The organism is Velazquezella soli, assembly GCF_977018685.1.
In genome coordinates this window covers 2,501-116,235 of sequence record NZ_CDRNXF010000005.1, presented here as the reverse complement: position 1 = coordinate 116,235, position 113,735 = coordinate 2,501, and the positions used below count along the sequence as shown (strand labels likewise).

Sequence of the window (113,735 nt, the reverse complement as noted above, 5' to 3'; positions counted from 1 at the left end):
GATCTTGAGCAGGTCCGCGAGGTGTTCACCTCGACCACCGTTGCCGCGGTCGCGGACCTGCCGTTCTTCTTCCTGTTTCTGGTCATCTTCTGGTTCGTGGGCGGGATGCTGGTCGTCATCCCGGCGGTCGCACTCTTGCTGCTTGTCCTGCCTGGAATTCTGTCACAACGAAGACTGCACCAGAGCGCCAGCGCTGCAATGCGCGAGGCATCGCTCCGCAACGCGATCCTGGTGGAGAGCATTCAGGGCATCGAAGACATCAAGATGCTGCAGGCGGAGGAGCGCTTCCAGCAGAAATGGAATAACTACAACGCGGTCAATGCCGATGCCCAACTGAAGATGCGCGTTCTGACGTCGTCTCTGACCGGCTGGAGCCACAGCGTTCAGACGAGCGTTTACGCGTTCATCGTATTCTTCGGCGCACCGATCGTCATGGCTGGGGACATGACAACGGGTGCGCTTGTTGCCTGCTCCATTCTCGGTTCCAGGATGATGGCGCCGATGGCGCAGCTCACCCAGGTTCTCAGCCGTGTCCAGCAGGCAAAAATCGGGCTGAAGAGCCTTGACGCGATCATGCAGATGCCCGTCGACCATCCGGTCGCCGAGACACGCATATCCATCTCCGCCATTGCCGGAACCTACGAATTTCGATCGACCGCGTTCCACCACGCGGAGCCTGCCAGTAAACCCGCTCTGGTGCTGAGAAGCCTCAAGATCGCCGCCGGCGACAAGATTGCCGTACTGGGCAAGAACGGTGCAGGGAAATCAACTTTTCTGCAGGCGCTATCCGGGATGATCGAACCGAGTTCCGGCGAAGTCATGCTCGACAATATTGCGCTGAGACATATCGATCCGTCGGATCTGCGCCGTGACGTGGGGCTGCTGACCCAGAATTCCCGCCTGTTCCACGGGACCCTGAGGGAGAACGTTACGCTCGGTGCCTCCAACGCCTCCCAGTCCGCAATCCTCGACGCGCTATCGATTGTCGGTGCCGACGAATTTATCCGCGCTCTGCCAAAGGGACTCGACTACCCGTTGCAGGAGGGCGGCAACGGGCTGTCCGGCGGGCAGCTGCAGGCTCTCCTCCTCGCCCGCCTGCTGGTGCGCGATCCCAATGTCGTCCTCCTCGATGAGCCGACAGCCGCGATGGACGAGGCGACGGAGCGGTTGTTCATATCGCGCTTCCAGACCTGGTCGCGCGACAAGACGGTTGTCATCGCAACCCATCGCATGCGGGTTCTGGAACTGGTCGACAGGGTGATGGTGTTCGACAAGGGTCAGCTGGTGCTCAACGAGGCAAAGGCAGATGCGATGACGACGCTGAAGGGCATCAAGCCGCTCGCCCCAGAAAAAACAGTGCCACCCAAACTGGTTCCTGTTCACAACACGTCTGGCGGGATTTGAAGACATGGCAGAGATCTCGAGCGACAAGGCTTCGGACTACGGGTGGGCTTTCGGTGACGAGGACGATGTCCAGCTGTCAAAGGCAAAGACCGTCATTCTTCTGGCCATGATCCTCCTGACAATCGCGACGGTTTGGGCTTATTTTGCCATGCTTGAAGAGGTCTCCACCGGCGCGGGTCGTGTCGTTCCGATCAGGCGCGAACAGGTCATTCAGTCGCTTGAGGGGGGCATCGTTTCGGAGCTCTTTGTTCGCGAAAACCAGATTGTAGAAACCGGCCAGCTTCTGGCGCAGCTGGATCCGACGATCACCGAATCGGATGTCGGTGAATCATCGGCCAAATACCGTGCCTCGCTTGCGGCCGCCGCACGCCTGACGGCCGAGATCAACCGGACAGCTTTGACCTTTCCGACCGAGCTGAATGCCTATCCGGACCTCATCCGTTCGGAAACCCAGCAATTCGAGGCGCGGACGACAAGCCTTGAACAGTCTCTGGAATGGATGGAACAAGCGATCGTACTGGCCAAACGCGAGCTGGAAATGAGCGAGTCGCTTGCCAAGATCGGCGCCGCCAGCAATGTCGAGATCATCCGGCTGAAGCGGGAATTGGTCGATCTTGAAATGAAGAAGGTCGATATCGCCGCCAAGCAGAACCTCAGCGCCCGCGAGGAACTCGCCAAGGCAAATTCCGACATCACATCGCTCTCCTCGACCATCAAGGGACGGTCCGACAGCCTGCAGCGCCTGACGCATCGCTCACCGGTTCGGGGCATCGTCAAGAATATCGAGGTGTCGACGATCGGTGGCGTCGTGCCGCCAAACGGCAAGCTGATGGATATCATCCCGCTGAACGACGAGTTGCTGATAGAAGCGCGTATATCGCCACGCGATATCGCCTTCATTCACCCCGATCAGCGCGCCAGCGTCAAGATCAGCGCCTATGACTACGCCGTCTATGGCGGGCTGGAGGGACGGGTAACTGCGATTTCCCCCGATACCATGCGCGACGAGGTCGATCCCAACACGTTCTATTACCGTGTGTTCGTGCAGACCACCACAGATGCGCTGGTGACCGCGCAAGGGACGCGCCTGCCGATCGTTCCGGGCATGGTGGCAACCGTCGATGTCAACACGGGCAGCAAGAGTGTGTTGGACTACTTGATCAAACCCTTCAACAAGGCGCGCGAGGCGCTGCGCGAGCGATAGGTGACCATGCCCGCAGAAACTTTCGGCCTTGCGCGGCTGGATCGCCTTCGAGACCCTGTTCGGCAGGTCATCCAACCACTCGACGCACCGCATCCGGCTTATGTGCTGTTTGTCTCGATCAGCGACGGAGACAGACGAGCGTCCGTTGCAACGGTCGGCGCCGACAGTTTTGACGCAGCCTGGCAAAAGGCTTTAAGCGCCGCCGGCGACCTCCTGGACAGCCAGAGGCTCGACGGCCGTCTGTTGCGGATCGACTGGCCGGTGCGGATCGAGAAGATCACGGTCAAGACCCTCCACAAACAGCTTGGTCGCACCAAGAGAAACTACTTCCGGCTCGGACTGTCGCTCAACGACCAATTCGAAACCGCGTTCCTGGACAACGAACTGAACGCCAACGCCATGCTTTATGGTGGCAACAAGGTCGAGCACTGCGTTCTAAACGAACGAAACTTCGCGCTCTATGCGAAGACACGATTTGGAAAAGCGTTCGAAACGGATTTCGCCGAGGCGAGAGCGCTCTGGGCGTTTACAACGAGCGGTTTTTTTCTCGATGAGGAAGGCCGACACTACCGTCTTTGCGGCGAAGGTGCGGGAAGCGGTCAGCGTGAAGGTCAGCCGCTTGATCGTGCCATGCTCGATCGGCTGATCGACTCCTCATCCAGCTATCTTGCGTCTCAGGTCAAGCCGGACGGCGCGTTCGTCTACGGCTATCACCCGTGCTTCGACCGCGAGATCCGCACCTACAATGTCCTGCGCCATGCAAGCACGACCTATGCAATGATCGAAGCTTACGAGGTAACGAGGGATAGCAAGACGAGAGCTGCGATAGAGCGCTCGCTCGGGCAGCTGACCGGTCATCTTACCCGGATCGCGAGACTGCCTGATGGGGCCGAGGCCGCCTTTCTGATCGACGTCGGTTCGGAGATAAAGCTCGGCGGCAATGCCGTCTTCCTCCTGGCGCTCGCGAAATATACAAGTGTCATGAGCGATGATCGATATCTGCCGCTGATGGATAAACTCGCCACCGGTATCGTTCATATGCAGGACGCAAAGACCGGTGAATTCCGCCACGTCCTGCTTTACCCGGACCTTTCCACCAAGGCCGAGTTCCGCACTGTCTATTACGACGGCGAGGCCGCCTTCGCGCTGATGCGCCTTTATGCGCTCACCCACGACATCCGCTGGCTCGGCGCGGTTGAAAAAGCTTTCGAGCATTTCCTGCGCCGGAACTACACGCAATATCACGACCACTGGCTGGGTTATTGCGCCAACGAACTGACGCTGTTTCGGCCGGAGGAACGCTATTTCCGCTTCTGCGTCGAAAATGTCAGCACCTATCTCGATTTTGTCGCCAATCGCATAACCACCTTTCCGACACTGCTGGAACTGATGATGGCAACCCGGCAGGCGCTGTCGCGGATTGCTGACCACCCGGATCTGGTTCCGCTCCTCGGCGAGATCGACCTTGCAGCGTTCGAGGTAGCGCTCGAAAAACGCGCTCATTACCTGCTGAACGGTCATTTCTACCCGGAGGTGGCGATGTTCATGCGCAACCCAAGGCGGATCATGGGTTCGTTCTACATCCGCCACCACGCGTTTCGCGTAAGGATCGACGATGTGGAACACTATCTGTCCGGGCTGATCGCCTATCGCGCGTATCTGAACGAGAAAGAGGCGTTCAAATCGCTGGTCTCTCGGCAAGAAGGAGCCGGTTCATAGTAGGGCTCAGCAAGGGCGAGTGGCGTAATGATCGGTTCGTCGCGCGGTGACATTTCCCCTATCAAGAATGACCATTGGGGAAGCTCGAACAGATCGAGATAAAGGATCCTCAGAAACTAGCGACCCTGGGCGTGGAAATATGATATATTTTCCATGTTCTATGCCATGGGATCGAATTGTCTTGAGACGTGTCTACATCCATGCACTCCTTGCCTATGCGGCCTTCTCCATCACTGACGCTAGTGTAAAGGCCGCCGGCGGCGGCCATTTGTCGGTCTTCCAGATGGCATTCATCGTCAACGTCTTCGCAGCTCTGGCCGTTCTCTTCACCCGCCATCCCGGCGAACGATGGCGCGACTTCTGGCGCACCGCCCATCCTCTTGCCGTGCACGGCCGCGCGATCTGCGGCGTTGTCGCCAGTCTTACAGGTGTCTACGCTTTCACCGCGATCCCGCTGGCGCAGGCCTACGCGCTGGTGTTCATGGCGCCCCTGTTCGTGACCATCATGTCGGCACTGGTGCTGAAGGAGCATGTGGGGATGTGGCGCTGGTCAGCCGTTATTATCGGCTTCATCGGCGTTCTCCTTGTCGTGAAGCCGGGCCACGAGGCATTCGAGGGCGGCCATCTTGCCGCGATATTCACCGGCCTCGGCACTGGCACGGCGGTCATCATTCTTCGGCGCGTTAACGGCAAGGTTAAGACGACGAGTGTTCTGGGAACACTCATCGCCTACCTTCTCCTAGTCAACGCGGGGGTTATGCTCATCCACGGCGCCATCGTGCCGACATTGAAGGAATGCGCCCTGCTGGCGCTTGCCGGCATGTCTTACGGCCTTGGTCAATGGGCCTTCGTGTCGGCCACGCGCCACGGGAACGCTACCCAGATCGCGCCAATGCACTACTCGCAGCTGGCGTGGGCTGTGGTCTTCGGCGCATTGATCTTCGACGAATTTCCCGATGCCGTTGCGCTTGTCGGTATCTCGATCATAATTTTCGCTGGCCTCTTGACGGTCTTGCGCGAGAAAATGCGTGGCACCAGCGGTCCGATCGGTAAGGCTGCAACCGTTGACAACGCCGACCTCGGGCACGATGCCGCGGAAAATTATCCGCCACCCATTCCCAAATAAAATATTTGATATATCATGTATCGTCTATCTGAAGCGCAATAGGGATGGTCGTGCAGACATGATGGGCAAGCCGGTGTTCGGGGTCGTGGCCGACGATCTCACAGGTGGAATGGAAACTGCCGCAATGCTTGTCGCGCACGGCGTCGACTGCGCATTTGTGACCGATCCTGAGGCTGTGGATACAATCGGCGATGTCGACGCTATCGTCGTTGCGCAGAAAACCCGCGTCATTCCGGCGGCACAAGCCGTTGCAAGAACCGAAAGAGCGGCCCGAGCATTGCTTGCGCGCGCCACACGCCAAATCTTCTTCAAGTATTGCGCAACGTTCGACTCGACCGATGACGGAAATATCGGCCCCGTGGCTGACATCCTGATGGCGACCACCGGCGCGCCCTATGCCGCCTTCTGTCCTGCCTCGCCGGCACTGAAGCGTACAGTCTACAACGGGCACCTGTTTCTCGGCAGCCAACTGATTTCGGAATCCCCCAAGCGGCACGATCCACTGACACCAATGACCGATCCGGACCTCGTCCGCGTGCTGCAGCGGCAGACGAAGACCCGAGTCGGGCTACTTGCCCACCCCGCCGTCAGCGAGGGCGGCACGACGCTCCGGCTGGCCGTCGCCGACCAAGCAGCAGAGGGCATCCGCTATTTCATTACCGATACGATCTACGATCGTGATCTCGACGCCATCGCCGAACTGACCTGCGACTGGCCTCTAATGACCGGCAATGCCACAATCGTCCAGCACTATCCGGCGCTGTGGCGACAGAGAGGTCTCCTGACCGGCGAACCGCATACGCGCAGCCTTCAGCCTGTGTCAGGCAAGGGTGTCGTGCTGTCTGGCAGTTGCGCCGAACGGACACTCGAACAGCTCGCCGACTTCGAGCGGTCGCATCCCGTCCTGCGGATCGATCTAACTGACATCGACAGCGCCGAGTCCGCGGTCGATGCAGCCCTCCGTTGGGCGCTGCCAAAACTCGAGACCGGCCCAGTCGGACTGTCGACATCCGCCGCGCCAGAGGCCGTTGCCGCTGCGCAGGCGCGGTACGGCAGGGATGGCGCTGCGGCGCTTGGCGAAAAGATCGTCGGCGACCTTGCCGTCGCCTTCCATGGCGCCGGCGTGCGGCGGTTCGTCGTCGCCGGTGGAGAAACGTCCGGGTCCGTCGTCGAGCGCCTCGGCATCCGCGGCCTGAATGTCGGTCCCTATGGCGGCCCGGGCGTCGGCACGGCAACCACGAACGGTGACGATCCCGTCGCTTTCTGCCTGAAGTCCGGCAAACTCGGCCCTGTCGACCTTTTCACCCGGGCGCTGGCGTCCATGAAGAACCCGGAGTAAATCGTATGAACGAGATGGACCTGCGAAAGACGATGCTCGACCTCGTCGCGAAGCTGGAAGTCAAGGGCTTTAATCACGGTTCGAGCGGCAATGTTAGCTGCCGCATCGGCGACGACATGCTGGTCACACCGACCGGTGGCAACAGCAGCAACATGACCGTGGAGCAACTGGTGCGGCTGGACCGGAATGGCGACAACGTCGGCAATGGCATCCCGTCCAGCGAATGGCATATGCATCAGGCAATTCTCCAAGCCTATCCGCATGTCCAGGCGATAATTCATACCCATGCGGACTGCTGCGTGGCGCTCTCCTGCCTCGCCAGGCCAATCCCTGCATTTCACTACATGATCGCCAGCTTCGGCGGCACGGACGTGCCATGCGCACCCTACGCCACGTTCGGCACGAAAGCGCTGGCGGATGGCGCCGTCGCGGCGCTGAAGGACCGGAAGGCGTGCCTTCTCGCCAATCATGGCATGATCGTTGCCGCCCCTTCCTTGCAGCAGGCCTTCGACCTGACGGTGAAGCTCGAGACGCTTGCCCGCCAGTACATTCTCGCCCGTCAGGCCGGCGAGCCTGCAATCATTCCCGACGACGAGATCGTACGGGTTCTGGAACGCTACAAGGGCTACGGCCGCAGCCGGTTGCCCGGCTGATCGTAAGGGGAGGATGCACCATGGAGATCACCGGCACCTCTAAGATCATGTTCGTACTTGCCGATCCCGTGGACCACGTCCGCGCCAGCGCCGTGCTGAATGCCTATTTCGCCGAGAGCGGCGAGGACCTCGCGACATCGCCGCTTGCCGTTCGCCCGCGGGACCTCGGCACCGTCGTCGACGCGATCCGCTGCATGGGCAACGTCGTCGGCTTCGGCGTCACTATCCCGCACAAGGTGGCGATCATGCCGCTGCTAAATGAGGTCACCAACCGGGCCCGGATGATTGGCGCCGTGAACTTCGTCCGGCGAAGCCGTGACGGCTGGCTGGTTGGCGACAATCTCGATGCACCAGGCTTTCTTGCCGGCGTCGACGCCCACGGATGCTCGGTCGAAGGCAAACGGGTTCTGCAACTCGGCGCGGGCGGTGCCGGCCGCGCCACGGCAATGGCAATTGCAGAAGCCGGCGCTGCGGAACTGCGGATCTCCAATCGTGACGAAGCGCGCGGCCACGCTCTCGCCGACGCGGTACAGGCCCTGTTCCCGGCAACAAGGGTATCGGCCGGACCCGCTCCGCCGGAAGACTTTGATCTGATCGTCAATACAACGCCACTCGGAATGAAGCCTGGGGATGCGGTCCCGGCAGAGATCGGCGGCATCGCCAGTTCTACTGTGGTTTACGACATCATCGTCAATCCGCCAGTGACCAGGCTGATGGATGCGGCCTGCGCGCGCGGTGCCGTCACCATCGGCGGAAAAGCCATGCTCGACGCGCAAATGGCCCTTGTCGCAACATTCATTAAGCAGTAGCATTCCGATATATCAAATATCGAACGGAGTTCGCCACGTATAGGTACAATACTAATCGCATTCTGAAGGGTCTCGCGCCCTGAGCCAAGCCAAACAAAAAAAGTGGGAACAGGCTTCATTGACTATGGCAACAAACAGAGCACCGGCGGCTGGCGCGTCTATCCGCATAAGTCGTCTTGAGAAGCGCTTCGGGAGCGTCTTCGCCGTCAACGGCGTCGACATCGAAATCGCTGCAGGAGAATTTTTGGCGCTGCTCGGACCAAGCGGCTCCGGCAAGACGACGATCCTGATGAGTGTGGCGGGTTTCGAGTTTCCCACGAGCGGAAACATTGTCGTCGATGAGGAAGACCTCACCTATCTCCCCGCGAACAAGCGCAACCTGGGAATGGTATTCCAGAACTACACGCTGTTTCCGCACATGTCCATTTTGGACAACGTTGCCTTTCCCCTAAAGATGCGTGGCATGGCGAAAGCCGAGCGACACGCCAAGGCTGAAGAAGCGCTCGCCACCGTACGCCTCGCCGGTTACGGGGAGCGCTTTCCAAACCAGTTGTCCGGTGGCCAGCAGCAGCGGATCGCGCTGGCTCGGGCAATCGTCTATCGCCCCCGTGTCCTGCTGATGGACGAGCCTTTAAGCGCTCTCGACAAGAACCTTCGCGAGGATATGCAGCTTGAAATCAAGCGCCTGCATGCCGAGCTCGGCATTACCGTGATCTTTGTCACCCACGACCAGAGCGAAGCGCTCACCATGGCGGACCGGGTCGCGGTGCTGAAGGACGGCAAGATCCAGCAGATCGGACCGTCGCGCGAGCTTTATGAGCGTCCAGCCAATCTCTTCACTGCCGGATTTATCGGCGAGATGAACTTCATCAACGTCACGGTGGAAAGCATCGTCGACACGATGACGGTCCTGCTGCCGTCGGGCGAACGCTGGACCGTTCCGGCCGCTGCGGCCGTCGACACAATGCAGACTGGCCAGAAAGCCGTTCTCGGCTTCAGGCCCGAGCGCTTGGCTCTCGGCACCGGTGTTTCCGATTACTCGCTGCAAGTCACCCTGTCTGACGTCGTCTATGCGGGGGCCGCCCTGCTGCTGATTGGCACATTGCCCGACGGAACGGAAATCCGCGCTCGCCTTCCCGGCGCTTCCGATCTCGCCGCACTGACACGCGGCGCGACAGCGACCTTCAGCGTTCCGAAAGAAGCGATCCTGCTCTATGCCGAGGGGACAAAGTGACCAGTCGCACCCGATCCCAGTTCTGGCATTCTGACGGTCGACGCCTCAGCGGACTGGCAACGCTGCTGCTGCTGGCGCCGTTCTTCGCCATCATCGCATTCGTCTTCCTCTACCCAATCGCCCAGCTTCTTTACATCAGCGTCATGGAACCGGCCCCAACACTCGATAACTACGCACGGGTCGTCACAAATCCGGTCTATGCGCGGGTACTGATGCGGACCGTGTGGACTGCTGTGCTGGTAACCGGCCTTGCCATCTTGCTCGGCTTCCCGGTCGCCTACTTTATGAGCCGCGCCCGCGGCACCACGGCTGCCCTGGTCGGCGCCTGCGTCATTCTACCCCTGTGGTCGAGCGTGCTGGTGCGTACTGCTGCGTGGTCGTTCCTCTTCCAGCGTGAAGGCTTAGTGAATTCCGGCCTGATCGCTGTCGGCATCACATCAGAGCCGCTGAAGCTTCTCTACACGCAAGGAGCGGTCGTTGTGGCGATGACTCACGTGCTCCTGCCGTTCATGATCCTGCCGATCTTCGGATCCCTGCGCGCCATTCCCAACGACTATCTACGCGCCGCAGCAGTTCTGGGCGCGTCGCGGTTCGCCACCTTCCGAGAAGTGATCCTGCCACTCAGCCTGCCGGGCATCGCCAGCGGCTCGCTGCTGGTATTCCTGACCGCACTTGGCTTCTTCATCACACCGGCACTGCTCGGATCGCCGCAGGAACTGATGATCGCCACACTTGTCTCGCAGCAAATTCGCGAGGTCCTGGACTGGCCGTTCGCCTCGGCACTCGTCGGCGTCCTGACGCTGTTCGTTACCCTGCTCGCAATCATCTTCAGCAAGACGCTCCGGTTCGATCGTTTGATGGGGGCGCAATCATGAAACCACCCGTCGACAAAGGCTCGCTGGCTCTCGGCGCATATGTCTACGCCGTTCTCGCCTTCATCATCATTCCGCTGGTCATTGTCATCCCGATGTCCTTTGGCACAAGCGACTACCTGGAGTTCCCTCCACGCGGCTTTACGCTGAAATGGTACGAGGAATTTTTCGCCAGCCGCCAATGGCGCAACGCCATGTGGCTCAGCGTGCAGGTTGCCTTCCTCACCGCGATCTCGGCGTCGGTCATCGGCACCGCGGCGACGTACGCCATGGTCCGCGGAAGGAGCAGTCTCGCGACGCTCTTCCAGATCCTGCTGATCGGCCCGATCATTGTCCCGCACATCGCGCTGGCGGTCGGTCTCTACCTGTTCTTCCAGTCGATCGGGCTGTCCGGGACGGTTCCAGGCTTTGTGCTTGCCCACACCATCCTGGCGCTTCCCTTCGTCGTGTTCACAACCGCCTCTGCACTTGGGAAGGTGGATGCGAACCTGGAAGCGGCGGCGATGAGCTGCGGTGCGAGCCGTTTCAACGCTTTCCGTTTGATTACGCTTCCCCTCATTCTGCCGAACGTGGTGAGCGGCGCGCTGTTTGCCTTCATCATCTCCTTCGATGAACCGGTCGTTTCCTTCTTCCTGTCCGGTGTCCGCTACAAAACCCTTCCGCGACGGATGTTCGAAGACATCGAGCAAAACCTGACCCCCATCATTCCGGCGATCGCCACGCTGCTGATCGTCCTCTCCATAATAATACTCGCCGTCGCCTTCCTCATGAGATCGCGAGCCAAAACCTGACTGGGAACCACGCGTAAAACTGAAAAACAAGAGGAGAACCATCATGCCGATACAGAACTGGAAATGGACCACCGCAGCGATCACAATCGCCGCAGGAATAGCCGCCACGACGCCCGCCGTCGCGCAGGAACTGGAGGAGCAGCTGGTCATCGCCACGACAGGCGGCCTGATGGGCAATTCGCTTGCCAAGTATTTCTACGAACCGTTCGCCGAGGCCAAGGACGTTGAAGTGGTGCCCGTCGCCATCGAGGTTCCCGACCAGTGGGCGCGTGCGGAAGCGATGACGCGCACAGGAAACGTCGAATTCGATATCGTCACTGCCACCGGCCCCGATCTCGTCGCGCGCACTAACATGCTCGAGAAGATTGACTGTAGCCAGCTTCCCAGCGTGCAGAAATTCGGCGTTGCGGATGCTTGCACGCCCTACGGCGTCGCCCGGACCACCGGTGGCATGCTGATCAACTACAATACCGACGTGTTCAAGGACAAGGCGCCGAAGACCTGGGCGGACTTCTGGAACGTCAAGGACTTCCCCGGCCCGCGCGGCCTGCCTGACACGGGCGATCGCGACTGGTGGGTTCCGGTCGCCGCACTTCTGGCAGACGGAGTGAAACAGACCGAACTCTTCCCGCTCGATCTTGAACGCGCGTATAAAAAGCTCGATGAAATCAGGCCGCATGTCGCGGTCTGGTGGAAGACCGGCGACCAGGTGCAGCAGATCATGCGCAACAAGGAAGTCGTGATGACCATGAGCTACTCCGGCCGCGCGCTGGCAGTGGTCAAGGAAGGCGCGCCGGTTGCCATGTCCTGGGACGGAGCCATCCGCGACACCGGCTATATGGCGATCCTCAAGGGTGCGCCCGACAAGAATGCTGCGCTTGCCTATCTCGACTTCTTCTACGCCAATTCCGAAGCGCATGTGCCTTTCATGCGTGACGTGAACTACGCGACCGGCAGCAAGACCGTCTACGACCAGCTGAAGCCGGAGGAAGCAAAGCTGTTTGCGACTTCGCCGGAGAACTACGAGAAGCTGGTGAAACCGGACTTCACATGGATCGGCGCCCATCGCGACGAACTGCGTCAGCGCTGGACAGCCTGGCTGACCCGCTAATCGCTTTAAAACGGTCAGTCACAACTGCTCCTCATCGCCTTCTCCCCGTCTGTGGGGGGAAGGCCCAACATGCCGATAAGCAAATCCATACGACTGCAACGACAGGACGATTTCCATGGATCACACCAGTGACCCGAACGCGCTGCGCTATGTCATCGACCCGCAACGGCTCGATCTGGTGGAGGAGTTCCGCGACAGCCCGCTTGGCGTGCATGGGGCCGAACTTCGCAAGATGCTGGCCAAGATGCGCTGGGGCAAAGCCCAGGGTCGTCTCGTGCTGGTCGTGCTGGAGGCCGGCAAGGCCTGGCGCCTGTCGCGCATTCCCGAGCGGCGCGGCGATCCGATGCCTTTCGTCGACGAGCGCATCTTCACCTCGCTGGCCGAGGCGGAATGGCATGTCTTCAAGATCCGCTGGCAGGCCATGACGGGTGCAACATTACCCCCGGAGTATCAAGGTGATCTATAAGACCAACGAGTATCTCGGCTACCCCGACCGCATCAGCGTTCCGGCCGGAGAAACCGTCAAATTCCAGCTGTCGAGCAAACGCGACGCCGTCAAGGTTGAAGTCATGCGCCTCCGCTGCGGTGACGTCGACGTCAACGGACCGGGCTTCAAGTACGACCTGATGGATAGCACCATCGATGGCGTCCACACCTGCCTCGACCAGGAAATCCGCCCCGGCTCCTGCGCGGTGATCCCTCATGGTGGCGCACTCGTACCGAGCGGTACCGCATGGTCTTTCGGCTGCTACATTTATCCGACCCGCATCGCCGACAACGCCCGAGGTATCATGGGCAGCTGGTGCGAAAGCACAGCCGAAGGATATGCGCTCGAACTCGATGTCGAGGGCCATCCCGTTCTGCGCACCGGAAGCCTTAGCCTGACCCTCGACGTCAAGGCGCGCGAGCGTGTCTGGTCCTTCATCTCCGCAACTCTCGACTTCGCAAAGAAGACTGCAACGCTGTCGTTGATCGTGCCTGCCGACGGCACGCGTCCGGCTGTTGCCCATGCCGAGACTTTCGACCTTTCCGACATGTCGGCACTCGACAGCGGCCTGGATTTTCTAATCGCAGCGCATCATCTGGACGGCGCGAAACGTTACACTGCCCACTTCGACGGCAAGATCGAGGCGCCGCGGGTCGTGTCGCTGGCGCTGAGTGCCGAAGCGCTGAGGGTTTACGACTGCCAGCCTCGCACCGGCTCTGCCGCACCCGGTCTTGTCGCCTCCTGGGATTTCGGCGAAGGTATCACCTCGCTCGACGTGAAGGATCTTTCCGCTAACTGCCTGCACGGGCGTCTGCACCAGTTGCCCCGCCGCGGCGTCACGGGCTTTTTCTGGTCCGGTGCGGTTCATGACTTCCGGCTTGCGCCGCGCGAATACGCCGCCATCCATTTTCACAACGATGACATCTACGACTGCCAGTGGCAGGCGACCTTCTCTCTCGATGTGCCCGAGGAGTGGCGAACCGGCGTCTATGCGCTGCGGCTGACGCCGGCCGGCGACGAACCGGAGCCGGACTGCGAGAGCTATGTGACGTTCTTCGTCACACCCGGCAAGAAGACGAAGCGGGCCGACCTCGTGGTCGTGCTTTCGGTTGCCACCTATCTGGCCTATGCCAACAGCGCGCTGCGTCTCTATCAGGTGCATTTCGAGACGCTGATGGAGCACGTGCTGTGGCTGCCGCTGGACGATGTCTACATGCAGGAGCATCCGCAGATCGGCCAGTCTACCTATGACAGCCATGTCGATGGATCCGGCCGTGCCTTCTCGTCCTGGCTCCGCCCGGTTCTCAGCATGCGGCCACGCGGCTACTGGTTCAACCTGATCAACGACACCCATATTCTCGACTGGCTCGAGGAGAAGGGCATCGCCTACGACATCATCACCGATGTCGAGCTGGACCGCGAGGGTGCCCGGGCGCTCAAACCGTACCGGGCGATGATGACGCCGACGCATGCCGAATACTACTCGTTCAATATGATGAACGGCATCATGGAGTACCAGAATGCAGGCGGCCGCCACGTCTCGATGGGCGGCAATGCGTTCTACTGGCGCTGCGGCTTTCATCCCGAGGCTCCGGCGGCGCTCGAAGTGCGCCGCGGCATGGCGGGCACGCGCACCTGGGAGTCGGAGCCGGGCGAAGTGCATCTGGCCGGTACCGGCGAACCGGCTGCACTCTGGCGGCACAGCGGCTTTGCGCCACAAAAACTGGTCGGCACGGGCTTCTCGGCCATGATCAACGACACCTGCACCTACTATGTGCGCATGCCCGACAGTGAGGATCCGCGAGCGGCCTTCATATTCGAAGGCACCGGCAGACACGAAAAATTCGGCGATTTCGGCTTCCGCTATGGCGGCGCCGTCGGCAGCGAGATCGACCGTCTCGACTACGAGCTCGGAACGCCGCGCCACGCGCTGCTGCTTGCAACCTCCGAAGGTCTCGGCGCCGGCGCACTTCCGACACCGGAGGAGTTCCGAACCATGGTCGACGGGCTCGACGGCACCCAGAACGCACTTGTCCGCGCCGACATGGTGTTCTTCGAGACAGCCAATGGCGGGGCGGTCTTCGCTTCGGGCTCGATCACGTTCGGCATGTCGCTGGGCTACAACAACTACGACAACAATATCAGCGCCATCACGCTCAACGTCGTGAAGCGGTTCCTCGACCCGGAACCGTTCGTCCTGCCGAGTTTGGCATAGGCGGAAATGCCGGGCCGCACATGCCAGTGCGGCCTTTCGAACCTGGCGGCATCGGCCGCAAATATCGCAAGAGACCATCACCATGGCAGACAGACCGGAATTCCAATCGCCTGAACTCGGCACCATGAATGTTGCGCCCCGCAAGGTGCGGCCGATGTACGCCGACGATCACTGGAACAGCCAGCCATGGTACGAGGCGCCGCGCGAAGATCCCGATATTCCCGAGGTCTATACCTACACCGACGCAATCTCCTACGATCCGGGCGATGAGGTCACCTTCCATTCGACCTCGACTGCCAAGACATGGCGCATGCAGATCTATCGTGACGGTTTGCACCCGGAGACGGTGCATGAGGTCGAGGCAATCAACGGCGTATTTTCGTCAACACCCAAGGATGCCTACCGTAACGGCTGCAACTGGCCGGTCAGCCATCAGTGGACGCTTCCGGTCGACCTCAAGTCTGGCTTCTACAGGGTCGTCTCGACCTGCGAGAGGCCGAACGGCATCAAGTTCGTCCAGCATCACTTCTTTGTCGTGCGCCCGACCGACAAGACCCGCCGCGCAAAGATCCTGATGGTCCTGCCTACCGGCACCTGGACGTCCTACAACGACTTCGGCGGTGCTAACCACTATTTCGGCGTCGAGGGCGAAAATCAGGACCAGCCCTCGCCCGTCCTCTCGCTGGAACGGCCCTGGACGCGCGGGATCGTCTGGCTACCAGCGGGTGCCCCGCGCATCTGCGCCGATCCCGCACCGGAAATGGGTGATGCACCGCGATACGCGATGAAGGAATGGGCCTACGCCAACGGCTTCGGCCAGTATTATGCGGCCGCCGGATGGGCGCAATTCGACCGTCACTTCGTGCTTTGGGCCGAAAACGAGGGGTTCGAGCTGGACATGATTACCCAGACCGACCTGCACTACCGACCGGAACTGCTCGACGCCTATCCTTGCGTCACAATTATCGGTCATGACGAATACTGGACCCGGGAGATGCGCGAGACGATTGAGCGCTATGTCGAAGGCGGTGGACACCTCGCTCGCTTCGGCGCCAACTTCCTCTGGCAGATCCGGCTCGAGGAGGATGGCAAACGCCAGATCTGCCACAAATTCAAAGCAAGCCAGAAGGACCCGGTCGCCGGCACGGACAAGGCGCACCTGCTCACCAGCGCCTGGGAAGACCACACCGTGAAGTGGCCAGGCGCCTCCACCGTCGGCGTCAACGGTGCGCACGGGATGTACGCATCCTGGGGTGGTTTCGCCCCGAACGGCCAAAAAGGCATGACCGTTTACCGACCGACCCACTGGGCATTTGCGGGGACCGGACTGCACTATGCCGACATCTTCGGCGACAAGCAGCATATCTTCGCCTACGAGGTGGACGGGCTGGACTACACGTTCCGCCACGGCCTCCCCTACCCCGTCGAGGTCGAGGGCCAACCCGACACGATCGAGATCCTTGCCATGTCGCCGGCGGTTCTCGCCGAAGACGAGCCCGAAGGCGAAGGCTTCCGCTACTATGTGCGCGGCAGCGACCACGAGGGCCTTGTCGAATGCGTGACCGGCGAAGTGACGCCGGAGGGGCTCGCCAAATACAAGTACGGTTCCGGCATGATGGTGCACATGACCCGCGGCAAGGGCGAGGTTCTGACGGCCGCCACCTGCGAATGGGTCATGGGCCTGAAACGCGGCGATCCCTTTACCCAGCGCATCACGCGCAACATCCTCGACCGGTTCACGGCCCGCTGAACCGCACTGAGGGGAGCCGGAACAATGTCAGAAATGAACGATGGCTTAGGAGCGCCTTATCGATGAACAGTGCCATCAGCCACGAACGACAGCCCGCCGCCCGCATCCGTGATGCAGCTGAACTCGCGCGCATCGCCCGGTCACTCAGGCGTGACGTGATCAATCTCGTGGCGCCCACGGGCCAGGGCTATGTCCAGCAGGGACTTGGTGCCGCCGATCTCTTTACCGTCCTGTATTTCGCCGAAATGCGGATCGATCCGACCGACCCGCGGTGGCCGGATCGCGACCGCTTTCTTCTCTCGACGGCGCATAACACTGCGATCTTTTACGCGACGCTTGCTGCGCGCGGGCTCGTCGACCGAAATCTGGTGCGCGACTACTGCAAGGACGGCTCCGTATTCGAGGTCAACGCGTCGGAGCGGGTCGGCACGGCGATCGAAGCAACGCTTGGCTCGCTCGGACAAGGCCTTTCGGTTGGCATCGGCATGGCGCTGGCAGCACGGCGCAGGACGTCGGACAGCCGCATCTATGTGGTGCTTGGCGACGGCGAATTGCAGGAGGGCCAGCTCTGGGAGGCTGCCCTCTACGCTGGCAGCGCCGGTCTCGCCAATCTCTGTCTGATCATCGATTACAATAGCATGCAGGTCGAAGGTCACATCGACAAGGTAGTATCGGTTGAGCCCGTTGCCGAGAAGTTCAAGGCATTCGGATGGGCATCCGAGAACATCGACGGACACGATATTCCGGCATTGCTAACGGCGCTCGATCAAGCCCGTGGTCGGGACAGGCCGACCTGCCTTGTGGCCACAACGATTGCCGGCAAGGGCGTGCCTTCGCTCGAAGGGATCCTCGCACACAATCTGAAGCTGCCAGCCGACGTCGCCGAGGAAGCGCTGGTCGCACTTGCTGACGCAAAGGAGCGCACATGAGCCAGAGCAAAGATCGCGGATCGCTGGAAGTCCTGGACTTCAACGCGCGTGGTGCGTCCGCGGCAACTGCACGGAAACACTACGGCGAAGCGCTATTGCAGGCCGCGCGCGACGACGAACGGATTGTATGCCTGACGGCGGATCTGACACTTCCAACGGAGACGGACCTGTTTCGGGATCAGTTGCCGGAGCGCTTTCACCAGGTCGGCATCGCCGAAGCCAATATGATCGGCATCGCCGGGGGCTTGGCCCGGTCCGGCGAAATCCCATTCGTTCACAGCTTTTGCGTCTTTGTCACCCGTCGCTGCTACGACCAGGTGGCAATGCAAGTCGCCTATCCACGCGCCAACGTGAAGATCGTCGGCGTCATTCCCGGGTTGACGACACTGCTTGGTGTATCCCATCAGGCGATCGACGATATTGCCCTGATGCGCGCTTTGCCGAACATGACGGTAATCGAACCGAGCAGCCCGGACCAAGTACGTGCATCGGTCGCCGCGATCGCCAAGTATGACGGTCCCGTCTACCTTCGGCTAAAGCGCACCGACGGGACGGAAAGAGCCGGTGAAACCGCGTCTGAATTCACCATCGGGAAGATGCGGGTGCTGCGCGAGGGCAGACAGGGTCTGATTGTCGCCTGCGGCATGATGGTCGACATCGCACTGTCGGCCGCTGACGAACTGAGCCGCGAGGGCGTCGAAATGACGATCGTTGACATATCGACGATCAAGCCGCTCGATCCCGACTTGATCGACCTCGCCCGACGAATGCCGCTCGTGGTTACGGCGGAGAATCACTCGATCATCGGCGGGCTTGGCAGCGCGGTGGCGGAGATGCTGATGGAGAGCGACGTGTCGTCGAAATTCCGCCGCATCGGCGTCCGCGACACGTTTGCGAAAGGCGGCACCACGCCATTTCTCTTCGAGAAATATGGACTATCCGCAAATGCCCTAGCCGCGACGGTGCGGCAGACGCTGGCGCAGCAGGAGCGATGACAGGCGCTACAAACTTTGCAGAGTCATGGAGTGGGTGGCGGCAGGTAGCGGGTACCGCCGGATTTCTCCAGCAGGCGCACTAGGTTTTGGCCACCCTCCATCATGTCTGCCTGAATGGCCTCGCGTACCTTGTCCGCACGACGCTGCCGCAAGTACTTGAGGACGGAGAGGTGCTGATGCTCGTTCGGGTAGGTCGGGGGAGCGCTCGGGTAGTGAAAGTTCAAGAGCGGACCGTTGCGCATCCAGATATCGTCTAGTATGGCCAGGACCTCCGGCAGTTCGGACCCCTCGTACAGGCCGCGATGGAACTGCCAGTTGGCGCGCACGGCATCCGACCACCGCTGCTGCTGCTCCGCGGCAATCAGTTCGGCGTGGATGGCCTCCATACGATCGATGTCTGCTTCCGATACACGCGTCGTCGCGTGTTCCGCCGCAAGGCCCTCCAAGAACAGCCTGACCGTCCGCAGCTCGATATACTGCTTGGCGGTCATGTGGGACACGGCGATTGAACGACCCGCCTGCATTTCTAAAGCTCTGGCGCGAACGAGCTGCATTAGGGCTTCGCGAATCGGTGTTTCGGACACATTCATCGTTGCAGCCAGATCGCGGATCTTAAAGCGATGGCCCGGCCAGAAACGCCCTTCCATCAAAGCCTGCCGAAGGTTGTTGTAAACCAGTCCGGTGAGGCTATCACGTGCGACTGGTCCAACACCAATCGCGTCTGTCGCCCGATCCGATTCACTCATCTCATTCCCCATCACAGCCGAACCATGCCAACCAAGCCACGGACTATATATAATATACGTGGAGGGCGCAGGTTGTTTCAAGCTTCGGCGGCCGGAGCGTTGATTTGGGTGCAGATGATGCCCTGCCTCCCACGATTCTCTCACCATTTGTTATGATACGTCGGCTGCACGAGGCAGGGGTACTCGTTCGAATTTCTCTATTAAATATTGTTTGCTACCGACATATATGATATATCAAATTATCAGATGGAGTTTTCGATGTTAGAGCTGGTCAGGATGCAAGACGCCGCGTTGCGCGCACGTGCACAAAAAGTCGTTCCTGGTGGAATGTGGGGACACCTGAATGCCGCAAAGCTGCCGGACAGATATCCGCAGTTTTTCAGCCACGGCGAAGGTGGCCTGCTTTGGGATGTCGATGGCAACCGCTATGTTGACTTCATGTGCAGTTGGGGTCCCAATCTCCTGGGTCACAAGCATCCCGAAGTCGAGGAGGCGGCCGAACGCCAGAGGCGCATGGGTGATTGCCTCAACGGACCAGCTGAAGTCATGGTCGAACTGGCCGAACTCGTAGTGGATACTATTTCCCACGCCGACTGGACAATGTTCCAGAAGAACGGCACCGACGCGACTACAACCTGCGTCACTGTTGCTCGCGCGGCGACCGGTAAGCGGAAAATCCTTGTCGCCAAGGGCGCCTATCACGGCGCAGTTCCGTGGTGCTCTCCGTCGCTCATCGGCGTAACGGCAGAAGATCGTGCTCACCTCGCCTACTACACGTTCAATGATATTGAATCGCTCGAAGATGCGGTCAATGAAGCTGGTGACGACATTGCCGCGATCGTCGTCTCGGCCTATCGCCACGACATGAGTTTTGATCAGGAACTGCCCACTCAGGATTTTGCCAGAGCCGTAAGACGGCTCGCCGACGCCAAAGGTGCGGCCGTTATCCTCGACGAGGTTCGCACCGGTTTCCGTCTTCATACGGCCGGCAGCTGGGAGCCGCTTGGCGTCAGTCCCGATCTTTCCGCCTGGAGCAAGGCAATCGCCAACGGTTACGCCCTTTCGGCGGTGACCGGCAGTGACTGGCTGCGCAAGGCGGCCTCGCAGGTGTTCGTCACGGGCTCATTCTGGGCTGGTGCCGTGTCGATGGCTGCCGCTCTTGCAACGCTGAAGGTGGTCCGCCGCGACAACGTCCCGGACAAGATTGCACGGCTTGGTCAAATGCTGCGCGATGGTCTGGAAACACGTTCACGCCAGTTCGGTCTATCGATCCGTCAGTCAGGCCCCGCGCAGATGCCGACCGTTCTGTTTGACGACGACGCCGACTTCGCAAAAGGATATGCGTTCTGTAACGCAACCCTTGCCAAGGGGGTGTACTTCCATCCCCGGCACAACATGTTCCTTTGCGCGGCCCATACGGAAGCTGACATCGCCGACGCTCTCGAAGCCGCCGAGCACGGATTTGCAACTGTTGCCAAGACCGCTCCGAATTAGCTCGGCGTGCCTCATGCGGCGTTGCAACGGTTACAGCTCGCTCGAGGCGCACTGAACGATCAACCAGAATGGGCTCGCTTCGAGAAATAGCGACAAGGCGGCCGCTTCACTCCCGATATTTCCGCATGAAGCGGCTGTCGATGCGATGCTTCCACTTGGCCACCCAGCGGCCGGCCACGGCTATGTTCCACTTGTCGGCAATGGCCCGCCCGTCGGCGAGAGAGATCAGCGCCAGCCATTGCCGTTGCGGTTGATAAGAAAGCGGGGCTTCTCCGCAGAGGCTGCGGCGGATGTTCTCGGCCAGGACCGGTCCTTGGCGCACGGCAAACACGCCGGCCTTTGGACGGGGGCTCGGCAGAGATGCGACGTCGCCGGCAGCGAAGACATCCGGATGCGAAAGGGATCGCAGCGTATCATCCACGCGAATGAAACCGTTTTGGTCGAGGAGAAGGCCGGTCTCGCGCAAGAAGCCTGGTGCGCCGCTCGACGTCGTCCAGATGACCTGATCTGCTGCGAGCCGCCGCCCATCACGGGCGATGAGTTCAGCGTCGTGGAAAGCGACGACATCGAACGCGGGGTGATGGGCGATGGCCGCCCTTCGCAATTCCCGCTCCAACAAATGCCGCGCCCGCCGACTGCGCTCCGGAACCGGCTCCGCTGCCCGTCCGACGAGTATTATGCGGATGTCTCGTCCGGAAAACCGGCGTCTGAGCGCAAAGGCGACCTCCACGCCTGCCACCCCCTGCCCTACGACCGCGATCGTTGAGAGCCGTCCTTCTGGGGCCAGCGCATCGAGCCGGGCAAGGCGATCGGCAAAGCTTGCGATCGGCTTTACGGAGATGCCGGCCGATATGCCGTCGGGCAGTATAGGGGTGGAGCCGATATCGATCGAGAGCAGCCCGTAGCCGAGGTTTTGGCCGCTCGCGACTGAGACCACCCGGCGTTCCGAGTCGATAGCGGTCGCCGTGGTTTCGGCAAAGGCGCCGCCAGCGCGCGCGCACAAGGTCGCCAGATCGATGTGGAAATCGTCGAAACCATATTCCCCCGAAATATGGCCCGGAAGCATGCCGGAATAGGGCGCATAGCGAGCCGGCGAAACCAGCGTGATCTGCGCACCGAGACCCATCTGCCCAAGAAGGCGCACCACCTCGACATGGGCGTGGCCACCACCGAGAAGCACGACCGGGATTTTCCCGCTCGCGTCAGTCATGAGCCGCTCCCTTTACTCCGATACGATGAACGGCACCGCGAGCGGCCTCGGCATCTGCCTCGTCATGGGTGACGAGAATGACCGGCAGGCCGGCGGTCCTTGCGCGCTCGAACACGAGGGTTCGCATATGGGCGCGCAGCTCCATGTCGAGCTTGGAGAAGGGTTCGTCGAGAAGCAGCAATCTGGGCCGGGAGACGAGAACGCGGGCAAGCGCCACCCGGCCTTTTTGTCCGCCGGAGAGCGTGGCCGGGTCCCGGTCCGCAAAATCTGCAAGGTTCATGTCGGCGAGAATGTCTGCCGCGATCTGCCGGCGTCGGCGGCGATCTCGCACATCTGCCGGAATGGCGAAGGCGACATTGGCACCAACAGACATATGCGGGAAGAGCAGCGGGTCCTGGAACAGGATCCCGGCGCGACGGGCTTGCGGCTCCAGCTGCAGGAGATCGACACCATCGACAAAGACGGTCCCTTTGGCGTCGAATACAGGATCGAGAAACCCGCCGATGAAGGACAGCAAGGTGGATTTGCCCGATCCCGAAGGGCCCATGACGGTGAAGACTGAACCGGGAGGAACCTCCGCGGTCAGCGCAATCAGGCTGACATCACCCAGACGGATCAACACACTCGAGAGGGAGAGGCCGTTGGTCGGCTGTCGCTGGAGCATCATCAGACCCTCATATCCCGGCGGTTACGGTGGAGCGCTGCGGGGATTAGCGCAAAGAGCGCAAAGGCGAGAAAAGGCAGGACAGTCTGCAGCAGGGCATAGGCTCCGATGACACGGCGGTTGTTGCCGGAGGCTAGAGCGACGGCCTCCGTGGTGATGGTCGAGAGCCGCCCCTCCCCGATCAGGAGGGTTGGCAGATACTGCCCAACCGAGACGGCAAAGCCAAGGGCAAGCGCTGTCAGGATCGGACGGACCAGCATGGGCAGGCGGATCGACACGAGCACCGACAGCCGTGACCGGCCGAGTGCTGTCGCAATAATCTCGTAGCGACGATCGAGCGCGCGCCAGGGATCGGCGAGCGAGAGGAAGACATAAGGCAGCACAAAAACCAGGTGGACGAGCACGAGGGCTGTCAGCCTATATTTGCCGCCACCACTACCGATGAAAAGCAGCTGCAGGCCGAAAACGAAGGTGATCTGCGGCACGATCAGCGGCAGGTACAGCATCAACAGCGCCTTCTGGCTCACGCTGCGTCCCGTCTGAGTCTCCCGCTCCAGGCAGCCGATGGTCAGCAGGATGGCCAGCAGCGTCGAGGCGAGACCTGTCACCAGTGTCGTTACGAGCGGATCGCCAATGCGCGGCAAGGCACTCATCCAGCTCCTCAGCGTAAAACTCTGCGGCAGGAGATCGGGAAACTGCCAGAGACCAGCGAGAGACCAGATGGCCAGGCTGGCGAGGCCTGCGAAGACGGCTCCGCCGATCAGGCCGACGACCAGGATCGACGCGCGGCGCAGCAACTGGTCGCGAACGAACCGCCATCCCCTGTCCCGCGATGCGCGGAGCAGGACCGCAGCGACCCGCTCCAGCATCAACCACAAGAGCAATCCTGCCAGGGTGACGCCCAGTTGCAGGACGGCACCGGCCGAGGCGAGGAAACGCACGGACAGATCCGGATCGTTCATCCACTGGACGAGCCGAGTCGCGAGCGTGCCAGGCAGGTTGGGACCAAGGATCAGCGCCACATCCACGACCGAGGACGAGTAGGCGATGACGGCATAGACGGCAAAACGGATCTGCCGGTAAAGCGACGGCCAGAGCAGGTAGACGAAGCCCGCAATACGCCCATAACCGAAGGAGGCTGCAAGCCTTCGCGCAGCGGCTAGCTCGACCTGCGGCAGGGCAGCCAACGTGACCAGAAACAGGAACGGTGTTTCCTTGATCACAAGGCCCGCGATCATCGTCAGCCCCATCGGATCATGGGGGATAAGAATGTCCGGCGGCCGATCAATGCCAAAGAGAGGCGCGACGAGGCGAATAAGGAAACCCGATGGCGCGATCAGGAAGGCGAGCCCGAAAGCGGCCGCCGCATGGGGCACGGCCAAGAGAGGCGACAGCAGATGCTGCAGGCGTGACAGCGTCGGTGTGCCAGCGTAACTCGCAACGAAGATCAGCGTGATGCCGAGAGAAATCAGCGTGGCGGCAAGGCCGGTTGCTACACTCAAGACCGCCGCTGTTGGCAGACCCGGTGTCGCCGCAAGATCTCGAAAGGGTTGCAGGCTGAGGTCATGTCCGCCGAGAGCGGGCAGATAGCCGAAGGCCGGCAGCAACGTGCCGAGGACCCCGAAGGTGATCGGCAAGACCAGAAGGCCAAGCGTGAGGGCAACCGCACTCCTCGGAAGAAGTGCGGTCATTCCGTTCAAAAAAGAGCGATCGGTCGCCGGGGCTGTCACGGCTCAGTTGCCGCTGGCGTAGCGCCGGCGCCATTCGACCTCGATGCGCTCCATCCAGCTCGCATGCGGCTCGGCAATCACGGGGCCGAGCTTGCCCGGCGCAAGGGTGGCTGCGCCGAGGTCGAGCGCTTTGAAGGCGGCACGATCCGGCTCCGGCAGTTTTGACATGGCGAGAACGGTCGGATCACCCCAATAAGTCGGGTCCTGCTTGCGAAGCTGCGCTTCAGGCGAGATGAGGAAGTTCGCCGTCACCAGCGCCCCCTCCTTCGCATTGGCATTGTAGGGGATGGCGACGAAATGGGTGTTGCCGAGCGTGCCTTTGGAGAAGGTGAAGGAGCGCACGGTCTGGGGCAGTTCGCCGGCCTTGATCCCGGCAGAGGCTTCCGACGGATTGAAGGCGAAGATGATGTCCAGTTCGCCGTCGGCCAGCTTCTGTTTCATATCCGAATAGTTCTGCGGGAATGTCTTGCCCGAACGCCAGGCTGCCGGATGCAACTGGTCGAGATAGGCAAAGAGCGGCTCGACATCAGCGTTAAAAGTCTCTTCGCTGACCGGCTTCGCCAGTTTGGAGGGGTCGGCGATCACCTCGCTCAAAACCTGTTTCAGAAAGGACGAGCCGCTGAAGTCCGGTGGGGCCGGATAGGAAAACCGGCCTGGGTTCTTCTTCGCCCAATCGAGAAGCGCAGTCGCGTTGTCCGGCATGGCGAAGGCTTCGGTGCGCGCGCTGTCATGGAAGAAAACCATCTTCGCGCCACCCCAGGGGCTTTCAAGGCCCTCTGTCGGCTCGGTGAAATCTGTGAGGATGGTCGGCTGGTTTTCGACATCGACATAGGGCCAGTTGGGCAGCGAGCTTGCCCAGCCGGGGGTGAGGAGCAGCCCTTGCTGCTTCATCGAGACGAAGTTTTCGCCGTTGATCCAGATGAGATCGACCGAGCCGCCGTCATTCTTGCCGGCGGCTTTCTCGGCGATTACCTTGGCGACCGCGCTTGCGGTATCCTCGAGCTTCACCTGCACCACGCTCACCCCGTAGCGTGACTGCATCTCGGCGCCCACCCATTCGAGATAGGCGTTGATGTTTTCCGAGCCGCCCCAGGCGTTGAAATAGACCGTCTGGCCGGTTGCTGCCTTCTCGACGGCTGCCCAGTCGGAAAGCTCGGGGCCGGCGGCTTTCGCCGGAAAGCTACTTGTGGCTGCCATCAAAGCGGCGGCGAAAATCCCTGTCATCAATCGCATGATGTGCCCTACTCCCTGAAAGTCGACCGCCTGACGCTGACGCGCTGCGGCACCTGTTTGAATTACGTCTTCGAGATGCGCCGGGTTTCATGCTTTCTTGCCGGGCCCCATTTTCCGTCGCGCGAGCGCGGCCGCAATCTCCTCGCTTGGTGCCGGATCATGCAGGGCGCCCGCCATTGCAGTCAGATCATGGGTGATGCGCATCTGTTCGACGAAGGCCCGGCATCCCCGGCAAATCGCCAGATGGAGCCTGATGTTGAGCCGCGGCCAGAAGCCGAGATCGCCGTCGATCAGAAGGCTGGCGCGCTCGACCACTTCACTGCATCGAAACATGGCTCAGCCCTCCTCGGATGTGGTGAAGTGAACGCTCATTGCGAACTCCTGCGCTTGGCGATCTGTCGCACGAGCGTCGGGATCAGCGCCACCAGCGCCAGCGCGAAGAAGGCGAGCGTGATATCGCGCGTCACGAGATCCGAAATCTGCGCTTGCCTTCCGCTCGCCTGCGCGGCGACCAGCACACTGTCAACTCCCTGGCCGAGATAGGCATAGGCGAAAGTGCCGGGCAGGATGCCGAAGAACGTGGCGGCTATGAACCGCCCGAGGCTGATGTCGAACAGGGCAGCCGCGATATTGACGACGAAGAAGGGAAAGACCGGAGCGAGGCGGATGACGAAGAGATAACCGAACGCGTTCTCCCGAAAACCGTCCGCCATTTTCCTGATGACGCCATCAACCCGGTGGCGCAGAAAATCGCCGAAGGCCGAGCGCGTGGCGAGGAACAGGATCGCCGCACCGACCGTGGCACCAACGGCCACCAGCGCCCCCCCGATCATCCAGCCGAAGAGGAAACCACCGAAGATGGTCAGCACGGACGCTGCCGGAAACGAGAAGGCGACGGCCGCGATATAGACGAGCAGGAAGATCACGGCCGACCAGAGGACATTGGTGTCGACGTAACTCCTCAAAGCCTGCCGTTGTTCGGCAAGAAATCCGAGGCTGAGATAGTCCTGCAGGCCGAAGGCATAGCCAAGTGCGAGGCCGGCGATGACGAGGACCAAGGGCGTATAACGCCACATGCTACCTTTGCCGACAGCGCCCTTCGAGGTGGTGGGCTCGTCATCCGGCGGCGCGCCATGTTGTGGGGAACGGCTGTCAATCATGGCGGTTTCCGTGAAGCTGCGGCATGCCTTGTGGGATCGGATGTACCGGCGCGACAGATCCCTCGTGGTCACTATGGCTTGATAGGATCGAATGCGGCTGGACTTTGAAGGCGATTGTTTTGCTAATGACGCCTGAGCTGAGGCTGGGGGCAGCATGGCGCAGGTTGATGGTGATGATCGGGCTCTGGCGCTGCGTCTCGTCGAGGGGGATGCGGTAGCGTTCGAGTTGCTCTATCGCCGGCACAATGCCGCGATGATCCGTCTTTGCAACGGCATCGTCCGCTCGCGTGTCATCGCGGAAGACGTCGCGCAGGACACCTGGGTAACAGTGCTCGACCGCATCGATCTCTTCGAAGGGCGCGGATCGCTTGCAAGCTGGATCTACACTATCCTGATCAACAAGGCGCGCAGCCGCGCCAGACGCGAAGGCCGCACGGTGTCCTTCGACGATTTTGGTGTCGACGGCACCCTCAACGACGCGTTCGACGGGCGCGGCCACTGGCGCACCATGCCCGCACTTTGGGAAAATCTGACGCCGGAACGCCATGTCGAGGGTCGAAGCGTTCTGCAGCATGTGGAAGCCGTCATCGAAACGCTGCCGCAGGCGCAGCGCGCGGTGCTGATCCTGCGCGGCCAGCAGGAGCTCGATCCGGCGGAGGTCTGCACCCTTCTCGACATTTCCGAGGGCAATATGCGGGTACTTCTGCACCGAGCGCGGCTGACGGTGCGCAACGCGCTTGACCGGCTGAATGCGGATCTCTGAGAGGGACACGGCGTGGCTCATCGATCATCTCCGGAAAAGGCGACCCAGCCCTGGCGCCAGCGGATGACGGTCGTCACCCCGCAAAGCGCGGCAAATCCATAGGCAATCAGCGGGAAATGCCAAGGGAAGAGACACATGGCGATGAAGACAGCGATCGTCTCGAAGCCTTCGGCGAGACCGCCGGCGTAGTAGATGCCCTTGGTGGGAAATTCCGGCGCCTCGTGGCCAAGTTTTGCGGCAACCGCCGAAAAGGCGAGAAAGGACGATCCGGTGCCGACAAAAGAGACGATCAGCACCGCTGCGGGCAGCGCGTTGATCTCGGGCACCGCGAGCGCGAAGCCGAGCGGGATCAGCGCGTAGAAGACCATGTCGAGCGCAATATCGAGAAAGGCGCCACGATCCGTCGGACCATGCAGGCGGGCAACCGCACCATCGAGCCCGTCCAGCGCCCGGTTCACAAGGATCAGCAGAAGCGCCACCCAAAAGTAGCCGAGGCAAAGCGCGGCAAAGGCGCCGAGCCCGCCCATGAAACCAACGAGGCTGATCTGATCTGCACGAACCCCGCGATGGGCCAGAAACGCAGCGATGGGCTGCAGAGCTGCCTTCTGCAGCGGCAGGATCTTGGCGTCGATCATCCGCGCCTCCAGGTCTGGAAGCGTTCAAGCAGCGAGAGCAGAAACCCGTTGATGTGATTGCGGCGCCACTGACCGGCCACCAGCTTGTTGGCCTCTGCGAGCGTCGGGTAAATGTGGATCGTGCCGAGGATCTTGCCGAGCCCATGGCCATGTTTCATGGCGAAGACGAATTCCGCCAGCAGGTCGCCGGCATGCTCGCCGACAATCGTTGCACCCAGGATCTTGTCCTTGCCTGGCACCGTCAGCACCTTGACGAAGCCACGGGCGGCCCCATCGGCGATCGCGCGATCGAGATCGTCCAAGCCAAAACGCGTTACCTCATGCGGTATCTTCTTCTCCTTTGCCTCGGTCTCGGACAAGCCCACCCGCGCCACTTCTGGATCGGTGAAGGTCGCCCACGGAATGACTGAGTAATCAGCCTTGAAGCGCTTGAGATCACCGAACAGCGCATTGACAGCGGCAAACCAGGCCTGATGTCCGGCGACATGGGTAAACTGGTAGGGCCCTGCCACATCGCCGGCGGCGAGAATGTTCGGATGAAGGGTCTGGAGGTATTCGTTGGTCTCCACCACACGATCGACCTTAATGCCGAGATCCTCGAGCCCGAACCCCTTCAGCCGCGGGGCGCGTCCGACCGAGACAATGATCTCGTCGAAGCCGATGCGGAACTTAGCCCCGTCCTTTTCGACCTCGATCCATTTTTCACCGGCATCCGACCCACAGGCGACCGCCTTGTGGCTGGTCAGCACATTGACGCCGTCCGCCTTCATCGAGGCTTCGACGACCCTGGCCGCATCATCGTCCTCGCGCATCATCAGCCGTGGTGCCATCTGGATCTGCGTGACCTCGGAGCCAAGTCGAGCAAAACTCTGCGCCAGCTCGCAGCCGATCGGCCCTCCGCCCAAAACGACGAGCCTCTGCGGCACAGAAGGGCGATCGCGGAGCCGCTCCCACATGGTATCGGATGTGAGATAGCCAATTTCGGCGAGGCCCGGTATCGGGGGCACAAAGGCCTGGGCGCCGGTCGCAATGATGATCGCGCGCGTCGTCAGACGCTGCGTGCCGCCTTCGTTCAGGGAAATTTCCACCGTCCAGGGATCGATCAGCTTTGCGTAGCCTTGCAGGACGTCGACGCCGAGCCCCGTATAGCGTTCGACGCTGTCATGCGGCTCGATTTCGGCGATCACCTTGTGGATCCGCTCCATCACCGCAGAAAAAGGCACCTTCGGCTCGACCGGCTCCAGGCCATAATGGTCCGCATGGCGCATCTGGTGCGCCACCTTTGCGCTCTTGATCAGGGCCTTCGAAGGGACGCAGCCATAGTTCAGGCAATCTCCGCCCATCTTGTTCGCCTCGACCAGCGTCACCTTCGCCTTGGCGGCGGCAGCGATATAGGCCGACACCAGCCCAGCGGATCCGGCGCCAATGACCACCAGGTTGCGATCGAAACGCTTCGGCCGCGTCCAGGTGGATCGGGAAAAGCCCTCGTTCTGGTCCATAGATTTCGTCTTTCCACCCGCAATATACGTTGCTTCAGGAAGACGCGCAGGAATCCACATTGTTACAAGGCTTCATCAAGATTTCCTGTGATGAATGGATTTTCCCTTCAGAACAGCGCTATTACGCGATGCTGGCTTCGCTCGTCACGCTTGAACAACCGCAGCTACAATCCCCCAACCGCCTCTGCCGCGGCTTTTACGCGCTCGAAATCCGCCGGCAAAGTCAGTCCATGTTTGGCCCGCTCAAGGGCCTCCCTCGAGTGGCGTAAGGCATTTTCGCGATAGCGATCATGTTCAAACGTCGCGAGAATTCGCAGCACTTTCTGCAATCTCAGCCCGACTTCGACAACGCCGGCGCCGTCCCGCGCGATCGGTGTGAAGAGATCATCAAACAGTTCGTCAAGGCTGATCGCCGGCACGTAGACATTTGGATACGGCACTTCATGCTCATCCTCCCCTGTCGTTTCGTTCCAGACAGCCAGAACGCGCACTGTCCGCGTGAGAACATCGATCGCCGTACCGGGATCGTTGGTGGCTGCCGAAAGGGCGCGAGACGCAATCTCCGACAGAACTGCAGCGCCAAATCGCGGGTCCTGATCATAGGACCTGGTATCGCCCACCGTGAAACAGCGGGAGATTGCCGTTGTCTCCTCGGCGTCATCGGCGCCGTCGATCCACGCAACCGGCGTTGACGGATCAACAAACTGACCCGGAATCATGTGAATGTATATCTGCGCTTTCGCGTCGGTTGCGATGCCGGAAAGGGCGCCGGTATCAAGGTGCTGCACGTACCCTATCCGATCGACAAAGACCGGTCTCGCCGTGGCCGGAATGGTCTCGAAAGCGCTTAACCGGCTTCCGCCGAGATACGGTTGCTTACGCCGGGACCGCATCGCCTCTACGGTGACCTTTTCCACTCTCTCGGTCGTTTCTGTGACACGCCCGAGCCTGGAAAGGTGGTCGATCCAATGCAAGAGCGTGACGACAATCAGCACAATCACGGCAACTGTCACAACAAAGAGAACGACGCGACCGCGGTCGCCGTAGGCGCCGGTGCTCAAAGCGATGATCCCGACAAGACTGAAGAGGAAGGAGCCGATGAAGGTCGCGAGCACGTTTTGCGTCGTGCTGTCCTCCATGACCAGCGTGGTCGCGCGGGGCGTGACGTTGCTGGTTGCAGCCGAATAGGCCGACACCATCGTGCTGAGAGAGAATGTCGTGACTGTCAGCATACTTGAGGCAATGATGCCTAGTATATTATCGACAGCGTCAGCGCCAATCTTCGTGGGAAGATCACCCGGAATGAACGGACTGGCGACGATGGCGACAAGTGCGGTGATAATGGCAAGGATGGAAAACAGACTTGCCCGAAACCAGATTTTCCGGACCAGTTTCGACAAAAGCCAAACCCAGCGTGACGTCATCGGTATTCTCACTCTTCTGGCTCATCGCGGGCCGTCTCTTGTCGACGTCTCAGGTGTACGCCTTTGCCTGCCAAGTTGGGATTAATCAGGTCGCCCGTCAGTCTGCCGCGACAGTTGGTGTCCGCTTTGGAGCTCAACCCACGTAGCGGGACCTAGGATCAAGCGTCTGCGAACAGACCGCCTTCCGCTACGATGAGCGTCGGACCTGTTATGGTAACAGGCGCGCCTTGCAACGAGGCCGCCCCCCATAACAGCTATATTCCGGATGGATGTTCTGGAGCACTGTGGACCAGCTGAAACTCCGGCGAATGCACCAGGTGAAGATAGCGTTCGAACTGCGCCAGGACGTCGCTGATGAGTTGATCGCGCGACATCCCCATCACGTCATACCCGCGATTGCCGCTCGAGAAATAGGTCCGCGCCTCAAAGCGAAACTCAGGCTCTCCGGCCCGCACAGGCGTAAAACTCGCGACGCGCTGCTTTGTGGGTGTGACACCGTAGACAAAGTCACGAACATCTTGTGCGGGTGAGCGCAGGACGATCGCTCCGTCCGTGTCATCGACCACCTCAGCATGCCGTCCCCTGGAGGTCAGTTCCTGCGCGACCTGATCAAGGGCTGGACGCACATGCGTGTCGATGAAGCGACGGACATCGGCTTCGGTCGCGGTGGCCAGCATCAGGGCCAGTCTCCGCTGCCAGGTCTGCCCGGATGCCGGCTGGGCAACCGGAAGTGTGGCGCCGTTGTGCGCATCGCGCTGTGCAAGGTCCTCTCGCATGCCCAGATACAGCGAAAGGACGAGACCGAGCATGATCACGGCAAACGGCAGCGCGCTGGCGACAGTGGCAGATTGCAGCGCCGTCAGGCCACCGGCGAGCAGCAGGCACCCCGCCACGAAACCTTCCATAACGCACCAGAAAACCCGCTGTCCTGTTGTCGTGTTCGTCTCGCCGCCGGCTGCAATGGAGTCCACGACCAGCGCACCCGAATCTGCCGAGGTGATGAAGAAGATCGACACCAGCAGAACCGCGAGCGTCGAGGTAATTGCCGGCAGCGGCAGATACTCGAAGAACCGGAACAGCCCGACTGAGACGTCATTGGCGATAGCCGCGCCGAGAGCGCCGTTGGCGATGCCGGTATCGATAAACATCGCCGTATTGCCAAACACCGTCATCCAGAAGAAGGTGAACCCGGCGGGAATAAAGAGGACGGCGACGACGAATTCACGCACCGTTCTGCCGCGGGAAATGCGGGCGATGAACATGCCGACGAAGGGCGACCAGGAAATCCACCAGGCCCAGTAGAACAAGGTCCAGGCATCAACCCAGGGCGTCGGCTCATAGGCGTAGATGTTGAATGTGCGCAGGACCAGCGTGTCGAAATAGAGACCGAGGTTCTGCACGAAATCCCGAAACAACAGGCTGGTCGGACCAACCACGAGAACGAATATCATCAACAGGATGGCAACGATAAGGTTGGTTTCCGACAGGATGCGGACGCCCTTGTCGAGGCCGGTCACGACCGACACTGTCGCCATCGCGGTCACGACTGCGATCAACGGCAACTGCACAGCGATGCCGATCGGAACGCCGAGAAGATGGTTGAGACCCGCATTGATCTGCGAGACGCCGACACCGAGCGACGTGGCGATCCCAAACATCGTGCCGACAATCGCAAAGATATCCACCGCGTGACCGATAGGACCATCGATACGGTTTTTGAGAAGCGGATAGAGGCCGGAACGGATCGTCAGCGGCAGGTTGTAGCGATAGCCGAAATAGGCAAGCGACAGGCCGACAACGGCGTAGATTGCCCAGGCGTGGATCCCCCAATGGAAGAAGGTCACGGTCATTGCTTCGCGCATGGCTGCGACCGAACGCGGCTCGGCCGTCGGCGGCGCCATGAAATGCGTCATCGGTTCACCGACGGCGTAGAACATCAGGCCGATCCCCATGCCGGCGGCAAACAGCATGGCGATCCACGACAGGAAGCGGAAATCGGGAACGGAATCATCCGGACCAAGCTTGAGCTGTCCGAAGCGGCCAAAACAGAGCAGCAGGACGGATGCGAGAAATATGCCGACGGAAAGCAGATAGAACCAGCCGAACGCGCCGAGGATCGATGCCTGTACGGCGCCAAAAAAAGCGCCCGCTTGCCCGGGTATGGCGATGCCGACCACCAGAAACAGACCGATGACGATGACTGAGCCGTAGAAAACCGGGGGGTTGATGACAAAACTTTTCATACCGCGGATTTGTCCTCCTGCGCTCCGACTTGCGGATCATTGGGACGGACGATCCCGCCCCAATCCGGCCGCTTTTCATGGAAACTAGGCGGCGCTCCTGAAAAGTCCACAATGACGACGCAAGCCGATGCCTATCGCAAATGTCCATTCTTCGACCATGACGACGAAGCATGATACGAGACCGAAGTTTGCAATCGTGCTCCAGCTTGGCCGTCGTTACTTGCGAACGGCGTATGTCGGCCTTCGGTGAGCCGTTGAAACGCGCGGCAACCATCGATCATCGTGGTAGGGCAAAATAGCTCCGCAAGCGCCTTCTCCAGAGGTCTTGGCCGACCATCACCCTGGACCCCGACCTCCATCCCCTCACCGACCATTCGCCTTTCTCCATTCGGCAAAGATCGACAAATTGTTCTCGTCCGTGGCGGGATACAGGCCGATGATCGTGTGGCCGGCCTTGACCCGTTCGGCGACAAAATCCTCGTAGGCCGTCATCTCGACCGCCTCGTCTGCGATGTCGTCGGCGATTTCCAGCGGGATGATGATGACACTGTCGTCGTCGCCGACCACGATATCGCCCGGGAATACGGCGACGTCGCCGCAGCCGATCGGCACGTTGATGTCGATCGCTTCGTGCAGGGTGAGGTTTGTCGGGCTGGAGGGTCGGTGATGATAGGCGGGGATGTCCAGTTCGCCGATCACCATCGCGTCACGAAAGCCGCCATCGGTCACGACCCCTGCCCCGCCGCGCACCATCAGGCGGGTAATGAGAATATCGCCGGCGGACGCCGCACGTGCATCCTTTCGGCTGTCCATCACGAGCACATGGCCCTGAGGGCAGGTCTCGATCGCGTGGCGCTGCGGATGTTGCGGGTTGCGAAACACCGTCATCGGATTGCGGTCCTCGCGCGCCGGCATGTAGCGCAGCGTGAAGGCGGGCCCGACCATATTGCGGCCCTTCGGCTTGACCGGCCGCACGTCCTGGATCGTCTGGTTCCTGAGGCCACGCTTGTAGAGCGCCGAGCAGAGCGTCGCGACGGAGACGCCCATCAGTTTGTCACAGGTTGCGGGGTTCATAGTTTCTCCTTGATGCTTGCTCAGTTGATCGCCGGCTCGGACACCTTGGCGCCGAAGTCCGTCTTCAGGAAATCGAAGTCACAGCCCTTGTCGGCCTGCTCGATATGTTTGGTGAACATGAAGCCGTAGCCCCGTTCATAGCGCGGTTCCGGCGCCACCCAGGCGGCGCGACGCGCGTCGAGCTCTTCGTCCGAGACCAGCATGTTGAGGCTGCGCGCCGGAATATCGAGTTCCACCATGTCGCCGGTCTTCAGCAGCGCCAGCGGACCGCCGACAAAGGCTTCAGGCGAGGCATGCAACACGCAGGCGCCGAAACTCGTGCCCGACATGCGGGCATCGGAAATCCGCACCATATCGCGCAGTCCAAGTTTCAGAAGTGCCTTCGGCATCGGGATCATGCCCCATTCCGGCATGCCCGGCCCGCCTTGAGGCCCGGCATTGCGCAGGACCAGCACGGTTTCCGGCGTCAGCGGATAATCCGGGTCGTCGATGATCGTCTTCAATTCGGCATAGCTGTCGGCCACAAGTGCAGGGCCGCGGTGCTTGTGGAATTTGGGATCGCAGGCGGCGGGCTTGATCACCGCTCCATCCGGGCAAAGGTTGCCCTTCAGCACGGCGAGAGACCCTTCATGATAGACCGGATTGTCGAGCGGCCGAATGACGTCCTCGTTGTAGATCTTCACCTGATCCAGACCCTCGGTCAGCGGCAAGCCGGTAACGGTGATCGCCGTCGGATCGAGCTTGTCGCCGAGTTGCTTCATCAGAGCCCTGAGGCCGCCGGCATAAAAGAAGTCTTCCATCAGATAGGTGCTGCCGGATGGGCGGATATTGGCAATGACGGGCGTGGTGCGGCCGATCCGGTCGAGGTCGTCGAGTTCGAGCGGAATGCCGGCCCGGCGCGCCATGGCGATCAGGTGAATGATCGCATTGGTCGAACACCCCGTCGCCATCGCGATCGTCACCGCATTGTTGACGGCGGCCGGTGTGATCACCTTGTCCGGCGTCAGATCCTCCCACACCATCTCGACGATCCGCCGCCCGCAGGTGGCCGACATGCGCTGGTGGTTAGCATCTGCAGCCGGAATGGAAGAGGCGTTCGGCAGCGTCAGCCCCATGCCTTCGGCAATCGCCGTCATCGTGGAAGCCGTGCCCATCGTCATGCAGTGACCATAGCTTCGAGCGATACCGCCCTCGATCCCCTGCCATTCCTCCTTGGAGATCGTGCCGGCCCGTCGCTCGTCCCAGTATTTGAACCCGTCGGTGCCCGACCCCAGCGCCTTGCCGGCATAATTGCCGCGCAGCATGGGTCCGGCCGGCAGATAGATAAAGGGAACGCCCATCGACACGGAGCCCATCACCAGTCCGGGCGTAGTCTTGTCGCAACCGCCCATCAGGACAGCGCCATCGACCGGATGCGAGCGCAGAAGCTCTTCCGTCTCCATGGCCAGCATGTTGCGGTAAAGCATCGTGGTCGGCTTCACGAAATTTTCAGACAGCGACAGCGCCGGCAGCTCCATCGGAAAACCGCCCGCCTGCAGCACGCCGCGCTTTACCCATTCCACCCGGTCGCGAAAATGCATGTGGCAGGGCTGCGCATCCGACCAGGTGTTGATGATCGCGATGATCGGCCGGCCTTCCCAGTCCTCCGGGGCATAGCCCATCTGCATCGTTCGCGACCGATGTCCGAACGACCGCTGGTCATCGGGCATCATCCAGCGCGCCGAGCGCAGTTCTTCGTAAGTCTTCCTGCCTGCCATTCCAAACTCCCGTGCCACGAAGGCACTCTTCCAAAATCAAGACGATAGCTTATTCGGTAAACGCCTCTTCGCGTTTGCGGCTGATGCTCGGGGCCAGAACGAGCGCCAGAACGGCGACGGCGAAGATCAGCAGCGACAGACTGAGCGGGCTACGCACGAAGATCGACGGGTCGCCCTGGCTGATCAGCATCGCGCGCCGCAGGTTTTCCTCCAGCATCGGCCCGAGGATGAAACCCAGCAGCAGCGGTGCCGGTTCGAAGCGCATCTTGCTGAGCGCGAAACCGACAACGGTGAAGCCTGCCATGACGAAGACGTCGAACACGCTGTTGTTGATGCTGTAGGCGCCGATGCAGCAGAAGCCGATGATGGCCGGAAACAGCAAATGATAGGGGACCGTCAGCATCCGCACCCAGAGCCCGATCAGCGGCAGGTTGAGGATCACGAGCATCAGATTGCCCGACCACATCGAAACGATCATGCCCCAGAACAGTTCAGGCTCGTCTGAGATGACGTTCGGGCCGGGCGTGATGCCCTGGATGATCATTGCGCCCACCATCAGTGCCATCACCGGGTTGCCGGGAATGCCGAGCGTCAACATGGGGATGAACGAGGTTTGCGCGCCGGCATTGTTGGCCGCTTCCGGCGCAGCCACACCCTCGATCGCCCCTTTGCCGAATTCGGCCCGGTTCGGAGAGATCCGTTTTTCCACGGCGTAAGAGGCAAACGACGCCAGCATCGCCCCGCCGCCCGGCAGCACGCCAAGGAAGGAGCCGAGTGCCGTGCCGCGCAGGACCGGCGCGATGATGCGCTTGAAATCCTGCTTGGTCAGCATCAGGCCGGTTACCTTCTTGATGCCGACCGAGCGTTCCTGCTCGCTTTCCAAATTGCGCAGGATTTCGCAAATGCCGAATATACCCATGCTGACGGCGACGAAATTCAGTCCGTCATAGAGTTCCGGAATGTCGAAGACATAGCGCGGCGTTCCGCTTTCGACATCCGTCCCGACCGTGCCGAGGATAAGCCCGAACACGATCATCGCGAACGCCTTGAGCAGCGATCCGCTGGCAAGCGCCACGGACGCGACGAGGCCGAGAACCATCAGCGAGAAATATTCCGCCGGCCCGAAATTGAGGGCGACGGCCGCAAGCGGCGGCGCTGCGACCGCAAGCAGGATCGTCGCAACCGTGCCGGCGAAGAAGGAGCCGAGAGCTGCGGTTGCAAGCGCTGCTCCGGCGCGGCCGTTTCTGGCCATCTGGTAACCATCGATCGCAGTGACGACGGACGAACTTTCGCCCGGAAGGTTGATGAGCACCGCCGTCGTCGAGCCGCCATACTGGGCGCCGTAGAAAATGCCGGCCAGCATGATGAGGGCGGATTCCGGTGGCAGTCCGAAGGTGATCGGCAAAAGCATGGCGATCGTGGCCGTCGGCCCGAGGCCCGGCAGCACGCCGATCGCGGTACCCAAGAGACAGCCGACAAACCCGTAGAACAGGTTCATCGGCATGAAGGCGGTCGAGGCGCCGAGCCAGAGGTTAGAAAAGAGATCCATATGCAATCCAATCCGGTTTCGTCGGCTGCCCTAAGGCATCAGGTGCAAGCGTCAGATGAGTTCGCCGATGAAGGGAACCCATGGGCCGAAGGCGCTGACAGGAAGCGAAAGGAGTTTTGTGAAAAGCAGAGAGGAACAGACCGCGAGAAACAGCCCCAGCAGGATCGAGTGCCGCCAGTTGGCGTATCGGCTTGCGGTCGCGACCCCGACGATCATGAGGAACATCGTAGGCGCAAGACCAAGGCCCGAGAGCAACAGGCCGAAGCCGACCGGCGCCGCAATCACCAGCGCATAGGCCTTCCAGTTCCAGACCTCCGGCTCGCTCGCCTCGACGCCGACCATCACCGCCTGCACGATGATCAGCCCACCGATCCCGATCAGGAGCAGGCTCAGCATGATCGGGAAATAGCCGGGGCCCATCTGGAACGAGGTGCCGACTGCGAGCTCGCGGCCGAACCAGATGAACAGAAGTCCGGCGCAAATCATCGTCACGCCGCCGACGAAGTCGCGGCCGTTTCTAATTTTCAGCATGGCTTGATACTCAGGTGTGAAAGATGTGCCGGCCGGAGACTAGACCCGGCCGGCAGATTGTCTCACTGCAGCGGCACGTTGGCGGCCTTGATGACTTCGGCCCACTTCGCCGTTTCCTTGTCGATGAAAGCCTGGAACTCGGCCGACGTATTGCCGACAGGCGTCACGCCCATCGCTTCGAGCTTTGCCTTCATCGCCGGATCGGCAACGATCGCCTGCACTTCCTTGCTGAGCTTTTCGACGATTTCCGGCGGCGTGCCGGGAGGAGCAAAGAGCCCGTGCCACGAGGTCGCCTCGAAGCCGGGGATGACGCTTGCCATGGTCGGCACGTCAGCCAGCAGATTGGCCTTTTCCAGACTGGTGACGGCCAGCGCCTTTACCTTGCCGGCTTTTACCTGCTGTGCGGCCGTGGGAATATTGTCGAACATCATATCCACATGTCCGGCGACAACGTCCAGGATGGCCTGGCTGCTACCCTTGTAAGGGACATGCGTGATCTTGATACCGGTCTTTGTCGCGAGCAGCTCACCTGCAAGGTGGATCGACGTGCCGACACCTGACGAAGCGTAGGTATGCTTGCCGGGCTCCGTTTTCAGGAACGCGATCAGCTCCTCGACAGTGTTGGCCTTGATCTTGTCCGGGTTGACGACGAGCACGTTTGGCAGGCTGGCGATCAGCGAAATCGGCGCAAAGCCCTTTTCCCGGTCGTAAGGCAGGTTCTTGTAAAGTGTCTGGTTGATCGCGTTCGAGCTCACTGTCCCCATGCCGATCGTGTAGCCATCGGGCTTGGAGCGGGCGAGATCGCCAAGGCCGATATTGCCGCCGGCACCTGGCTTGTTCTCAACGATGAAACGCTGGCCCAACCGCTTGTCGAGTTCTTCCGCGACGAGGCGGCCGAATGTGTCGGTATTGCCACCGGCCGCAAACGGAACGACGACGGTCACGGTCTTTGTCGGATAGTCCTGTGCGCGGCTACCCGTCATGCCGGCCACAGATATCGCGGCCGTAGCGGCCGCCAGCGTCATCAAACGCTTGAGGTTCATAATACTTCCTCCACTTGTCCGGTATCTGGCCGGTCCCATTAAACCACTCTTCGAAATCCTCCTCCCGAAGAAATGGAAGCGCTTTCATTCTATCGTCAAAATCTCCAACCGCAACCTCGAAGAGCAAATTTAAAATTATTTGGAATCAGATTGATACGCACATGATAGTACAATTTATCCTGTTCGCACTTGATTAGTTCTAAAATGAAAGCGTAACTCATTTTGAGAGGGACTTTCACGATGACAGACGATTTCAATAGCAAGCGCATGACGAGCAACAGCCCGGTGACACTTGCCGATATCGCGAAGCTCGCAGGGGTCTCGCCTGTCACTGTGTCCCGTGCCATCAACACGCCCGCTCTGGTCAAACCACGAACGCTGGAGGCGATCGAGAAAGTCATTGCGAGGACGGGCTATGTGCCCAATCTTCTCGCGGGCGGCCTTGCTTCCCGAAGGACCAGGCTCATCGCCGCGATCGTTCCCTCTGTGGCCAGCACCATCTTTGCCGAAACGATCGAGGGCCTCAATGCCGAACTGGTCTCTGCCGGTTATCAGCTTCTGCTCGGCCTCTCCGGCTATGAGCCAGCGCGCGAACTGGAACTGACCCGAGCCATTCTCGCTCGCCGGCCCGATGGCGTGATCCTTACCGGCATCACACATCTCAAGGAAACCCGGGCGATGCTGACGGGCGCCGGCCTACCAATCGTCGAGATCTGGGATTCGACACCCTCGCCGCTTGATACTGCCGTCGGGTTTTCGCATGCCGCTGTCGGCGCACTGGTTGCCGAGCATCTTCTCATCCGGGGATATGACCGTTACGCACAGGTCGGCGCCAACGATCCCCGCGCCGTCCAGCGCCGCGATGGTTTCGTCAGCCGCCTGAGAGGCGTCGCCGATGTCGAACTGCCGGACCTGGAAATGAATTCGCCCTCCACCTTCCGCGACGGAAGGCTGGCGATGGCGCAGCTTCTCGATCGCGGAAAGGGAACTCTCGGGGTCTTCTGCTCGTCGGACGTGGTTGCCCACGGGGCACTGGCGGAAGCTTACGCCCGCGGATGCCGCATGCCGGACGAACTTGCCATTGTCGGGTTCGGTGATTTCGACTTTGCCCCTCACACCCACCCGCCGCTGACCACCGTGCGCATCGATCGCCGCGATATCGGAACCAAAGCGGCCCAGTCGATCCTCAGAAAGATTGCTGGCGGCAAGGATGTGGAAGCGATGATCAATATCGATTTTCACATCGTTGTCCGGGGAACAGCCTGAGCCTTAAGGCCGCTTGCCGAACTCCGCCGTGCCGCGTGTCCAGTGGCCGGCCTGTTCCGAAAGCGTGATCCCAAGGCCCGGACGGCTTGGTACCAGCATGCGCCCCTCTCTGATCTCGAGCCGTTCGTTGAATAGCGGATCGAGCCAGTCGAAATGCTCCACCCACGGCTCCAGCTCGTAGGCTGCGGCAAGATGCAGGTGAATTTCCATGGCGAAATGCGGGGCGAGCTGAAGTTTCTTCGCCTCTGCCAGCGCGCAGATCTTCAGAAACGGCGTGATGCCGCCCACTCGCGGGGCATCCGGCTGGATGAAATCGACCGAATTGTTCTGGATCAGCGCCACATGCTCCAGCACACTTGTCAGCATCTCACCTGTCGCGATGGGCGTATCGAGCTGGGCTGCAAGCGCCGCATGCCCTTCTACGTCATAGGCATCCAGCGGCTCCTCGATCCACGTCAGGTGATAGGGCTCCATCAGCCGGCCGAAGCGCATGGCGGTCGGGCGGTCCCATTGCTGGTTGGCATCGACCATCATCGCCGCCCGCTCGCCGATACGCTCGTGCACGGCCGCCACACGTTTCAGATCGTTCGCCATATCCGGCTGGCCGACCTTGATCTTGATACCGCCGATACCCGCCGCGATCGACTGCTCGACATTCTCGAGAACCTCCTCGATCGGAGAAGAGAGAAATCCACCGGACGTATTGTAACACTGCACGCTATCGCGATGCGCACCCAGCAGCTTTGCGAGGGGCAGCCCGGCGCGCTTGGCCTTAAGGTCCCACAGCGCCACGTCGAAGGCCGCGATCGCCTGCACCGCAAGCCCGCTGCGCCCAACCGATGCCCCCGCCCAGCACAGCTTATTCCACAGCTTGCCTATATCGTTCGGATCCTCGCCGATCAGCACACTGGCGATTTCCTTGGCATGCTCGTACTGGCCAGGACCTCCGGCGCGCTTGGAATAGCTGAAGCCTATACCGGAATGGCCATGCTTCGTCTCGATCTCGGCAAACAGGAACGCCACTTCGGTGAGCGGGCGTTGCCGCCCGGTCAGCACCTTCGCGTCGCTGATCGGCGTCTTCAGCGGCAGGAAGACCGAAGACAGCTTGATCCAGGCGATGCTATCCGCCTCAACGGCGGCCTGCGATGCAGTCTTCTTTTCCATTTGCGCGTCCATGTCTCCAACTCCTCCTGTCGTGCGCCCGCAAGGAGCGTCCTGCTTGACGAATACGCGTCCGATCAATTTAAGTCCAAACCGAAGATTGTCGCTCAGCGATACAGGAATTGAATAGATGCTCGATATGGTTCAGGTGAAATCCTTCGTCGCCGTCGCGTCGGAACTCAATTTCAGCCGCGCCGCAAGACAGCTGAACATGACCCAGCCGCCACTCAGCCGGCAGATCAGGCTGCTGGAACAGCAACTCGACGTGACGCTCTTCGAGCGCAACAGCCGGCGCGTCACGCTTACCCCCGCAGGCCTCGCATTTCTCGCCGAAGCGCAAAAGCTTCTGGCACAAGGTGATGCAGCGATAACGGCAACACGCCGCGCCGCCCGCGGCAGTGCCGGCTCCATCCGGATCGCTTTCGTCGGCGCCGCAACCTACGGCTTTCTGCCGCTTTTCATATCAGCCGCCCGGACGCTTACGCCGCAGATCGAACTCGACCTGGTACAGATGGAAACGGCCGAACAGTTGCAGGCGATCAATCGCGGCGATGTCGACCTCGGCTTCTCCCGCCCGCTTTCCGGCGCGCATCAACTGCAGAGCCTGTGCGTTGTGCAGGAGCCGATGATGCTTGCCATCCCGCGGGCTCACCCGCTGGCGTCGAGGCGAAGGCCCCCGCTGGAGGCGCTGAACGGCGAACCGATCATCATGTTCTCACCCCAGGCCCGCTATCTACACGAAAAGCTCGCCGCATTGATGACCGACAACAACATCACGCCCCACATCGTCCAGAGCATGACCCATTCACAGGCCATCCTGTCGCTGGTCAGCGCCGGCATCGGCCTCGCCATCGTCCCCGCGGCAACCCGCCACGCATGCTTCGACAACGTCGTCTTCCGCCCGCTCGACCTCAGGCAAGAATGCGTCGCGGAACTGCATGCCATATGGAGCAGCGAAAACCGCAATCCCCTATTGCCGGAGATTCGCTCTCTTGTTGGAAGCTCCGCAGTGCGTGATCTCTCCAGCTAGATCTGCAGAGGCAGTCGGTGCTCGATTTCAGGACCATCTCTCGCCAATCCAGTTCTCGGACGAGTCTTGGATGTTAATCGGGCCTCGTGCTGCCTGACTCCACTCTTCGTGGCCGAGTGCCCCAGAATAGCTGATCGCAGCATCAGGATCCGTCAGCGCTGCATGACTGGAGCACGGTTCCGGTCCGGACCTTCAATATCTCAGTCGCTGCTTACAGCAGTCCGAACGTCTTCAGCGTTTCGCCGATGCGGGCGTCCTGCTCCGCATTTGGCAGCAGTGCCGGCTGGCGGCTGGCGCCGACGGAGGGGTCCTGCAGGTAGAGCGCGCGCTTGACCATGGCCGGCGGGAAGCCGTGGGCGTAGAGATCGGTGCGGAAAGCGGTGTAGATGTCCTGCTGCCGTTCGGCTTCTGCGATATCGCCTGAATTGAAGCCGCCGACGATGCCGGCCAAGACGTCAGGCATAGCGTTTCCGAGACCGGAGATGCAGCCGGCAGCGCCGTTCTGCAGCGCCCAGAGCACGAGATGGTCGGGGCCGGAATAGACTTCGAAACCGTCGACCTCCTTGGAAACCTGAAGATAGGCGGCCAGTGTTTCCTGCGCGCCGCCGGAATCCTTGATGCCCGCGATATTGCCGTGGGTCGCCAGTTTGCGGGCGGTTTCCGGCTCGATATGGTTCTGGGTACGGGCTGGGATATCGTAGAGATAGACCGGCGTGTCGACGGCATCAGCGACAGTCGAGAAGTGGCGGACCAGACCATCCTGCGTGCAGGCTATGAAGAACGGCGTGATGACGGCGATGCCGGTCACGCCTATCCGGTCGAATTCCTTGGCAAGCTGCAGCGTCTCGAATGTCGCGGGCATGCCGGCATTGACGATGACATCGACCTTGCCGCCGACTTCATCGACCACTTCCTCGAGCAGTTTGATCTTTTCGCCGTGGGTCAGCGCCGAAAAATCGCCGTTGGTGCCGGCGCACATGATGTTGTTGCCGGCCGCGACCTGGCGGCGCACCTGAGCGCGCGTGGCCTCGTAATTGATGGTCTCGTCGTCGTTGAAACATGTCACGATCGCGACGAAGGCTTTCTTGGTCATTATTCTACTCCGGGATCAAATCTGGGAAACGCGTGCGAGGCGCGCGTTGCGGTTTGCGGCCTGCACATCCGGGTCGGGGTCGAGGCTCGCGGCGAGGAGCGCCTGCGTATAGGGCATTTGCGGATTGTCGAAGACCTGCGCGACGGTGCCGAACTCGACGACCTCGCCCTTCTGCATGACCATCACGTAATCGGCGAAATCGCGCACCAGCGGCAGGTCGTGGGCGATGAAAATAAAGGCGATGCCCATCTTCTTGCGCAACCCGTCGAGCAGCCGGATCACCTGCGCCTGGACAGACACGTCGAGCGCCGACACGGCCTCGTCGCAGACGATCAGTTGCGGCTCGAGTGCAAGGGCGCGGGCAATGGCGATGCGCTGGCGCTGACCGCCGGAAAACTGGTGCGGATAGCGCCCCATATGCTCAGGCGACAGGCCGACCTGATCGAGCAGTTCGGCGGCACGCTCCCGCCATTTGGCTTTGGGCAGGATTTCCGGGTGGATGACCCAGGCCTCGGAGATCAGCTGATAGACCGTCATGCGCGGATTGAGCGACTGCGTCGGGTCCTGAAAGACCATCTGCAGATCGCGGCGCAGCTTGAACAGGTCGCCCGGCGACATCGTGAAGAGGTCCTTGCCCTTCCAGCGCGCAGTGCCGCCATCTGGCTCTTCGAGGCGCAACAGGACGCGGGCAAGCGTCGATTTTCCCGACCCGCTTTCGCCAACGACGGCGACGGTTTCACCGGGCTTCAGCTCGAAGGACACGCCCTTGAGCGCTTCAAATCCCCCATAGAACTTGCGGACATCCTTGACGCTGAGGATCGATGCGCCGTGTGCGTCCGGCTCGTGCATGTCGCCCTTGCCGGGGGCGGCGGCGATCAGCTTCTTGGTGTAGGCGTGCTGAGGGTTGCGGTAGACGTCGCGCACCGTGCCGCTTTCGACAAGCTGGCCCTTTTCCATGACGACGACGCGGTCGGCGACCTCAGAGACGACGCCGAGATCGTGGGTGATGATCAGAACACCCATTCCCGTTTCGCGCTGCAATTCCTTCAAAAGTGCCAGCACTTCCGCCTGCACGGTGACATCGAGCGCGGTGGTCGGCTCATCGGCAATCAGCAGGTCGGGTTTGAGCGCCAGCGCCATGGCGATCATGACGCGCTGACGCTGGCCGCCGGAAAACTCGTGCGGATATTTGTCGAGCGCAGCTTCAGGATCCGGCAGCGCCACCCGCTTGAACAGGCGCAAGGCTTCGGCCTGCGCCTGCGTGGTGCTGATGCCGTGGGTCTTCAGCGCCTCGCGCATCTGCCAGCCAACGGTATAGACCGGGTTGAGGTGGCTGAGCGGATCCTGGAAGATCATGGCGATGCGTCGGCCGTTGACCGCGCGGCGAGCCTCGCCCGACATTTTCAAGAGATTCTTGCCGTCGAGCAGGATCTCGCCGGACGTGATCTTGCCCGGCGGCATGTCGATCAGGTTCATGATCGCCGCCGACGATACCGATTTGCCAGAACCGCTTTCGCCGAGGATGGCGAGCGTTTCGCCACGGTCGAGATAGTAGGAAATGTTGCGCACGGCGTGGACGGTGCCGGACACGGTGTGAAAGTCGACGGAGAGATCGCGGACCTCGAGAAGATGATCAGCCATGTTTCGATCCTTTCATTTCCAGGCGCCAGCGCTGAACCGGGTCGAGCGCAATCCGCAGCCAGTTGGAGAGAAGGTTGAGCGACAGCGTGGTCAGAATGATTGCAAGACCGGGCCAGAAGGACAGCCACCAGGCATTGGTCAGGTATTGGCGCCCCTGGGCAATCATCAGGCCCCAGGTGATTTCCGGCGGCTGGATGCCGATGCCGAGGAAGGAAAGCGCGCTTTCCGCCAGCATCACATAGGCAAAATCGAGCGTGGCAAGCGTCATCAGCGTCGGAAAGACGACGGGCAGGATGTGGCGGAAGAGTATGCGCTTGGACGATGCGCCCATGACGCGGGCGGCCTGCACGAACATGCGGCTCTTAATTTCGAGAACCTCCGCGCGGGTGGTGCGCAGATAGACCGGGATACGGGTGATCGACAGGACCAGCATCAGGTTGAGGATCGATGAGCCCAGAATATAGAGCACGATCACCGCAACCAGCAGCGACGGGAAGGACATGATGACGTCGGCGATACGCATGATGACCTGGCTCGTCCGCTCCGACGCGAAGCCGGCGATCAGACCGAGCAGCGTGCCGATGACAGCGGAGATCAGCACGGCGCCGGCAGCGACCATGATCGTGTTCTGCGTGGCGACAATGATGCGCGGCCAGAGCGGGCGACCCAGTGCATCGGCGCCGAGCCACATGAACCAGTCGCGGCTGAAATCGAACGGCGCGAGATTGCGACCGCGCAGGTTCTGCTTGGTGGCGAGATCATCAAGAAGGGTCGGTCCGATGATCGCCATGACAATGACGAAGACGAGGAAGATGGCGGCGCAGAGCGCAAACTTGTCGGCCCAGAGCATACGCGCAATGCGGACGAAGAAGCCCGGTTCGGCGGCAATGGCATTCTCGGGCGCGGGGGATGGGACGGCCATGGTCATGTCGATCCTCAGTAGCGGATGCGTGGATCAAGCAGAGCATAGGCAAGGTCGATCACGAGGTTCATGAGGAAGATGGCGAAAGCGGTGACAAGGATCGCCGCCAGCACGACGTTGAAGTCTCGCTGCAGGATGCTGTCGATCATTAGCTTGCCGACGCCCGGGAAACCGAAGATGGTTTCGACGATCACCGCGCCGTTGAGAAGGCTGGCGGCCTGATCGCCGATGACGGTTATGACCGGCAGCATGGCGTTGCGCAGGGCGTGGATAAAGATGATCGGCCCCGATTTGACGCCCTTGGCGCGGGCAGTCTTCACGTAAGCCGAAGACAGTGCCGAAATCATCGAGCCGCGCACCACCTGGACGATGATACCGAATGGGCGCACGAACAGAACGCAGATCGGCAGGATCCAGTGCGAGAGCGTGCCCGTGCCCGAGGTCGGCAACCAGGACAGCTGGATGGCAAACACCACGATTGCGACGATCGCGAGCCAGAAATCCGGGACGGAAGCACCGATCAGCGACACCATCGAGGAAAACCGGTCGAAGAAGCCGCCAGTGCGAAACGCAGCAAGCGAGCCGACGACGATCGCCGCGATGGTGACCAGCGTCATGGTGATGACGGCAAGCCACAGCGTCCAGGTGAAGGCTTCGAGAACGACATCGAGCGCCGGGCGCGCCTTGCGCAGGCTTTCGCCGAGGTCGCCTGTCAAGACATTGCCGACATACTGTCCGAACTGCACGAGAAGCGGCTGATCGAGGCCGTGCAGCGCACGGAACTCGGCCTTCATTTCGGCGGATGCTTCGACGGGGAGGAAAAGGGAAGCCGGGTCGCCTGTCAGCCGCGACAGGAAAAACACCATGACCAGCAGCCCGACGAGCGAGATGAGGCTGGCAAAGGCGCGCTTGCGAACGAAAGTGAGCATGGTGACCTCGATCTTGCTGGAATGGACGGCGGCAGGAGCGCCGCCCATTTCACTTCGATTGGGACGATCAGAATACGTCCTCGGCGTATGGTCCGGGTTAGTTCTTGATGCCGATCTCGGAGAGCTGCAGCATCGAGTTGGTGGCGATGCTCGGCTTGAAGTCGAGACGTTCGGACACGCGGGAATAACCAACCATGTGGAAGAGCAGAACGTCAGCGACGAGATCGTCGTGGACGTAGGCGATCAGCTCCGACCACAGCTTTGCACGTTCATCACCAGTGGCAGCGGAGGCGCGGGACACGAGGTCATCGACCTTCGGATCGGAATAACCCGACTGGGTGCCCTTCGAGTCGTATTTGAAGAACATGGTGAAGGACGGATCACCCTTGGAATTGTCGTGCATGGCGGCAACGATCTGCGGACCGCGACCTTCCTTGAACGGCTTCGAGTAGTAAACCTCGTGCTCGGCTACTTCGACAAACCGGAGGTCGATCTTGAAGCCGACATCCTGCAACTGAGCCTGGATGGCTTCCATGATTTCCGTCACGTTCGGGAAATTGGCCGTCCGCGCGACGACGGTGATCGGCGTGTCGACTGCAACACCGTCAGCTTTTGCCTCATCGAGCAGCTTCTTCGCCTCGTCCGGATCGTACGGGAAAACTTTCACATCCGGATTCCAGCCGAGTGTCGTCGGCGGCACAAGCGCCGTTGCGAGAACCGCGTCCTGCGGCACGAGTGTGCCGATAAAGGCCTTCCGGTCGATGGCGAGGTTCAGCGCCTTGCGGACGCGGACATCATTGAGCGGCGCGATATTGCCATCGATGCGAAGATAAACGGTTTCGCTGTCGAGATAGGAGAAGTCCGTCTTCTCGTTGGTCGCTTCCACCTGCGAGATCGACGGAGCAAGATCCGCTTCGCCGGTCTGAACCATGGCGGCGCGCACGGCCGGATCGGAACGGAAAAGGTAGGTGGCCTTGGTAACGGCGGGCTTCTTGCCCCAGTAATCGTCACGCGCGTCGAGCACGATCTGCTGGCCCGGTGTCCAGTTGGACAGCTTGTACGGGCCGGTGCCGACCGGCTCGCGGATGAATTCGAGCGGCGTGCCCTCGGGAACGATGGTCACCAGCGACAGCAGCAGCGGCAGGATCGGCTGAACCGGATCGACCCTGAAGTCGATGGTGGTGTCGTCGACGATCTTTACGTCGAACTTCATGCCGCCAAAGTAACGGCGGGATTCGCAGATGTTCTTGTCGCTGAAAATGCGATCGAAGCTGTATTTGACGTCCTTGGCGCCGAAGGCTTTTCCGTCGGAGAATGTCACGCCTTGGCGCAGATGAAAGCGCCAGGTGCCGTCGCCGGTCTGCTCCCACTTTTCGGCGAGCCGCGGCATAACGCCCTGCTTGCCGCGCACATCGAGCTCGGTCAGCGTTTCACTGACATTCTCCATGATGACGCGGCCGATATTGGAGCGCGTCGCCATGCAGGGCTCGAGCAGGTCGGCTTCCTCAGGCAAGACGATTTTGATGTCACTCGACGCAGCCTGAGCCGGAGAAAAACCGGTACCGAGTGCGAGGACGGAGCACAGAACGGCTCCAAGTAGGTGCGAAGTTTTCATGTCATTCTCCTCCCTCTAGCTGCGGATCGCACTGGTCAGTGCTCATCTTGCGATGGTCTCCCGACTGTGCGCTTCAGGCATTCCTCCGTGTGGCCCTGTGCGTCGGTCGGGATGCCTCCGTCCGTTTCGTCGCCATAAGCGGGCTGACGCAGACCATCTGATGTCTGACCAAGTTTGTCAAATTAATTATTCCTCTATATGATTTGGACAAACTTTCGTGAGGATAAATCCATTTATTATCATGATGATGAGGCTGATGAACTGAACTCAATCTTCGAATTTCAACACCCTTCAAACTTGACAACTTTGTTATTTTGGTGATTTTCACGGTGGCAAGAGGAGACGCCGATGACGCCTGAACAGATTGCAACCGTCATGACCGGCACGGTGAAAGCCGTCGGAAATGGACGACACGAGGCCACGCTGGCCTCACCGATGATCCAGAACCACGCCTCGTTCCTGCACCTCGCCGAAGACGGCGCGCTGATCTGCGCCTGGTTCGGCGGCACGCTGGAAGGCAAGTCGGATATCTCGATCTTTGCTTCCGTTCTGGCGCCGGGGTCTGACACATGGGGCGAGCCGCAGCGGTTGAGTTTCGACCCCGCCCATTCCGAACAGAACCCGGTTCTGTTTGCGGCACCTGAAGGCGGCCTGCTCCTGTTCCACACGTCTCAGCCTTCAGGCAATCAGGACGAATGCCGTATCCGCATGGCGGAGGTAAATCGCGATGCCGGTGACGCGACCAAACTGACGGTCAGCGATGGACGCTATCTCGATTTGCCGCGCGGCTGCTTCGTTCGAGCACCGCTGACCGTTCGCGACGATGGAGCCTGGCTATTGCCGATCTTCCGCTGCATCCAGCGTCCTGGCCAGAAATGGAACGGCAGCCATGATCGCGCAGCCCTCGGCATTTCCGAAGATCACGGCAAAACTTGGCGTCTGGACGACCTCGATCAGTCGACCGGCTGCGTCCATATGAGCCCGGTGTCCATAGGAGACAACAAGTACGCCGCCGTGTTCCGCCGCAGGCAGGCCGATTTCGTCTATCGCACCGAGAGTGTCGACGGCGGCCGTACATGGTCCGCGCCCGAAGCGACCGACGTTCCCAACAACAATTCATCGATCGCCGCAACCCGCCTGCAGGATGGCCGTATCGCGATGATCTGCAACCCGACCAATGCGGACATGTCCACAGACCGCCGTGCCTCGCTCTACGACGAGCTGGGCGAAGACGACGACCGGCCGGATGCCAATCCGGATGGTGGCTGCGTGCCGATCTGGGGCGTTCCCCGTGCGCCGGTTACCGTCTGCATTTCCGACGACGGAGCAAAAAGTTTCTCGCAACGGATCATCATCGAGGATGGTCCCGGCACCTGCCTGTCGAACAATTCGATCGACGGTCACAACAAGGAAATGTCCTATCCGTCGCTGCTTGAGGGTAACGACGGCAGCCTTCATATCGCCTACACCTACTACAGGCGCGCCATCAAATACGTTCGTCTGGCGCCAGGCTGGGCCAGTTCAGGAGCGGGAGAACAAGCATGAGCAATATCATCGGCATCACCATGGGTGACCCCTGCGGCGTCGGACCTGAGATCACGGTGCGGGCGCTGGCCGAAATGAGCGACGCGGATCGTGCGGTCACGCGCATCTATGGAAACCTGCCGACGCTGGAAGCCGCCCGCAAGGCGCTGAACGTCGAGATCGATCTTGCGGCCTATGTCGTTGACCTGCCGATCGAAGGGGCACCGCTACCCTGGGGCCAGCTTTCACCGGTCGCCGGAGATGCGGCATTCCGCTTTATCGAAAAGGCCGTGCGCGATTCCGAAGCCGGCGTGATCGGCTGCATTGTGACAGCCCCGATCAACAAGGAAGCGCTCAACCTTGCCGGCCATCACTACGACGGCCATACGGGTATGCTGCGCAGCCTGACGAAATCGGCAGCCGCCTATATGCTGCTCGCTTCGGAAAAGCTGAAGGTCATCCACGTTTCCACCCATGTCTCGCTGCAGGAAGCGATCCGCCGCGCCACCACCGAACGGGTGCTGGCCACCATCAAGGCCGGCAACAATCACCTGAAGCGCACCGGTTACGAGCGTCCGCGCATCGCCGTCGCCGGTATCAATCCGCATTGCGGTGAAAACGGCCTGTTCGGCACCGAGGATGACGACCAGATCGCGCCGGCTGTGGCTGCCGCCCGCGCCGAAGGCATCGACGCCTACGGCCCGATCTCGGCAGACACCGTGTTCCACCGTGCCTATTCCGGCGGCTTCGACCTGGTCGTCGCGCAATACCACGATCAGGGCCATATCCCGATCAAGCTCGTCGCTTTCGATACGGCCGTAAACGTCTCCGTCGATCTTACCATCGACCGCACGTCCGTCGACCACGGCACAGCCTTTGACATCGCCGGCAAGGGCATCGCCAACCACGGCAACATGCTGTCGGCCATCGCCTATGCCCGCAAACTGGTAGCCGGCGGCAAGGGAGAGCAGACATGAGCAGCGCTCCCCTGATCGTTCTGCATCAACCGAAACGACTTATCGTCGGCGCAGGCACTGTCGGCGAGGTCGGCACCTGGGCCTGCGACGTTTCCTCCACGCTGGTGATCGCAACACCGATTACCGCTGGTTTCGTCGACCGGTTGAAACTGCCGGGCAAGGTTACCCTGTTCGACGCCATTCCAGGCGAGCCGGAGATCGAAACGCTTGATGCCGCACTGGCGGCAGCGCGCGCCGCAAAGCCGGATCTCGTCGTCGGCCTCGGCGGCGGTTCCGTCATGGACGTGGCCAAGCTTGTCGCGGCCCTTTGGGATAGCGAGCAGACGCTGTCCGATGTCGCCGGCCCCAACAAGGTGGCGGGGCGCAGCACGCGTCTGGCGCAGGTTGCCACCACGGCCGGAACGGGCTCGGAAGCCGGCATCCGCTCGCTGATCACCGATACCGTAAAGGGCGCGAAGATCGCCGTCGAATCTCCGTACCTGATTGCCGATCTCGCGGTTCTCGATCCGGAACTCACCTATTCGGTGCCGCCGGCCGTCACCGCTGCAACCGGCGTCGATGCGATGGCGCATTGCGTGGAGGCCTTTACCAGCAAGCGTTCGCATCCGATGATCGACGGTTTTGCGCGCATGGGCATTCACCTCGTCGGCAAATTCTTGGGCCGCGCGGTCAAGGACGGCGCAGATCGTGAGGCACGCGAAGGTCTGATGCTGGCGTCCTATTACGGCGGCATCTGCCTTGGGCCGGTCAATACAGCGGCGGGCCATGCCATTGCCTACCCGCTCGGCACGCTGCTTCATCTGCCACACGGACTGGCCAATGCCATCGTCTTCCCGCATGTTCTGGCCTTCAACGCGCCAGTGGCAAAGGACAAGACTGCTGAGGTCGCGCAGGCGCTGGGGCTAGGCCAAAATCTCTCGCAGGCCGACCTGTCCGCGCAGGCCCATGGCTTCTGCGCCGATCTCGGCATCGAGATGTCATTGGCAAAACATGGCGCGACCGAAGCCGATCTTCCGCGCTTTGCCGCAGATGCGCATGCCATCCGTCGCCTCATGGACAACAACCCGGCCGATATGAGCGTGGATGACGTTCTGGCGATCTATCGCGCGAGCTTCTGAGAACCTCGCTCCAGTGAAAAAGGCGGTGCCGCCAAGCGCCGCCTTTTGCGTCTCATACCGAAGTCAAATCGCTCGCGATCCTCAAGATCGAGCCTACAGATGCGACGACTGAAAGAGCCTCTCCCGCGATCCCTTCAGATGCTCGAACATCAGACGGCGCGCATCATCCTCGTTGCTGTTGGCGATCGCTGTTGCAATGGCCTCATGTTCGCCAAACACGCGCGACAGGCCGGACGCTTCCCGCTTGATCGAGGCGCCGTGAAATTTCATGCCGACGGCAATATGATCCTTCAGGGCTTCCATGGCGGTGGTAAAATAATTGTTCTGCGCGGCGCGGGCGATAGCGAGGTGGAACTGAAAGTCGGCATCCTCGCGGTGTGACTGACGGTTCGTGGCATCGCGCAGCAGTTCGAGTGCATGGCGGATCGCTTTCAAACTGTCGGCGTCGTGACGGGCGGCAGCGGCTGCAGCTGCGGCCGGCTCCATTGTCAGGCGGAATTCGTAACAGTTGAGAAGGTCTGCGACGTTTTCCAATTGGCCGAAACCGAGGGGATTGCGCAAGCCCACCGAGCGGACGAAACTGCCGGCACCGCGCCTTGAATAGATCAGGCTCTGGTCGCGCAGCCGTTTCAGTGCTTCGCGGATGACGGGTCGGGACACCTCGAACTCGGCAGCCAGATCGTGTTCCGTCGGCAGGCGCTCGTCGGGCTTGTAGGCACCGGACTTGATTGCGCGCAGCATCCGCTCGAACACGATATCCGCAAGGCCCTTGCGGGCGGTTCCCGTTTCCAGTCCCATCGTCAACCTGCCTTTCGCAGGACCATGTCTGCAATTTGCTTCAACGTATGGGGATGACCGAAGCCACCCGATTTTGCAATGATGCAGCGACCCTGTGCCGAAGCAAGACCAAGACCCGGCAGGCATTCGCCATGCAGACGCAGCCTCGACAGGCCCAGCCGACGCAGCACCGCCTCCGCCGTCGCTCCACCGGAGAGAAGCAGCGTTCCGTCGTAACCGGCAAGGTTCTCGTGCACGCCGTCAGCCAGAGCTTCCGCCACAAGCTGCGCATCGACCTCTTCCTCACCCGGCGTCGCGTGCACCAGCATCAGATCAGGTCTTGTCCCACTTTCCGCGTCCAGCCGGCCGTTCGGCGCAGGCAGATATGTCAGGCTGTGGCCGTTGCGCAGGGCATCGATCTGCGCAAGCGTGATCGGATCGCGCGAACCGATGACAAATGTGATCGGACCGGACGGGATGGTCGCTGCCTTCGCATCGACCATGTTCGTCATGCGACGGGCGAGCGCTTCTGCAAGACCGCGAGCGCCGATCAGCAGATCGGTCCCGTTGTTCTCAGCGACGTCGAGCGCAACGTCCATGTCGGCGGCTGAGCTAGCGTCAGGGATATGGGCACGAGCTGTGTGCGCACCGAGCCTGTCGGCGATCACGATCGGAGCGTCGATACCAAAGCCGGTGACACATCCGTTCGCAACCACCCGACCGAACTCTGGTATCCCAGGCGCAACGAGGGCACGTGTGAAAGGGATGGCGTCCAGTTCGGCAACGATATTTCCCTTGAGGCGGGAATCGACCTTCTTGAACAGCCGCGTTCCCGGCGGCAGCAAGGCGATTGTCGCAGCCGTGGCGGCACGTGCTTCGCCGGCACTTGTTTCGCGGGTGTTGAGGTTGATGGACAGCACAGCGGGGCGATCGGCGATGATCCCCGTAATTGCATCAAGGTTGAGCGCCACGTCGGTGCGAATACCTCGCCCGGCAAAAGGCGCCGCCGAGTCGAGCGCACCGGTCAGGTCGTCCGCAAGAATGACTAACATGCGCCTCCACCTACCTATGTTGTAAGCTTTATACCACGGAAAAGCGCTTATAAGTCAACATGGGTATGGAGTGAAATGACAAATGTAACGTATTGAGCTCGGTTGGGGCAACAGTGTTAAATTTCAGAGAGGTTGGCATGAATGACATCGTCGTCGACGACTAATCGCGACGGCGTGATCCGTGATCATCATTCGAGACGACCAGCCGTCAAAGTCCCCAAAAGTGTTTCCGGGAACCATGCCATTCTCGACCAGATCAGCGCGCTTGAATGCGTCCGTGACAATGTTGTCGGCTTTCGCCCGCATACGGATTGTATCCGGCGACCACGACCCTAGGCTGGTCGATGCCCGCAGCCTTCAGGCAGGCTCGCGTCAACTCGATTTCGCCGACAATGCGCTCGACCGAGAGACAGCTTGCAACGGCCGTTAGCGGGATATGCGAGATGGCGCGTGCATTTCAATCATTTTCAGCACGTTGAACTCGCGCATCTTGAGTTTGAACGACAGGGCATCTGGCAAGAAGATGGCGTCATCACTATAGCCGGGATCGGCTAGGTACATCGTCGACTTATCAAACACCCAGCGCTTTGCAGGTATCGCGCGCGCTCGGTGGTTACGTCGACATCTGGCGCGATATAGGCCTTTCCTTGAAACCGGCGAGCTTAAGCAGGCCGCCGGTCAGTTCCGGGCTAATACCCGCCGGATCGCCCGTCGCCAACGAGATCATCGGACGGTCATCGTGTTGCATATCGGTGGAAGAGTTTCTTTCGATTGAAGGCCAGTCATAGAACCGTGACGGCTTTGCCATGCTGATTGATGATAATCCTTTCCTTAGTTGAGGCGCAAGCCGGCGTCGTTGTCGAAGAGGTGCAGCTTTTGAACATCCGGCATGACGCGGATGATCTCGCCGGGCCGCGCCGTGATACGATCCCGGAAGAGGCAGGTAATTTCAGTATTGTTCGCCCGCGCGACAACCTGGGTCTCCGATCCGGTCGGCTCGACGACGACAATCTCCATCGGCATACCCTCGCCGGACATGATCAAGTGCTCGGGACGGAAGCCATACCGTGCCGGCCGGCCCGAGGAGCCCAGCGGCGCATTGGCGATCGGCAACGTTAGGTCGCCGAAGGCGAAACCGGAGGATTCGATGCGGCCTTCCAGAACGTTCATGGAAGGCGAGCCGATGAAGCCGGCAACGAACAAATTGGCCGGCCGGTCATAAAGCTCGAGCGGTGCGCCGACCTGTTCGATGATGCCACCATGCATGACGACGATCTTGTCTGCCATGGTCATCGCTTCGATCTGGTCATGGGTGACGTAAATCGTCGTGGTTTTCAGGCGCTGGTGCATCGCCTTAATCTCGGTGCGCATCTGCACGCGCAGCTTTGCATCGAGATTGGAGAGTGGCTCGTCGAACAGGAAGACCTGCGGATCCCGAACGATGGCGCGGCCCATGGCTACGCGCTGGCGCTGGCCGCCGGAAAGCTGGCGCGGATGGCGTTCGAGTAGCTTGTCGAGGCTGAGGATCTCGGCAGCCTTTTTGACCTTCTCGGCAATCTCAGCTTTGGGCAGGCCCTTGAGCTGAAGTGAAAAACCCATGTTTTCGGCCACCGTCATATGCGGGTACAGCGCATAGTTCTGGAAGACCATTGCAATGTCTCGGTCTTTCGGCGGCACATTGTTTACCACTCGGCCACCGATGCTGATATCGCCGCCGGTGATGCTTTCCAGCCCGGCGATCATGCGCAGCAGAGTCGACTTTCCGCAGCCCGAAGGGCCGACGAGCGTGACGAACTCCCCGTCCTCGACGTCGACCGAGATCCCGTGGATCGCCGCGACCGCGCCATACGATTTCTTGACATTGCGAATGCTGACGTCAGCCATGATCTACTCCCATTATTGCAGTCGAAATGGCGGCGACACGGCATCGCGTCCGCCGCCCTCTCCTCAAGCGGATTTGCGCAGTGTGGTGGCGGTCCGACCGCGGATGCCTGCCGGCATCGCATCGCCGTGGGCCTCGATCAGTTCGTCGACCATGGCGCGGATGTCCTTGATTGACAGCACGCTTGTCGCATGGCGGTCGAGCATGGCGGCGCGATGCACTTGGTCACGATCGCCGTTGAGCGCTGCCTTTACGGTCAGGTCCTGAACGTAGACATGTGGGGCGCAGTACCCGGCAAGCTCAGGCGGCAACGAGCCGGCATTGCAGGCGCGCATGCCGCTCTTGTCGACGACGACTGGAACCTCGACGCAGCATCCGTCCGGAAGGTTGTCGATCAGGCCATCGTTGCGGACGTTGCCGTAGATCAACTGCGGCTTGCCGGTCGCCATCGCATGAATGATCAGCGAACCGTATTCGCGCGAGCGCTCCAGCGGGAAGGTCTCTCCCGCCAAGAGCTTGCGGCGCGTCTCGGCATAGCGACCGAGGTTGCGAACGCTGCGACGGATGTACTCATCAACTGGAACGTCGTACGCGGCGATATCTGCTTCGCTCTTCAGGAAATAGGGCGTGTATTCCGCATTGTGCTCGCTGGACTCGCTGATGAAGCGGCCGAAGGAACGCATCAGTTCGAAGCGGACCTTGTCCTTGGCAAAGATTTCCGGATTCTCCATAGCCGCCCAGAGCCGGGGATAGGCATCCTCGTCGTCGATCTTGAGTTTCAGGAACCAGGTCATGTGGTTGATGCCGGCGCAATCGTAGGACAAGCTTTCGACCGGGACGTCGAGATAGGATGCGAGCTCATGCGCGGTGTTCTGCACGTTGTGGCAGAGGCCAATCACCTTCTGCTCCGGATAGGCTTCGTAGACGGCCTGGGTCAGGATGCTCATCGGGTTGGTGTAGTTGAGCAGGACTGCGTCCGGGCAGAGTTCGCGCATGTCGGCGACGAGATCCAGCATGAACGGAATGGTGCGCAGGCCGCGGAACATGCCGCCGATGCCGAGGCTGTCTGCGATGGTCTGCTTGAGGCCGTATTTGCGCGGGATTTCGAAATCCAGCAGCGTCGCCTCGTGCATGCCGATCTGTACCATGTTGATGACGAAATCCGCATCCTTCAATGCAGCCCGCCGGTCGAGATGTTCTTCGATGACCGGGTTCGCGTCGAACTGCGCCGCCGCCCAGCGGGTCATCATGCCCGCCGTCTCCAGCCGCTCCTGGTCGATGTCGTGGAGCGTGATGGTGACATCGCGCAGTTCCGGGAAATCAAGAATGTCGGTCAGCAGATTCTTGACGAAGACGACGCTGCCGGCGCCGATCATGGCAACTTTCAACATAGGTAGTCCTTTCACGTAGAATTCAAATTTGCATCGCCACCAAGTCTTGTGAGCCGGCTTACTTGAGGCCCGTTCCGGCAATGCCTTGGATCAGTTGGCGCTGGAAAAACACGAATATGACGAGCATCGGCACTAGGGACAAAAGCGCGATGGACATGATGTCCGTCCATTCGGTGTTGTACTGGCCCTTGAGCAGGTTGAGGCCGAGCTGGACGGTGTACATCTCCTGATCAGTGAGCATGACCAAGGGCATTACGAAGTCGTTCCACCGCCACATGAAGGTGAAGATGATCAGCACCGCGATAATCGGCTTGGACAACGGCAGGACGATCTTGCGAAAGATCGTGAGCTCGCTGGCGCCATCAAGCCGCGCGGCCTCGATCAACTCGTCCGGGATCGACACCATGAACTGGCGTACCATGAAGATGCCGAAAGCTTCGGCAGCACGCGGCAGGATCACGCCCCAGTAGGAATTGAGCAGCCCAAGCTCGGACACGACGAAGAAAAGCGGGACGATGATGACCTGGACCGGTATCATCAGGGCGCTCAGCACCGCCAGAAACAGCACGTCGCGTCCGGCGAACCTGAACTTTGCGAAGGCATAACCGCACAGCAGGTTGATGGTGACGGTGATCGCCACTGCCACCACGGCGATGACGGTCGAGTTCCAGAACCAATGCAGGAACGGCATATGCGCCAGCGCGTCGGCGAAGTTCTGCCAGACCCATCCCGTGGGCATTAGGCTGACGTCAGGAATGAAGATCTGATCCTTTGGCCTGACTGCCGTCACGAACATCCAGTAGATCGGAAAGATCATGATGACGGCGCCAAACGCCATGAGAACCCAAAGACCGATCGTTTCCAGCCGCTTTTTCGTCGGAGTAGTTGTGGTGACCATCATGGCCGTGGTCTCCTACACAAATTCTTCGGTCCGCTTGTTCACGCGCCACTGCAGCAGAGTGAACAGGAGGATCAGAAGGAAGAGGACGATACCCATGGCGCTCGCATAACCCATTTCGGATGTCGCGAATGCCGACTGGTAGATGTATTGGACGATCATCGTTGTCGAGAAACCTGGACCACCACCCGTCATCACGAAGATCAGGTCGAAGACCTGGAAGGAATGGATGACGTTGAGGATGAGCAGCAGGAATGTCGTGGGACGCAGGAGCGGCCATGTGACGTGGCGAAACTGCTGAAGGCGGGTGGCGCCGTCGATTGACGCGGCCTCGTAATAGGTCGGCGAAATCGACTGCAGCGCCGCCAGATAGACGACCATACAGAATCCAACGCGCGTCCACAGCGTCGTGATGATGATCGACGGCAGGGCCCAGCTTGTGGTCGAAAGCCAGGCGACCGGCTGGATCCCAACGAGCTTCAGCAAAGCGTTGATGACGCCGTAATGGTCGTTGAACAGCCAGGCTGCGATGATCGCCGTCGCAACGCTCGACACGACGACGGGGAGAAAGTAGATGCTGCGCAAGAACGTGCGGGCATAGAGATCACGGTTGAGGCCGACGGCGAGCAACAGGCCAATGGCGAGGCTCGTCGGCACGGTTGCCACAGAATAGATGAAGGTATTCTTCATCGCCTGCCAGAACTGGTAGTCGGTCAGGAGGCGAGTGTAGTTTTCCGCGCCGATATAGAACGGTTCATCGATCAGGGACCATTCGTGCACGCTGATAAAAGCCGCATAGAGAAGCGGAAAGAAGATGAAGACCGAAAATAGAACGAGATTGGGCGCGATGAACAGATAGGGCGTCAGTCGCGGCCGGAAGGATGCCCACCAGCCGGAAAACCGGCTGGTGGCAGTCTCGTTCATTGCCTTCTCAAGGGATATTGAGGTGGGGGCCATGACCTGCATTCGCTTTGATAAGATTTCAGGGGTTTAACGATTCGTTCAGGCCCGCAGCAGAAGCCGCTCGATATGGGCTTGGATATTCTCGGCTGTCTGCTCTGCAGACTGGCCGGATGTAAAAGCCAGATCGAGCTCGTCGGCCATCTTGGGGTTGAACCTGCCCCAGTTGGGATGGATGACCGTGCTGACGAGATGTTCGGGAATGGTCTTCGTCTGCTCTACGAAGACCTTCATCTCATTCGGCCGCAGAGAGAACTCGATCCCCTTGTCCACAATCGACGTGCGCACCGGCAGAAGCTGGGCCGTATTGACGAAGCTGCGCATGTTTTCCTCGTTGACGAGGAATTTGACAAACTCGGCGGCCAATTCTGGCGTCTTGCTATCGCGGGAAACCGCGACGCAGGTGCCGCCAAGATCGTCGGCCATTGCGACGTCACGCGGCAGGTAGGTGACGCCCCATTTGGCCTTCATCTGCTGCTCGACGAAGGGAATCTGCCAATTGCCGTTCAGCATCATGGCGATCGTGCCGTTGGCGAACAGGTTCTGCACCTTCTCGGCGCTCTTGACCGAGGTGCTGGGCGGAACCAGTCCTTCGGTGAACCAGCTCTGTGTCCATGCAATCGTCTCGATGCCGGCCTTCTCGGTGATGCGGGAGGCCGTCAGGTCCTCGCTCAGCAAGCGCCCGCCATGCTGGTAGAGATAGAACATCCAGCGATGCACGGCGCCGTTCTGCCAGCTCATGGCGAACGGATAGGATGAGCCGCCCTGCGTCTTGAGCTTTTTGGCGTTGTCGATGAACGCCGCCCATGTCCAAGCTTCGTCGAGGCTGGACGGTACCGCGATATTGGCCTTTTCCAGCAGTTCCTCGTTGTAGAACAGGGCAAACGTATCGGTGTGATGCGGCAGCGCGTAGGGAGTGCCCTTGACGTTGACGGCGCTCCAGACGGCAGGTGTGAAGCCCTTGCCGAAGTCCTTCTCGAGATACTGCGTAAGGTCGATGGCGGCCTTGTTGCTCGCGTATCGCCCGATCTGCTGATAGGTCACGCGGAAGAGGTCGGGCGCCTGGCGGCCCGCAAGGCGCGTATCGACCTGCTGGTAGAATTGCGCGAACGGCATCACATCAAGCTTGACCTTGACGCCGGGATTGGCGCTTTCAAATTTGGCGATCACGTTCCTGTAGCCAGCAACTTCTGAATCGCCGCCCCAGACGGCAAATGTCAGCTGTTTTTCCTGTGCAAGCGCCGGCATGCCGAGCGCGCCGGTCACAAGCCCCGCGCCGAGACCCGCGCCGGTCTTCAAAATGGTACGTCGATTGATAAATTGCGTCATGTCTTCCTCCCATGAGTGTCAATTTCCAACGCCTCCCTCGACACACATGCCGGGAAGGCATGTTTTCAGTTGTGCGGCATTCCCTCCGAATCGACCTCCGTTCCACCGCACGATTCGCGCACAAGTAGCCTAACGGGCAGCAGATGATCCTGCCGCCCTTCCTTCTTATCGATTGCATCTATGACCGCTTGCATTGCCAGCTTCCCGAGCTCCTCCCGGGAGCTGTCGACTGTTGTCAACGTCGGGGCAGTAAAGCCACCGAAGGCAATGCCATCGAAACCGACGACGGCGAAATCATCCGGCACCCTCAGCCCGCGCTTGCGCAATCCATGCAAAGCGCCGATCGCGAGCCGGTCGTTATAGGCGAAGAGAGCCGTCGGCGGGACGTCAAGCGCCAGGATGCGGTCAAGGGCGAGGACGCCGCCTGACAGCGAATTCTCGGTCACCACAACGAGATCTTCATCGAATGGCAGACCAGCCTCGGAAAGCGCATGCAGATAGCCATCGATACGGTCGTGTCCGCCATGCGAACTTCGCAGCGCCTGGGTAAAGTGTGCGATGCGCCGATGTCCAAGCGAAATGAGGTGGCGGGTGGCGATATATCCACCTCTCTCAAGATCGACGCGGACGCTTTGAATTTCCGGTGCGGGGCTAGGCTCCTGCAGCACGACAACGCCGACACCGCGCTTTACGAGAGCAGGTAGTTCCGGAGCAGCGCAGTTATTGTGTCCTGCGACGATGATCCCGTCGTAAGCCGCCCCTTGCAACAAGAGCGCAGTGTGAAACTCGCTCAGTTCGTTGCGGGACGAAATGATCGTGACCGAATATCCGCGCAAACTGGCTTCCGCTTGCGCCGCACTCGCGATCTCTAGGAAGTACGGATTCTCCAAGGTCGGCAGAATGAAAGTGATGATCTTGGTGCTGCGCTGCCGCAGGCTTCTGGCGGCATGATTGGGCGTGTAGCCCAACTGGGCAGCGGCGGACATCACGCGTTCCCGTGTCTCCGGAGAAATGCGCACGGCACTATCCCGGCCATTGAGCACGAGGGAAATGGTCGCTTGGGAGACACCCGCGAGGCGTGCGACATCAGCGCTTGTCGGTGCAGCGGCGGCCGAATGTTCACCCGTGGACTTGCGGTTCATCGCGGACCCTACACTTGCTAAATCGTATTAGCTAATACGTATTAGCTTGAGCGACGGGCTGTCAAGCCCTCACATGGAGGCGAAAACAATCGCATCGTCGCGTCCTTTCTGGAAGGGAATAGGTGACCGTCGGAGGTAGCTTTTGTTGCCTTCAGCGTATGGGAGATCCGCTTCACGGTCTCGCCTACAGCGGGATGCTGAGGAGGCTCCGGACCCAATGGCTTTGCATGATCTTGAAAAAGCCCGTCCCCAGTAAGTGGCTCCTTCAAATCGAGAGCTATATGGTAGGGTCACTTGCAGCTGGGAGGATCGACGAGCAAACGTTCCTCGCCTCCGTTGCTGCGGCCACGTTCAGGTTTCTGCGAGGGCGCGATACGCTCGTGCGCCAACACACCCACCGTTCGACGGGTCTTGCACGATTTATTGTGCTAGCAACGTGATCATGACGTGGGTAATGGCTTGAGCTTAGAGCGGCGGCAGCGTTCAGAACAGTACTTCACGTCGCTCCAGTTCTTGGCCCACTTCAGCCTCCATGCAAAAGGTTTTCCGCATGTCGCACACGTTTTTATCGGCAGATCCGCTTTCTTGACCATTCTCGCCATATGGATCCTCTCCTATTCAACGTGTTTACGAAATGCGAACGAACCACTCGCCGCTCAGTTACCGAAGTGGCAATTCCACGAGCCCTACCCTATCTGGGGGTAGCAATCAGCGATTGGAAGCATCCGACTTCCAACTCTTTTCATGTCCGCTCGAGCTATTTCCGTTCACTTTACGTTCCGCCCGTTCTATGACAGGCCGGTTTGCCATGTTTGAGACAGTGGATGATCAACCGATCGACTTTTGAATTTCTAGAGGAAGCCTCCAGTAATCACGGCGCCGAGTGGCTCGACGACAACCGAGCTAGACTTGATTGCGCGCGCCGCGACTTAATTGAATTCACCCTAGCGTTGGCTAATAGCACAGGGTCGATCGACAAGCGCGTAGATGAGGCCAACCGAGATCCCCGCAAATGTTTGAGTGCCGCGTCTATCTCGAAAGGCACCTGCTGCATCACGTTGCGAGTTTCGCCTTCGAAGAACGCAGCCGCGACATATTACATGCAAATCTCTCCGCACAGCTCATACAGCGGAGGCGGAGCGCTGCTACCCCCGCCACGGCTTGCCCGCATTTTGCGGCAAACAATCGCAAGCCACACCGGCAAATGGAGAGGGATCGTCGAGGGTCCATTATTTCGGACATATTTCCCAAATGGTCTGACGGGCGGTCATGATTTGAGCGCCAGCGGGTACGTCAGAAATCACGACGCGCTCGACTTTTTCAATCTCAAAAACTTCGGAGCCTGTCGCAACGTTTCTGACGAGATGCTCGTGTCCTCCAATCTTGTCGAGGAAATAGTAAAATCATTCGCCGCTGCCCGCGCGCTGGTCGATTACATCAATCGGGCAACGACTAAGCTCCCCGAGTCTCGATAACCGGAAGGCTCTTACGCGCAAACTTACTGACCCGAAGCTTATAGAGATGAAAAAGTAGGCTCGCGACTATCAGCACGGTCGGGATGTGCTTGATCGGTTTCCTGTCATTGAGATTGTTTAGGACGCTAACAAGGTGGCCGCAGACGTCTCGGCATTAGAGATTTTGCTTGCGAGCACTTATACGGTAGGGACCGGCTCTCTCCCCCATTACGACAGATTTCCAGGAAAGGGTGATCTCTCGTCGCGCAATCAAGGCATCAACCGCTTCATGGACGGCTGGCATGTAGTCACGCCACTCAAGCGGAGCGTTGTGATCATTTGCAAGGCTGCGCGCAACTTCGCTCGGGCACGTCGTCCCATCAGGTCGACTGACGACAAAACTTAAAATGGTCGATTCCGCATTCGCTCGCATGGCTCGTCCCCATTTAACTGAACTGTCTCGCGGGTCATTTGACAGTTACATTGTCTCAGCAAAGCATCAGGCAAGACCATCTCTGCGCAATATGTCTTACAGCGGTGGTGTTGCGCTGGACGGCTCCGTTTTGAATAAGCGAGAGAGCTACTTCGTTCAGGCAAAGCGATATGGAAAACCGTTCAACCATGCGGCGGCTTTTGACGCTGTCTCAGTTGCCGGGAAACGCAGCGGATCGTTACTCAAGATCTAACCGATGCGCCACCCCGTCATCGCAGAGGCTTTGGAGGCGCCATTGATTGTCAGCTTGGGATACTTGAGCCACTGCTCGATAGCAACAGTGGTAACGAACCTGAAGGCGTCATAGATGGTATTGCTGATCGGACTTGAGGCGAAAACCCGCGTCCGCGTCGCAGGCATCATGACCGGGACGCCGCTGCAGATCTCGACGTTGTCCGAATACGGGGTTGCCGAGCGCACGCCGGCCTTGGCTGCGGAAACCGCTCGGTTGCCGCCCTTGCCGCAACATGCCGGGTTCCAGGCGGAGCCGGTGACTGTTTCGCCTTTGCGCGGCCGTGCCGGACCGGACATTTGACGATGATGTCGTAATGCAGACTGCCGAAAACGACGACAGCGGGGCTGGGTGCGGTCTTAGAAATTTGTCTTTCCGTCTGGAGGCGACGGCCGCCATAGTCTTTTCTGGATTTTCCCAAAATTGCCTATTGCACATCACCGGTCGCCGAAGTCCCGCCGCCAGGCGCAAGTAAATGTAAACGCTCGTTTATTTGCTCCGCATCCGGCCAAATCAAAGCCTCTGACCAATCGCGCGCGCCGCCCTTCATATGGCTCAAAGGTTTTCCTTGAGTAGAATTTCGATGCGGATCTTTTCCTGTGCGGCGAGCGGCTCGCGGGCATCCGAGCGGGCGCGCATGATGCGAATTGCACTGCGCACCGCATGGCCCGGATCCTGTGCGATCACGGCATCGATACGGTCGTCCCGGAGCGCCTGTTCGGTGAAGGGAGTTCGCTCGTGGACAACCACGGCAATGGTGCCGAGATCGACGTTTCCGGCAGCAGCCAGGATCGGCACGCGAGCCTCTGCGCTCAGCACGTAGATTCCGGAAACATCGCGATTGCCGGCCAACACGCGGGCCATCACCTGCTGGCTACGTGCCTCGTCGGCGTGGGTTTCGATGGACGGCAGACAGGTCAGATGCGGAAAGGCGCTGTTGATCACGTGGTCGAAGCCAAGGCGGCGCTGGATGCTGTCGAGCGACTGCATGGTTTCCGCGATCACCATGACCTTTCCCGGATGGGAACCCGCAAGCATGCCCATCAGCTTGCCCGCACTCGCACCCGCCGCAAAGTTGTCGATACCGACGAAATCAGCCTCTGGCAGCTTTTCCTGCCCGGACAGGAATTGCACCACCTTGATGTTGCGCTGGAGAAGCCGCGCCATGGCGTCACGCACCTGAGGCGATTCGGGCGCCATGACGGCCACGCCGTCGACCTCCTCCTTGTCGAGGCTGGAGAGGAGCTTTGCCACGCCGTGCGCATCGTCGATCCCGATCTGGCGGTAGGCAATCTCGGTGAGGTCGCCCTTGAGCGCATCGGTCAGCTCTTCAACGTGCCGCAGGAGCTCCTTGAGGTATAGATCGCCGCTTGCCGGAAGCAGGAAGAGAAAGCGGTACACCTTGTTGCGGGCAAGGCTGACAGCCGCCGGATTTCGAACGAAGCCGATCCGCTCGATTGCGTCATTGACCAGCCGGGCGGCCTTCGGGCTCACATTCGGTCGTTCGTTCAAGACACGATCGACCGTTGCAAGGCTGACGCCTGCAGCCTCGGCCAGATCCTTCGCTGTTGGACGCATGACGACTTCCCATGATTTCCGCCTTCCAGAGCTTTCCTTCAAAACATCAGCAAACGCAAGAATTGATGTGCGCACCTCAAAAATCACTTGCTTTGAGGTGCGCACATCAATTAGCCTCCATCTGGGTTCGGGAGAGGCATCCATTACACCCCGTTCCGCTGGAGGAGGCCGGCCAGAGATTAGGGTCCGGAGCCGGCATTTGGCCCGCAAGGGCGTTTCGCCATCCGCAGGAGACCGGACGGCGCTGGGAGGATGACATGATGAAATCGCTTTACGTGAAAGGTCTGCTTGCTGCCGGAACGGTCGCCTGTTCGATGGGTTTCGGCACTATGATGGCGCATGCCGACGAAAAAGAACTGACGCTCTGCTGGGCAGCATGGGACCCGGCAAACGCACTCGTCGAACTCAGCAAGGGCTTCGAGGCGTCGTCCGGCATCAAGATGAAATTCGAGTTCGTCCCGTGGCCGAACTTCGCCGACCGCATGCTCAACGAACTCAACTCGGGCGGAAAGCTCTGCGATCTGATGATCGGCGACAGCCAGTGGATCGGCGGCGCCGCCGAGAACGGTTGGTATGTGAAGCTCAACGAGTTCTTCGACAAGGAAGGCATCAAGATGGATGCCTTCGTTCCGGCAACCGTCACGGGTTATTCCGAATGGCCGAAGAACACCCCGAACTACTGGTCGCTGCCAGCCTTCGGGGACGTGGTCGGCTGGACCTACCGCAAGGACTGGTTCGAGCGGCCCGAAATTAAGACAGCCTTCAAGGATAAGTTCGGTCGCGACCTGACGCCGCCCGCAACCTTCGACGAACTGAAGCAGGTCGCCGAATTCTTCCAGGGCCGCAAGATCGACGGCAAGACTGTCTACGGCGCCTCGATCTATACCGAACGTGGCTCGGAAGGCATCACGATGGGCGTGATGGACGTGCTTTACAGCTATGGCTTCAAGTACGAAAATCCGAAAAAACCATATGATATGAAAGGCTTTGTCGATTCCGAGGGCGCCGTGAAGGGCCTCGAATTCTACAAGTCCCTCTATGATTGCTGCGTCGCACCGGGCACATCCAACACCTACATGGGCGAAGGCATCGACGCCTACAAATCGGGCCAGGTCGCCATGCAGATGAACTTCGCCTTTACCTGGCCGGGGTTCGAGGCTGATCCGAATGTCGGGAGCGGAAAGACTGGCTATCTCGTCAATCCCGCAGGGCCCGGTGGCGAGAAGTTCGCCCAGCTCGGCGGCCAGGGCATTTCGGTCGTCGCCAACACCGACAACATGGACGGCGCACTGGGCTACATCAAATGGTTCGCCCAGAAGGATGTACAGGACAAATGGTGGTCCATGGGCGGCTTCTCGTGCCTTCGCGCCGTCGTCGAAGACCCGAATTTTGCCAAGAGCCAGCCCTATGCGCAGACCTTCCTCGACAGCATGGCGATCGTAAAGGACTTCTGGGCCGAGCCGTCCTATGCGACGCTGCTGCAGGCATCGCAGAAGCGGTTCCACGACTATGTCGTCGCTGGCAATGGCACCGCGAAGGAAGCTCTGGACGGGTTGATTGCCGACTGGACGGAAACGTTCGAGGACGAAGGCAAGCTCTGACAGAAGAAAAGCCTGGCTCCTGGACCTGATCCGGGGGCAGTGCCCTTAATCTCTCCCCCGGCAATGCCGGGGGAAAGTCCAAAGCCAGCGTTGCCGCCGGCACATCTTCGAAACCCTCAAGCCTGCCGGCACAACCCGAGCTTTGCCTTGTTGCCTCACCGGCCACGGCACCGCATGCGGTTGCCCTTTGGAAACGCCACACGGATCCGGACGATGACCGACACACCCGCAGACCGCCTCGCCCGTGCGACGCCACAACCGGTTGCCAGACGCATCCGGGGCTTAAGCGACAGGGCCATCGCCTGGATCTTCGTAGCACCCACGATCTTCTTGCTTCTGTCGGTCAACATATTTCCGCTGATCTGGACGATCCGCCTGTCCTTCACGAACTTTGCCGCGAACAAGCCGAACGCGGAGGTGAAATGGGTCGGATTGCGCAACTACACGCGCATCCTCACCGACGCCGACACTTGGGCGAACATGCAGACGACCGCCCATTTCCTCATCTGGACGATCACCTTCCAGGTGCTGATCGGCTTCTCCCTGGCATGGCTGATCAACCGCAAGTTCAAGGGCAACGACCTGGTGACGACGCTGATCGTCATCCCGATGATGCTCTCGCCCGCCGTGGTCGGCAACTTCTGGACCTTCCTTTACCAGCCGCAGATCGGCCTCGTGAACTACGCCGTCGAATTCCTGACCGGCATTCCCGCCGACAGCTTCTCGATGCTTGGCCCCGGTGGCTGGGCGCGCTGGGCGATCGTCATCGTCGACACCTGGATGTGGACGCCCTTCGTCATGCTGATCTGCCTCGCCGGACTGCGCTCCATCCCCGATTACATCTATGAAGCAGCGGAAGTCGACCGCGCATCGAAGTGGCGGCAGTTCTGGACGATCACGCTGCCAATGGCACTGCCATTCCTAATGCTTGCAGTCCTGTTCCGCGGCATCGAGAACTTCCGGATGTTCGACCTCGTGGTCCTCCTCACCGGCGGCGGGCCGGGGGACGAGACGCTGCTCGCCTCGATCGACCTCAAGCGCGAGGCCTTCGAGAAATGGCGGACCGGCTATTCCAGCGCCTATGCAATTGTCCTGTTCGTCACGGTATTCGGCCTCGCCTCCATCTACGTGAAGGCCCTGAACAAGGTTAAGGAACGATGAGCGCCCATTCCGTCACCGAACCGTCGCCTGCCTCGAAGTGGATTGCCGGCATCTTGGTCGGACTATATGCGGTGATCACGCTGATCCCGCTCATCTGGATCATTTCGACGAGCTTCAAGTCCGGCCCGGATTCGATCAGCTATCCGCCGAAGGTCGTCTTCCAGCCGACGCTTGAAGGCTACGTGAACCTCTTCACGACACAGTCGCGCCCCTCGGCGGAAGACCTCGCCAAACTGCCGGCACCCACCACGTGGTATGACACGATCACACGGGAAAGGGGCATGATCATTTCGGGCCCGTCGCGCTTCGGGCAACGGTTCCTGAACTCGGTCATCATCGGCTTTGGCTCGACATTCCTGTCGATCTTCCTCGGGACGCTGGCAGCCTACGCCTTCAGCCGCTTCAAGGTGCCGCTCAAGGATGACCTCCTGTTCTTCATCCTGTCGACACGCATGATGCCGCCGATCGCCGTCGCAATCCCGATTTACCTGATGTTCCGTCAGTTGGGGCTTTCGGATACGCACCTCGGCATGATCCTGCTTTATACGGCGGTCAACCTGTCGCTGTCGGTCTGGCTGCTCAAGGGATTTATTGACGAAATCCCGCGCGAATACGAAGAAGCGGCACTAATCGATGGCTATACCCGCTTCCAGGCCTTCTACAAAGTCGTCCTGCCGCAGGCGGCAACAGGCATCGCCTCGACCGCGATCTTCTGCCTGATCTTCGCCTGGAACGAATATGCTTTCGCAGTCCTGTTGACGAGCGGCAATGCCCAGACGGCGCCCCCCTTCATCCCGACCATCCTGTCGGTTGGCGGCGGTATCGACTGGCCGGCCGTTGCGGCTGCAGCGACACTGTTCCTGCTGCCCGTGATCATCTTCACCGTGCTGCTGCGCAAGCATCTGCTGCGCGGCATCACCTTCGGAGCCGTGCGCAAATGATGAACTTCCTTGCCCGCCTGCGCCGGTTCCGGCGACCCGAATGGGAGATGTTCGCCTCGGCGCTGATCGCGCTCGGCGTGATCATGCTCATGCAGCCGCTTTCGCTGACACTCTTTACCTTCTCCTTTCCGGTGACGCTGATCGGAACCGTCATGTTCATCGTCGTCAGTCATTTTCCGGAGTAAGTCATGGCCCAGATTCGCGTTGAAAACCTGCGCAAGGACTTCGGTGCCTTCAATGCGGTGAAGTCGTCCAGCTTCACCGTCGAGGATGGAGAGTTCTTCATGCTGCTCGGCCCGTCCGGCTGCGGCAAGACGACGACGCTGCGGATGATGGCCGGCCTGGAACTGCCGACCAGTGGCGAGATCTATATCGGCGGCGAAGAGGTCGGCATGAAGCGCGCGAGCGAGCGCGACATCGCCTTCGTCTTTCAGATGTTTGCGCTTTATCCGCACATGAACGTGCGCAAGAACATCTCCTATCCCCTGGTCAGCCAGGGGATATCGCGCTCCGAAGTCGATCGCCGCGTATCGGAAGTCGTCCGCATCCTGCAGATTGAATCCATCCTCGACAAACCGGTCGGCGGGCTTTCGGGCGGCGACCGCCAACGCGTCGCACTCGGCCGCGCGATCGTGCGCCAGCCGAAGGCCTTCTTCATGGACGAGCCCCTCGGCGCGCTCGATGCGGAGTTCCGCGAGCATATGGCAGAGGAGCTGCGCGCCCTGCACGACCGCATGGGGGCGACCACCGTTTATGTCACCCACGACCAGCTGGAAGCCATGCAGATGGGCGACAAGATTGTCGTCATGAACCATGGCGTGATCGAACAATTCGGCAAGCCCCAGCAGATCTATGACTGGCCGGCAACCAAGTTCGTGGCGAAATTCATCGGCTCGCCGCCGATGTCGTTCCTGGAATTCGAAGGTGCGATCGACGACGGGGGCAACGCGGTGACGATCGGTGGATCCCGCATCGAGGTTCCCAAATCCCGCGAAGGCCGCAAGGGTGCGCTCACGCTCGGCGTCAGGCCGGAACACGTCCACCTGTCGGACGCAGCCGGTCTTCGCGGACGGGTGGCCGCCGTCGAATATCTCGGCACCACACAGATCGTCACGATCGAGACGGCCCATGGCGAGATCAAGGCGCGGACGGCGTCGAGCGATGCCATCAGGACGGACGTTCCCGTCGGGCTTGAATTCGATCGCCGCTCACTCACCCTGTTTGATGCAAAGAGCGGGATGGCACTGGTGTCCGAAGGCAATGAAGGAGTCCTCGCCCATGGCTGAAGTCGTCCTCTCCAGCATCTGCAAATCGTTTGGCACCACCCGCGCGCTCGACGACGTGGTGATGACCGTACCGGACGGCGCATTCGTGGTGCTTCTCGGTCCGACCGGAGCCGGCAAGACCACGCTGCTGCGCTTGGTTTCCGGACTCGAAACGCAGGACAGCGGCGACATCAGGATTGGCGGACAGTCCATGGCGGGGCTGACGCCCGCACAGCGCAATGTCGCCATGGTCTTCCAGCAATATTCCCTCTACCCGCACATGACCGTGCGGCAGAACCTCGAATTTCCGCTGAAGTCGCCGCTGTTGCGCACGCCGCAGGCGGTGATCGACCAGAAGGTGAAGGCAATCGCCGAGGTCCTGCAGATCGCCCACAAGCTGGACAACCGGGCAACGGCCCTTTCGGGCGGCGAGATGCAGCGCGTGTCGATCGGCCGGGCGCTGGTCCGCAATCCGCAGATCTATCTCATGGATGAGCCGCTGAGCTCGCTCGATGCGAAACTCCGCGCCGACCTTCGGGTCGAACTGAAGAACATCCAGGCCCGGTCCGGCGCCACCTTCCTCTACGTGACGCATGACCAGATCGAGGCGATGACCATGGCAACCCATGTCGGCGTGCTCAAGGAAGGACGCCTCGTGCAGTTCGGTTCGCCGCGCGAGATCTACGAGGCGCCGGTCAGCATCTATGCCGCGACCCGGCTAGGCCAGCCGCGCATCAACGTGCTCCCCGCACACCTCTTCCCCGGAGCATCGGCGGGGGCCCATACGATCGGGCTTCGGCCCGAGCATATTCTCCAGGGAGAAGGGCAGGAAGCCAAGGTGGTCCGGGTGGAGCATCTCGGCGATCAGACGCGTCTTCATCTCATACTTGGGGAATATCCGATCATCACCGTCACCGATGCCCACACCGCCCTCAAGGGCGGCGACATCATCAAAATCCAGCCGCACCAGCCGATCTATTTCGATGCGGCCGGAATGCGTCTCGTCTAAGGGAGGGTCTCATGTCTCAATTCCTCAACAGCCGCGAAAATGCCGTCACCGAGGCGATCGATGGCATGCTCATGGCCTCGGCTGGAGCGCTGAGCCGCCTCGACGGCTATCCGCACATCCGCGTCGTGTTGCGATCCGACTGGGACAAGTCGAAGGTCGCGATTGTCTCGGGCGGCGGATCCGGCCATGAACCGGCCCATGCCGGTTTCGTCGGTCGCGGCATGCTGACAGCCGCCGTCTGTGGTGATGTCTTCGCCTCGCCAAGCGTTGACGCTATTCTAACCGCGATCCTCGCGGTGACTGGCCCGCTCGGTTGCCTGCTGATCGTCAAGAACTATACAGGCGACCGGCTGAACTTCGGTCTTGCGGCTGAACGCGCCCGTGCCTTCGGGCTGAATGTCGGCATGGTGATCGTGGACGATGACATCGCGCTCCCCGATCTGCCGCAGTCCCGCGGTGTGGCGGGCACGCTCTTCGTCCACAAGATCGCCGGTGCGATGGCGGAAAACGGCGCAAGTCTTGATGCCGTCATCGACACTGCGCGGCGGGTGATCGCCAATACCCGCTCGATCGGCATTGCACTCGACACCTGTACCGTGCCGGGCTCGCCGAAGGAAAAACGCATTCCCGAAGGTCACGCCGAACTCGGCCTTGGCATCCACGGCGAGGCGGGTGTAGAGCAGATCGAGTATGACGGCGTGCGCGGCGCCGTGGCCGCCATGGTGGACCGGCTTGCGGCGGGCATGGAGGACAAGCCGCATGTCGCGCTTGTCAACAATCTCGGCGGCACCTCCGTGCTGGAAATGGCCGTGGTCGTCAACGAACTGGTTCAATCGGCGATCGGCGCGCGCCTCTCGCATATCGTCGGGCCGGCTGCGATGATGACCTCGCTCGACATGCAGGGCTTTTCGATTTCCCTATTGCCGGCGGAAAAGGCCGATCTCGACTTGCTGGCCAAGCCGGTCGGCCTTGCAGCATGGCCAGGCGTGACAGCGATGCGACCCGTCAACGTCATCGCCCTGCCCGATGGACTGACCCCGATCGCGCCGCTTGCCTCGCAGCATCTGCCGACCCGTCAATTCCTCACAGAGTGCTGCAAGCTCCTGATCGAGGCGGAAAAGGATCTTAACGCGCTCGATGCCAAATCCGGCGACGGCGATACCGGCTCGACCCTTGCAAGCGCCGCGCGTGCCCTGATCGAGGCCCTCGATCGGCTACCGCTTGCAGATCACACGCAGCTCTTCCGCGCCATGGGCCAGGAACTCAGCCAGACCATGGGCGGCTCTTCCGGCGTCTTGCTCGCCATCTTCTTTGCCGCGGCAGGCGATGGGGCCTCAAGTGGGCTTGGCATGCGCGACGCGCTCAAAGCTGGCCTTGCCCGCATGCAGGAAATCGGCGGCGCAGAGCTCGGCGACCGCACCATGGTCGATGCGCTCTCGCCTGCACTGGACGCCTATGACAAGGGTTTTGCAGCAGCGGCCAGTGCAGCCCGCGCCGGCGCCAACCTGACCGCAACCTATCTCAGCGCACGCGCAGGCCGGGCGGCTTACATAAATGCCCGGCAGCTCGAAGGTCACATCGATCCCGGCGCGGAGGCCGTCGCGCGTCTCTTCGAGTTTCTTTCCCTTCGACATAGCAGGTCGGAGGGCAAACCCGCGGAGTGACGGCGTGAGCCAGGGATCGGCGCGGCGGGAGCCATCTGACATCCTGCCGACAAGGTGTTCTCATCCTCAATCGCTTAATCCACTGTCACCTCCCCAGGTTGATGGACAAAACAAAGAAGTCTTCAGAAGAACCGCAGGTTGCCTGCGGTCTCAAATGGCAGTGTGGTGAACCATTTCGAGATCGCTGCCCTCCACAGGACGGTGCTCATGCGGCGCTCGCGGCTTTGGTGCACTGCAGTACCCAAATGGACACGACGGAATGAACGAACTGGAGAAGACGTATTTCCCTCACATTGGGGGATGACGACATGTGCGCTTGCCAATCCCCTGGTTTACTAGGTCTCCTGGGGTTTTGTCCCGCCACGCGCCTGAGGCGACGTCTCCCCCGGTCAGCACCAATTCACCCGCTTTCGGGGGAGGTCCGCCGCAACGCAAAACACCCGCAGCTTATCGCTACGGGTGTTTTGAGATGATTTGGTTGCGGGGCCCGAGTGCACCGTGACTTGTAAAATCGACCACCTTGAACGGAATCGGACCGGCTACCCCGGAGTTCACTAACTTTGAGGCATTGTTGTTCTTTAGTTGGGCAACGACTGAGCTCCGGAACGGACGGAATGGGCCGTGAGAAGACTATCAGCTATAGGGACTTCTCTCGCAGAAAGCAGCCACCAGCGAAGCCTAACTCCCGAGGACCACGGCCGAGGTTGAAGTCGGAACAGCGCTCCACGAGAACATCGCTGGACCGTCAGCGCCAGAAGCGGATGCCCGCGCTGGCGCTATCCACGTCCATTTCGGGATCGCACGCTGTCTGTTGGACATCCAGACGTCCTCGCTGACTTGATCTCGGATGCAGATCACTGGGATCGAGACACCGTCAGAAACGCATGGAAAAGCCCAATACCGGGCCATGCTGGGTAACGTCCCAGCGAAATTTGTTTCCGGTGAAATCGTCCGTTTCGTAGTCTTGCGAAAGCACACGATACCCAACGCGCAAAATCGTTGGATGATTAAACATGTAGGTCCGGTATCCGAGATAGGCCTGGGCATTTACTGCGAGCTTCGAACCAATATCGAACCCGCCAATGTCGGCTTCGCCGGCCAGGTTCCACCGGTCGGAAAGGTCTGTGCTCAGACGCATGCCCACGAACGGGTCAAGCCAGTCCGCAGACTTGTTTGCCGAGGTGAAGCCTGCATCAGCATGCGCTTCGAGTTTTGTCCAACGGATGCCGACCGTAGGCTCGACGGTGAAATGCCGCGGTTCACCAAACACTGTGTCGCCCCCAAGTGCGAGGTCGTAGACGCGGTAGTAAGCGCCGGCTGCCAGAATAGTCGTCTTGATCTTCAAGCCGACCTCGAAGTCGGCGAGATCCTCGTCCTGGCTCGTCTGAACGTACTGTCCATCAAAGTAGAAGCCGAAAAGTCCGTTCGTCACTTCGACATTGCCCATGGCCGCAAGATCGAGGTGTTTGAAAATATCCGAAAACGGAATATCGACATTGCTATCCAAACCTGCCAGCGACGCATCGCCATCCAGGGACGCAGCCCAGACATAGGGACTGACGATGATGCTCCATTCACGGTCAGCAAGTAGATCAGTCGCCTGATCTTCGGCGGATGCCGGAAGCGACAATGCGAGCGTAAGTCCGGCCGCGAGAACGATGTTGTAAAACATAGGTTTCTCCCATCGGAACCTGTGCGTACTTCCACGATATCACTATAGTTTTTGCTTGCAAGCAGTGGTTATTCACGCGTAACCTATTTCGACTTTTCGTGGAAAACTGAATGCGGGCGTATGCTTGTGTCGTGATGCTCGCGGAGGGGGGAAGCATGAGATTTCGGTTTGGCACCAAGTACGATCATCTCACCAGCGACCTGCCGTGCAAATGTTGCGATCCCGTATTGCAGACGCTCACGCACCGAATGAATGCCGATCTCCGGCGCCGCGGATTTTTCGTCGGCGCCGCTGCGATGCTGGCGGGGTTCGGGCTGGCGGGTCTGCCGAGCGCCGCGCAGGCTCAAGCAACGCCGACAATAGCCGTGTTGTTCGAAAACGTGCGCATATTTGACGGTATGTCGGAAACGTTGTCCAATCCATCCAATGTGTTGGTGATCGGAAACCGGATAACGTCGATTTCACCGTCACCGATCCAGATTCCAGCCGACCTTTCCGTCACGCGCATAGCGGGCGGTGGGCGAACACTGATGCCGGGCATGATCGACGCGCATACCCACATCATGTTTGCGACCGTTCCCCAATTGGCCGTCCTGACGTCTGACATCGGCTTCATCAATGTCGCGGCAGTGAAGGCGGCCAACGACACCTTGATGAGAGGGTTCACCTCAATTCGCGATATGGGCGGCCCCTGCTTCGGGTTGAAGCGCGGCATCGATGCCGGGCTCGTTCCGGGGCCCAGGATCTGGCCATCGGGTGCGTTCATTTCGCAAACGGGTGGCCACGGCGACTTCAGGCTTCCGATCGACCTCCCCGCGCGGCCGGACGATTTCACCTACAGTGAGCGTGTGGGCGGCTCGGCCATTGCCGACGATCCCGGCACGGTCCGAAAGCGCGCCCGCGAACAACTGGCACTCGGCGCGTCGCAGATCAAGATCATGGCCGGTGGAGGCGTGTCATCCGCGTTCGACCCGCTCGATGTGACGCAGTTCACGCTTGAGGAAATGGAAGCGGGCGTTGGCGCTTCGGAGAACTGGGGGACCTATGCGACGGTTCATGCCTATACGCCAAAAGCAGTCGCCCAGGCGGTCGCCGCTGGCGTTCGGTGCATAGAGCATGGCAACCTGCTCGACGACGAGACGGCGGCCCTGCTCGCGGAAAAAGGTATCTGGTGGTGCCTACAGCCCTTTCTGGACGATCAGGATGCTACGCCCTTTGCCGAGGGGTCGCCAAACAGACGCAAGCAACTGGAGATGTTTTCCGGCACCGACGCCGCCTACGCGCTTGCCAAGAAGCACAAGGTCAAGACGGCCTGGGGTACCGACACGCTGTTCGATGATAGGGCAGCCGCGCGGCAGGGTGCACAACTCACAAAACTCGCCCGCTGGTACAAGCCTGCCGAAATCCTGAAGATGGCGACGGGGGACAATGGCCAGCTACTCGCGCTCTCCGGCCTTCGGAGCCCTTACGAAGGCAAGCTGGGCGTGGTTCAGGAAGGCGCACTCGCCGACTTGTTGCTGGTCGACGGCGACCCGATTGCGGACATCGCCTTGATCGAGGACCCGGCGAAAAACTTCCTTGTGATCATGAAGGATGGGCAGTTGAACAAGAACATTGCTGCGTAGATCAGTTCGTCCTCTGGCCGTCCCCTCCCACGGAGATTATTGGATCACGCCGAAATCGGTCACTTGGCAAACCGCGCCTTGAGTTGCTCGACCACCGAGTGATCCATATTGGGCGGATCGGTCAATGCGATCCAACTGTCGATGTAGTCCTCCGGTGCATAGACGTGGCCAAACCCCATTGGCGATGTTGTGCCGATCGCCATGTCAAATGTCAGTTGCAGCATGGTCACCACTGGAAACCACCTGAGCCGCGGCGAGACATCCGGGCCTCTTTCCCCCTTCATCCAATCCGGCTCCTTGAACAACGAAGCAGTTTCAAAAAAGACGATCGGGTCACTAGCATATTGCAAGTAGACAAACCGTATCGGTCCCCAGGACGCATCAAACTGGACAGGAGGGGATGCCTGGTTCGCAAAGCGCACCAAGGAACCATCGCGAAACCTGGGAAGCCACGCAGGCGAAAGGTCTTGCCGCTGATCTGTGATTGTGCGCCATCTTTGACTGCGGAATGGGGGACCGGTCCAAAGTGCTCCCTGGAACGGATCGGCCACAACATCATAGATGTCCGTCGATAGCTGCGAATTGAGCGCACCGAGGCTCAAGCCATACAGATAAAGCTTCGGCCGCCGTTCACGCGGAAGCGTTTTCCAGTGGCTGTAGACTTCGGTGAACAATGCCCTCGCCGCAGCCTGACCATTGTCCGGCTCCACCATCAAAGACAACCAGCTCGCAAGATAGGAATATTGGAGCGCGACGCTGGCCACATCGCCGCGGTGAAGAAACTCGAGCGTGTCCATGGCGGCTGGATCAACCCATCCGGTTCCTGTCGGGACGATAATGACGAGGATCGACCGATCGAAACCGCCCTGTCGCTGAAGCTCTCTCAGGGCGAGCGCGGCTCTTGCTTCCACCGTCTCGCCGTTGTTGAGCCCGACATAGGCGCGGATCGGCTTTTCGGCTGTCTGCTGCCAGAACGCGCCGACGTCGGGCGCAGTGGGGCCAGAGCTGACAAAACGGCGCCCCTGCAGTCCAAGGCCCTCCCACGACACCAGTGAAGATGCGCTCCCGGTTTTCGCCTGGTCGGTCGGTTCAGGAGTGTCGTCGTCAATCAGCGCGTCCACTTTCTGGAACGAGGCATCCGTTGCGTCCAGCGCCCATCGCAGCAGCAGCCCCTGCCCGGCAGTCCAGAACAACAGGGCGGCCAGGGTCACGCCTAGGGCGTTCGCCACCCGTCGAGGAACGTACCTGTTGATCCACCCCGAAAGACCGCGAGCCGCAAGCTGAAAGACACGTCCTGTAAAGAGCAGCACGGCGAAGGCGAGGATGGCAACGGCAGCCAGTTTCAAAGGTTCAGCGCTATCGAGCGCATCCATGCCCCAAAGCAAGCGAATGGAGTTTTGCCATTCGACCGCGTGCCAGAGAAAAACACCCAGGATGGCAATGGCAGCGATGAGGAATGCGACCTTCAGGGGTCGTTCCCTGCTCGAGGCGCGAGGAAGTTCCAGGTAGCGCCAAAGCCAAGCCACTGCCACGCCCGCCATATAGCCCACGGCGGCGCAGACGCCCGAAAGCGCTCCTTGCACCAGGTAAGACCGAGGCAAGAGACTTGGAGTGAGAGAGGCAGCAAAGAAAACAAGCGCGATGAACGTGCCTGTGTGGGACAAAGAACCAAGAAAACGTCGGACCATTTGGTACATCAAACCGCTCCTAACCGGAGTTTCGCTACCCATAGCATCACATCGCGGGAAATCGTCGCCGGCATCATTGCCCTATGCTCAAAGCTGATTTTGCGGTGCGTGCTCGAAGGCGTCGACACCTAATAGGAGATGGCTGTTCTTGCTGCCCTCAAGCCGCATCTGATCAAGGGATACCTGTTCGGACTGCCCATGAGCGATAGGGATGCCAGCCAACTCATCGAAAGTCAGCGGCAATTAAATGCAAATCAAACAGCATTACAAATCCAGTCAGCTCGAGGGATCAAGATTTGAACCCTTCACTGGATCCGACAGCGTAGTCTCCCCGTTTCAGAAGCTGAGACAAGTGTTTCACAAAGCTGTTGGCGGCTTGTCATCGAATGCGCAGCGAACGACTGGTTACGGGATTTAGGTCCAAGGTCGCGAATGACCGATTGGCGGGGCGCGGTGCGGAAATTATTCCCGCATGCGGCCCGAAGCGTCTACCGGCGATCGTAGCGGCGTGCCGCTACGATCGGTTTTTGAGGCATTGATACAGGTGATCCGACTGCTGACTGCGGCATCTTCTATTCGGCTACGTCGATGACGATTTTCCCAAATGCTCCTCGATCCAAATGGTCGAAGGCCGCTGGAAGATCGGCCAGAGAATAGCAGGAGTTCACAACAGGGACGATACGCGTCTGATCGATCGCTCTAACGAACCTTTCCAGCGCCGTCCTGCTCCCAGTTCCAATACTTAATCGGGAAGCGCCCTGTCCGAGACCGACGACTTCTCCGGCGAGGTCCGAGCCCGGCGTGAAAGGGAAGGTGAGAGGAAGTCCTCGTCCTGTCTCGACAACCATCTTGTCGCGGTAATTCAGTGCGACCGCGTTCACTTTTATCAAGACCTCTTTCGGACCAGGTTTTGGCACTTCGACATCGTTCAGTTTCAGGTTCTGCCTGCCAACCGCGTCAATTTCCCAGCGCTTCATCGTCGCATCTCCGCTCGTTTCGGAAGACGACTGCGACCCGATAGTTCATCGGTCCGTTCACCCTGTCTTCTGTCACAGTTATGCAGCATGGCGATTGTGGTTGAATATGGTATCAATTCGGCATGACGTATTGCCTTTGAGGATCATAATGGACGGTGCGGAATTTTCCCAACTCAAGGCCTTTGTCGCAGTCTGCGATGAGCGGGCGTTCGGCCGTGCTGCAAAACGGCTGGCGATATCGCCTTCTGCTTTGAGCCGCATCGTCCGCGCGTTAGAGAGCCGTCTCGGGATACGCCTCCTTAATCGAACCACCCGCAGTGTCGGGCTGACGGAAGCGGGAAGCGTGCTCTACGATCGCATCAAGCCGATGATGATGGGGATGGATGACGCCGTCTCGGCCGTCGGAGCCTACCAGAGTGAGCCGAAGGGCGTGGTTCGTGTCAATCTGCCGAGCATTGCCGCGCAGATTGCGGTTCTGCCAAGACTGCGCCAGTTCCGTCTTGCCTATCCTGAGGTCCGCCTTGATCTGGTGATAGACAACGATATCACGGATGTCGTTGCGGAAGGTTTTGACGCGGGCGTTCGGATTGGAGGGCAAATCAGCCGGGATATGATCGCTGTCCGGATCACGCCCGATCTGCGTATGGCGGTTGTGGGCGCACCCTCTTATTTTGCTAATCGGCCGCCGCCCCAGGCGCCAGCCGACCTCCAGGACCACCTCTGCCTCACTTACAAGTGGAAAAGCACGGGAGCCCTGTACCCATGGCGGTTCGAAGGTGCAGATGGCGTCCTCGATGTTGATGTCGAGAACGTCGTTACCGTCAACGATACGGAGCTACTCCTTTCAGCAGCTCGCGAGGGACTTGGACTGGCTTACCTCATCGAGGACCTGGTGGAACCCTATTTGAAAACCAACGAACTCATGCGAGTGCTCGAACCGGCTTGCAAGCTCTTCCCCGGCTTCTATCTCTACTACTCGGAACGCTCTCACATGGCCGCATCTGTTCGGGCATTCATCGATTTCATGAAAGCCAGGAGCTCTTAGACGATCGGCCGATGCGAAAGATTGCTTCCCAGCCTTTCAGAAGGAGCGACCAGTAATTCACCGTTTTGACCCGACCGCATCGCGCGACATTAAGGAAGATGGTGTTGACCGACGGAGGGAAAGGCAGGATGGCGGAAAATGAGTTTGCGATAGACCAATGTCATACGCACGCCTTCTGCGATCAATCTCTCGCTTTGAGCACGAAAGGACACGCTCGACGGTTTAGGCGCTATGAAGGTGATCCGGTTGCTGGTAGCACGTTGCATCACATAGGAATGATCATGACCCTGGACGAATCAAACCAAATCATCGTCAACGCTTTTAAGAATAACAAGTTTGGCGTATCACCGACTTCAACACGCGGTGCTGTGCAAAACTTTTCGAAGAAGCATGGCCTCGAAGGTGCCGAATTCACAGAGGCCCTCGCTTCAGCGATAGCAAGCGGCCTTATCGCACCCATGGCGGACTCAGCGCTCACAATTAGAAATGCCGGCCGAGCCATGCTGCCTGCGCGCTAATCCTGTCTGCTTATCTGCTGGTGCGGGCAAGGCTGCGACTTGCGATAGGTGGGAGTGGTCTGATGATTACCCGTTTGCTGGAAGTCGGATGTGAACGACCATTTCGCGGTGATCAGGCCGTCGGGCAGTAAGCGGGTGATCGAGTTCAAGCAGGCGCAACCACGATCGAAGGTCGTCGAGGGCGGTGTGTCTCGACCGCTCCCAGGACCTGGTGGATGCTTTTCCTGAGCGAGGCTTGTCTTCTCAATTTCCACCGTCTGATCCCGCTTTGTGGTGGCCGAAAGCCTCTTGAAAAGCCGGCAGCACCGACGAAAGGAACTAAAATCGCGCAACAGCCGTTCTTCAAGTGAATAGAAGATCGGTTCTCAGATGCGCAACGTCGCCAAGCTCGCCTCCATCGTCTCCTTCAGCAGTCTCATGTTTGCCGCTTTCGTGGCCCCTGCCAATGCGTTTCAGTTCCCTGAGCCCCAGGCGAACGCAGAAGCTTTCGGTGGGAACTCGGTCTCGGCATATGCCGAGAATGGACAAGGTTCGGCGACCGCGAATTCCTCCAAGCTGTCGCCGAGCGAAGTCCGACATATTACATGGTGCGCCGCCCGGTATCGGCTGAGCTACGATGCAGTCAACGATGTCCACATCGGCGAAGGCGGCGTCCAGTCGAAGTGTATATCTCCCAGATAATGTATTAGCGGCACCTTGACAGCTTTCGTCGCAGCAACAATTTCGTTCAATTATATCAACGACGTCACGCCCAAATGGATTTATCCAGACCGTGTTCTCTGTTGCTAGCAAGGCATGACAGAAATGTCATCTTGCGTCGCTTCCTCTACAGTCGACGCATTATGGCAGCACGACGAAGTCGTGGCCGCCCTCGCGGAACTGGCCGACCATCTGATGCCGGGGCTTCATTGCGAACATAAGGCTTGAGGCCGATCTCGCATTCTCCGGATTCACCTAGCCACCAATCTCGATCTCAAACGGAGCGTGCAGAACCGTGAGTTTCGGGAGGATCTCTATTTCCTTCTGGCGGCCTTCCCAATCGAGTCGGTGCCGCTGCGGGACCGCCGGGAAGACATTCCCCTCGCTCAGAATTTCGTGGGACGCCAGAGCGTCGCCAACCGGCGCGAGTTGACGCTGTCGAACGACAACTCCAGACGCTGCAGCAATATGCCTGGCCTGGCAATGTCCGCGAGTTTTAGAACGCGATCGAATGGGCCTCCATTTTGTCGCGACAGGGCCGCATGGATTTCCACCTCCCGGACGCAACCGCACCCCGCAAGGCGCAGCCTTGACCGTCCGATGCGGCTGGAGCGGTCCTCACGGAAGCCGAGACGCGCCAGCGCGGCCGGGACAATATCAGCAATGCCCTGCAGCACAGCGGCGCCAAGGTCTCCGGGAAGGTAGGCGGCGCCGAACTGCTGGACATGAAGCCGACAACGCTTGATCCGAAGATGAAAGCGCTCGGCATTGTCTGACGGCTCGGGGAAGAGGATCACGAGTGCAGGTATGGCTGGAGACCTCGCTCTAGCCTAGCAAGCAAGGTAACACTTAACGAAAAACACCCGCAGCTTATGGCTACGGGTGTTTCGCGATGATTTGGTTGCGGGGGCCTGATTGCACGGAGACTTGCATAAAGACCGCGTCGAGAGGCTAAAAATAGCCCTTTTGTGGGGTAAGCAAATCATGGAACTGAACCGCGCCGGGTTTGCCGGAGGCTCCAACTTCTGAGAAAGTGGAGCCATCATGAGCAAGACGACAAACCAATTTTCACCTGAAGTCCGCAACCGTGCCATCGGTATGGTGCTGGACCACGAAGCCGAGCATCCATCACGCTGGGCTGCCGTTTCATCTATCGCTGCCAAGACTGGCTGCTCGCCAGCCACCCTGCACGAATGGGTCAAGAAGACCGAGGTCGACAGTGGTAAGCGAGCAGGCCTGCCGAGCGATGTCGCCGAGAAGATGAAGGCTCTGGATCGGGAGAACCGCGAGCTTCGTCAGGCCAACGAGATTCTGCGCAAGGCTTCGGCCTATTTCGCGATGGCGGAGCTCGACCGCCCCTTCAAACGATGATCTCGTTCATTGACGAACACCGTGGGGTGTTCGGGCAAATGCCGACTATTGGGCCGATCTGCAGGCTTTTGCCGATTGCCCCGTCAACCTACTTCGAGAACGTCGCCATGCGTCTGGATGCGGATCGCCTGTCGGTCCGAGCCCGCAGCGATATCGGCCTGAAGATCGAGATACGCCGTGTGTTCTATGAGAACTGCGAGGTCTATGGCGTGCGCAAGGTCTGGCGGCAGTTACTGCGGGAGGGCTTCGACATCGCCCGCTGCACTGTTGCTCGGCTCATGATGGCAATGGGGCTGCAGGGTATCATCCGTGGCAAGCCGATCCGAACGACGATCAGCGGCAAGGCCGCCCCATGCCCACTCGACCGCGTGAACCGGCAGTTCTTTGCTTCCGCGCCGAACATGCTGTGGTTATCCGATTTCACCTACGTGGCAACTTGGCAGGGCTTAGTCTATGTAGCCTTCGTCATCGATGCCTTTGCACGCCGCATTGTCGGTTGGCGGGCAAGCCGCACGCCCATGCGGGCTTCGTCCTCGATGCCTTGGACCAGGCGCTTCATGATCGGCGGTCCGTCCATCGCGGTGGGCTCATCCACCATTCCGATAGGGGTGTGCAATACGTGTCCATTCGCTATTCCGAGCGACTGGCGGAGGCGGGCATCGAGCCCTCCGTCGGAACTGTTGGCGACAGCTATGACAATGCTCTCGCTGAAACTATCAACGGTCTTTACAAGGCAGAGGTCATTCATCGGCGAGGACCATGGCGCAACTTCGAAGCTGTGGAGTTCGCCACACTCGAATGGGTCGATTGGTTCAACAACCGCCGTCTTCTGGAGCCCATAGGCAACATACCGCCAGCCGAAGCCGAGAAGCAGTATTACGCCAGCCTGGACGCACCAGCAATGGCCGCATAACTTAAACGAAATGGCCTCCGGAAAACCCGGTGCGGTTCACAAAGCGTTTTCATTCAAAAAAGCCTCGACGACAAAATCCATCAGAGCGCGGACATTTCGCGGCAACTGTTGGCGGGTAAGATAGACGAGTTGAACCGCGGCGCCGGGCTCGTCCTGGCCGGTCAAGACCTGCACCAGAGCGCTTATTCCCCGAGTTGTCTAATCTGTTGTTAAGATAATTACGACTTCAGTAAAGCAGAGTAAATAAGACGCTATCACACAGTAATCGCTCGATTTTTGCCATAGTGTGCCGACTTTGGTTCTCGCGTTAACGAGAGAACAACAATGAATAAATTATCGATTGCACTTCTGTCAGTGTCCGTCGTCATCGCCTCGCCGGCCTGGGCACAATTCTTCCCGCCTGTTAATGAGGCCCCCAAATCCATCGTTGTCGCGCAGAATGGGCCCGGTTTTTTGAACGGCTATCGCGGCGAACCTGAGCCGAGAGGCGGGTTACGTCGTGGCCCCGATGGATGGTGGTACCCACTGTCGGCGTTTGCGGCCGGCTCGATAGTTGGCGGAGCGATCGCCGCGCAGGATGATGGTCCGCCACCTCCACCTCCGGGTTACGAGCCGCCACCACCAGGATACAGACCACCTGGCCACCGCATGCGTCAGGATTTGCCACCGGAACATTTCGCTTGGTGCGCGAAGCGTTACCGATCCTATGTCGCATCTGACAACAGCTATGTTCCGCGACCAGGAATACGCGCGCATTGCATGTCACCCTACAGCTAACGCGTAGTGTGAGAGCCGTCCTGATCGCGAAGAGCTTTAGCGATCAGGATAACGTTGAAGCGCTAATCAAGGCCTGCAAAATTGGCGTCACCCTTCCGTGCGGCTTTGATACCGCTGCCAACGTTCCGCTTAAGAGGCGTGCTTAGCGGCCTCATCATCGCTCTGGGTTTGTTCGGCTGTACATCGGCAAGAGAGCCTTACTCTCGAGACGATGCGCGTGGCGCCGAGATCCCCGGATTTGCGAATGTTCGCACGCCTTTGGACGGCGAAGTCGGACTATTTGCCAAGAAAAGAGTACCGCGGACACCATCTCCATTGCGGCATAAATATCTGGCAATTTCTGGCGGCGGCGCTGGCGGTGCGTTCTCTGTGGGCGCTCTCAAAGCGTGGTCGCAACGCGGCGACCGTCCAACATTCGACGTTGTCAGTGGCGTCAGCACGGGAGCACTCATCGCCCCGTTTGCGTTTCTCGGCCCTGACTACGACGATACGCTGGAGCATCTATACACGAGTGGAGTCGCTGAAGATCTGCTCCAACGCAGACCAATTATTTCAGGGCTTCTCGGCGAGAGCCTATACTACCAGAAGCCTTTAATGAACATGGTCGAGCAACACGTAACGCAAGAAGTACTCGACCGAATTGCAGTGGAATACCGAAAAGGCAGAGATCTTTTTGTCCTGACAACCAATCTCGATACTCAGCGCGGCATGCTCTGGGACATGGGCGCGATTGCCGCCAGCTCGCGCCCGGATGCGCTTAATCTGTTCCGCAATGTATTGGTGGCATCTGCCAGTATTCCCGGCGCTTTTCCAGCGGTAAAGATCATTGCTACGATCGATGGTCGAACGATTTCCGAGCTTCATTCAGATGGAGCCCCTTCTTCCCAGATCGTGACTGTTCCCGAAGCGATGTTGTCGGATACGAATGTCTCGTTGCCCGCAGTCATTCGCGGGGCAGACATGTATTTCTTAATCAACAATACACTGATGCCTGAGTTTTCTGTCACGTCCAATTCGACCGTACCCGTAGTGACGCGGGCTTACGCAAGCTTGGTTAAATCTCAGACACGGCAGTCTCTCTACGCGGCCTACGAGTATTGCAGGCGTACCGGAGTAAACTTCCACATGGCAGTCATTGACGCCCCTGTCCCCTACAATTTCAGTCAACCCTTCGGCAATGTATACATGAGGGCGGTGTTCAAGATCGGTTACGATCGCATGGAACAGGGCCGGATATGGCGACAAAAGCCTATTTTCACTCCCGGCGTACCCTAAGCCCTTTCCGGTGCAAGATAGCTGTCTCGTTTGGCGACACGAGCATGATCGCAGCTGACGAGATCGCCCGGTCGAAAATTGAACCTCTCCAGATGGCGGCGACGCTACCGAGACCGAGCGCCAGCGGAATGGTGATCGCCATGGTGATGGCAGCGAGTGTGAGCGAGTTCGGCAGGCGTTCGGCGACGAGGTTGGCAACCGGCCGGTCAGAGACATGCGAGTAACCGAGATCACCGGTCAGCAGCCCAAAAATCCACTCGAAATAACGCAGGATTGCCGGACGATCGAGACCGAGCGTTTCGCGAAGCTGGGCTGCGGCTTCCGTCGTCACGGCCTGGCCAAGCAGTTCTTGTGAAGTATCGCCGGGCAACAACTCCGTGATGAAAAAGACCGCCAGCGACACGAGGAACAGCGACAGTCACTTCCAACGCATCGTGAATCCCGTCAAAGCTCCACCGAGCACTTCCGCAAGGCGACCGACATCGGCTGTCGAAATCATCCCTCTGCGATTTTCTACGAAAGGGCAGGATGCCTAACCATGCTTGCAGCTGAAAAAGCTGCCTGCTGAAAGCGCTGTGGGTCATGGCTAATTCAACGGTTGCGGCGGTGACGCTTCCAGTCCGAACGATCCCCTCAAGGAACAGTAGCAGCTCTTCTCAACTGTCTTCTGGAAGTTTCCCGTGGCTCATCCATGAGTGCGATCGACTAAAGCCATGATGACCAGCCCCGCTGTTACGCCGGCTGCGAACAGACCCAATCCAAGAATAACACTCCTGGCTGACAGGACAGGCCGCTTGGAGACATTTGCATCGGCTCGATTGACGGCTGAGGCCTCAGCCACGATGTCTTGCTGGATCCGTTTCGGGGATGATCGGGGATCTTGCGCAGTCGGTTGCGCGGCTCCCCATGCAGGGACGTTGGCAACCGTCACCTGCCGGATAGTCTCTTCATCGTGTTTCACGGTGAATCTCACGGCGGAATCCGACTTCAACTTCGTGAGGACTTTCCGAGCGGCTTCAACTTCATCCGCACCCTCCACGAGCGACGTCTGGGTGACGAGGTAATATGGCATGCAGCATTGCTTTCTGTTCACGCGATTGCAGTGTGATCGACCAGGCCGACTTGCGCCGTCAAGGCCCCACAGCTTGAACACTCCCACTCCTCTTCCCAAATCATGTTCGACCCGCTGGTCCGGGCCCCTCTGGTGAAAGTCTTCGGCGCTTTCACGATGTCGGACCCAATACCGACAGATGCCGTAAGACACGGGACCAAGATGATGATCGCAGACATTGCCGCATGGATTTTTACGCTATTCGTTATCGATCCGCTGCATGCCGAGATGCGGCAACATCTCGATAACGCTAACGCTCCGGTAGAGCTTGTGCAGCAATCGCGCCAATGCCTCGCTATTGAGGTTCCACGCCTCGTCGACAAGGCCGGCAATGAGCCGGGCTGGGCGACGGCTACAGCGATCGGCATCTCGATTGGGTGGATGTCACCTGAACGGGTGTTTGATGGTGCCGATCCGAGCTGCGGCGCGTTGCGCGCACTGATCAGCACTAAAAATACGCGCGAGGCGGAAGGTTGACCCTGGCAGGGCCCGACGGCGAGCACGATACCGGCACAGCGTCCAAGACCTTGTCACATCTTGTAGCAAACGCACGCACCCGGGACGGCCTGACGATTGCCGACGCTCTCGAGCTCATAGGGAGGTCCGGCTTCGGTTTCGTGATGCTTCTTCTGGCACTGCCGGCGCTGATCCCGATCCCCGGTCCTTTCGGGATGATATTCGGCTCCGCGCTCGCAATTGTTTCGCTTCAATTCGCGATCGGACTGGAATCCCTATGGCTTCCGTCGCTGCTAGCCAATCGACGCATATCGGCAAAGGCATTCGAAGCGTTGGAGCGGTATGCATCGCCGTTGGTCCGACGGATCGAACAATTTGTCCGGCCGGGTCGGATGAAGGCATTTGCCGGACCACGCATGCCCTACCTGCTTGCGCTTCCGGTCTTCTGCCTTGCAGTCGCCGTCGCTCTGCCAATCCCGTTTGGAAACCCTGCCCCCGTTGCGGCACTCTGTGCGATCGCCATCGGTCTGATCGAGCGCGACGGGCTCGTGGTTCTTGTCGGGCTTAGTATGACGGCCATCGCGCTCGGCATCACGGGAGCGCTCCTTTACATGGCGGCTGGCGCCATCCCGTGGCTTTGACGTTCGCCCTCCCGGACATGAAGTGCGAACGTCATGGGGGCTGAAAGAATGGAGCAGACGTCAGCCACATTTCTCGCAGTCCACCCCGATATCCGTGACTGCAACTTCGAAGGCGTCCAGGATGCAAAGCCGTTCAAACTCGACTGTCCGGTGAGACAAGGATCGCAGACACTCGACAAGCTGATGTATTGCCTGAACGGATCTGAACCCAAAACACCATGTGAAACCGGCGCAAATCGTTGATACGCCGTTCAACCGGAATCTTTTGCTGTGGATGAATTCACATGGTGATTCCTCTCTCCCTTCCCATCATATGATCTTGCGCACTTCGACCTCGAAACTCAGGACGTGGTTCATCGACGGCTTTTCGGCATCCTCGCCATGGCCGGCGCAGACGGCTTGGAGCATTGCGATCTGCTCGCGCAGAACGTCCTCCAGGCGTGGCACGAGAACGGGGAAGCGTTTCATTGCGACGTAGAGTATTCGCAGGGACAGGTTGTGATAGTGCTCGAGTGTCGTGAGAAGATATGGATTTTTCGCCGCCCGATAGATGAAACGGTGCACCCGGCGGTCAAGAGCGAGGATGTCGCTCAGCTCCCATCGGACCTTCCGTGCGCTGCAACTCATCGACCAGCGCTAGGGCCTCTACGCGCTCATATTCGCGCAGACGTTCTGCTGCCAGCCGGGTGGCGTAGGATTCAATGCGTGCCCGTGCCTCATAGACTGCGGTGAGATCGGTAATATCGACCTTGCTGACAAACGTGCCCCGGCGAGCGCCGACGACCACGAACCCGTCGTGCTGTAATCGTTGCAGGGCCTCCCGGACAGGGTCCTGCCGCTTTCAAGACTCTCCATCAGCTCGGCCTCACGCAGCAACGTGCCGGGAGGCAGTTGCGTGGTGATGATCTCTTCGCGCAGCCGAACATAGGTTCGATCGGCAAGTGTCAGCTCCGGCTCGGCATATCCTGGTTCTGTTACCAGCATTTCTTCATTCCCTTTCGACCAACCAAGCCGCTTTGGCTAAGATCGGCTCATACATTAGGAGCCAAGGGATCAGGATGCGGGGACAAACGGCGCGGAAGTTTTCGAACTGGAACCCCGACCGCTGATGCGGCGGGCAACGACTTGGAGCTTTGACATGCGCGTACTCGTCCTCCACTCCCATCCCCTCGAAGAAAGCTTCGGCCGGGCGCTCTCCAAGCTCACCTGCGAGAGCTTGGAAAATGCCGGCCACGAGGTGGACGGCTGCAATCTCTACGAGGAGGGTTTCGATCCTGTCCTCTCCGCCCATGACCGCCGCGTCTATCACGACATTCCCGACAATCTCTCCCTCGTTCAGCCCTATGTCGAGCGCCTGAGGAAGGCGGGAGCACTTGTCATCGTCTCCCCCGTCTGGAATTTCGGTTTTCCCGCCATGCTGAAGGGCTATTTCGACCGCGTCTGGCTACCGGGCGTCTCCTTTGACCTCGTGGATGGCAAACTGACTCCGACGCTGCGCCACATCAGGAAGCTCGGAGCCGTCATGACCTACGGCGCCACCCCGATGCGCGCCTTCCTCGCCGGCAATCCGCCGAAAAAGATCGTCAAGCGCGTGATCCGCGGCCAGATCAAGATCGGAGCCCCAGTGAAGTATCTCGCCGATTACGACATGAACAACTGCACCGAACAAACCCGCTCCGCCTTCATGGCCAGGGTCCGCTGCGCGATAGAAAACTTCCGAGAGGAACGCAGCCGGTCAGACCACCGTGCCCGCCGTCACATCGACTTCTACGAGGAATTCCGGGGACGTTGAACGGAAGGCCCAAGGTCTTCTAAGCTAACTCCGCCGTCTATCGGTCTGCAGCGTCGCTGGTACATCGCAAGCCCATTGAACGTTATCTGGCCCCATTCACCAACGCTCTGTCCCAGGCGGACCTTTGAACGGGCCAGCAACGGCTGAGGTGATCCAGCCGCCGTAGAACGTCCCGGCTTGGGGCACAACGGCCTCGTCGTCTACGAGGCACAAGTCCATGGCCTTTGGGTAGAAGGCTATGAAACTCTTAATCAGGGCAAAGGATGTCGTGGGATGCGCATAGGCCCAGGCTGCGTTCCTGCTCGTTTTGTCGCCCGATTGAATATCGAAATAGCGCGCCTGTCCTTTCCACTCGCAGATCGACCTGCTGCTGCTCTCAAGCAGCATAGAGAGATCTACGTCGGCGGGCGGAAAATAATAGGTCGGCGGATGGCTTGTTTCGATCGTGCGCACTGCGGCCGTCGTCTCCGCGAGAACGCGGCCGTTGTAGATGATTTTCAAATGATTGCGCACAGGCTGGGCGATGCTCGGCCTCGGGAAAGACCAGACACTCTCCTGCCCGGGCAGGCATGGGTCTGGAACGGGATAAGTAAGTGTAGCCATGATGTCCTCCAGTCCGTGCCAGGATGCATCAGCGACGGTAATTTACAAGGGCGGAAGGGCGACATGGCTGGTCCTCGCAATCGGCCGTCTCAACAAACATTCAACCTGCGCCGCAGCCGCCGGCGCATTTCAACAAGATGCTGGGCGAGCGCGCCGACACATCAGCTGATGAGAAGGTTATTATCAACGACATTGCTCACATACAGGCTAAAACAAACCCGGTCGTCGCTCAGATAATCTCTATTGTCCGCAACGGGAACAGTGCAGACGCTTAAGTCCTGCTGATGCAAAAGGCCCGCCCATACTTCGTGGAATGGCTGGCCGCAATCAACCGCTTCATCGACTAACAGGAGACACAGAACAAGACGATCGGTGCTGATGTCTCGGAGGCTGCCGGCAGCTTTCCCTACCTGCAGATGATCGGACTTGGATCTGCACTGGTTCTCGCCGCCCTCTCAATCTGGGCCGTCATCGCCAGCGTCACCGTCCCCCTCAACGCGATTGCAAAGGCAATAGGCTCGCTTGCGCACCGCAACGTCGATTTCTTGATATATAGCGAAGGCAGATCAGACGAAATCGGCGCGATGGCCTCAACCGTCGCGATCTTCCGCGACAAGGCCCGCGAACGCAGTCGTCTCGAAGAAGAGGCCTCCGCGAACCGCCCCATGTCGGAACAGGAGAGAATGGAGCGGGAGAAGCACCGAGCGGTTCAAAGCGACTTCTGAGACCGTAGGGCGTTGGTGCGCGGATCAGCAAATATGCGAAAGTCGAGGTTAGATGAGGCGATTGCCTGGTTGCTCCGTCAAGGGATGGCAACGGACCCGCATCGAGGTCAGGCAATCCACGAATACGCGTCGCCTTAACTGTGATGGCGACGCGCAGCGGGATCGGGGATCGGGACGGCAGCCATCAACGCCCGCGTATAGTCGTTCTTTGGCTGTTCGAAGACGTCCCGGCGGCTGCCCATCTCGACGATCGACCCGCCGCGCATCACCGCGACATTGTGAGACATGCGCTCGATCACCGCCATGTCATGGGAAATGAACAGATAGGCGATCCCCATCGTCTCCTGCAGTTCCAGCATCAGGTCGAGCACGCGCGCCCGCACCGAGACGTCGAGCGCCGCAACGCTTTCGTCGGCGACGATCAGCTTCGGTTCGAGCGCCAGCGCCCGGGCGATGCAGATGCGCTGGCGCTGGCCGCCTGAAAACTCGTGCGGATACCGGCTGGCAGCCTCCGGCGGCAACCCGACGCGGCGAAGCAGGTCTGCGACCCGGTCCTGCCGTTCGGTTCTGTTGCCGATACCGTGGATGACCAAGGGTTCGGCGATCGCCCGCCCGACAGCCATGCGCGGATCTAGCGAGGCATAGGGATCCTGGAAGATCATCTGCGCCGACCGGCGCACAGCCTGCATATCGCGCTGGCTGAGCATGCCGATCTCGCGGCCGTCGATCATCACCTGGCCGGTGAAGGGAATGAGCCCGAGGACGGCCTTTCCGGTGGTCGATTTGCCCGATCCGCTTTCGCCGACCAGACCCAGCGTCTCGCCGGGCAGGATATCGAAGGCGACGTCGCTGACCGCATTCACCGGCGGCTTGCCTTTGAAAATCCGGCCGGCAACGCTGCCATAGCTGACGCCGAGATCGCGGACATTGAGGACCGGCGACCGATCCGGCGAGGCAAGCGGCTGCTTCGGCTCGGCCGAGACCCGCGGCGGACCGTCGGTTCCCGCATGCGCACCAAGGATCGGCACGGCGGCCAGCAATTGCTGGGTATAGGCCGCCTGCGGCCGGTGGAAGATATCGATGACGCCGCCCTGCTCGACGATGCTGCCGTTCTGCAGGATGACGACGCGGTCGGCCATTTCCGCCACCACGCCCATGTCGTGGGTGATCATGATGATCGAGGTGTCGAACTCGCGCTTCAGTTCGCGCATCAGCTTCAGGATCTGCGCCTGCACCGTCACATCGAGCGCAGTCGTCGGCTCGTCGGCGATCAGCACTTTCGGCCGGCAGGACAACGCCATGGCGATCATCACCCGCTGCCGCATGCCGCCGGAAAGCTCGTGCGGAAACTGCTTCATGCGACGTGCCGGTTCGGTCATATGCACCGCATCGAGCATCTGCAGCGCCACGGCATCCGCATTGTCGCGGCCCTGATGCTCGCGGATCGCTTCGGTCAGCTGCGTGCCGATTGAGATCACGGGATTGAGCGAGGTCATCGGCTCCTGGAAGATCATGGCGATATCGCCTCCCCGCACCGCGCGCATCGCCCGATCGGAAAGCGATATCAGGTCGCGATCGCCAAGCAGGATCTTGCCCGCGGTCACCGTCAGCGAGGCCTTCGGCAACAGCCCCATGATCGACAGCGAGGTGACGGATTTGCCCGACCCGGATTCGCCGGCGATGCAGAGCGTTTCGCCCGCTGCCAGATCGAAACTTACATTTCGCAGAACCGGCTTACGCCCCTCGGGCGTCCGTGCATCGACATCGAGATCGCGGACGCTGAGGATCGGCATTGTCGCTTTGGCGGAATGCTCGTTCACGCGAAGACGATCCGCGGGAAGTAGAACGAGACCACCCAGTTTGGCGCATCGACAATCTCGCTGATCCTGAGATCGCCGCAGACGGAGCAGAGCATATAGGCATCGACCGGGTTCAACCCATGCTCGACGGTCAGCAGATCGATCATCCGCATGACGCTCTCGCGCGCACCCGTCATCAGGTCCGGCCCGATGCCGGTCGTGACTTCGTATCCGGCGCCGTCGAGATGGCGGGTCACCGGCTCGGTCACGGTGAAGCGCGGCGACTGGAGCTTTGCATCCTTGACCAGCTCGATCGTCGCCTCGACATTCATCTGGCTTTCGATCGCCGTGCCGCAGACCTCGCCGTCGCCCTGGGCGGCATGCGTATCGCCGATCGAGAACAGCGCACCCTCGACTTCAACCGGCAGGTAGAGCGTCACGCCGGCCGACAGGTCGCGAATATCGAGATTGCCCCCGACCCGGCGCGGCGGCACGACCGAATGAGTGCCCGGTTCGGCAGGAGCGACACCGATCGTCCCGGCAAACGGCTTCAGCGGCACCCGTCCACCGGGGCTGAATAGCGACGGCGCCATGGTGGTGGTATCATAGGTCCAGACATGCAGCGCAGGGTCCTTGAACTGGTCGGCCAGAAGACCGAAGCCCGGAATGTTGGCCGTCCAGCCGACGCCTGACGGAATGAACTTGCGCAGCGTGACCTTCAGCGCGTCCCCGGGCTTGGCGCCTTCCACATAAACAGGTCCGGAAACCGGATTGATTTTGCCGAAATCAAGACTGTTCAGCGTCTCCAGCGTCGCATCGCGCCCGAGCTGGCCGCCGGAGGAATCCAGGCACTCGAAATGGATCGTCTCACCCGATTTCGCGACCACGGCCGGTTCGAAATCCTTGTTCCAGCCGAAATTATGCTGGGCGCGGTGAATGGTGTGGGTACAGGCTATGCACATGAATGTTCTCCCTGGTATCTTTTGTTAGCAAGTCCCCTTCCCGACCGACTCCCTACAACGGGGAGGGCTAGCCTGCCGCTCCGTCCGCGATCGAAACTAGACGTCGCCGCGGATTTTCTCCCCCGTTGTGGGGGAGATGGCCGGCAGGCCAGAGGGGGTATCGACCTCAAGCGAAGGCCGAAAGCGTCTACTGCTTCACGAAGATCGCGTCGTAATTGATGACGCGGGTCGGATCGATGTAGATGTTGTCGGCACCACCCATGCGCAGCGACTTGGCAACGACGCGGCGTTCGTTGATCACAGGAACCCATGGCGCATCAGCCATGATGTCCGTGAAGACCTTGCCCCAGGCAGCGGTACGCTCGGCAGCCTTTGCAGGATCGGACATCGAATCTGCCGCAACGGCGCGTGCATCGAGATCCTTGTTGCAGTACCAGGACCAGTTCCAGCCGCCCTGTACCGCGCCGGCGCAGCCGAGGATCGGGCCGTAGAAGTTCGACGCATCCGGGAAGTCGGCGATCCAGGCCATGCCGCCCGACCAGATCATCGGCGCTTCGCCTTCGGTACCGCCGGCAGCAATCACGTTCGCCTGGGCAAGCGCCCGGATTTCAGCCTTGACGCCGATTGCCGCCAGATCCTGCTGGATCGCCTGGGCAATGCGCGGCTGCGGATCGGTATTCGTCGAGTAGAGCACGGTCTCGAAACCGTCGGCAAAGCCTGCCTCGGCAAGCAGCGCCTTGGCTTTGGCAACGTCGTAGGCATAGCCGGTAAACGACTTGTCGTAGCCAGGCATCAGCGGCGGCAGCGGCTGGTTGGCGGGCGTGGCGCGGCCGTTGAGGATACGCGCGACGCGATCCTTGTTGACCGCCATGTTGAGGGCCTGTCGCACCTTGACGTTGTCGAACGGCTTCATCTTGGTGTTGAGCGTGATGTAGCCGGTATGCAGTTGCGCACCGTCGACAATGATCTGGGCGCCGTCGGGCGAGTTCTTGATTTCCAGGAACTTTGCCGGCGGAATGCCGTCACCGGCGATATCGACTTCGCCTTTCTGCAGGCGCAGCAAAGCGACGAGCGGTTCCTGGCCAACCTCCACGGTAAACTTGTCGATATGCGGCACGTTCTTGACGTAGTAGGCCGGGTTCTTCTCGAACACGAGACGCTGGCCGATCGTCCATTCCTTTAGGGTGAAGGTGCCGGAACCGACGGGGCTCTTGCCGAAATCACCACCGGCTGCCTCGACGGCTTCCTTCGGCACGACCGAGGCGAAGTTGATGGCGAGCACGTGCAGGAAGGTCGCATCCGGACGCGACAGCTTGAACACGACCGTGCCCGCATCCGGCGTCTCGATGCCCGACAATGTCGTCGACTTGCCGCCCGTCACGTCCTCGAAGCCATTGATGGCGCCGAAGAAGCCGGCACCGGGGCCTTGCGTCTTCGGATCGACGGCACGCTCGATCGAGTATTTGACGTCGGAGGCGACGACTTCGCGACCGTTCGAGAATTTTACGCCCTTGCGGAGCTTGAACGTGTAGGTCAGCCCGTCCGGAGCGACCTCAAAGCTTTCGGCGAGCGACGGCACCGGGTTCGTCGTGCCCGGCTCGTAATCCATCAGGCGCGAATAAAGGCTCTTGATCATCGACCAGTTGACCCAGTCGTAACCGATCGCCGGATCGAGCGTGGTGATGTCGTCCTTGTAGGTGACGACGATATCGCCGCCCTGCTGCGGTGCGCCCTGCGCCATTGCGGACATCGTGCCCACGGGGGCGATTGCCACCATGGTTGCAACGGTTGTGTTTCGAAGCCAGCGTTTGAACATGTCGTTCCCCTTTTTGTTGCTGTCAGCGGGTTCTAATGCGCGGGTCGATGACCGGCGCGATGAGGTCTGCAACGAGGTTGCCGAGAATGATGGCGAGCGCAGAGGTGAGCGTCACGCCCATGATGATCGGAATATCCACCTGCTGGATCGCCTGCCAGGCAAGCTGGCCGATGCCCGGCCAGCCATAGACGGCCTCGACCACCACAACGCCGCCCATGAATTGGCCGATATCGATGCCGATCATCGCGATGACAGGCAGCACCGCATTGGGCAGCGCATGGCGGAAGGTGATGCGGCGCGACGACAACCCCTTGGCGCGGGCCGTGCGCACGTAATCCTGGTTGAGCACGTCGATCATTGCCGAGCGGACCATGCGGGCATACCACCCGGCACCAAGCACGCCGAGCGTGGCAGCCGGCAGAACCACATGCGAAAACGTGCCGTAGCCGCTCATCGGAAACCAGCCGAGCGTTGCGGCAAACACATAAAGCAGCAGCAGCGCCACCACGAATTGTGGCGCCGACACGCCGACAAAGGATGCCATCATCACCATCCGGTCGACGAACCCGCCGCGGCGGACGGCAGCGATCGTTCCAAGCGTCAGCCCGAGCACCACTTCGACGACGATGCCGGAAAACATCAGCGTCAGGGTGGCCGGCAGCCGCGCCACGATCAGCGTCGCAACTTCCGTCTTCTGCGCATAGGAACGACCGAGATTGCCCTGCAGCAAGTTGGAGAGATAGGACCAGAACTGCACCGGCAACGACTGGTCGAGGCCGAGTTCCCGGCGAATGTTGGCGACCGTCTGCGCCGTTGCGCTGCGGCCGGCAATCATCCGGGCCGGTTCTGCCGGCAGGGCGTAGAGCAGCACGAAGGTGATCGCCGCGACCCCGAGCAGGATCAGCGCCATCTGCACGAGGCGCCGGAGAAAGAGCATCGCCATCAGCCTCGCCCCCGCTGCGTCGGATCGAGAATGTCGCGAAGGGCGTCACCGACGAGGTTGAAGGAGAGTGCCGTCAAAAGGATGATCGCGCCGGGGAAAAACACCAGCCACGGTGCCGCCTGGAAATAGCTCTGGCTCTCGAAGATGATATTGCCCCAGGACGGCTGCGGCGGCTGCACGCCGATCCCGAGGAAGGACAGCGTTGCTTCAAGAAGCACGGTCGTTGCAATGCCGAGCGTGCCCCAGACGATCGCTGTCGGCATCAGATGCGGCAGGATATGCAGGAACAGGATCCGCCCGTGACCGGCACCGAGCGAGCGTTCGGCCATGATGAAGTCACGCTCCACCAGCCCGCGGGTTTCCGTATAGACGATGCGGGCGACCTGCACCCAATTGACCAGCGCGATCACCATCGCGACGATCCAGAGGCTGGGGCGAAGCAGGGCGGCAAGCACGATCGCGAGCAGCAGTGCGGGAAACGCCATCATCAGATCGGTAAAACGCATCAGCAGCGTGCCGAAGAAGCCGCGCACGTAACCTGCGACGATGCCGACGAATAGTCCGATCGTGACCGCCACGCCATTGGCAACGAGCCCGATGATCAGCGATGTGCGGGCGCCGTAGAGAAGACGCGAAAACAGGTCCCGGCCCAGCGTGTCGGTGCCGAGCAGGAACGGTCCGCCGGGCGGCAACGGCGCACCTTCGAGCGAAAGCCCATCGAACATCTGGTTGTCAGGATCGAACGGCGCGATCATTGGCGCGGCGAGCGCTGCAATGACGACCGTGAGGACGATGAGAATGCCGAACAACGCGACCGGCTGCCTCAATAGCTCCTTGAACACCCGCATCAGATTGCCTCCGGAAGCGGTTCGGCACCGGCAACGATAAATGCGGCGATCTGCTCCATCGGCAAGCGGCGGCGCATGGCGCATTCGCGCAGCGTCCGGTAGGCCTGATCCTCGCCGATGGCATGCGAGGCCATCAAACGCTCGACCGCCGCATAGACGAGCGGCCTCAGGCGCGAGCGCTCCTCCAGATGCCGGATGCGATCCTGTGCTTCCTCGCGCTCCTGTTGGATGGACAGCGCCATGACGAGCGCGGGATAGACGGCGGAACTGGCGACGGGCTTGGCGATGATGGCGCCCGCCCCTTGCGACAGCGCCCAGGCAATGCGACCGGGCGCTTCCGATCCGAGCAGTGCGACGACGGGGCGAAGCGGTGCCTGCCTGTCGAACGGCAGGAGATCGTCCCAGCCCTGGTCCGCATCGACCATGATGATGTCGGGCAGATCGCCGGGCGATAGCGGCGCCCACTGGACATTTGCCTCGACACCGAGCAGCCGAAGCTGGCGCACGAGCTTTTCGGTATTGCCGTCTTCGCGGTGGAGGATCGTGACCTTTGAGCCGGCGAAAGTCGGGGTCTGCCTCATGACACCACCCGCAGTCTCGGCTGCAGACGATTGCCGCCGGTGAGATAAGGATCTGCCGCAAGCGGCGGCCGCGAAGCGATCACGTCGAAACTGTTGGAACTGTTGATGCGGCCGAGATGGAAGGGCAGCGCCGCATGGTTGGTTTCCGCATCGATGGCAAGCGGCCCAAACAGGCTCGGCCAGGGCTGGCGGCTGAGCTGCTGCCGCACGGCCCGCGGATCGTCGGTACTCGCCGCCGAAATCGCCGCAAGTGCGAGTTTGACCGCCGTGTAGGCGCTCGCAAAGACACTCGACACCCGGCGCTCGCCGAATCTGGCATGAACATTCTGCTTGAAGCGCGCGTTTTCGGACGTCGCCAGCGTATCGAAATAGGAGGCGGCGCAAAGCTGCCCCGTGGCAGCACCCGGCGCGATATCGACAAGCTCGCATTCCATCAGATCGCAGCTGACGACCGGGCAGACCTCAGGCCGAAACGCAGGATCCCTGTCAGCCAGCGCCCGCATCGCGGCCAGAAACGCATAGCTCGAAGGCCCGATAAGGTTGTTCAGAATGAAACTTGGACGCCGCTGCTCGATCTCCGCGATGATCCGTTCGACGGCGGTTTCATCAAGCGGCAGGTAACGCTCACCGAGAACCTCGCCGCCGGCACTGCCCACCAGTTCGCGCGCCAGCCGGTTCATTTCCCAGCCCCAGACATAGTTGGCGCCGACCAGATAGGGCCGCTTGCCATAGCGCGGGATCAGATACTCGAACAGCGGCAGGAGATGCTGGTTCGGACAGCCGCCGAGATAGATGACGCTTTCATTGGCCTCGAACCCCTCGTAAGGGCACATGTACCAGAGCAGACCGTCATGCTTTTCAATCAGCGGCAGGACTTCCTTGCGGGCAGCCGAAGTGATGGTGCCGACAATGTGCCGGCATCCCTGTCTTAGCAGATCGCGGGCACCATCCAGATAGGCGGCAAGATCCGCGTGGGGATCGAAGAACAGAGCATCGACGCCGCCATCAGACACGTCGCCGAATTCGGCAATCGCGAGATCGGCACCGTCGCGCGCGTCCCGCCCCATCGACCCATAGGGCCCGGTTGTCGAAAAGAGAATGCCAATCCTGATCGGGTCGCTCATGCGGGTGCACCAAAACCAAAAAACCCCACAACGCAGATCCCGCACGGGGCGGGGCGATGTGAGGCGAAACTGCCTGGAGACAATCGAAGTCATGTGATGCGGCGGCGCATGCCTATTCCGCGAGCTTGAGTAAAATACAGGCAGCACTGCGTTGTCAAGTGCGACGGGTCTTCGACTTCGACTGTGTTGGCGAGGAGCAAATAATCGAATTGGCCAAATTGATCGAGGATGTTCGGTTTCCTTGAACCGATAGGAACCGTCGACTCGGTACTTACGCGGTTTGCCGAGTGGGTGTGCCGGCAGCTCCGCTCTTTACTGGGCACCGCGAAACCTGGATTTGAGGATGTCGCGCTATCGGTGTTCGGACGCTTTGGGTGTGAGGAAAGCAAGAAGTCTGTTGGTAGAACCGACAACTCCGGGGTAAGTGAGGATGCAGTTTCTAATAGGCAGGCTCTTTTCGGGAGGCTTGCTACCTGAATCGGCCTGCAATAATCCCTGTACTCCCGCTCCGGCTTCGAGGCATTAATGACGCTACCAAGCAATGAATCAATCGAAGAGCTCGTCGCTTTGTCGATGTTGCAACAAGCACGTACATTTGCCGAGGCCTACGGCGGGCAGTCGCGCCTATGGCAGCGGCCCTATGCAGAGGCGCGGCCTCGTGTCGCTTCATCGATCGCATCGGTCTGGATGACGGCCTATCCCCCTTCGGTAATCCCGTTGCCCGGCGAATCCGTTCTGAAGACCCTTGGCGACGCACATCTGTGGTCAGCCCTCTCGGCGATCGGCGTACGCGGTATTCACACGGGACCGATGAAACGTGCCGGCAGTATGAAAGACGGCGTCTACAGCCCGACGATCGACGGCAATTTCGACAGAATAAGCTTCGACATCGATCCGACTTTCGGCACGAACGAGGAATTCGTTGCCATCAGCCGCATGGCGGCGGCACACAACGCCATTGTCATTGACGATGTCATTCCTTCACACACGGGCAAGGGTCCGGATTTTCGGCTCGCCGAAATGAATCATTCGACCTACCCTGGTCTCTATCACATGGTCGAAATTCCAGAGGAAGAATGGCAGCGTCTTCCGGACGTGCCTGAGGGCCGGGAGGCGGTCAACCTGCCTGCCGATACCGTTGACTACCTGAGGGATCGTGGCTTGATTGTCGGCCAGCTCCAGCGGGTCATTTTCTTCGAGCCCGGCGTCAAAGAGACGGACTGGAGTGCGACCGGCCCGATTACCGGCGTCGACGGCAAGGAGCGCCGCTGGGTTTACCTGCACTACTTCAAGGAGGGGCAGCCGAGCCTGAACTGGCTGGATCCATCATTTGCCGCGCAACAGATGATCATCGGCGATGCGTTGCATTCGATCGACCAGATGGGCGCCCGTGGCCTGCGGTTGGACGCGAATGGATTTCTCGGCGTCGAGCGCCGAGTGGAGGGGCCGGCATGGTCGGAAAGCCATCCGCTTTCCGTGACGGGCAACGCACTGCTCGCTGGCATGATCCGCAAGGCCGGCGGGTTTTCGTTTCAGGAGCTTAACCTGACGATCGATGATATTGCCGCGATGTCAAAGGGTGGAGCGGATCTGTCCTACGATTTCATCACGCGCCCGGCCTATCATCACGCGCTGTTGACAGGCAATACCGAGTTCTTGCGCATGATGCTGCGGATGGTCCATGAATTTGGCATCGACCCTGCGTCGCTTATTCATGCGCTCCAGAATCATGATGAACTGACGACGGAACTCGTGCATTTCTGGACCTTGCATGCAGACGATATTTACACCTTTGCCGGCCAGACCTGGCAGGGGCGTACGCTGCGTATGCATATTCGCGACGTAATACGCGAGCGCCTTTCGGGACCCAACGCCCCCTATAACCTTCCCTTTGTCACCAACGGAATCGCCTGCACGACAGCGAGCGTCATTACCGCAGCCCTCGACATTGCCGACCTGGAAAGCATCGATGACGAGACGACGAAGCTGATTCAGAAAATTCACCTTCTGCTGGTGATGTACAACGCTTTTCAGCCGGGCGTATTCGCGCTTTCCGGATGGGATCTGGTCGGCGCTTTGCCATTAACGCCGGCTCAGGTGCATCACCTGATGGCCGACGGCGACACCCGCTGGATCGAACGCGGCGCCTATGATCTGACGGGTCAGAACTCTGGCGAGGAGTTTTCCGCCGACGGCATGCCGCGTGCCCGCGCCCTATACGGCCCGATCAGCGAGCAGCTGGCGCAGCCGGACTCGTTTGCCTCGCAGCTCAAACGCCTGCTGGCCGTTCGGGAAGCTTATGGGATCGCGGCCAGTCGACAAGTCTCGATACCTGATACCACTGCCCCAGGTTTGCTCATCATGGTCCACGAACTTCCGGATCTACGAGGCACGCAGGTGACCGCCCTGAATTTCAGCTCCTCGGCGATCTCCGAAGTCGTGATCTTGCAGAACGTCAGGCCAGGACCTGTCGTCGACATGATTGCGGAGTCAATCGAAGGCGACCTCACAGAAGATGGCGCCTTGACTATCAATCTGGAGCCCTACGAGGGTCTATCCCTCAGAGTTGTTGGAACGCTCCCGACACTCTGAATGTCACGCGCTTATCTCTGCAAATAGCCGCGTTTTTGCGTTCGCTGGTGGGTCTACAACCCGCTTGCGAACGTGATTTTTGACGGGATTTTGCACGGCTTGGCCGGCGGTGATCCAACGATACGGGATCTCTGACGCCTACACCTGCTGTCGAGTAACAACCAATCGCAGGACCACGCGGGCGACATTACGCTGCCTCCATGCGTCACATCACATGGACGGCGCGAAAGCGCTCGGGATGCTGCTCCTGGCGGCATGGACCGGCACGTCGATGCGCTGTCCTGTGATCCGGTCGTAGAGGTGCAGTGCCTCTGGCGGCAGGGTCAGCCAGACGGGCCGGCCTTCCAGTTGCTGGTCGCCGGGTGGGAGGGTCGCTGCGATCTCCCAGTCGCCAAGGGTGCAATAGGCGACGCGCGAGCCACCCAGTTCCTCGACAAAGTCGACCGTCGCCGGAAGGCCGGTTCCGGCAGTTTCGCTCAGCAGGAGGTTTTCCGGCCTGACCCCGACGGTGACCGGAGTTCCTTCCGCAAGGCTTGTCCGGCCGATGCCGACCCCGCCAGTTGGCGCATCGATGACGAGAGCGCCGCCGGCCCCGATGGCGGCCGGGAAAAGGTTCATGGCCGGCGCCCCCATGAACCCGGCGACGAAGACCGAGGCCGGCTTTCGGTAGACCTCGGCGGGCGAGCCGATCTGCTCGACGCGACCGGCATTCATCACGATCAGCGTGTCGGCAAGCGTCATCGCTTCGACCTGATCATGCGTCACGAACACCGACGTCGCCTTGAGGCGCCGGTGCAGCTTCTTGATCTCGATGCGCATCTGGACGCGCAGCAGTGCATCGAGATTGGACAGCGGTTCGTCGAACAGGAAGACGTCGGGTTCGCGCACCATCGCGCGGCCCATGGCCACGCGTTGCCGCTGCCCGCCGGAGAGCTGCGCCGGGCGCCGGTCGAGATACTCCGTCAGGTTCAGGATCCTCGCCACAGCCTCGACCTTGCGGTCGCGCTCGGGCCGCGGCAGCTTGGCGATCCGAAGCGGATAGGCAATGTTCTGGCGCACGGTCATGTGCGGATAGAGCGCGTAGTTCTGGAACACCATGGCACAGCCACGATCGGCCGGCTCGATGTCGTTCATCACCATTTCACCGATGGAGATCGTGCCTGACGTCACCTCCTCCAGTCCCGCGATCATGCGCAGGAGGGTCGACTTGCCGCAGCCCGACGGACCGACGATGACGACGAAATGGCCATCGGGGATGGTGATATCGACGCCATGCAGGACCGGCTTGCCGTCATAGGATTTTTTGAGGTTTGAGAGTGTCAGATCAGCCATCAGATGTCTCCCGGACGACGGTTGTGCAGGTGTGCAATCGTGGACGTGTCGCGGCCGATGCCTGCGAGAATGGGTCTGCCGCGCATCAGCGGATACCGGATTTCATAAAGGACTGGACGACCTGGCGCTGCAGGAGGACGTAGATGACGAGGACCGGCAGGCTTGCGAGCGTCGAGGCTGCCATCAGTGGTCCCCACTGGTTGCCCTCGGCCGTCATGAACATCTGGATGCCGATCTGGATGACGGAGTTCTCGGCCGTGCGGCTGAGCAGCAGTGGCCAGAAATACTCGTTCCAGGTCGAGATGAAGATGAGGATGGCAAGCGAGGCGATCGTGCCGCGCAGATTGGGCACCATCACCTCCCAGAGAATCCGCCAGTTGCGTGCGCCGTCCATCCGCGCCGCCTCGATGACTTCCCGGGGGAAGCTGCGCATGGCCTGGGCAAGAAGCAGGATCGCAAGCGCCGAGACAAGGTTCGGCAGGATCAGCGCCACGATGCTATCGAGCAGACCCATCTGGGCAATCAGCAGATAGTTCGGGATCATCACCACCTGAAAGGGTACCAGCCAGGTCAGCGCCACGGCGCTATACACCAGCTTGTCGAGCGCGAATGTCCAGCGGGCGAAGGCGAAGGCGGCAAGAAGCCCGGTCAGAAGCTGAAAGGCCGTGGAGACGACGGAAAAGACCAGCGTGTTGACCAGCATGCGGCCGATCGGGATGGCCTCCAGCGCCTGCCGGTAATTGTCGAGCGACATGCTCGTCGGCCATAGGCTCGTCTCGAACATGGCATTGGCGGGACGCAGCGAACTGGCCAGCATCCAGTAGACCGGGAAAAGGCACAGGATCGACAGAAGGACCATGAGGACGTGCCCGGCCGCGGTGTCGAGGCCGGATTTGTCCGAGATGCGACGAAGCGGGCGCGCCATCGGGCGGGGCGCGTGCAGGACGTCAGTTGTCATGGAAAGTATACCTGTCGATCAGGCGGAAGAGCACAAAGGCCACTGCGCCGAAGCCGAGAAAAAGGATGACGGCCGCAGCCGAGCCCCAGCCCACCGACATGGTGGAGAAGCCGAAATCCCAAAGGAGATAGTAGATGTTGGAGGTGGAGCCGAGCGGGCCGCCGCCTGTCAGCACGTTGATGTAGGTGAAACTCCACTGCGCGCCGAGCAGGATCGTCATGACGACCAGAAACAGGGCCGTGGAACTGAGCAGCGGCAGGCGGATGTCGCGGATGATCTCCCATTTGCTGGCGCCGTCCATGCGCGCGGCCTCCACCAGGGAGGGGTTGATGTTGGCATTGGCGGCAGACAAAATCAGCGTCGAAAACCCGATCAGCTTCCAGCCGGTGATCAGGATGACGGTCCAGATGGCAGTGTTGGGATCGGAAAGAAACTTCACAGGCTTGAAGCCGATGCCCTGGAGCATCTGATTGACCAGGCCGTAGCCGGGATCGAGCAGCCAGCGCCAGACGGCGGCGGCCACCACCGGCGCGATGATCATCGGCACGAAGATGATGGCGCGGTAGATGTTGCGCGAGCGCTCGGGAAGGTCATGCGTATAGATGGCGATCGCCAGCGGGATCAGCACGGCGAGCGGCAAAAGGCCGAAAATGTAGATCCCGGTATTGCGCAGCGACTGCCAGAATTTGGGCAGGGCAAAGATGCGCGTGTAGTTGTTCCAGCCGACATAGATCTGCGGCGAATTGGGCAGCATGTTCCACTGGTAGAAGCTCAGACGCAGCGCATCGACCAGCGGCCAGTAGATCCAAACCACAAGCAGGATGATGGCCGGAGACAGGTAGAGCCAGGGTGCCCAGCGCGACTGGGTCATCCGTCTGCGGCGGGTCGGTGCTTGTGTGGCCAAGGCCATTCTACGCTCCAGTGGGTTTGAAAGGCGTTGGCCTTTTCCGTCGGTCCGGTCGTGGCAATTCGGGCGACGGGTGTGTCACGCGCACAGACGGTCCGTCAGCGCTTCGATCTCCGCGGGCGTGAGGCCGATCCGTTGGAGATAGGCCGCGATCCCGCCATGCGCCGCATCGAGACAGGCGAGGAAGGCCTCCATCGTTACGGCGTCGCTGGCGAGCATCCGCTCGACATGGTCGGCATCGATGCCGGCCGCAAGCGAACGGGCGCGAAGCTGCGCGATCAGGCCCTCGGCGGAGGCGGTGAGCGCATAGTCGGCCACGATGTCGGCATGCGAGACGCCGGCAGTGGCCAGAAGCATGGCAGCGACGACGCCGGTACGGTCCTTGCCGGCGGTGCAGTGGAACAGCACCATCCCCGGCCGGGCCTGCCCGATGGCGCGAAAGACCGTGGCGAACTGCGCGCCACAGTGATCCAGCGCGCTGCAATAGCGCTCTGCCATGTCGAAGGGCTGCCGCACCATTGCGATCGGCGCCAGCGCGTCGAAGAGCACGATATTGCGGTAGGACACCGTCTCGTGGCCGATGAAGGGGTGGCTGGTGACCGCAGTCTCGTGCGGCCCGCGCAGGTCGATAACGAGCGAGAGATCATCGGCGACAAGCGTCGCCAGGCTCTCGCCGTTGAGCGGGTGCAGTGCTTCCCCGCGCAGGATCCGGCGCCATTGCGTGGTGCCGCCGGCCTGCCGATCGTAACCGCCGAGGTCGCGGATGTTGTGGGTGTCGGGCAGCGTCCAGTGACGCATGGTGGCCTCCTGCTGTGCTTCGGTCTGTTCGTCTTGGTACAAATGGGGCGCGCGTCGTCGCGGATGCAACGCCCCCACTCGCGCGTGGTCAGGGCATCAGCGCCTGGGCATTGGCCTGCGCCTCGGTCAGCGTCTTCACCACGTCATTGGGACCGAGCACGGCCTCCGAGACGGCTTCCTTCATCATCGCTTCGGCCTGGCGATAATTCGGGCCGGGGAAGGCGACATTGGGGGTAAGACGCGACAGCTGTTCGAGGTTCGGACGGATCAGCGGGTGCGTCGCGGTCCAGGGACCGAGCAGCTTCGGATCGTCGACGATGTTGAGGCGAAGCGGCAGATAGCCGATCTTCGAGGTGATGATTGTGTAGCCGTAGTCGGAGGTGAGGAACTTCATCAACTCGTATGCGGCGCGCTGCTTGACCGGATCCTGCGAGAAGGCATAGAGCGCCGAGCCCGAATTGGTGGGCGCGGTCGGCTTGGTCCCGAAGGCCGGCATGCCGGTCACGCGCAGTTCCCACTTGCCGTCGGCGGATTTGGACAGGGAGTTCTGCAGGGCGCTGGTGTAGAGATACATGCCCAGCCGGCCGGCGGCAAAAGCCTCCTGCGGATTGGCCGGGTCGAGGCGGGCATGGGCGCCGCTGTCGACCATGTCGCGCAGCATCTGCACCGCTTCAATGCCGTTCTTGTCGGCGAAGGTCAGCGTGTTGTCATCGCGGACCTTGCCGCCGTTCGACATCAGGATCGCCTGATAGACGAAGGTGCCGTCTGTCGGGCCATAGGCGCCGGGAAAGAAGCCGTCCACGCCGGTCTTGGCGACGATGGCTTCGGCTGCCGTCTTCACCTCGGCCCAGGTCTTGGGTGGCGTCTCGGGATCGAGGCCGGCTTTGCGGAAAAGATCAGCGTTGTAGTAGAGGATCGGCGTCGAGAACGTATAGGCAAGCCCATAGGTCTTGCCGTTGATCTTGCCGAGGTCGACGCCACGCGGGATCAGTCCGTCGGTAAGGGCAGCGTAGCCCTTGGCCCCGGCCAGGTCCTCGAGCGGCTGTGCACCCAGATCGGAGGCAAGATAGATGAGGTCGCGAAACACCAGCTGGGCAACGTCGGGCTGCATGCCGGCGGCCATATCGGCCTGCAGGCGCGTGATGATGTCGTTGGAGGGAACTCCGACAGTCTTCACCTTGATCAGCGGGTTTTCCTGCTCGAACTTGGCGATCATCTCGCGGGTGGCGTCCGCACCGGCGCTCGCCGTGGCGAGGTTGTAGTTGTAGAAGGTGATGGTCACCGGCTTGGTGATCTCGGCAGCCATTTCGGCATGCGCGGCGCCGGTTATTCCGGCGGCACCAAGGACTGCGGCGACCGCAAGGCCGAGGAAGGTGCGTTTTCTCATTGCGGGAAGCTCCTGTTGGGAGAAGTTGGTCATTCGGTGGCACCCGCCATGGCCGCATCCTGCTTATGGCGCAGCAGGGACAGGTCGTAACGGTTGAGTTCGTTGCGGGTCTGCGGCAGGGGAACGAGCGCCATGGTCAGGCCCGAGGTGCGAATGGTGCCGATCCCGAAGGAGGCGCCTTCGACCATGCGCAGGATGTCTGTCGTCAGGATATCGGTTGCGGCATGCTGGCCCATGCCGACAATGACGGGGATGCCATGCCATGAGGAGAACCGGTCGTGATGGATATGACCGGAGAGGATCGCGAGGATGTTGCGGCCCTTGAGCACGCCGGCCAGCTGCTGGCTTTGGCTGAACTCGATCGTGCGCCAGTGGTCCCACGGAACAGCGTCGCCCAGCACCGGGGCATGGTGGGCAACGATCAGCTTGGGCAGATCGCCGTGCCGGTCGAGCGCCTGAGCGAGCCAGGCGAATTGCGCGGGCGTCAGGCTGCCGCCGATCTCGCCAGGGGTCGTGGTATCGAGCGTGACGATATGGATGCCGCCGATCACCTGGTCGTGGTCATAGGGAGCATCGAGATCACTGGTTCGGTCAAGCATGGCTTGGTAGAAACCGGCGCGCGTGTCGTGATTGCCGATCGCGTAGACGACCGGCACGTCGGTGGCCGCCATCAGCGACCGCAGCTGGCGGTAGCTCTCGACATCGCCTCGATTGGTGAGATCGCCGCTGGCAATAATGAACTGCGGCTTCTGATCCATCGACCCGATCAGCGCGAGCACGCGCGAAAGCGTCGCCGAGGTATCGCTGAACAGATGGCTATCGGCGACGGAAGGATTGCCGACATGTAGATCGGAGATGTGGATGAATGTCGTTTCGACCATGGGGAGCTCCTGCGTTGGAGCCTGTCTAGGCGCTTCCCGTCTCAGCGGGATGACGGCTTTGAAACGCTGTTTGAAATCGGCGTGGTAAATATCGGCTCCGTTGCCGCAACAACGAGGGCAATGATGCTGCTGGCATTGCCAAGATCGAGCTGGTGGTCCGTCAGTTCGTCGGTGCGGCCGCGGCTTCGCGTCATTTGCGTGCGCACCCCGAGAAGGCACGAGATACGGAATCCGACATCAACTTCGCTCAGCCATGGCGCGATTTTTCTGAAATGCGGGACGAACTGGCGATGATGCTCGATATCCTCGACCATCGGCCGGAATATTTCCGGGTCGTCGCTGGATTGTGCAAGCGTCGTCAGATGGCGGAGCACCCCGTAACTGGAATGGGGATCGAGGCTCCAGCGAATGGATGGCCCGACAAGCGCTGCGATGAGATCGCCGGCGCAGGCAGGCGCCGGATCGGCCCGTTGGACCGCAGCCTGAAGCAATGCCAGGCGCTCCGCATTGAGGCGGAGATAGACGCGCTCGGCAGCCGAAAAAATCAGGTGCTGAAGGGTTCCGAAATGATAGTTGACCGCCGCCACATTGGTGCCCGCCCGACAGGTGATCGTCCGCACCGTCACGTCATCGGGGTGCCGAGCAGCCGACAGCAGTTGCTCGCACGCAGTGCGCAATTTCTCTCGCGTATGGCTCACTATCATACGGTTGCGTAGCGCAAACTCTGTGACATCCGAGTGAAGGTCAAGGAGAAGGCTGGCGCGGAGACCACGCCTCTCGCGCAAATCGGGTCGGGCAGGCCCGCGAGAACGCCCGTCTCCTGAAAGGGGCTACCGGCGACCGCGCCAGAGAAGCGATGAGGTTTGTCGCAACACGCCGAGCCGGTTGGGGCTTTCAGTGAAACGAGGTCACTCGAGACCGGATATACGTGCGTCGCCAAAGCGGCGGACCTTCCGCAGGTACGTAATGAAGGCGGTGAAGAACCGGAACACACTGAGCGAAGTAGCTGTACCGGTAGGAGGGCAGGAAAACAGGCCATCACTTCGTACAACGACGTTAACGCCAGCCGCGTCGAAGCTGTCACCTCAATGATGTAGTGTCCATTCACCTCCCCGTTCTTGTCGAAAGGGACGTCATGATCCCATAAGAGGCCAAAACCAATCTTGTCTACGCTCGCAATCCCTCGGACGAGACAGATGTGTGCATCGAGCTGCAGATCGAACTTCGTCAGGACTTTAGCAAGACCCGCGGCTGGCGTCTGCTCGAAACCTACTCACACAAGGCGATCAGCGGCACGGACTATAATGGTGGGTCAGCATGTCCTGGCGCGCCCGCGTTCAGGTAATATTGGCAATCAGACCAAAAAACACAAGCTCCTCAACGGTTATGGCGAGCAGCTTTTGGTGGAGTTTCCCGAGTGGGAGGATCTGCAAGTGTCGTTGGTTGCGGGGGCAGGATTTGAACCTGCGGCCTTCAGGTTATGAGCCTGACGAGCTACCGGGCTGCTCCACCCCGCGCCAAGCGAATTTGGCTTTGCCAAATTTCGCGTCTGCGTAAACCGCGTTGCGGTTTACGTGTAGTGCCGGAGCAAATCCGAAGGATTTGTCTCCTGTGAGGGACGCACCGACTACGAGCCAGACGTCCCTTCGGCAATTCTAAACCCCACCAACGACAAAAGGCCGCTTTGGGAGCGGCCCTTGGTTTGGCCAGGGGCCGGTTGTTTTCGTGTATGAGAAGATTGTTTGGTCCATCCTCATGGATGGCATTGCCTTTAATAGACCTGGCAGCGACCTACTCTCCCGCGTCTTAAGACGGAGTACCATTGGCGCAGGGGTGTTTCACGGCCGTGTTCGGAAAGGGAACGGGTGCAGCCACCCCGCAATGACCACCAGGTCGATTAAGGGCAATGTATGCGTGGCAATGGGCGACCATTGCAACGCTTTATCGAGAAGCTGGCGGAGGCGAACCCCCTTTTGTCTTAGTTGAACACGTCTTTGGTGCAACAAACCGGACGAACACTGACGTGTTCGCCGGGCCCGTCGCAAAGGCTTTCGCCTTCGCTCTGTCAGGACCAACGCTCACGCGTTGGCCTTGAGATGAGCATAGTCAATGAGAACGATGAAGCCAATCGGGCTATTAGTAAGGCTAAGCTTCATGCATTACTGCACGTCCACACGCCTCCTATCAACGTGGTCGTCTTCCACGGCCCTGATAGGGAATACTCGTTTTCAGGTGGGTTTCCCGCTTAGATGCCTTCAGCGGTTATCCCTTCCATATATAGCTACCCTGCTATGCCGTTGGCACGACAACAGGTCCACCAGAGATATGTCCATCCCGGTCCTCTCGTACTAGGGACAGATCCTGTCAATATTCCTACACCCACGGCAGATAGGGACCGAACTGTCTCACGACGTTCTGAACCCAGCTCACGTACCGCTTTAATTGGCGAACAGCCAAACCCTTGGGACCTGCTCCAGCCCCAGGATGCGATGAGCCGACATCGAGGTGCCAAACAACCCCGTCGATATGGACTCTTGGGGGTCATCAGCCTGTTATCCCCGGCGTACCTTTTATCCGTTGAGCGATGGCCCTTCCACGCGGGACCACCGGATCACTATGACCGACTTTCGTCTCTGCTCGACTTGTCAGTCTCGCAGTCAGGCGGGCTTATGCCATTGCACTCGACGACCGATTTCCGACCGGTCTGAGCCCACCATCGCGCGCCTCCGTTACTCTTTCGGAGGCGACCGCCCCAGTCAAACTACCCACCATACACTGTCCCGGATCCGGATAACGGACCGCGGTTAGACATCCATGACGATAAGGGTGGTATTTCAAGGATGGCTCCACGAGAACTGGCGTCCCCGCTTCAAAGCCTACCACCTATCCTACACATGCCGACACGAATGCCAGTGTAAAGCTATAGTAAAGGTGCACGGGGTCTTTCCGTCTAACCGCAGGAACCCCGCATCTTCACGGGGAATTCAATTTCACTGAGTCTATGTTGGAGACAGCGGGGAAGTCGTTACGCCATTCGTGCAGGTCGGAACTTACCCGACAAGGAATTTCGCTACCTTAGGACCGTTATAGTTACGGCCGCCGTTTACTGGGGCTTCAGTTCAAAGCTTGCACCTCTCCCTTTAACCTTCCAGCACCGGGCAGGCGTCAGGCCCTATACGTCGTCTTTCGACTTCGCAGAGCCCTGTGTTTTTGATAAACAGTCGCTACCCCCTGGTCTGTGCCACCCCTTTCCACTTGCGTAAAAAGGGGTCACGCTTCTTCCGAAGTTACGCGTGCAATTTGCCGAGTTCCTTCAACATAGTTCTCTCAAGCGCCTTGGTATGCTCTACCTGACCACCTGTGTCGGTTTCGGGTACGGTCTATACGGTGGAGCTATTTCCTGGAACCGCCCCGCTGCACATCCAATCCAATAAGGAGGTACAACTTACGCGATCCGTCACTACCACCAGGCCCACGAATATTAACGTGGTTCCCATCGACTACGCATTTCTGCCTCGCCTTAGGGGCCGGCTAACCCTGCTCAGATTAACTTTAAGCAGGAACCCTTGGTCTTTCGGCGAGGGGGTCTCTCACCCCCTTTATCGTTACTCATGTCAACATTCGCACTTCCGATATCTCCAGAGGCCCTCACGGGTCCTCCTTCACAGACTTACGGAACGCTCCGCTACCACATACACTTGCGTGCATATCCTCAGCTTCGGTGCATGGCTTTAGCCCCGTTACATTTTCGGCGCAAAGACCCTTATTTAGACCAGTGAGCTGTTACGCTTTCTTTAAATGATGGCTGCTTCTAAGCCAACATCCTGGTTGTTTTGGGATCCTCACATCCTTTCCCACTTAGCCATGACTTGGGGACCTTAGCTGGAGGTCAGGGTTGTTGCCCTCTTCACGACGGACGTTAGCACCCGCCGTGTGTCTGCCGACTAGTACTCCTCGGTATTCGGAGTTTGGTTAGGATCAGTAAGACGGTGAGTCCCCATAGCCCATCCAGTGCTCTACCCCCGAGGGTATTCGGTCGACGCTCTACCTAAATAGATTTCGCGGAGAACCAGCTATCTCCGAGTTTGATTGGCCTTTCACCCCTAGCCACAAGTCATCCCAATCTATTGCAACAGATGCGGGTTCGGCCCTCCAGTTGGTGTTACCCAACCTTCAGCCTGCTCATGGCTAGATCACTCGGTTTCGGGTCTAATGCATCTAACTAAATCGCCCTATTCAGACTCGCTTTCGCTGCGCCTACACCTACCGGCTTAAGCTTGCTAGATACACTAAGTCGTTGACCCATTATACAAAAGGTACGCCGTCAGGCCCCTTACTAAAAAGAGCGCCCTCCGACTGCTTGTAGGCATCCGGTTTCAGGTTCTATTTCACTCCCCTTGTCGGGGTGCTTTTCACCTTTCCCTCACGGTACTTGTTCGCTATCGGTCATGCACGAGTACTTAGGCTTGGAGAGTGGTCTCCCCATGTTCAGACAGGATTTCACGTGTCCCGCCCTACTCAAGGACAATGTCTGTTCTACGCTTACGGGGCTATCACCCACTCTAGCCAGGCTTTCCAACCTGTTCAGCTTTATTCAACATTGCCACTGGCCTGGTCCGCGTTCGCTCGCCACTACTTACGGAGTCTCGGTTGATGTCCTTTCCTTCAGGTACTTAGATGTTTCAGTTCCCTGAGTTCGCTTCTTACACCCTATGTATTCAGGTGTAGATACCTTATTGATAATACCTAGAAATCTAAACCGTCCCGAAAGACGACTTAAACTTTCTAGGTATTTAAGGTGGGTTGCCCCATTCGGAGATCCATGGATCAAAGCTTATTCGCAGCTCCCCACGGCTTTTCGCAGCGTATCACGTCCTTCTTCGCCTGTGCATGCCAAGGCATCCACCAAATGCCCTTAAAACACTTCATCGTTCTCATTGCCAATGCTCATCAATATAGCTTCCTCCAAAAGAGCAAGCGGAAGGGCTACCTTTTACAACCCAACCTTCTCATGATGCCATCAACGTGTTCGACAAGCCTGCTTTTTTGGGGTCACGCCGAGCGACCCGCTTGCAAACTTGTCTTTAAGACCAGCTTCTCGAGATTAAATCCGGGTCCGCGCGGTTAGCAAACGGACATCAATAAGTCGTCAGAGATGGTTTAGGGCCAAGCCCCAAAACACCAACAACGACCGACCAGAGTGACATGCTTCCTACCTACTCCAGTTCTTCCTCCAGATCCGACCGGCTAGGTCATCCTTGGTATCATCAGAACCGGGCTCGGACATCTTTGGGTCAAAACCCAAAAATACCTGGAAGCATCCAGATCAATCTTCTCTTCACAATTTTGCAGAACAGGCAGCACTCCTAAAAGTGATGCAAACTTTATTTTCTTCAGAAGACAATGCGACAAGGGAACCAT

At 60.1% G+C, this 113,735-nt stretch carries 100 protein-coding genes, 1 tRNA gene, 2 rRNA genes, 4 pseudogenes and 1 other annotated feature (1 of these 108 cut by a window edge); of the genes and pseudogenes, 44 read left to right on the top strand and 63 right to left on the bottom strand.

The window, feature by feature from the left end:
• The 16 genes from AC0JZ8_RS21055 to AC0JZ8_RS20980 all read left to right on the top strand — a co-directional run.
• Positions 1-1,404: the 3' portion of a type I secretion system permease/ATPase gene (locus AC0JZ8_RS21055; protein WP_471893465.1), read on the top strand. Its footprint begins 804 nt before the window's first position; only the last 1,404 of its 2,208 coding nucleotides appear in the window; the start codon falls outside the window, past its left edge; the stop codon is at positions 1,402-1,404.
• A 4-nt stretch (positions 1,405-1,408) separates the two neighbouring features.
• Positions 1,409-2,608, top strand: a complete 1,200-nt coding sequence (locus AC0JZ8_RS21050; RefSeq protein ID WP_471893464.1) for a beta-barrel domain-containing protein — start codon at positions 1,409-1,411, stop codon at positions 2,606-2,608.
• Between the two features lie 6 nt (positions 2,609-2,614).
• Positions 2,615-4,327 carry a hypothetical protein gene (locus AC0JZ8_RS21045; RefSeq protein WP_471893463.1) on the top strand — a complete coding sequence of 571 codons (1,713 nt, stop codon included), beginning with the start codon at positions 2,615-2,617 and terminating at the stop codon, positions 4,325-4,327.
• 181 nt (positions 4,328-4,508) lie between these two features.
• Positions 4,509-5,453 carry a DMT family transporter gene (locus AC0JZ8_RS21040; protein WP_471893462.1) on the top strand — a complete coding sequence of 315 codons (945 nt, stop codon included), beginning with the start codon at positions 4,509-4,511 and terminating at the stop codon, positions 5,451-5,453.
• Positions 5,454-5,511: 58 nt separating this feature from the next.
• Positions 5,512-6,792, top strand: a complete 1,281-nt coding sequence (gene otnK, locus AC0JZ8_RS21035; protein WP_209899595.1) for a 3-oxo-tetronate kinase — start codon at positions 5,512-5,514, stop codon at positions 6,790-6,792.
• A 5-nt stretch (positions 6,793-6,797) separates the two neighbouring features.
• Positions 6,798-7,445, top strand: coding sequence for a class II aldolase/adducin family protein (locus tag AC0JZ8_RS21030; RefSeq protein WP_062577786.1), 648 nt, complete (start codon positions 6,798-6,800; stop codon positions 7,443-7,445).
• A gap of 20 nt (positions 7,446-7,465) precedes the next feature.
• Positions 7,466-8,254: a shikimate dehydrogenase family protein gene (locus AC0JZ8_RS21025; RefSeq protein ID WP_471893461.1), complete on the top strand. Its 789-nt coding sequence runs from the start codon at positions 7,466-7,468 to the stop codon at positions 8,252-8,254.
• A 124-nt stretch (positions 8,255-8,378) separates the two neighbouring features.
• Positions 8,379-9,488, top strand: a complete 1,110-nt coding sequence (locus AC0JZ8_RS21020) for an ABC transporter ATP-binding protein (RefSeq protein ID WP_062577782.1) — start codon at positions 8,379-8,381, stop codon at positions 9,486-9,488.
• 53 nt (positions 9,489-9,541) lie between these two features.
• Positions 9,542-10,363, top strand: coding sequence for an ABC transporter permease (locus AC0JZ8_RS21015; RefSeq protein ID WP_471893855.1), 822 nt, complete (start codon positions 9,542-9,544; stop codon positions 10,361-10,363).
• On the top strand, positions 10,360-11,151 hold the full coding sequence (locus AC0JZ8_RS21010; protein WP_192078362.1) for an ABC transporter permease: 792 nt from the start codon (positions 10,360-10,362) through the stop codon (positions 11,149-11,151). The genes AC0JZ8_RS21015 and AC0JZ8_RS21010 overlap by 4 nt, the downstream gene beginning before the upstream one ends.
• Positions 11,152-11,194: 43 nt before the next feature.
• Positions 11,195-12,262 (top strand): extracellular solute-binding protein, encoded by a 1,068-nt coding sequence (locus AC0JZ8_RS21005; protein WP_082471756.1) that lies wholly within the window; start codon positions 11,195-11,197, stop codon positions 12,260-12,262.
• Between the two features lie 115 nt (positions 12,263-12,377).
• Positions 12,378-12,728, top strand: coding sequence for a N,N-dimethylformamidase alpha subunit family protein (locus AC0JZ8_RS21000; protein ID WP_062577779.1), 351 nt, complete (start codon positions 12,378-12,380; stop codon positions 12,726-12,728).
• Positions 12,718-14,964, top strand: a complete 2,247-nt coding sequence (locus tag AC0JZ8_RS20995) for a N,N-dimethylformamidase beta subunit family domain-containing protein (protein ID WP_471893460.1) — start codon at positions 12,718-12,720, stop codon at positions 14,962-14,964. Before AC0JZ8_RS21000 ends, AC0JZ8_RS20995 begins: the two co-directional genes overlap by 11 nt.
• A gap of 82 nt (positions 14,965-15,046) precedes the next feature.
• Positions 15,047-16,714 carry a N,N-dimethylformamidase beta subunit family domain-containing protein gene (locus tag AC0JZ8_RS20990; protein WP_471893459.1) on the top strand — a complete coding sequence of 556 codons (1,668 nt, stop codon included), beginning with the start codon at positions 15,047-15,049 and terminating at the stop codon, positions 16,712-16,714.
• A gap of 62 nt (positions 16,715-16,776) precedes the next feature.
• Positions 16,777-17,643 (top strand): transketolase, encoded by an 867-nt coding sequence (locus AC0JZ8_RS20985; protein ID WP_471893458.1) that lies wholly within the window; start codon positions 16,777-16,779, stop codon positions 17,641-17,643.
• Positions 17,640-18,638, top strand: coding sequence for a transketolase family protein (locus AC0JZ8_RS20980; protein WP_471893457.1), 999 nt, complete (start codon positions 17,640-17,642; stop codon positions 18,636-18,638). Before AC0JZ8_RS20985 ends, AC0JZ8_RS20980 begins: the two co-directional genes overlap by 4 nt.
• Positions 18,639-18,661: 23 nt before the next feature.
• On the opposite strand, the gene AC0JZ8_RS20975 is transcribed toward AC0JZ8_RS20980, so the two are convergent.
• The gene (locus AC0JZ8_RS20975; RefSeq protein ID WP_192078357.1) at positions 18,662-19,384 is read right to left on the bottom strand and encodes a GntR family transcriptional regulator; all 723 of its coding nucleotides are present in this window, start codon (positions 19,382-19,384) and stop codon (positions 18,662-18,664) included.
• 258 nt (positions 19,385-19,642) lie between these two features.
• On the opposite strand from AC0JZ8_RS20975, the gene AC0JZ8_RS20970 reads away from it, so the two are divergent.
• Positions 19,643-20,878, top strand: a complete 1,236-nt coding sequence (locus tag AC0JZ8_RS20970; protein ID WP_471893456.1) for an aminotransferase class III-fold pyridoxal phosphate-dependent enzyme — start codon at positions 19,643-19,645, stop codon at positions 20,876-20,878.
• 106 nt (positions 20,879-20,984) lie between these two features.
• Here AC0JZ8_RS20970 and AC0JZ8_RS20965 read toward each other — a convergent pair whose 3' ends face one another.
• The 6 genes from AC0JZ8_RS20965 to AC0JZ8_RS20940 all read right to left on the bottom strand — a co-directional run bounded on the left by AC0JZ8_RS20965 (position 20,985) and on the right by AC0JZ8_RS20940 (position 26,875).
• Positions 20,985-22,088 carry an FAD-dependent oxidoreductase gene (locus tag AC0JZ8_RS20965; protein WP_471893455.1) on the bottom strand — a complete coding sequence of 368 codons (1,104 nt, stop codon included), beginning with the start codon at positions 22,086-22,088 and terminating at the stop codon, positions 20,985-20,987.
• Complete coding sequence (locus tag AC0JZ8_RS20960) at positions 22,081-22,752, bottom strand: ATP-binding cassette domain-containing protein (protein WP_471893854.1); 672 nt, start codon at positions 22,750-22,752, stop codon at positions 22,081-22,083. Before AC0JZ8_RS20960 ends, AC0JZ8_RS20965 begins: the two co-directional genes overlap by 8 nt.
• A 2-nt stretch (positions 22,753-22,754) precedes the next feature.
• Positions 22,755-24,443 (bottom strand): ABC transporter permease, encoded by a 1,689-nt coding sequence (locus AC0JZ8_RS20955; RefSeq protein WP_471893454.1) that lies wholly within the window; start codon positions 24,441-24,443, stop codon positions 22,755-22,757.
• Positions 24,444-24,485: 42 nt separating this feature from the next.
• A complete protein-coding gene (locus tag AC0JZ8_RS20950; RefSeq protein ID WP_471893453.1) occupies positions 24,486-25,715 on the bottom strand; it encodes an ABC transporter substrate-binding protein in 1,230 nt (409 codons plus the stop codon).
• 87 nt (positions 25,716-25,802) lie between these two features.
• Positions 25,803-26,048, bottom strand: coding sequence for a zf-HC2 domain-containing protein (locus AC0JZ8_RS20945; protein WP_174197004.1), 246 nt, complete (start codon positions 26,046-26,048; stop codon positions 25,803-25,805).
• Positions 26,049-26,083: 35 nt separating this feature from the next.
• Positions 26,084-26,875, bottom strand: coding sequence for a TVP38/TMEM64 family protein (locus AC0JZ8_RS20940; protein WP_471893452.1), 792 nt, complete (start codon positions 26,873-26,875; stop codon positions 26,084-26,086).
• 154 nt (positions 26,876-27,029) lie between these two features.
• Here AC0JZ8_RS20940 and AC0JZ8_RS20935 point away from each other — a divergent pair, with 154 nt between their 5' ends.
• Positions 27,030-27,638, top strand: a complete 609-nt coding sequence (locus AC0JZ8_RS20935) for an RNA polymerase sigma factor (RefSeq protein ID WP_471893451.1) — start codon at positions 27,030-27,032, stop codon at positions 27,636-27,638.
• 17 nt (positions 27,639-27,655) lie between these two features.
• Here the strand turns inward: AC0JZ8_RS20935 and AC0JZ8_RS20930 are convergent, their stop codons facing one another.
• The 9 genes from AC0JZ8_RS20930 to AC0JZ8_RS20890 all read right to left on the bottom strand — a co-directional run bounded on the left by AC0JZ8_RS20930 (position 27,656) and on the right by AC0JZ8_RS20890 (position 39,393).
• Positions 27,656-28,273, bottom strand: coding sequence for a CDP-alcohol phosphatidyltransferase family protein (locus AC0JZ8_RS20930; protein WP_471893450.1), 618 nt, complete (start codon positions 28,271-28,273; stop codon positions 27,656-27,658).
• The gene (locus AC0JZ8_RS20925) at positions 28,270-29,772 is read right to left on the bottom strand and encodes a dihydrolipoyl dehydrogenase family protein (RefSeq protein ID WP_471893449.1); all 1,503 of its coding nucleotides are present in this window, start codon (positions 29,770-29,772) and stop codon (positions 28,270-28,272) included. Before AC0JZ8_RS20925 ends, AC0JZ8_RS20930 begins: the two co-directional genes overlap by 4 nt.
• A 164-nt stretch (positions 29,773-29,936) precedes the next feature.
• On the bottom strand, positions 29,937-31,196 hold the full coding sequence (locus AC0JZ8_RS20920) for a DUF2254 domain-containing protein (protein ID WP_471893448.1): 1,260 nt from the start codon (positions 31,194-31,196) through the stop codon (positions 29,937-29,939).
• Between the two features lie 254 nt (positions 31,197-31,450).
• Positions 31,451-33,439: a BCCT family transporter gene (locus tag AC0JZ8_RS20915; RefSeq protein ID WP_471893447.1), complete on the bottom strand. Its 1,989-nt coding sequence runs from the start codon at positions 33,437-33,439 to the stop codon at positions 31,451-31,453.
• Between the two features lie 363 nt (positions 33,440-33,802).
• Complete coding sequence (locus AC0JZ8_RS20910) at positions 33,803-34,513, bottom strand: ribonuclease activity regulator RraA (protein WP_471893446.1); 711 nt, start codon at positions 34,511-34,513, stop codon at positions 33,803-33,805.
• Positions 34,514-34,533: 20 nt separating this feature from the next.
• The gene (araD, locus tag AC0JZ8_RS20905; protein WP_471893445.1) at positions 34,534-36,270 is read right to left on the bottom strand and encodes an L-arabinonate dehydratase; all 1,737 of its coding nucleotides are present in this window, start codon (positions 36,268-36,270) and stop codon (positions 34,534-34,536) included.
• Between the two features lie 49 nt (positions 36,271-36,319).
• Positions 36,320-37,819 (bottom strand): tripartite tricarboxylate transporter permease, encoded by a 1,500-nt coding sequence (locus AC0JZ8_RS20900; protein WP_209899656.1) that lies wholly within the window; start codon positions 37,817-37,819, stop codon positions 36,320-36,322.
• Positions 37,820-37,870: 51 nt separating this feature from the next.
• Positions 37,871-38,350 carry a tripartite tricarboxylate transporter TctB family protein gene (locus AC0JZ8_RS20895; protein WP_209899660.1) on the bottom strand — a complete coding sequence of 160 codons (480 nt, stop codon included), beginning with the start codon at positions 38,348-38,350 and terminating at the stop codon, positions 37,871-37,873.
• Between the two features lie 62 nt (positions 38,351-38,412).
• Positions 38,413-39,393, bottom strand: a complete 981-nt coding sequence (locus AC0JZ8_RS20890) for a Bug family tripartite tricarboxylate transporter substrate binding protein (RefSeq protein WP_062577741.1) — start codon at positions 39,391-39,393, stop codon at positions 38,413-38,415.
• Positions 39,394-39,633: 240 nt separating this feature from the next.
• Here AC0JZ8_RS20890 and AC0JZ8_RS20885 point away from each other — a divergent pair, with 240 nt between their 5' ends.
• A complete protein-coding gene (locus AC0JZ8_RS20885; protein ID WP_062577739.1) occupies positions 39,634-40,659 on the top strand; it encodes a LacI family DNA-binding transcriptional regulator in 1,026 nt (341 codons plus the stop codon).
• A 3-nt stretch (positions 40,660-40,662) separates the two neighbouring features.
• Here AC0JZ8_RS20885 and AC0JZ8_RS20880 read toward each other — a convergent pair whose 3' ends face one another.
• The gene (locus AC0JZ8_RS20880; protein ID WP_471893853.1) at positions 40,663-41,823 is read right to left on the bottom strand and encodes an L-talarate/galactarate dehydratase; all 1,161 of its coding nucleotides are present in this window, start codon (positions 41,821-41,823) and stop codon (positions 40,663-40,665) included.
• A gap of 127 nt (positions 41,824-41,950) precedes the next feature.
• Between AC0JZ8_RS20880 and AC0JZ8_RS20875 the strand changes: the two genes are divergently transcribed.
• Positions 41,951-42,850, top strand: coding sequence for a LysR family transcriptional regulator (locus AC0JZ8_RS20875; protein WP_471893444.1), 900 nt, complete (start codon positions 41,951-41,953; stop codon positions 42,848-42,850).
• Positions 42,851-43,061: 211 nt separating this feature from the next.
• Here the strand turns inward: AC0JZ8_RS20875 and AC0JZ8_RS20870 are convergent, their stop codons facing one another.
• From AC0JZ8_RS20870 to AC0JZ8_RS20850, 5 genes are all read right to left on the bottom strand, one after another.
• Complete coding sequence (locus AC0JZ8_RS20870) at positions 43,062-43,943, bottom strand: dihydrodipicolinate synthase family protein (protein WP_092662780.1); 882 nt, start codon at positions 43,941-43,943, stop codon at positions 43,062-43,064.
• Between the two features lie 15 nt (positions 43,944-43,958).
• Positions 43,959-45,584, bottom strand: coding sequence for an ABC transporter ATP-binding protein (locus AC0JZ8_RS20865; protein WP_430260381.1), 1,626 nt, complete (start codon positions 45,582-45,584; stop codon positions 43,959-43,961).
• On the bottom strand, positions 45,577-46,506 hold the full coding sequence (locus AC0JZ8_RS20860; RefSeq protein WP_471893852.1) for an ABC transporter permease: 930 nt from the start codon (positions 46,504-46,506) through the stop codon (positions 45,577-45,579). The genes AC0JZ8_RS20865 and AC0JZ8_RS20860 overlap by 8 nt, the downstream gene beginning before the upstream one ends.
• Before the next feature lie 14 nt (positions 46,507-46,520).
• Entirely contained in the window at positions 46,521-47,435 is a 915-nt protein-coding gene (locus tag AC0JZ8_RS20855; RefSeq protein ID WP_471893443.1) for an ABC transporter permease, read from the bottom strand.
• Positions 47,436-47,532: 97 nt separating this feature from the next.
• Positions 47,533-49,050 carry an ABC transporter substrate-binding protein gene (locus AC0JZ8_RS20850; protein ID WP_471893442.1) on the bottom strand — a complete coding sequence of 506 codons (1,518 nt, stop codon included), beginning with the start codon at positions 49,048-49,050 and terminating at the stop codon, positions 47,533-47,535.
• 348 nt (positions 49,051-49,398) lie between these two features.
• On the opposite strand from AC0JZ8_RS20850, the gene AC0JZ8_RS20845 reads away from it, so the two are divergent.
• Genes AC0JZ8_RS20845 through AC0JZ8_RS20835 form a run of 3 tightly spaced genes read left to right on the top strand, consistent with a single transcriptional unit; the run spans position 49,399 to position 52,669 of the window.
• A complete protein-coding gene (locus AC0JZ8_RS20845; RefSeq protein ID WP_471893441.1) occupies positions 49,399-50,595 on the top strand; it encodes a sialidase family protein in 1,197 nt (398 codons plus the stop codon).
• The gene (pdxA, locus tag AC0JZ8_RS20840) at positions 50,592-51,551 is read left to right on the top strand and encodes a 4-hydroxythreonine-4-phosphate dehydrogenase PdxA (protein ID WP_062459984.1); all 960 of its coding nucleotides are present in this window, start codon (positions 50,592-50,594) and stop codon (positions 51,549-51,551) included. Before AC0JZ8_RS20845 ends, pdxA begins: the two co-directional genes overlap by 4 nt.
• The gene (locus AC0JZ8_RS20835; protein ID WP_471893440.1) at positions 51,548-52,669 is read left to right on the top strand and encodes an iron-containing alcohol dehydrogenase; all 1,122 of its coding nucleotides are present in this window, start codon (positions 51,548-51,550) and stop codon (positions 52,667-52,669) included. Before pdxA ends, AC0JZ8_RS20835 begins: the two co-directional genes overlap by 4 nt.
• A 93-nt stretch (positions 52,670-52,762) precedes the next feature.
• Here the strand turns inward: AC0JZ8_RS20835 and AC0JZ8_RS20830 are convergent, their stop codons facing one another.
• The 10 genes from AC0JZ8_RS20830 to AC0JZ8_RS20785 form a co-directional block, all read right to left on the bottom strand.
• Positions 52,763-53,467 (bottom strand): FadR/GntR family transcriptional regulator, encoded by a 705-nt coding sequence (locus AC0JZ8_RS20830; RefSeq protein WP_471893439.1) that lies wholly within the window; start codon positions 53,465-53,467, stop codon positions 52,763-52,765.
• Between the two features lie 2 nt (positions 53,468-53,469).
• Positions 53,470-54,498, bottom strand: a complete 1,029-nt coding sequence (locus AC0JZ8_RS20825; RefSeq protein WP_113166327.1) for a four-carbon acid sugar kinase family protein — start codon at positions 54,496-54,498, stop codon at positions 53,470-53,472.
• Between the two features lie 256 nt (positions 54,499-54,754).
• A complete protein-coding gene (locus AC0JZ8_RS20820) occupies positions 54,755-54,934 on the bottom strand; it encodes a 4-hydroxythreonine-4-phosphate dehydrogenase PdxA (RefSeq protein ID WP_471893851.1) in 180 nt (59 codons plus the stop codon).
• 395 nt (positions 54,935-55,329) lie between these two features.
• The gene (locus tag AC0JZ8_RS20815; RefSeq protein ID WP_471893438.1) at positions 55,330-56,382 is read right to left on the bottom strand and encodes an ABC transporter ATP-binding protein; all 1,053 of its coding nucleotides are present in this window, start codon (positions 56,380-56,382) and stop codon (positions 55,330-55,332) included.
• Between the two features lie 63 nt (positions 56,383-56,445).
• Positions 56,446-57,771, bottom strand: a complete 1,326-nt coding sequence (melA, locus tag AC0JZ8_RS20810; RefSeq protein WP_471893437.1) for an alpha-galactosidase — start codon at positions 57,769-57,771, stop codon at positions 56,446-56,448.
• Between the two features lie 58 nt (positions 57,772-57,829).
• On the bottom strand, positions 57,830-58,672 hold the full coding sequence (locus tag AC0JZ8_RS20805; RefSeq protein ID WP_092662762.1) for a carbohydrate ABC transporter permease: 843 nt from the start codon (positions 58,670-58,672) through the stop codon (positions 57,830-57,832).
• A gap of 12 nt (positions 58,673-58,684) precedes the next feature.
• Positions 58,685-59,593 (bottom strand): carbohydrate ABC transporter permease, encoded by a 909-nt coding sequence (locus tag AC0JZ8_RS20800; RefSeq protein ID WP_471893436.1) that lies wholly within the window; start codon positions 59,591-59,593, stop codon positions 58,685-58,687.
• 78 nt (positions 59,594-59,671) lie between these two features.
• Complete coding sequence (locus AC0JZ8_RS20795) at positions 59,672-60,958, bottom strand: extracellular solute-binding protein (RefSeq protein ID WP_192078334.1); 1,287 nt, start codon at positions 60,956-60,958, stop codon at positions 59,672-59,674.
• Positions 60,959-61,023: 65 nt separating this feature from the next.
• Positions 61,024-62,100 (bottom strand): LacI family DNA-binding transcriptional regulator, encoded by a 1,077-nt coding sequence (locus AC0JZ8_RS20790; protein WP_471893435.1) that lies wholly within the window; start codon positions 62,098-62,100, stop codon positions 61,024-61,026.
• A 440-nt stretch (positions 62,101-62,540) separates the two neighbouring features.
• On the bottom strand, positions 62,541-62,693 hold the full coding sequence (locus AC0JZ8_RS20785) for a DUF2256 domain-containing protein (protein WP_342344795.1): 153 nt from the start codon (positions 62,691-62,693) through the stop codon (positions 62,541-62,543).
• A 231-nt stretch (positions 62,694-62,924) separates the two neighbouring features.
• Between AC0JZ8_RS20785 and AC0JZ8_RS20780 the strand changes: the two genes are divergently transcribed.
• Positions 62,925-63,575, top strand: coding sequence for a DUF2461 family protein (locus tag AC0JZ8_RS20780; RefSeq protein WP_062577706.1), 651 nt, complete (start codon positions 62,925-62,927; stop codon positions 63,573-63,575).
• Positions 63,576-63,729: 154 nt separating this feature from the next.
• On the opposite strand, the gene AC0JZ8_RS20775 is transcribed toward AC0JZ8_RS20780, so the two are convergent.
• From AC0JZ8_RS20775 to AC0JZ8_RS20765, 3 genes and pseudogenes are all read right to left on the bottom strand, one after another.
• Positions 63,730-63,987: a DUF3253 domain-containing protein gene (locus tag AC0JZ8_RS20775; protein ID WP_209899692.1), complete on the bottom strand. Its 258-nt coding sequence runs from the start codon at positions 63,985-63,987 to the stop codon at positions 63,730-63,732.
• A gap of 468 nt (positions 63,988-64,455) precedes the next feature.
• Positions 64,456-64,646: pseudogene (locus AC0JZ8_RS20770) on the bottom strand (ribokinase); the annotation flags it as partial.
• A gap of 188 nt (positions 64,647-64,834) precedes the next feature.
• On the bottom strand, positions 64,835-65,857 hold the full coding sequence (locus tag AC0JZ8_RS20765) for a LacI family DNA-binding transcriptional regulator (RefSeq protein WP_062460074.1): 1,023 nt from the start codon (positions 65,855-65,857) through the stop codon (positions 64,835-64,837).
• A gap of 314 nt (positions 65,858-66,171) precedes the next feature.
• Here AC0JZ8_RS20765 and AC0JZ8_RS20760 point away from each other — a divergent pair, with 314 nt between their 5' ends.
• From AC0JZ8_RS20760 to AC0JZ8_RS20730, 7 genes are all read left to right on the top strand, one after another.
• The gene (locus AC0JZ8_RS20760) at positions 66,172-67,458 is read left to right on the top strand and encodes an ABC transporter substrate-binding protein (RefSeq protein ID WP_062578369.1); all 1,287 of its coding nucleotides are present in this window, start codon (positions 66,172-66,174) and stop codon (positions 67,456-67,458) included.
• Positions 67,459-67,671: 213 nt separating this feature from the next.
• Positions 67,672-68,619, top strand: coding sequence for a carbohydrate ABC transporter permease (locus AC0JZ8_RS20755; protein ID WP_062460076.1), 948 nt, complete (start codon positions 67,672-67,674; stop codon positions 68,617-68,619).
• Positions 68,616-69,560: a carbohydrate ABC transporter permease gene (locus tag AC0JZ8_RS20750; RefSeq protein ID WP_471893434.1), complete on the top strand. Its 945-nt coding sequence runs from the start codon at positions 68,616-68,618 to the stop codon at positions 69,558-69,560. The genes AC0JZ8_RS20755 and AC0JZ8_RS20750 overlap by 4 nt, the downstream gene beginning before the upstream one ends.
• Entirely contained in the window at positions 69,557-69,745 is a 189-nt protein-coding gene (locus AC0JZ8_RS20745) for a hypothetical protein (protein WP_174197835.1), read from the top strand. Before AC0JZ8_RS20750 ends, AC0JZ8_RS20745 begins: the two co-directional genes overlap by 4 nt.
• Positions 69,746-69,748: 3 nt before the next feature.
• Entirely contained in the window at positions 69,749-70,846 is a 1,098-nt protein-coding gene (locus AC0JZ8_RS20740; protein WP_471893433.1) for an ABC transporter ATP-binding protein, read from the top strand.
• Positions 70,839-71,834, top strand: a complete 996-nt coding sequence (locus AC0JZ8_RS20735; RefSeq protein WP_471893432.1) for an ABC transporter ATP-binding protein — start codon at positions 70,839-70,841, stop codon at positions 71,832-71,834. The genes AC0JZ8_RS20740 and AC0JZ8_RS20735 overlap by 8 nt, the downstream gene beginning before the upstream one ends.
• Before the next feature lie 11 nt (positions 71,835-71,845).
• Complete coding sequence (locus tag AC0JZ8_RS20730; protein ID WP_471893431.1) at positions 71,846-73,498, top strand: dihydroxyacetone kinase subunit DhaK; 1,653 nt, start codon at positions 71,846-71,848, stop codon at positions 73,496-73,498.
• 874 nt (positions 73,499-74,372) lie between these two features.
• Here the strand turns inward: AC0JZ8_RS20730 and AC0JZ8_RS20725 are convergent.
• Positions 74,373-75,170, bottom strand: a complete 798-nt coding sequence (locus AC0JZ8_RS20725) for a porin family protein (RefSeq protein ID WP_062463101.1) — start codon at positions 75,168-75,170, stop codon at positions 74,373-74,375.
• A gap of 155 nt (positions 75,171-75,325) precedes the next feature.
• Here AC0JZ8_RS20725 and AC0JZ8_RS20720 point away from each other — a divergent pair, with 155 nt between their 5' ends.
• Positions 75,326-76,795 carry a metal-dependent hydrolase family protein gene (locus tag AC0JZ8_RS20720; protein WP_471893430.1) on the top strand — a complete coding sequence of 490 codons (1,470 nt, stop codon included), beginning with the start codon at positions 75,326-75,328 and terminating at the stop codon, positions 76,793-76,795.
• Positions 76,796-76,854: 59 nt separating this feature from the next.
• Here AC0JZ8_RS20720 and AC0JZ8_RS20715 read toward each other — a convergent pair whose 3' ends face one another.
• Positions 76,855-78,492, bottom strand: coding sequence for an alpha/beta-hydrolase family protein (locus AC0JZ8_RS20715; RefSeq protein WP_113110403.1), 1,638 nt, complete (start codon positions 78,490-78,492; stop codon positions 76,855-76,857).
• A gap of 563 nt (positions 78,493-79,055) precedes the next feature.
• Positions 79,056-79,460, bottom strand: a complete 405-nt coding sequence (locus tag AC0JZ8_RS20710) for an alcohol dehydrogenase catalytic domain-containing protein (protein ID WP_471893429.1) — start codon at positions 79,458-79,460, stop codon at positions 79,056-79,058.
• 148 nt (positions 79,461-79,608) lie between these two features.
• Here AC0JZ8_RS20710 and AC0JZ8_RS20705 point away from each other — a divergent pair, with 148 nt between their 5' ends.
• From AC0JZ8_RS20705 to AC0JZ8_RS20690, 4 genes and pseudogenes are all read left to right on the top strand, one after another.
• Positions 79,609-80,505 carry a LysR family transcriptional regulator gene (locus AC0JZ8_RS20705; protein ID WP_471893428.1) on the top strand — a complete coding sequence of 299 codons (897 nt, stop codon included), beginning with the start codon at positions 79,609-79,611 and terminating at the stop codon, positions 80,503-80,505.
• 281 nt (positions 80,506-80,786) lie between these two features.
• Positions 80,787-81,023 (top strand): hypothetical protein, encoded by a 237-nt coding sequence (locus AC0JZ8_RS20700; protein ID WP_162728301.1) that lies wholly within the window; start codon positions 80,787-80,789, stop codon positions 81,021-81,023.
• 369 nt (positions 81,024-81,392) lie between these two features.
• Positions 81,393-81,704, top strand: a complete 312-nt coding sequence (locus AC0JZ8_RS20695) for a BA14K family protein (RefSeq protein ID WP_174196950.1) — start codon at positions 81,393-81,395, stop codon at positions 81,702-81,704.
• 258 nt (positions 81,705-81,962) lie between these two features.
• A pseudogene (locus AC0JZ8_RS20690) lies at positions 81,963-82,055 on the top strand (sigma 54-interacting transcriptional regulator); the annotation flags it as partial.
• Between the two features lie 53 nt (positions 82,056-82,108).
• Here AC0JZ8_RS20690 and AC0JZ8_RS20685 read toward each other — a convergent pair.
• A complete protein-coding gene (locus tag AC0JZ8_RS20685) occupies positions 82,109-82,519 on the bottom strand; it encodes a hypothetical protein (protein WP_209899727.1) in 411 nt (136 codons plus the stop codon).
• 247 nt (positions 82,520-82,766) lie between these two features.
• Between AC0JZ8_RS20685 and AC0JZ8_RS20680 the strand changes: the two are divergent.
• A pseudogene (locus AC0JZ8_RS20680) lies at positions 82,767-84,006 on the top strand (IS3 family transposase).
• Positions 83,048-83,176, top strand: a sequence feature (AL1L pseudoknot). It overlaps the preceding pseudogene by 129 nt.
• 36 nt (positions 84,007-84,042) lie before the next feature.
• Here AC0JZ8_RS20680 and AC0JZ8_RS20675 read toward each other — a convergent pair.
• Positions 84,043-84,171: a hypothetical protein gene (locus AC0JZ8_RS20675; RefSeq protein WP_471893427.1), complete on the bottom strand. Its 129-nt coding sequence runs from the start codon at positions 84,169-84,171 to the stop codon at positions 84,043-84,045.
• A gap of 159 nt (positions 84,172-84,330) precedes the next feature.
• On the opposite strand from AC0JZ8_RS20675, the gene AC0JZ8_RS20670 reads away from it, so the two are divergent.
• Together AC0JZ8_RS20670 and AC0JZ8_RS20665 are read left to right on the top strand one after the other, a co-directional pair.
• Positions 84,331-84,783 (top strand): BA14K family protein, encoded by a 453-nt coding sequence (locus tag AC0JZ8_RS20670; RefSeq protein WP_471893426.1) that lies wholly within the window; start codon positions 84,331-84,333, stop codon positions 84,781-84,783.
• An 81-nt stretch (positions 84,784-84,864) separates the two neighbouring features.
• Entirely contained in the window at positions 84,865-86,058 is a 1,194-nt protein-coding gene (locus tag AC0JZ8_RS20665) for a patatin-like phospholipase family protein (protein ID WP_471893425.1), read from the top strand.
• On the opposite strand, the gene AC0JZ8_RS20660 is transcribed toward AC0JZ8_RS20665, so the two are convergent.
• From AC0JZ8_RS20660 to AC0JZ8_RS20650, 3 genes and pseudogenes are all read right to left on the bottom strand, one after another.
• Positions 86,039-86,461, bottom strand: a complete 423-nt coding sequence (locus tag AC0JZ8_RS20660) for an ABC transporter permease (RefSeq protein WP_430262037.1) — start codon at positions 86,459-86,461, stop codon at positions 86,039-86,041. The two genes, AC0JZ8_RS20665 and AC0JZ8_RS20660, sit on opposite strands and share 20 nt — an antisense overlap.
• 115 nt (positions 86,462-86,576) lie before the next feature.
• Positions 86,577-86,702, bottom strand: a pseudogene (locus AC0JZ8_RS20655) (helix-turn-helix domain-containing protein); the annotation flags it as partial.
• A 41-nt stretch (positions 86,703-86,743) separates the two neighbouring features.
• A complete protein-coding gene (locus AC0JZ8_RS20650) occupies positions 86,744-87,130 on the bottom strand; it encodes a hypothetical protein (protein WP_471893424.1) in 387 nt (128 codons plus the stop codon).
• Between the two features lie 201 nt (positions 87,131-87,331).
• On the opposite strand from AC0JZ8_RS20650, the gene AC0JZ8_RS20645 reads away from it, so the two are divergent.
• Positions 87,332-87,646, top strand: coding sequence for a hypothetical protein (locus AC0JZ8_RS20645; protein ID WP_471893423.1), 315 nt, complete (start codon positions 87,332-87,334; stop codon positions 87,644-87,646).
• Positions 87,643-88,266, top strand: a complete 624-nt coding sequence (locus AC0JZ8_RS20640) for an exopolysaccharide biosynthesis protein (RefSeq protein ID WP_471893422.1) — start codon at positions 87,643-87,645, stop codon at positions 88,264-88,266. Before AC0JZ8_RS20645 ends, AC0JZ8_RS20640 begins: the two co-directional genes overlap by 4 nt.
• A gap of 309 nt (positions 88,267-88,575) precedes the next feature.
• Here the strand turns inward: AC0JZ8_RS20640 and AC0JZ8_RS20635 are convergent, their stop codons facing one another.
• Together AC0JZ8_RS20635 and AC0JZ8_RS20630 are read right to left on the bottom strand one after the other, a co-directional pair.
• Positions 88,576-88,893, bottom strand: a complete 318-nt coding sequence (locus AC0JZ8_RS20635) for an FCD domain-containing protein (protein ID WP_244508836.1) — start codon at positions 88,891-88,893, stop codon at positions 88,576-88,578.
• An 18-nt stretch (positions 88,894-88,911) separates the two neighbouring features.
• Entirely contained in the window at positions 88,912-89,250 is a 339-nt protein-coding gene (locus AC0JZ8_RS20630; protein WP_342344782.1) for a hypothetical protein, read from the bottom strand.
• Positions 89,251-89,404: 154 nt separating this feature from the next.
• On the opposite strand from AC0JZ8_RS20630, the gene AC0JZ8_RS20625 reads away from it, so the two are divergent.
• Complete coding sequence (locus AC0JZ8_RS20625) at positions 89,405-90,058, top strand: NAD(P)H-dependent oxidoreductase (protein ID WP_471893421.1); 654 nt, start codon at positions 89,405-89,407, stop codon at positions 90,056-90,058.
• Between the two features lie 96 nt (positions 90,059-90,154).
• Here the strand turns inward: AC0JZ8_RS20625 and AC0JZ8_RS20620 are convergent, their stop codons facing one another.
• Complete coding sequence (locus AC0JZ8_RS20620; protein ID WP_092662723.1) at positions 90,155-90,661, bottom strand: DUF427 domain-containing protein; 507 nt, start codon at positions 90,659-90,661, stop codon at positions 90,155-90,157.
• Positions 90,662-91,077: 416 nt separating this feature from the next.
• Here AC0JZ8_RS20620 and AC0JZ8_RS20615 point away from each other — a divergent pair, with 416 nt between their 5' ends.
• A complete protein-coding gene (locus AC0JZ8_RS20615; RefSeq protein WP_471893420.1) occupies positions 91,078-91,386 on the top strand; it encodes a hypothetical protein in 309 nt (102 codons plus the stop codon).
• Between the two features lie 134 nt (positions 91,387-91,520).
• Here AC0JZ8_RS20615 and AC0JZ8_RS20610 read toward each other — a convergent pair whose 3' ends face one another.
• From AC0JZ8_RS20610 to AC0JZ8_RS20580, 7 genes are all read right to left on the bottom strand, one after another.
• On the bottom strand, positions 91,521-93,179 hold the full coding sequence (locus AC0JZ8_RS20610; RefSeq protein WP_471893850.1) for an ABC transporter ATP-binding protein: 1,659 nt from the start codon (positions 93,177-93,179) through the stop codon (positions 91,521-91,523).
• Between the two features lie 23 nt (positions 93,180-93,202).
• Positions 93,203-94,147, bottom strand: coding sequence for an acetamidase/formamidase family protein (locus tag AC0JZ8_RS20605; RefSeq protein ID WP_471893419.1), 945 nt, complete (start codon positions 94,145-94,147; stop codon positions 93,203-93,205).
• A gap of 187 nt (positions 94,148-94,334) precedes the next feature.
• A complete protein-coding gene (locus AC0JZ8_RS20600) occupies positions 94,335-95,963 on the bottom strand; it encodes an ABC transporter substrate-binding protein (protein WP_471893418.1) in 1,629 nt (542 codons plus the stop codon).
• A 22-nt stretch (positions 95,964-95,985) separates the two neighbouring features.
• Positions 95,986-96,906, bottom strand: coding sequence for an ABC transporter permease (locus AC0JZ8_RS20595; protein WP_471893417.1), 921 nt, complete (start codon positions 96,904-96,906; stop codon positions 95,986-95,988).
• Positions 96,906-97,754 carry an ABC transporter permease gene (locus AC0JZ8_RS20590; protein WP_174197818.1) on the bottom strand — a complete coding sequence of 283 codons (849 nt, stop codon included), beginning with the start codon at positions 97,752-97,754 and terminating at the stop codon, positions 96,906-96,908. The genes AC0JZ8_RS20595 and AC0JZ8_RS20590 overlap by 1 nt, the downstream gene beginning before the upstream one ends.
• Positions 97,754-98,335 carry an ANTAR domain-containing response regulator gene (locus tag AC0JZ8_RS20585; protein WP_471893416.1) on the bottom strand — a complete coding sequence of 194 codons (582 nt, stop codon included), beginning with the start codon at positions 98,333-98,335 and terminating at the stop codon, positions 97,754-97,756. The genes AC0JZ8_RS20590 and AC0JZ8_RS20585 overlap by 1 nt, the downstream gene beginning before the upstream one ends.
• A complete protein-coding gene (locus AC0JZ8_RS20580; RefSeq protein WP_471893415.1) occupies positions 98,332-99,459 on the bottom strand; it encodes a transporter substrate-binding protein in 1,128 nt (375 codons plus the stop codon). Before AC0JZ8_RS20580 ends, AC0JZ8_RS20585 begins: the two co-directional genes overlap by 4 nt.
• Before the next feature lie 525 nt (positions 99,460-99,984).
• Between AC0JZ8_RS20580 and treS the strand changes: the two genes are divergently transcribed.
• Positions 99,985-102,051, top strand: a complete 2,067-nt coding sequence (gene treS / locus AC0JZ8_RS20575) for a maltose alpha-D-glucosyltransferase (protein WP_113111334.1) — start codon at positions 99,985-99,987, stop codon at positions 102,049-102,051.
• 210 nt (positions 102,052-102,261) lie between these two features.
• On the opposite strand, the gene AC0JZ8_RS20570 is transcribed toward treS, so the two are convergent.
• The 10 genes from AC0JZ8_RS20570 to AC0JZ8_RS20525 form a co-directional block, all read right to left on the bottom strand.
• Complete coding sequence (locus AC0JZ8_RS20570) at positions 102,262-103,383, bottom strand: ABC transporter ATP-binding protein (RefSeq protein WP_471893414.1); 1,122 nt, start codon at positions 103,381-103,383, stop codon at positions 102,262-102,264.
• 85 nt (positions 103,384-103,468) lie between these two features.
• The gene (locus AC0JZ8_RS20565; protein ID WP_113167712.1) at positions 103,469-104,341 is read right to left on the bottom strand and encodes a carbohydrate ABC transporter permease; all 873 of its coding nucleotides are present in this window, start codon (positions 104,339-104,341) and stop codon (positions 103,469-103,471) included.
• Entirely contained in the window at positions 104,331-105,251 is a 921-nt protein-coding gene (locus AC0JZ8_RS20560) for a carbohydrate ABC transporter permease (RefSeq protein WP_174197838.1), read from the bottom strand. Before AC0JZ8_RS20560 ends, AC0JZ8_RS20565 begins: the two co-directional genes overlap by 11 nt.
• 75 nt (positions 105,252-105,326) lie before the next feature.
• Positions 105,327-106,046: a tyrosine-protein phosphatase gene (locus tag AC0JZ8_RS20555; protein ID WP_471893413.1), complete on the bottom strand. Its 720-nt coding sequence runs from the start codon at positions 106,044-106,046 to the stop codon at positions 105,327-105,329.
• Between the two features lie 88 nt (positions 106,047-106,134).
• Positions 106,135-107,433, bottom strand: a complete 1,299-nt coding sequence (locus AC0JZ8_RS20550) for an ABC transporter substrate-binding protein (RefSeq protein ID WP_471893412.1) — start codon at positions 107,431-107,433, stop codon at positions 106,135-106,137.
• A 29-nt stretch (positions 107,434-107,462) separates the two neighbouring features.
• A complete protein-coding gene (locus AC0JZ8_RS20545) occupies positions 107,463-108,314 on the bottom strand; it encodes a metallophosphoesterase (RefSeq protein ID WP_471893411.1) in 852 nt (283 codons plus the stop codon).
• 41 nt (positions 108,315-108,355) lie between these two features.
• Positions 108,356-108,991: a TetR/AcrR family transcriptional regulator gene (locus AC0JZ8_RS20540; protein ID WP_471893410.1), complete on the bottom strand. Its 636-nt coding sequence runs from the start codon at positions 108,989-108,991 to the stop codon at positions 108,356-108,358.
• Positions 108,992-109,754: 763 nt separating this feature from the next.
• Positions 109,755-109,831, bottom strand: a tRNA-Met gene (locus AC0JZ8_RS20535).
• A 261-nt stretch (positions 109,832-110,092) separates the two neighbouring features.
• Positions 110,093-110,207, bottom strand: a 5S ribosomal RNA gene (gene rrf / locus AC0JZ8_RS20530).
• Positions 110,208-110,429: 222 nt separating this feature from the next.
• Positions 110,430-113,244: ribosomal RNA gene (locus tag AC0JZ8_RS20525) — 23S ribosomal RNA — on the bottom strand.
• Positions 113,245-113,735: the final 491 nt, after the last annotated feature.

What these genes read in the sequence shown, in the direction of transcription:
- AC0JZ8_RS21050 (WP_471893464.1), top strand. Translation starts at nt 1,409, where the DNA reads ATGGCAGAGATCTCGAGCGACAAGGCTTCGGACTACGGGTGGGCTTTC.
- AC0JZ8_RS21045 (WP_471893463.1), top strand. Translation starts at nt 2,615, where the DNA reads ATGCCCGCAGAAACTTTCGGCCTTGCGCGGCTGGATCGCCTTCGAGAC.
- otnK (WP_209899595.1), top strand. Translation starts at nt 5,512, where the DNA reads ATGATGGGCAAGCCGGTGTTCGGGGTCGTGGCCGACGATCTCACAGGT.
- AC0JZ8_RS21030 (WP_062577786.1), top strand. Translation starts at nt 6,798, where the DNA reads ATGAACGAGATGGACCTGCGAAAGACGATGCTCGACCTCGTCGCGAAG.
- AC0JZ8_RS21025 (WP_471893461.1), top strand. Translation starts at nt 7,466, where the DNA reads ATGGAGATCACCGGCACCTCTAAGATCATGTTCGTACTTGCCGATCCC.
- AC0JZ8_RS21020 (WP_062577782.1), top strand. Translation starts at nt 8,379, where the DNA reads ATGGCAACAAACAGAGCACCGGCGGCTGGCGCGTCTATCCGCATAAGT.
- AC0JZ8_RS21010 (WP_192078362.1), top strand. Translation starts at nt 10,360, where the DNA reads ATGAAACCACCCGTCGACAAAGGCTCGCTGGCTCTCGGCGCATATGTC.
- AC0JZ8_RS21005 (WP_082471756.1), top strand. Translation starts at nt 11,195, where the DNA reads ATGCCGATACAGAACTGGAAATGGACCACCGCAGCGATCACAATCGCC.
- AC0JZ8_RS21000 (WP_062577779.1), top strand. Translation starts at nt 12,378, where the DNA reads ATGGATCACACCAGTGACCCGAACGCGCTGCGCTATGTCATCGACCCG.
- AC0JZ8_RS20990 (WP_471893459.1), top strand. Translation starts at nt 15,047, where the DNA reads ATGGCAGACAGACCGGAATTCCAATCGCCTGAACTCGGCACCATGAAT.
- AC0JZ8_RS20985 (WP_471893458.1), top strand. Translation starts at nt 16,777, where the DNA reads ATGAACAGTGCCATCAGCCACGAACGACAGCCCGCCGCCCGCATCCGT.
- AC0JZ8_RS20980 (WP_471893457.1), top strand. Translation starts at nt 17,640, where the DNA reads ATGAGCCAGAGCAAAGATCGCGGATCGCTGGAAGTCCTGGACTTCAAC.
- AC0JZ8_RS20975 (WP_192078357.1), bottom strand. Translation starts at nt 19,384, where the DNA reads ATGAGTGAATCGGATCGGGCGACAGACGCGATTGGTGTTGGACCAGTC.
- AC0JZ8_RS20970 (WP_471893456.1), top strand. Translation starts at nt 19,643, where the DNA reads ATGTTAGAGCTGGTCAGGATGCAAGACGCCGCGTTGCGCGCACGTGCA.
- AC0JZ8_RS20965 (WP_471893455.1), bottom strand. Translation starts at nt 22,088, where the DNA reads ATGACTGACGCGAGCGGGAAAATCCCGGTCGTGCTTCTCGGTGGTGGC.
- AC0JZ8_RS20960 (WP_471893854.1), bottom strand. Translation starts at nt 22,752, where the DNA reads ATGCTCCAGCGACAGCCGACCAACGGCCTCTCCCTCTCGAGTGTGTTG.
- AC0JZ8_RS20955 (WP_471893454.1), bottom strand. Translation starts at nt 24,443, where the DNA reads ATGACCGCACTTCTTCCGAGGAGTGCGGTTGCCCTCACGCTTGGCCTT.
- AC0JZ8_RS20950 (WP_471893453.1), bottom strand. Translation starts at nt 25,715, where the DNA reads ATGCGATTGATGACAGGGATTTTCGCCGCCGCTTTGATGGCAGCCACA.
- AC0JZ8_RS20945 (WP_174197004.1), bottom strand. Translation starts at nt 26,048, where the DNA reads ATGTTTCGATGCAGTGAAGTGGTCGAGCGCGCCAGCCTTCTGATCGAC.
- AC0JZ8_RS20940 (WP_471893452.1), bottom strand. Translation starts at nt 26,875, where the DNA reads ATGATTGACAGCCGTTCCCCACAACATGGCGCGCCGCCGGATGACGAG.
- AC0JZ8_RS20935 (WP_471893451.1), top strand. Translation starts at nt 27,030, where the DNA reads ATGGCGCAGGTTGATGGTGATGATCGGGCTCTGGCGCTGCGTCTCGTC.
- AC0JZ8_RS20930 (WP_471893450.1), bottom strand. Translation starts at nt 28,273, where the DNA reads ATGATCGACGCCAAGATCCTGCCGCTGCAGAAGGCAGCTCTGCAGCCC.
- AC0JZ8_RS20925 (WP_471893449.1), bottom strand. Translation starts at nt 29,772, where the DNA reads ATGGACCAGAACGAGGGCTTTTCCCGATCCACCTGGACGCGGCCGAAG.
- AC0JZ8_RS20920 (WP_471893448.1), bottom strand. Translation starts at nt 31,196, where the DNA reads ATGACGTCACGCTGGGTTTGGCTTTTGTCGAAACTGGTCCGGAAAATC.
- AC0JZ8_RS20915 (WP_471893447.1), bottom strand. Translation starts at nt 33,439, where the DNA reads ATGAAAAGTTTTGTCATCAACCCCCCGGTTTTCTACGGCTCAGTCATC.
- AC0JZ8_RS20910 (WP_471893446.1), bottom strand. Translation starts at nt 34,513, where the DNA reads ATGAACCCCGCAACCTGTGACAAACTGATGGGCGTCTCCGTCGCGACG.
- araD (WP_471893445.1), bottom strand. Translation starts at nt 36,270, where the DNA reads ATGGCAGGCAGGAAGACTTACGAAGAACTGCGCTCGGCGCGCTGGATG.
- AC0JZ8_RS20900 (WP_209899656.1), bottom strand. Translation starts at nt 37,819, where the DNA reads ATGGATCTCTTTTCTAACCTCTGGCTCGGCGCCTCGACCGCCTTCATG.
- AC0JZ8_RS20895 (WP_209899660.1), bottom strand. Translation starts at nt 38,350, where the DNA reads ATGCTGAAAATTAGAAACGGCCGCGACTTCGTCGGCGGCGTGACGATG.
- AC0JZ8_RS20890 (WP_062577741.1), bottom strand. Translation starts at nt 39,393, where the DNA reads ATGAACCTCAAGCGTTTGATGACGCTGGCGGCCGCTACGGCCGCGATA.
- AC0JZ8_RS20885 (WP_062577739.1), top strand. Translation starts at nt 39,634, where the DNA reads ATGACAGACGATTTCAATAGCAAGCGCATGACGAGCAACAGCCCGGTG.
- AC0JZ8_RS20880 (WP_471893853.1), bottom strand. Translation starts at nt 41,823, where the DNA reads ATGGAAAAGAAGACTGCATCGCAGGCCGCCGTTGAGGCGGATAGCATC.
- AC0JZ8_RS20875 (WP_471893444.1), top strand. Translation starts at nt 41,951, where the DNA reads ATGCTCGATATGGTTCAGGTGAAATCCTTCGTCGCCGTCGCGTCGGAA.
- AC0JZ8_RS20870 (WP_092662780.1), bottom strand. Translation starts at nt 43,943, where the DNA reads ATGACCAAGAAAGCCTTCGTCGCGATCGTGACATGTTTCAACGACGAC.
- AC0JZ8_RS20865 (WP_430260381.1), bottom strand. Translation starts at nt 45,584, where the DNA reads ATGGCTGATCATCTTCTCGAGGTCCGCGATCTCTCCGTCGACTTTCAC.
- AC0JZ8_RS20860 (WP_471893852.1), bottom strand. Translation starts at nt 46,506, where the DNA reads ATGGCCGTCCCATCCCCCGCGCCCGAGAATGCCATTGCCGCCGAACCG.
- AC0JZ8_RS20855 (WP_471893443.1), bottom strand. Translation starts at nt 47,435, where the DNA reads ATGCTCACTTTCGTTCGCAAGCGCGCCTTTGCCAGCCTCATCTCGCTC.
- AC0JZ8_RS20850 (WP_471893442.1), bottom strand. Translation starts at nt 49,050, where the DNA reads ATGAAAACTTCGCACCTACTTGGAGCCGTTCTGTGCTCCGTCCTCGCA.
- AC0JZ8_RS20845 (WP_471893441.1), top strand. Translation starts at nt 49,399, where the DNA reads ATGACGCCTGAACAGATTGCAACCGTCATGACCGGCACGGTGAAAGCC.
- pdxA (WP_062459984.1), top strand. Translation starts at nt 50,592, where the DNA reads ATGAGCAATATCATCGGCATCACCATGGGTGACCCCTGCGGCGTCGGA.
- AC0JZ8_RS20835 (WP_471893440.1), top strand. Translation starts at nt 51,548, where the DNA reads ATGAGCAGCGCTCCCCTGATCGTTCTGCATCAACCGAAACGACTTATC.
- AC0JZ8_RS20830 (WP_471893439.1), bottom strand. Translation starts at nt 53,467, where the DNA reads ATGGGACTGGAAACGGGAACCGCCCGCAAGGGCCTTGCGGATATCGTG.
- AC0JZ8_RS20825 (WP_113166327.1), bottom strand. Translation starts at nt 54,498, where the DNA reads ATGTTAGTCATTCTTGCGGACGACCTGACCGGTGCGCTCGACTCGGCG.
- AC0JZ8_RS20815 (WP_471893438.1), bottom strand. Translation starts at nt 56,382, where the DNA reads ATGGCTGACGTCAGCATTCGCAATGTCAAGAAATCGTATGGCGCGGTC.
- melA (WP_471893437.1), bottom strand. Translation starts at nt 57,771, where the DNA reads ATGTTGAAAGTTGCCATGATCGGCGCCGGCAGCGTCGTCTTCGTCAAG.
- AC0JZ8_RS20805 (WP_092662762.1), bottom strand. Translation starts at nt 58,672, where the DNA reads ATGATGGTCACCACAACTACTCCGACGAAAAAGCGGCTGGAAACGATC.
- AC0JZ8_RS20800 (WP_471893436.1), bottom strand. Translation starts at nt 59,593, where the DNA reads ATGAACGAGACTGCCACCAGCCGGTTTTCCGGCTGGTGGGCATCCTTC.
- AC0JZ8_RS20795 (WP_192078334.1), bottom strand. Translation starts at nt 60,958, where the DNA reads ATGACGCAATTTATCAATCGACGTACCATTTTGAAGACCGGCGCGGGT.
- AC0JZ8_RS20790 (WP_471893435.1), bottom strand. Translation starts at nt 62,100, where the DNA reads ATGAACCGCAAGTCCACGGGTGAACATTCGGCCGCCGCTGCACCGACA.
- AC0JZ8_RS20785 (WP_342344795.1), bottom strand. Translation starts at nt 62,693, where the DNA reads ATGGTCAAGAAAGCGGATCTGCCGATAAAAACGTGTGCGACATGCGGA.
- AC0JZ8_RS20780 (WP_062577706.1), top strand. Translation starts at nt 62,925, where the DNA reads ATGATCAACCGATCGACTTTTGAATTTCTAGAGGAAGCCTCCAGTAAT.
- AC0JZ8_RS20775 (WP_209899692.1), bottom strand. Translation starts at nt 63,987, where the DNA reads ATGCGAGCGAATGCGGAATCGACCATTTTAAGTTTTGTCGTCAGTCGA.
- AC0JZ8_RS20765 (WP_062460074.1), bottom strand. Translation starts at nt 65,857, where the DNA reads ATGCGTCCAACAGCGAAGGATCTGGCCGAGGCTGCAGGCGTCAGCCTT.
- AC0JZ8_RS20760 (WP_062578369.1), top strand. Translation starts at nt 66,172, where the DNA reads ATGGGTTTCGGCACTATGATGGCGCATGCCGACGAAAAAGAACTGACG.
- AC0JZ8_RS20755 (WP_062460076.1), top strand. Translation starts at nt 67,672, where the DNA reads ATGACCGACACACCCGCAGACCGCCTCGCCCGTGCGACGCCACAACCG.
- AC0JZ8_RS20750 (WP_471893434.1), top strand. Translation starts at nt 68,616, where the DNA reads ATGAGCGCCCATTCCGTCACCGAACCGTCGCCTGCCTCGAAGTGGATT.
- AC0JZ8_RS20745 (WP_174197835.1), top strand. Translation starts at nt 69,557, where the DNA reads ATGATGAACTTCCTTGCCCGCCTGCGCCGGTTCCGGCGACCCGAATGG.
- AC0JZ8_RS20740 (WP_471893433.1), top strand. Translation starts at nt 69,749, where the DNA reads ATGGCCCAGATTCGCGTTGAAAACCTGCGCAAGGACTTCGGTGCCTTC.
- AC0JZ8_RS20735 (WP_471893432.1), top strand. Translation starts at nt 70,839, where the DNA reads ATGGCTGAAGTCGTCCTCTCCAGCATCTGCAAATCGTTTGGCACCACC.
- AC0JZ8_RS20730 (WP_471893431.1), top strand. Translation starts at nt 71,846, where the DNA reads ATGTCTCAATTCCTCAACAGCCGCGAAAATGCCGTCACCGAGGCGATC.
- AC0JZ8_RS20725 (WP_062463101.1), bottom strand. Translation starts at nt 75,170, where the DNA reads ATGTTTTACAACATCGTTCTCGCGGCCGGACTTACGCTCGCATTGTCG.
- AC0JZ8_RS20720 (WP_471893430.1), top strand. Translation starts at nt 75,326, where the DNA reads ATGAGATTTCGGTTTGGCACCAAGTACGATCATCTCACCAGCGACCTG.
- AC0JZ8_RS20715 (WP_113110403.1), bottom strand. Translation starts at nt 78,492, where the DNA reads ATGTACCAAATGGTCCGACGTTTTCTTGGTTCTTTGTCCCACACAGGC.
- AC0JZ8_RS20710 (WP_471893429.1), bottom strand. Translation starts at nt 79,460, where the DNA reads ATGAAGCGCTGGGAAATTGACGCGGTTGGCAGGCAGAACCTGAAACTG.
- AC0JZ8_RS20705 (WP_471893428.1), top strand. Translation starts at nt 79,609, where the DNA reads ATGGACGGTGCGGAATTTTCCCAACTCAAGGCCTTTGTCGCAGTCTGC.
- AC0JZ8_RS20700 (WP_162728301.1), top strand. Translation starts at nt 80,787, where the DNA reads ATGACCCTGGACGAATCAAACCAAATCATCGTCAACGCTTTTAAGAAT.
- AC0JZ8_RS20695 (WP_174196950.1), top strand. Translation starts at nt 81,393, where the DNA reads ATGCGCAACGTCGCCAAGCTCGCCTCCATCGTCTCCTTCAGCAGTCTC.
- AC0JZ8_RS20670 (WP_471893426.1), top strand. Translation starts at nt 84,331, where the DNA reads ATGAATAAATTATCGATTGCACTTCTGTCAGTGTCCGTCGTCATCGCC.
- AC0JZ8_RS20650 (WP_471893424.1), bottom strand. Translation starts at nt 87,130, where the DNA reads ATGCCATATTACCTCGTCACCCAGACGTCGCTCGTGGAGGGTGCGGAT.
- AC0JZ8_RS20645 (WP_471893423.1), top strand. Translation starts at nt 87,332, where the DNA reads ATGATGATCGCAGACATTGCCGCATGGATTTTTACGCTATTCGTTATC.
- AC0JZ8_RS20635 (WP_244508836.1), bottom strand. Translation starts at nt 88,893, where the DNA reads ATGAGTTGCAGCGCACGGAAGGTCCGATGGGAGCTGAGCGACATCCTC.
- AC0JZ8_RS20630 (WP_342344782.1), bottom strand. Translation starts at nt 89,250, where the DNA reads ATGCTGGTAACAGAACCAGGATATGCCGAGCCGGAGCTGACACTTGCC.
- AC0JZ8_RS20625 (WP_471893421.1), top strand. Translation starts at nt 89,405, where the DNA reads ATGCGCGTACTCGTCCTCCACTCCCATCCCCTCGAAGAAAGCTTCGGC.
- AC0JZ8_RS20620 (WP_092662723.1), bottom strand. Translation starts at nt 90,661, where the DNA reads ATGGCTACACTTACTTATCCCGTTCCAGACCCATGCCTGCCCGGGCAG.
- AC0JZ8_RS20615 (WP_471893420.1), top strand. Translation starts at nt 91,078, where the DNA reads ATGATCGGACTTGGATCTGCACTGGTTCTCGCCGCCCTCTCAATCTGG.
- AC0JZ8_RS20610 (WP_471893850.1), bottom strand. Translation starts at nt 93,179, where the DNA reads ATGCCGATCCTCAGCGTCCGCGATCTCGATGTCGATGCACGGACGCCC.
- AC0JZ8_RS20605 (WP_471893419.1), bottom strand. Translation starts at nt 94,147, where the DNA reads ATGTGCATAGCCTGTACCCACACCATTCACCGCGCCCAGCATAATTTC.
- AC0JZ8_RS20600 (WP_471893418.1), bottom strand. Translation starts at nt 95,963, where the DNA reads ATGTTCAAACGCTGGCTTCGAAACACAACCGTTGCAACCATGGTGGCA.
- AC0JZ8_RS20595 (WP_471893417.1), bottom strand. Translation starts at nt 96,906, where the DNA reads ATGGCGATGCTCTTTCTCCGGCGCCTCGTGCAGATGGCGCTGATCCTG.
- AC0JZ8_RS20590 (WP_174197818.1), bottom strand. Translation starts at nt 97,754, where the DNA reads ATGCGGGTGTTCAAGGAGCTATTGAGGCAGCCGGTCGCGTTGTTCGGC.
- AC0JZ8_RS20585 (WP_471893416.1), bottom strand. Translation starts at nt 98,335, where the DNA reads ATGAGGCAGACCCCGACTTTCGCCGGCTCAAAGGTCACGATCCTCCAC.
- AC0JZ8_RS20580 (WP_471893415.1), bottom strand. Translation starts at nt 99,459, where the DNA reads ATGAGCGACCCGATCAGGATTGGCATTCTCTTTTCGACAACCGGGCCC.
- treS (WP_113111334.1), top strand. Translation starts at nt 99,985, where the DNA reads ATGACGCTACCAAGCAATGAATCAATCGAAGAGCTCGTCGCTTTGTCG.
- AC0JZ8_RS20570 (WP_471893414.1), bottom strand. Translation starts at nt 103,383, where the DNA reads ATGGCTGATCTGACACTCTCAAACCTCAAAAAATCCTATGACGGCAAG.
- AC0JZ8_RS20565 (WP_113167712.1), bottom strand. Translation starts at nt 104,341, where the DNA reads ATGACAACTGACGTCCTGCACGCGCCCCGCCCGATGGCGCGCCCGCTT.
- AC0JZ8_RS20560 (WP_174197838.1), bottom strand. Translation starts at nt 105,251, where the DNA reads ATGGCCTTGGCCACACAAGCACCGACCCGCCGCAGACGGATGACCCAG.
- AC0JZ8_RS20555 (WP_471893413.1), bottom strand. Translation starts at nt 106,046, where the DNA reads ATGCGTCACTGGACGCTGCCCGACACCCACAACATCCGCGACCTCGGC.
- AC0JZ8_RS20550 (WP_471893412.1), bottom strand. Translation starts at nt 107,433, where the DNA reads ATGAGAAAACGCACCTTCCTCGGCCTTGCGGTCGCCGCAGTCCTTGGT.
- AC0JZ8_RS20545 (WP_471893411.1), bottom strand. Translation starts at nt 108,314, where the DNA reads ATGGTCGAAACGACATTCATCCACATCTCCGATCTACATGTCGGCAAT.